A 115343-nucleotide genomic window follows, 5' to 3' on the forward strand; every position below is an offset into this window, starting at 1 on the left:
TTGAAGTGACTTTTCACTTTCCTGATCGACGTTGCAGAGATATCGATAACTACCTGAAAGCAACAATCGACAGTTTGGTGAAGTGCGGATTATGTGTTGACGATGAGCAGTTCGATGAGCTGATTGTTAAGCGTGGCAACATAATCAAGGGCGGTCTAATCAAGTTGAAAGTCTGCACCATGTGAGGATTTTTTATGGATATGACGGTTGATTTACTAGCTTCTACGAACTCTCCTCGCGCGTGCGCGCGTTTTGTTGACGCGAAGAAGAAAGCGAAGAAATTTCTAGTTCAAAGAAGGGGTTATAAAGCACCTGATTTTGTGCGGATGATCTTGGATATGCGCAACTTAGGTTGGTCGCATGAAAAGATCTCTTGCGTGTTAGACGTAAGCCCTTCAACGGTTTCAAGCTGGGCGGTTGGTTCGAGTCCATTCTACGAACATGGCGAAGCTTTTATTCAACTGTGGCAGGAACAGACGGGTCTTGATCGTTACCCAAGAAAAGGTGAATGGCAGACCTATCAGTACCATATTGGTCAGTTAGATTTTTTAGTTCTACTTGACAGTGTGGCAGCTCAATTAGATGAAGAATTAGGTGCTTAAAATGAAAAGTGGCAGACCATTAGATATAGTTTCATTCGAAAACAGATTCCAAATATTAGTTTACGCAACGAATAACAAGCGTTTTAAGACAAGCGATATTGCTTTGGCGGTTGTTTCAGCAAGCTTGCAGACAATCAGAAATTATCTAAATGAATTGGCGCAGTTGGGCTATATCGAGCGCATTTCAATTCGTGAGTATCGAGCAACTGAGTTTGCAAAGCAGTTGTTTAACGTGACCACCCGTGACGGAGAAGGGCGATGAATAAAAATCCTATTTGTACTTGGAAAGAAGATGCGAACGCTGATTGGTGGACTAGCTGTGGTGAGAGGTTTGTTTTCAATGAGGTATCAAAGCCATCAGAACACAACTTCAAATTTTGCTGCTACTGCGGGGGTGAATTGGTAGAGCACGAGTATGTTGAGGGGCAAAGCCAATGAACGCGATCAATATCGGTGATCAAGTTGAATACATAGGGAAGATCAAAGAAAACCCATTCTGGGATTTAAGCACTCCGTTTTATGTGAAGCGTGTATTCGACGATGAAGTGCACTTGGTTGATCAAATGGGTGACTTAGGTTGCTTTCCTGTTGCTCACAAAGACATAAGAAAAATAGAGGATAAATCATGAACGCGATCCAATTCATTCAGAAGCACGGTGTTAAGCGAGCTAAAGAATGCTTGCCGGCTTACGAAAAACATTACTGTGGTCTAGAGCAGTTGTTTGTAGAAGACCTCAAGCGCCTCGTTGAGAGCGTGGATCTGATTGGGAAGTTTGGTGGATTTAAGAGAGCAGAAAGAATACTCAAGAAATCATACAAAGGGTGGAGTAATTCCGTATCTGTTGTTTGGAATGATAAACCCTTTCAATGTTCAATCAGCCAATTAGAACAAGCCATCGCAGACTACGAGCAACTATTCGGAAATACCGAAACGTTGGGAGGTGAGCATGTTTAAGGTCGGTCAGAAGATAATTAGGCTTGATAATAAGTCACCGCACATTTACTCAATTCAAAAAATTGAAGATGGATTGGTAACTATTGTTCGGAAAGTTAGACACCAAACATGGGGTATGTGGTTAGGTTTTGATGAAATTAGATTAGCCACCCCAGAAGAAATCGCAGCGGGCCACAGAATTGAGCAGGTGAAGTGATGAGAAGTGAATTTGAGAAAAATAGATACTGGATTGGGTTGTATCGCACAGACGTTGATTTCGATGAAAATCTTGGTGAGTTTGGTAGATATGTAGCCAATGGCTCAAGAAGGTTTGATGCAGCAAATTTGGAAACTTTTAACGAGAAGTGGGAGGTTTATGCAAATGCTTGGCAACACCGCCAGACCGAGGTGGATGAGCTTAAAAGCACAATCGAGAAGCAAAAGAAATTGTCACTCAAAGCTATCGAAAATGCGAAAGCAGGTAGCTGCTTGGAGTTGCAGTTAGCACAAAAGCTACATGCAGAATCATCACCTGATTCACTCGAATCTGAACGTGACATGAACTCTCTACTAACGAATGAAAATCTATTGCTGGAATCAAGAGTGGATGTGCTGCAAAAGCGGGTGGATGCGGCACTTCAAGAGATCAATGGTGCTACACGTTGGGTTGATGAAGATGCAATAGATGACCCTGAATTTATCAAAGGTGGCGTGTTAAGAGCATTTGCAAGGTTAGAGCAAGCGCTCAAGGGTGGTAGCAATGGACTCTAAAGATATCAAAGCTGGGGTTAATGCCTTAGCAAGTAAAAAGGCTGAACTAAAAGAAACTATTGAGCAATTCATAATGTGTGAATGTGCGAAGTTTGAAGTAGAAACTGGATTCTCAGTAGCGGATATTCGAATTGACTTTAATTTTGGCAATTATACGAAGGCTAGAATCAGACTTTATACGGGGCTAGATTGATATGAATACATTCAAAGAGGCTTGCAATCACCAGTACGAATACTGCTGGATTTATAAGGCGTATTTGTGTATCTATTGTGATGAGATGAAGAAGGAAAGCTAAAGTGTCTTTTGAAAAGTTTGGAAGAATTACCATTGAAGAGATCAGGGCTAATGCGCCAGAAGATGCGAACCTTTACTGGCATCGTACGGATGGGGACCTTGATCATAAGATTATTTATTATCGATTGGATAAAACTGGTCATCTGGCATTCCATGCTGATTCAGATAATACATGGCCCCCATGCCAAAACCCTGAGATCATTCCACAATTAAAAATACTATTTGAGAAAACAAAATGACTGATTTAATTAAAACCGTTATGGATGCAAAAGAAGAGTATAGAAAGAATTGGGGAGGTGAACCAGATTTGCTTTTCATGCACCCCACTGTATTTGAGGGGTTGATGCGATTGCCAGAAGTTCAATTAGCAGCGGCAACCAGTGGTGCCAAGGTATTTGGCTGTGATTATATGTTCGATAATATTGATGACTTCGATGTGCTGGCATCTTCACATGATCAAATGCGCCGGATATCAGCAGAACATGTAGGTACAACAGATGACGTAAAGCTACTTAAGTTGGATATATCTAGTAATTCTATGATTGATCCGCCAAAAACAGTGGCGCATGAATATATAACAATCCCATATCATACCCTTGTGGCCTACAGATATAATTGTGAGCAGCACAAAGTAGACAAGCTCTGGTAATCACCCAACAAACCCTAACTCGATAGATTCAACACTAGCCCTATTCACAACGAATGGGGCTTTTTTATGGCACGTCAAATTAAAACACCTGGTGCAACTCAAGTTGAAGAAACTGCGCAAGAAGAACAAGCCACTGCCCAGAAAGCGGATGAGGCTTTGGAGCATATTACTGGTGATGATCAGCCGAATATCAAAGATGCAGAGCCAACAGAAGAAGAATTGCTTCGAGAAGAATTGGCTTTAGCAAAAGCACAACTTGCAGAGCTAAAGAAGTCTACTCCGGTCGCAGCAAGCGCAAATGGTGGCGCACCAACTCAGCCTAAGAAGCGTGTTCCTGTCTTAACAAAAGATGGATGGACTACGAAGGAGGCTGACTAATGTGCGGAGGCGGATTAGGTAAGGTCTTTTCTTCTGTGACTGACGCTCTTGGCTTGACCAAAACAAAGCAGGCGGCACAGGGTTTTGATGCAGAAGCGGCTGATCAGGCAGCTAAGAATGCTGCTCAGGAAACCGAGAATGCTGCAATCGCTAAACGTCGTCAGCGTAGTGCTTCAACAGTTCTCACGTCAGCAACTGATACCCAAAAGAAAACCACTTTAGGGGGCTGATATGGAGAAGGAGCAAGTAGCAAAGCTATGTAAACGACTGAGCGAGTTAAAAGCTGAACGTGTACGTTATGAGCCGCAATGGACTGATGCGTATAAGTATGCAGCACCTGAACGTCAACAATCTTTCGCCGGGGATGATGTAACTGATACTCGTAAAACCCAACGTGCTGAGCTACTTGATTCAACTCTTGCAGAAGCCACGCAATTACTTGTGTCGAGCATTATTTCTGGCACCACTCCGGCTAACGCCCTTTGGTTTAAAGCGGTGCCTGATGGTGTCGATGACCCAGCAGATCTTACTGATGGTGAAAAGTGGCTTGATGTTGTGTGTCAATTCATCTGGCGCAATATTCATGGCGCGAACTATGACAGTGAAATCTTTGATCTCGTACTGGATTGTGTAGTTGCCGGTTGGGGCGTGATGTATGCAGATATTGATCGTAAGGCTGGTGGTGGTTATGTATTCCAGACCTATGACATTGGTCAATGTTATTTAGCTTCGACACGTCAGGATCAAAAGATTGACACGCTGTATCGTGAATTCGATATGACTGCGGCCGCACTGGTCACAGAGTATGGCGAGGATAAAGTCAGCGAGAAGGTGCGCAACACTTACAAGGATAAGCCTGATTGCAAGATCAAGGTTTTAACTGTTTGCCAGCCTCGTAATGTACGTCCGACTGATGATCGACTTACCCTAGCCAAAAACAAACCTTTTGCTTCATATCATATTGAAGTTGAAGAAAAACATATCTTGAAAGAATCAGGATATGACGAATTCCCGTTCGTTGTGCCGCGCTTCCGTAAGTTGCCTTGTTCAGTTTACGGCATTGGACAAGTAGCTATTGCATTACCAGATGCCAAAACATCAAACAAATTGATGCGTGACACATTGCGAAGTGCTGAGATTTCAACACTCGGCATGTGGATTGCAGAAGATGATGGAGTTTTAAATCCGCGTACGGTGCGTCTTGGTGGCGGCAAGATCATCACGGCTAATAGTGTTGATTCAATGCAGCGTATTGATGATGGCAAAGGCTATCAGGTTGGTGTTGAGTTATTAACACTGCTTCAAAGCGGCATCCGTAAAAAGATGATGGCCGATCAGCTACAGCCACAAGATGGCCCAGCAATGACAGCTACCGAGGTACATGTCCGAGTTGATCTGATTCGTCAGCAATTAGGGCCTTTGTATGGCCGATGGCAGGCTGAATTACTCACGCCTTTGCTAGAACGAACCTTTGGCTTGGCTTACCGGGCTGGTGTCATTGGTGAAGCGCCTGAAGAAATGCAGGGCCGTAATCTTTCATTCAAGTTTATTTCTGCTCTGGCACGTTCTCAACAGCTTGAAGAAGTTACTTCAATCGAGCGTTTCATTGCTAGCCTTGCAGAAGTAGCAAACATCGATCCATCAATTCTCGACAACGTTGATATGGATGCCGTAGCTCAAGTTACTGGTATGGGCTTAGGAGTGCCAACAGCGATTCTCCGTACACAAGAACAGATTGATGCAATCCGCCAGCAGCGTCAGCAAGCACAACAACAAGCAGTCGAACAAGAACAAGCACAGAACTTGGCTCAACCATTGGCAAATGCCGTGGGCAAAGGGCTTGAGTCTCAATTAACAAGTGAGGTGATGCAGTGATTTATTTAGGGTTTTTATTGGCTGTAGTTTTTCTTATTTCAACTGCTTTATTTAAGTCTAAGTATGAAAAATGGCATGACATGTACTGGGATGAAAACCGCATTCACCAGGAAACTGCGGCCAAACTATCAAAAGCAGAAGAAGAAATTAATCAGCTGAACAACCAGGTCGAACTGTTTGAAGAAGCCTTGCGCCAAAAGGAAGGTGAGGCAGAAGAGAAGGGGAGTTTTGTTCGTCAGCGTCAGCTACGTCCAGCAACGCCAGAAACCTATCGGGTTGTATTCGATCTGGATATCAACGGGCAGCGCATCTTAGAAGACTTAACTCAACGTTATTGCCGTCCAGCCTTCTCAAGTACAGACCGAGAAACGAATTACAAGTTAGGGCAACAGCACGTTGTCAACCACATTATCAATCAAATCAATAAAGCAAATGATCCAGCTTTTGTAGAGGAATCAAACGATGACTGATTTAAATCCAGATTTACCTGTTGAAGAAGGCACACCTGTACCAGCCGATCAACCTAAAGCTGATGTTCCGGCTCAGCCAGTTGATACACCAGCAGAGCCAAATAAAGATGGTCAGCCTCAAGAACCTGCAAAACAGCCTGATTTACCTGAATCAGCAGATGCCTACAAGGTTGATCTTGAAGGCTTCGATTTCGATTCATTCAAAGCGGATGAAGGCAATAAAGCATTTTTAGAAAACGCGCATGCTGCTGGTATTTCGAATGAACAGTTAGGCGTTGTACTGCAAGCCTATGAGCAGCACACAGCAGTGCAATTAGAGCAGCTTCAAACAGATTGGGGCGGGGATTACGACGCTAACCTTCGCTTTGCTCATCAAGCAGTACAGGCGGCCGGATTAGATCCAAAAGATGTTGATTCACCAACCTTCGGCATCCGCTTGGCAGCCTACTATGGCAAGGCCCTACAAGAGGATATGCCGCCTCAAAACACACAACAAAGCGGTGTGTCAAACGTTTCAGAATTAATTGCATCAGAGGCATACATGGATTCAAGTCATCCTGACCACAAGCGTGTTTATGCCCAAGTTGAAAAACATTATGCGAAATTCAATCAATAAGGGGCTAACCTATGGCGAATGAAAACAAAATCACGGCAGCGTTTGTAATCCAGTATCACGATGCATACGAAGTTGCCTCAATGCAAAACGAGTCACGATTGCTTAAAACAGTTGTGAATCGTGGAAAGATTACTGGTGAGTCCTTCACTATTAATGATATGGGGCAAGTCGAGATGGCTGCTTCTGGCACTCGTTTTGGAGACACTACTTGGACAATCCCGGATGCTGGTGTGCGCACAGCATTGATGAGTGATTACGACTTGTTTATTCCAATTGAATCACGCGATTTACCTAAGTTGAAGGCTATTCCAACTGACAAATACATGAAGAATCTGATCAGTGCCCGTAACCGTAAAATTGATGACATCATTTATCAGGCGCTTGTTGGTGGCATCTCTCGAACTACTGTCAATGATGCAGGTGTTAAATCGGTTTCAACTGTGAACTTGCCAGCCGAGCAAATCATTCTTTCAGGCTTTGGAACCCTAAAACAGCAAATCATCAAAGCAAAATCATTATTCCGCTTGAACGAATGTGATGAGCATAATGGTGAAACGCTCAATATCTTGTATACAGCTTCAATGCTTGAAGACATTTTGGGCGATACCACGCTTACAAGTGCTGATTTCATGGCAGTGAAAATGCTTCAAGAAGGTGCTGTGGCTGGTAAATGGCTTGGTGTGAACTGGATTCCATACGAGAAACTAAACAACGGTGCTGGTGGTGCTACAGAACGTCGTACGGTGATGTATGCAGGTTCGGCGGCACACTTTGGTGATGCAGATATTACTGGCTTTGACATCTCAAAACGTCCAGACAAAAAGAACATCAGCCAAGTTGGTGGTGTGCATTCTTTTGCTGCCGGCCGTGCCAATGAGAAAAAGGTAGTAGCAATCGACTACGTGGTTTAACCCTTTCGCCTCACCGTTGAGCAGGCGGTGGGGTGCTTTTTATTACAAATAAGGTAGGAAAAGATGAAAAAATTACTAGTTTCCAGTTTATGTGCATACATTGGCACCAAGTCTGTTTTAGCAGCCACAATGACACGCGGTGAATATAACGAGTATCGCGGTTGGAAAATTCCAGAAAATGAAGATCCAAGTGAACAAGGGTATCTAGTTGAGTATGTGGACGGTGGGAAACCAAATGATGAACGCCATGCGGGCTATATTTCATGGTCTCCTCGTGATGTTTTTGAACAGTCATATCATCAGAGTCAAACCCCTCAAGACCGAGTTCGTCTAGAACATCGAGAGCTGTCAGAAAAGTTGGACAAACTAGAAACCTTTATTGATAAGGGCAAACCATCTTTTCTTGATGATCAACAATGGGGGCTTCTCTTGGAGCAGCATAAGCACATGGACGCTTATAATGATGTTCTGATGAAACGGATAACAACCTTCTAACACCCAACAAACAACCAGCTAACCCCGAAGAAACTATCAAAAAAGCTTCGGGGTTTTCTTATGTCTGTTTCAAAGGTCACAATCTGCAATAACGCATTGAGCATGATTGGTGCAAATCAAATTGTAAGTTTTGAGGAAGAATCAAAACTTGCCCAAACATGCCGAAATATCTATGACACAACGCGCTTGGCATTATTGCGGATGCATCCATGGTCATGTGCTAAAAAGCGTCAAATCCTATCACCTGTGAGCACGTATCCAAGTTTTGGCTATGGTCATGCATTCCCATTGCCGAGTGATTACGTGCTTATCATTGCTGCCAATACCGAATGTTATGAGGTTGAGAACCGACATATTTTGGCAAACGTTGAACAAATCAATCTGGAATACGTTTTTAACAACAATACCGAGCAAACATGGGATTCACTTCTGATAGAAGCAATGACGCTTAAAATGGCTTCTAAGCTCTGTAAACCAATCACAGGTAGCGATGCAGCAGGACAGACGGCAGAAGCCCAATTTCAGCAACTGATGCGCCAAGCCAAGGCAATTAATGCACAGGAACGCCCAAGCCAAGATATTCAGTTTGCTGAATCGTCTTATTTGTGGGAGCGCTACCTATGAAACAGTGGATTCTTAAGAACAACTTAAGTTCAGGTGAGTTGAGCCCATTACTTTGGACGCGCACTGATATTCAGCAATATGCCAATGGATCTAAAAAACTATTAAATATGTTGCCATTAGTGGAAGGCGGGGCAAAGAAAAGACCGGGAACAAAATTCATAGACATTTTTGCCAATGCTGTACGGTTAATTCCTTTCATTGCCAACTCTGAAAACACTTATTTGCTGATTGTAGGGCTGTCCTTCATCAAGGTTTATAACCCAAGAACTTATTCTGTGGTGTATGAAACAGTCACTCCATATAATACGACTGAGAAAGTACGTGAGCTGCAGTATGCGCACACCAAATACCGCATGTACTTTGTGCAGGGCGATACACCGGTACACCGATTACTCTGTTCTGCGGACTTTACCAGCTGGCAATTCTCACCATTTACCTTTGGAGTCTATCCAAACGATGAACTGGGCAGCACGCCGAACGTGGCGTTATCTCCTTCAGGTACCGAAGTAGGGCAAGTAATCGCTTTGACAGCGGCATCCTTTCCAAACTGGTCAGACAAAGAGACCTATTTGACTGGTGACCGGGTTATTCATGCCGGGGCAACATGGCGTGCAACCATTGATAACAAGGGAATTGCGCCAACTTTAACAACGCCGGAGTGGGAAGCAGTTTCAAATGAAGAAGCGAATGTATTCAAGCCAAGTGATGTCGGCTCGATTGTCCAGATTAATGGTGGACAAGTTAAAATCACTGAATATGTTGATCCATCACGAGTGAATGGTGAAGTCCTGGTAAAGCTAAACTCAAATATTCAGGCGATTGCTAAATCATGGGTATTAAGAAGCGTGGCTTTTAGCGCATCGTCAGGCTATCCAAAAGCGGTCTGCTTTTTCAAACAGCGATTAGTTTTTGCCAATACTAAAACCAGTCCTAACCAGATGTGGTTTAGCCGGATTGGGGATGATGGCAACTTTCTGGAGACCACGGAAGATGCAGATGCATTCAGCATTGCATCGAGTTCAGCTCAGTCAGATAACATTTTGCACTTATCGCAACGTGGTGGCGTTGTCGCATTAACAGGCGGGGCAGAGTTCCTTATTAATTCACAAGGCCCTTTGACACCAAGTTCCGCTCAAATTGATGAGCATACGTCATATGGAGTGCAGGCAAACGTCAAACCGTGTCGTGTTGGTAACGAGCTTTTGTTTGTTCAGCGCGGTGGTGAGCGATTAAGAGCAATGTCATATCGTTATGAAGTGGATGGCCTTGTGTCGCCAGAACTATCACAGATTGCGCCACATATTCCTGAGAACCATAGCGGCATCCGAGAACTGACGTATCAGCAAACGCCGAGTTCAATTGTTTGGATTGTAATGGGTGACGGACAGGTATCGAGCATCACATTGAACCGTGACCAGGAAATGAATGCTTGGGCCCAGCATGATTTTGGTTGCCAGGTAATGTCAATTTGTGCATTGCCGACTGGTTTGGGCGAAGATCAATGCTTCATGTTGACTCGACGCAATAACAATACAGTTCTGGAAGAAATGAATGAATCAGCATTAAGTGATTGTGAATTCGATATTCCAGTTGTATATGGGGTTGGGTCAGTAGCTAATTTGCCGATTCAAGTCCTGACTAGCCCTATCATAAGTTTCAGAAATAATGACGGCTATTTTTATTCCGGCTATACAATTTCTGGGGACAGCATTGAACTTTCAGATAAAGAATTAAGCCAAACTGTTCAGTTGGGTCAGCCATTTATATCAGAAGTTGATTTGTTGCCACCTGATTTTAGCCAGGTACCAGCAACTGCAATGTTCCATAAAATCCAAGTGCATGAGATGGCAATTTTCTTGAATGGATCGGTAGGTGGGTTTATCAATGGACAGGAACTGTCGACCAAGTACTACAACCAATCCGCATTCATCAATGCCCCATACACAGGTTATGTCACAGATAACTTCGTAGGCTGGCAATCACTGCATGAATTGCAGACGAAGATTACACACAACAAACCGCTACCTTTTCACGTGCAAAGTATCTCTATGTTTGTATCAATTAATGAGAAATAGAGATGCAAGTACGGGCAGCAACATTGCAGGACGTAGAAACGCTTGTTGAATTCGGCAAGCGTCTCACAGAAGAATCCCCAATTTTTTCCAAACAAGGCTTTGATGAACATAGAGCATCAGAGCTTTTCACCCATTTGATCCGAAAACTTGGTTCAATTTTTATTGCTGTGGATGAATACAAGAATCCAATCGGCACAATTATCGGCGTAATCGACACAGATTGGCGCACAGGGCATAAGTTAGCATTTGAGCAAGGTGTTTATGTGCTTCCTGAATATCGTCGCTCAGACAGCGCCAAAACGCTAATTGATGCATTCATTGGCTGGTCAAAATTACACAATGCTGATCGTATCCAGCTTGGCACCATGTCAGGCATTCAAGCAGATAAGGTTGTAAAGCTTTATGAAAGTATTGGCTTTGAACTTCGCGGCTATGTTTTAGAGATGGAGGCTTAACTATGTGTAATGGTGGCGCAATCGCATCAGGTTTTGAAGCAGTTGGAAATATTTCTAATTCCTTGATGGCTGATGCAACCGCAAAAGGCAATGCAAAAACAATCAAATCTGTAGCAAAAGTTCAATCTAAAAAGATTCAAGAACAAGGTCGCAAAGATGCATCAACAGCACGTGCTATTGCTGCCGAGAATGGTGTGGATATTAATATTGGATCTCCTGCACTTATTGAAGATGAGATTCTAGGTGATGCTGCCTATAACGCTTATGTGAATCAAAGCCAAGCAGGCTATTCAGCAGCAGATGTTTTGCGTCAAGGTAAAATGCAACGTAATAACTATGGGTTTAAAGCAGCAAGCAATGTCATCGATTCAGCAGCTAAAGCATATGGGTGGAAATAATGCGTATTCCAACTTCACGTGGTCGAGTTGATCCTCAAGCACAAATGCAAACCTTTACACCAAATACTGGTCTAGCTGAACTAGGGCAATCTATTGGTGGAGCATTGCAGGGCAAGCAAGCCAAAGAGGATGAAGCTGCAGTTCAGGCAAACAAAACGCAGCTGATTTTGAATGAACAGCAGAAGAAAATAGATACTGCAAATTATGTACAGCAGTCATCTAAATTCTCAGCAGATATAGATTTAATCGATTCTGATATTACTGCAAGAATGCAGAGTGGTGCGCTAGATGTAGATGCAGCTGTACTTGAGAGACAAAATGCTCTTGATAAAATTAAGCAGCAATACATGCCTGAAGTGCCAAACACAAGAAAAGCTGATTTTGACCAGTATATTGAAAAAACATCCTATCAAAGTGCTTCAAAATATATGCCTATTGCAGAACAGGCGGCACGTTCTCAGGCAAGCACGCAGTTAAATCAAGTATCTGAAAATCTACTTAAATCTAGCACAAGCCTCGAAGATGGTGAAAAGTCAATTCGTGAGTTTGGGATTGCAAAGAACTTGCCTATTGGCACAGTTGAAGCAGCAGTCAATAAGTATAAAAACAATTCATCAACCAATGAGGCTAATTCTTGGTTTACGGGCATCATGGATAATAATGACCAATTATCAAAAATGACCACGCCTGAAGAAGTGCTCAAAGTTTTCCCAAACTTAACGCAGGAGCAAGCAATTGAATGGGCGAAAAAATCATTATCAAGAATCACTCAAAACAACAAAGCGGCAGAGACTGAACGTAAGGAGCTTGTTAGTCTTGGTAAAAATTCATTATCCAGCTATCAGGAATCAATTGTTAGTGGCATCCCAGCAACAGATGAGCTTAAATCCCAATGGAGGAATTCAATTATTAATTCTGGCGATCAAGAGCTTATCAAGCAATATAAAAACTATAGTAACAATGAGGTTGAGGCGCGGACCTTTGCAACAATGCCGCCAGATGCACGGCTAACCTATCTCACGAAACAGCAAACCCAATTGCAAAATAATCCTCAAGCTGACCCTAAGGCAGCAGAGATTAGATTGAGACTGCTTCAAGAAACTCACAATAAGATGCTTGGGTATGAAAAAAATAATGCCCCAATGGCTTATGCAATTGCTACAGGGCGAGAGATCCAAGTGGTGCCTACAACATTGTTAGCTCAAGGAGATCAGTCAGCTATTGAAGCTTTAAAAAAGAATGTCATAACGATTAGTACTGCTAGGCAGGAACGTGGTGCAACAGGTTCGTCCAATCCGCTTGCTCAACAGCAAATTTCTGAAATGAAGCAATACTTGCAGAATGCAAACTCAGCACAAAAACTTGAGCTTGGAACAAGTCTATTCAAGGCTAGTGCAGGTAATGCAAATGCTGCAAGGGATATGATTAATTCAGTTTTTGGTGATAAAAACTCAATACGTTGGGCCATATCTCTTAATTCAAGGAATCTTTCCACTATAGCTAATCAAGTTGTTTCGGGGCAGGACTTATTAGACAAGAACTTAGTTAAGCTGAATGATAGTGGGCTGGAGTATCAGGTTACAGAGTACTTGAAAGGAATCACATCCCCAGGCACGCCTGAATACAAAATATATTTTGATTCAGTGAAAGCAAATTATGCATACCTTGCGCAAAAGTCAGAAAAGTTAACAGACAAATCTGGGAAATTAGATGCTAAAAATATTGATCCTGATTTATTTAAAAAATCAATTTTAGAGGTTACAGGTGGAAAATTCTCAACTGGAGGATGGGGTGGGGGTAATGTTGTTCTGCGGCCTCATACAGTTGGAGAAAAATCCTTTAGTGAGCAACTTGAGCGCTTTAACTCTCAAAACTCTAAAGTTTATGGAGGGTCAGATAAGGACTTTTTCCTTGATTTGCCATTAGAGCAAGACCCTAAAAACCCCTACCGCTATTATTTTAAAAATGGTTCTGGGTATATTTTAGATAAAAGCAGTAACAAAGATCCAAAGAAACAAGACCGTTTAGCACTAGTTTTGCATTGAGGTAGTTATGGATATTTTAACAGATGATGAATTAAGCCTAAATCAAGACGACCCAAGATACAAACCAAAATCCCAGAGAGGAACAATTGCTGATTTGGGGTTGGGTGTGGTGTCTGGAGTGGCTATGGGGACTGTTGAGGTTGCAACATCACCCGATGCTTTGGTGCGAGGAAATAAAAAAGCATCCGCTTTACGAGCTCAAAACCTATCAATTTTTAAGCCTGATGATCTTGGTGCAGCTGGAGAATTTACTTATGGGCTAACTCGTGATTTTACAAAGGTTGGCTGGAACGCTCTTACCTCAATTGGATCAGGAGGGTTGGCTGGAATTGGGGCACAAGCTGGATTATTTGGCTTCCAATCATATGAAGCTGAAAAGGCTGATTTGATCAACATGGGTGCTGATGAAAGTACAGCTGCAAGAGGTGCTGCAATTCGCGGAGTAACTGATGCTGCAACTTTCGCAATCCCTGTTCATGGTGTTGCAAAAAATGTTGTGGCAGATGCTGTTTCAACTACAGGACTTGCTATTGGCGGTGGCATGGTTGGGGATTATGTTGAAGGAGATTATCTTAAGGATAGTGGCATTAAAAAGGTAGCTCAATATGGAGAGGGGTTAAAGGAAAATGTCACTAGTCCAAGCACTATTGCAGCCAATGGAGGTATGGCACTTTTATTAAACTTGTGGGCGAATAAGGGGAAACTACGGCCGGAACAGGCAAAGCAAATTGAACAAACAGATGCGGCTACTGATGCAGCACACATTCAAGCTAATATAGAGCATGCAGAAAAATCTAATATTTTTGAGCCTGAAACTGCTAAAGATGCAAATTCGCACTTTGATGCACTAGATGCATCAACAGAGCAGGCATTAAATAATGAGATTATCTCACTAAGAAGTCCAGTTACTGGAAGACCTAAATCTATTGTAGCTTCACCAAAACGAATGACAGCACAGGCACAAGCAAAAACAATTCAGCCTGTGAGTATTGGTCCATCAGAATTTAGCTCCATTAAATATAATGACCCACGACTTGATACCATTGCTGATAACAAAGGCATTGAAATGGAGATGCAATGGGCAACCCCTTTAATCAAAGCCATTCGGAAAAGTGGTGAAAAGTCTAATAACAACCAAGTATCGCCAAAGGGTGCCAAATCGGTTATGCAATTTATTCCGAGCACTTTCAATGGACTAAAAAAGAAATATGGGAAAAATTGGGATATTAATAATCCGAGTGATATGACAGAGGCTGCGTATTATTTGATTAGAGACATTTCAAAAGAATATAAAACCAAGGACCCAAGAGTAATAGCAGCTCACTACAATGGTGGTTATAAAAATGGGCGGTCTGTTCAAAACACAGGAAAGGCGGTTCATGCTGAGACGATTGGCTACATTGACCGAATTAGCAAAAGCTTAGATAGTTCCAGCGCAACACCTATTATTCGGAGTTCAAACTCTGAGTTTCCTGAATTTGAATCAGTAGATTCCAAACCTGTTGAGTATAGATCTCAGGGTGATGCAGAAGTATTGGCTCTGCCTAATATTATGCGTGACAGTCTTGTTGATGATATTGACCTTAAAAATGATCTAGAAAATAATTTCAAGGACTTAGAGGCTCCACTCACAAAGGAAGATCTCGACTATCTAAGAGACACAGCACACTATCAGCCTTATGATGGAAATACTAATCGCGTCCCTTATGTAGAGCCGCAAATAACATTGTCTGGCAAAGGCGTGTCAATGGAGACGCGATTAGCACAATTAGAGCAAAGTATAGAGCAGGTGCAAACCACATCTGATCCTCAGCAATCTACAGTAGGAACTTCAAGACAAGAAACCTTTAATAACCAGAGCAATGTTGATGATCAAATTGATGGGCTTATTGTTGCATCAGATGCGCCATCAGCCAATATTGATAATTGGCAAGGCACACGATCTGAAAGCTATTTAAAGCGGAGTATGGCGCAATCTAATGGATCGACATTGCAGCAGCTGTATAGCAAAAATCTCAACACAACATTTGAGCGGCAGATTAATAGCGATGGAACAATATCTCCTGTAAAAGCAATAAAGAATGGTCAGGATTTATTTAACTCATCCAAAGGGAATGATGCGCTTAGCAAAAGTCAGAATAATGCAGCTCAAGCACTGGACCGTGAGTTTTGGCAACCAAAATCAAACCGTGAAGAAGGTGCGCCAGACTTAACCAAAAATAGCAATGAAGAGTATGGTGCCTTCTCTAGCACAGCAGATGGTCGAGAGGCATTAGAGATTATGGAGTCAAATCCTGATATGCAAATATCCTACACAAGACTAGATCATGACGGTAATGAAGAGTTTGTAACCGCATCTGCACGAGATCTGTTGGATGATCTTCGGGCTCAAGAAGAAATAGCAAAAGAAGATATTGCAGCTGTCAAAGCACTGGCTAGTTGTGCTTTGCAGTTTGGATAAAGGGTTTGAATTCTAATTGCTCGAATACTATTATTAAACAAAACATAAATTTAATAGTATTTGAGTAAGAAAAATGTGTATATGTAGCATGCCAGGAGATGCCTTTATTTTAATAGGTGGGGGAATGAAAAGTTTTTGGGATTGGATGGGAACAAATTCAGGGCAGATCCAAATTATAATTGCACTTGTCGCATTTTGGCTTGCTTATCTTGGATATAAGAAGGTTCTTAAACAGATTAACATGGCTGAAGAGCAGTCCGCAGAGTCAGAAAAACAAACTAAACATTTTGCTGAGCAAGTGAAAGAAGCTGCAAAACAGACAGGATTTGCAGCAAAACAGTTTGAGACTTCAAATCTTCAAACCCAAGAAATAATTGGACATAGAAATTTAGTTTTAGATATTAGAACTGAGGAGCTTAAATTTGAGTGCATTGATATGTGCGCAAAAGCTATTTTAACTATTCAGAAAACAGAGCTAGTTTTAAAAAGAGGAATCTCAGTAAGTGCAGGCAGAATGTCAATTTTCGTAATACCACAAAATATTCTTGACTGGATAAATCTTAATGTAAATAACATGAATAATGAGATAAATGATCTGCGAGTAAAAAGTAAAGAACTAATAGATATCTCTGGGAAATTGGCCACCAATAGCAATTCACTAACAAGGGATGAACTTTATGAGAGCTTGATGACAATAAAGCTAATTTATTTAAGATCAATTAGAAGCGAATACACTTACGCTGAGTTTACAACAGAACTTATAAAATTGTATCCATTACCTTAGAAATCATACCCAACAAACCAAGTCTCCATTAATGCTCAGATATAGAAAATTATCTGGGCATTTTTTATGAAACCACAATGTAGAGAAGCAGTAGAAAAAGCGCTAGGCCGCAAAACGCCAACCAACTATCGGAATCGCATTTCACTCATTTATCAACGAGCTCAAAACATATTGGCTCGCAATGATCCAGATTGGGCAATGAAAAGTCCTGCAGAACGAGCAGAAGCAATTGCACAAAAGACAGCAAGTGACCTGTCTATTCAGATTGCTAAGAACAATCAAAATATCGCACGTGATGCCGTATTAAAGGCACAAATCGAAGCTCAAATTTACAACCATCCTAAGCTAAATCCTATTCAGGCTTTAATGCGCAAAATAGCTTATTTCTCTGATCAAAGTGGAATTCAGTCTGCTGAAAAGCAGTCTCAGGCATTGCATAGCTTATGGATGTCCAGAGTGGCTGACGTTTTTACCAAAACCCAAGAGCGCTTTGGTATGTCGGTTAATAAAACCATGACTGATGACATTATCCGAGTAATGTTTGGGGGTAAGTCTGATAACCCTGAAATTACAGCAATGGCCAAAGAGGTGGGTGACACATTAGAGGAAATACGTGTTGCCTTTAATCGCAATGGGGGCAATATAAAAAAGCTCGACAATTATGGCTTCATGACATCACATGATCAGAAAAAGGTCGCACTCACTGATCAATCAGAATGGAGCAATGATGTACTGCAAGGGCTAGATCGGAATCAATATATTAAAGAAGATGGCGCTTTAATGAATGATGGCGAGTTAAAGGCAGTGCTTGATGATGTGTACCAAACAATTGCTACCAATGGAGCCAACAAGGAGCTTATTGCACTTAATCAACAAAAGAAATCTGATTCTATTGTCCCAGTTGGAGGCAAAGGTAAAATAGCAAACCGTCACCAAGAGGCGCGGTCATTGCATTTTAAAGATGGTGATGCTTGGTTGCAGTATCAAGAGAAATATGGAACATATAATGAAACTGGTTTTCATGAGATTTTAAAAAACCATATACAACGTATGTCTACAGAAGTGGCATTAATTCAAAACTTTGGATCAAACCCGAGGTTGGCTTTTGAAACAATCTTGAATGAGGCTTTAATCCGCTCTAAAGCTGATCCAAAGAACGGACAAAAACATGGAGCTCTTGATAAACAAGCTCATCGAGCGACAACGATGTATAACACACTAGACGCAAACACCAGAGCAATTGACTCGACTTTAGGAAATATTATGGGCGGACTTCGGGCGCTCATGGTTTCATCAAAGCTTGGCAGCACCACTCTGACCACTTTTGGCGACCATGCAAGCATGAAACGGATTGGCAATATGTTGGGGTTGTCTTACACCAAATCCATTGCTCCTGAATATATGAAACAACTTACACAGGGCAATTACAGAGATGAGGCTTTACGGTTTGGTTTAGGTATTAATGAAATGGTTGGATCAATGTCAAGATTTGGTGATTCTGATGTTGTTAGTAGTGCTACAGCCTCTGGTAGATTTAATGCCAGAATGCAGGGGCTGGCATCAGCAACAATGAAGATATCTGGATTGAATGCTGTAACAGCAGGGGCAAAACGGGCTTTTAATTTGGTTCACATGAATAAGCTTGCAGAAATGACTCGCAAGACCCACTGGTTAGATTTAGGAGAAGCGGACTTAAAAATCCTTAAGGGCAATGGAATTAATGAAAAAGATTGGGAACTATGGAGTAAATTAGAGCCAAGTAAACGAGAAGATGGTACACCAGTTTTAACCCAGAATGATTTCTTTAATGCACCTGATGAAGTTATTAATCAGTTTTTGCCACCAGATAAACAATCAAGTGAAAGAGCTATTCAGGATTTCCGTTATAAAGCGGCAATGAAATATCAAACTCATATCTTTAATGAAGAATCAGTCGCAATTATTGAGGCTGGAGTACGCGAACGGAGTGTCATTAATTTAGGGGAAGCAGGAACTATCCAAGGAGAACTTGGGAGAACTTTATTCCAATTTAAAGGCTTCCCATTGGCGTATATGTTCCGCCTTGGGCATCGTGCCTTTGCTCAAAATGATATTAAAAATAGAGTAACATTTTTAGCTTCTTTGCTTGCATATCAGACATTAGCTGGTGCATTGATTGTTCAAATGCAAAACGTTACTAATGGAAAGAACCCAGAGCCCGTATTTACTCCTGATTTCTTTGGTAAAGCTTTATTAAAAGGAGGAGGCTTGTCTTTTATGGGGGATATTATGAGTGCTTTGTCAGATCCAACTGGAAGAAGTGCATCTGATTTTATAAGTGGGCCTTTACTTGGGCAAAGTATGAAATTAGGAATGTTGTTAACAGGAATGGGCAACAACATTATTGAGGGTAAAGAATCTACCCGACTAATGGAAATTGCTAATACTTTAAAAGGGAATATTCCATTACAAAACCTATGGTACAGTAAACTTGTAGTAGATCGAATGCTATACTCTAAACTTCAAAATATGATAGATCCAGATTATTTACCTAAAACACAACAACGTCTTGAAAATTTAGGTAATAGTTTTTGGTGGGATATGAGTGAACAATAAATGATTGTACTTATTGCTATTTGCTTAATGGTTATTGCAGGTGTCCTCTTAGCTTTTTATTTCAAAAGTTACCCTGTGAATTCCAGTGAGATTGGTGGGAAAATTACTAATGCTAAAGAAACTTTGTTAAGGCCAAAGCCTATTCATTTTGAGCGATATGTGGATTTGCAACAGTATGTCTATAGCAATATAGACTGTGAGCTTAAACATTTTAATCCTTTAGTTGGAAAGGTAAGCAAAATTTATTCAGAAGAAGAAAATGCACAAATTGCTATATTAACTGGTGATATTGATCCTATTAAGATGGTTCAGGCAAAGTTGTTAACTGACCAAGGTGTAATAGATGTGGAATTATTTATCCCAAAAAAAGATGCTACTGTAAGTATTGGTGATTTGATTATTGCTATTCCACAAGAACTACCTCCCTTGCGATTTGGCGGAGGAGTTGACAAGTTGCAAGAAAAATTTGCTTATATTGCTTCAGGTACAATAGAGCCTATATACCTTGGGAAGAACTATGGGTGGAAGCCAAAGGAAATTTTTATTGATCCTAATGCAAATAGTTAGAAACTATAGATACACAGGGTACAATTGTTAGTTAAACACCCACCAAACCACCCCTTAAACCCTCGTATATATGAACATTATGCGAGGGTTTTTATATGCGTGATGATCAAATTGCTGAACTAGAAAAATTACATGAACTAATGACTGATGACATGCTAAAGGTTGGGTTTGCAGCTGTAGAGATGGGGTTCGAAACACCAGAAGAACGAGGTGATAAGGTTTGGCTATACAAAGGATTCAATCAGTGTGGATCAGCAGTTGCAAAAATTGACCAAGTATTAGCTATGAAAAAGGGGATCATCCCACCTACAAGTACCAATGAAGAAACACAAAGAAAATATGAGGAGCAACTAACCAGTAAAGCCCAAAACATAATCCAAAAAGTAAAAGAGCAGACGAAGTACAACTAAATATGAAAGCTTCTTTTGCCGAATTCTATGTTCTTTGGGATGAGCACTTAGGGCGTGATACTCCCTTATTCCATATCGAAACATGTGAATGGATGGAGATTCTATCTGACGAAGTTGATAATGTTCTCATGCTTCCTCGTGGGCATAATAAGTCTGGTATTGTCACTGTCTTCAATGCATGGCGATTCTATGTGGATGTTGATGACCTTGTTCTTCATCAGGGTGCAACAAATATCGATGCTCTTAAATGTAGTCGTGCAGTTGTTCGTATTCTCTCTAACCACCCATTATGCAAATTAAGTGATGTCAATAAGTCACATGGTGGAGTAATCAAGTGGTGGGTAAAAGGGTCTAATGATGAGCAATATGGATCTATGTATGCACGAGGCATTTTATCTAGTGTCACGGGGCAACGTGCCAAACATATTCAAAATGATGACGTTGAAGTTCAGAAAAACGTTGCAACCGAAGAAAACCGTGAAAAATTAAAACACAGCTTAACTGAGCAAACTCATATCTTAGTGCCAGGCGGGACAAGTCTTTTCATTGGTACGCCTCATAGTTATGAGTCGATCTACAAGGAAATGATTGAGGCGGGCGCCAACAGCTTTATCCGACGGATGTTTGAACACGAATATCGAATTGAAGGTCGCAGTGAGGCGATATTAAATTTTTACCCAGAATATGTATTTAGTGGAATACATAAATACAGTAAGTGCTTGGAGGAAGGTAAGCATTACACAGTTGTAAAGCATGGAAATGGTTTTAAGGTAAAGCTGCTTGAAGAATACTCTATGGTTGATTTCTATGCTAAAGCCTTGTGGCCCGAGCGCTTCACCAAGCAGGAAATGACCAAGCGTAGGAAGAAGTGTCGAACGCTAAATGAATGGGACTCACAATACCAGCTACACGCCAAACCTATTGGCGATGTGCGCCTAGATCCAGATAAATTAATCCCATACGACTGTGAGCCAGTCTTAAAAATTGCGAACAAGAATCCTGTAATGATGCTAGGAAATGTGCGAATCGCATCCGCATCATTAAGGGTTGACCCCTCAAGTGGTAAGAAAAATTCTGACATTTCATCAGCTGCCCTGATTCTCCATGATGAACAAGGGCGTATGTATTGGCACCGGTCCATTAGCCTGACGGGAGAAGTTGCAGAATTTGATGAAACAGGTAGAGATATCATCGGGGGGCAGGTATTCCAACTTGTCCAAGTTATTAAGGAATTCAGCCTAACGCGTGTGACGGTTGAGACCAACGGCATAGGAGGGTTCTTTCCAAGCGTCTTAAAAAGCTGCCTCAAACAACAGGGTATTAGATGCGGGGTTTCTGAAATCTCATCAACTAAAAACAAAAATCTAAGAATTTTAAATGCAATTGAAGGGCCTTTGAATTCGGGTGTTCTATGGGCTCATATCTCCGTTTTAACAGATGCAGAAAAACCGGATGATGATAGTTATGAAGTAAGGATTATGCGCTCTTGGAACCCGGCTGTGACTAACCAGGTTGATGACCCACTTGATTCTCTTGCAGGGGCAATATCGGATGAACCAGTTCGCATCGGTAAATCACACAACAAAGAAGAATACAAGGAGTCGCCTAATTGGAGGACAAACGGTGGTGTACATGAGGCCACCTTGGACTTTGAATATTAGGGTGAAGACATGGCAGTACCAGAGCAAACGCCAATTATTGAATATATAGCAAATGGGTCAACAACTGAATTTGTACTAGGTTTTGAATGTGAAGTACAGGATTATTTAAAAGTCACTGTAGATGGGTTTGTACCCTCTGTAGGGACATGGTCCTTAGTAGGAAATGCTGTTGTATTTTTAATTGCTCCAATGTCAGGTTCAGTGATCAAAATTAAAAGACAAACTGACTTGAAGCGTACAACAGATTATCAGGCCTATGATAACTCGTTCCGACCTGCACCAGTCAATAAGGATTTCGATACCATATGGCATGTACTGCAAGAGTTGAATCTTGATAACTCCTTAACAGATCAAAAACTTCAAGAGCTAATTGATCAGATAGTCGATGGGAATATCAATGGATTGCCTGCAGAAATTCTTGCTCGTATTGCAGGGGATCAGGAAAATTTAAACTTAATCAATGCGGAATCCCTAAGAGCTTATATAGCTGAGCAAGTACTCGAATCTAAAATTCAAGATACTGAAAATAATTTAAATAACGCCATTTCTGCTGAAACAAATAGGGCTATTTCGGTTGAACAGGGATTACAAACGCAAGTAGATTCCTTGGGCGGGGGTGCTTCTTTTGGTTATACATCTTATGCAGAAATGGTAGCAAATGCAGCAAACATCCCTGCACATTCTGTTATTACTGTTGGCGGGGACCCGGATTCAAGTAAAGATGGTCAATACATTTTTGACGGTAGCGTTTTTAATAAATCACCCTATGACCCCTTAAATCAGTCTAAAGGCTACTCAGATTCCAATGCTTTTTTTAAGCCTAAGGCTATTATTGTTAATGATCTAAACTTATTAATTGAAGAGGGTTACCATTATGCTGATGCTACATCATCAGCAAATATTGCGAATAAACCTACAGGTGTTACTGGGTCTTTCTTTATCCTTGTTAGAAGGCAAGGTACATCAAATATTTTGATGCAAGAGATTGTAGATAACCAGCTACAATCCTTTAAACGTCGGCGCCCTAACGCTACAGACTGGACGACATATGAGCAATTTACATCTAGAACATTAGTTAGCTCTTTAATTGCAGCAGCTCTTGCAATTGGCACAGTAAATAATGGCGATGATCTAAATAATTATTTAACTACGGGTGTTTGGTTTACTGGATCCGCTTTCGATAATATCTTAAACAAGCCGCCACAAGTGCCAGCGGCATTTAAATTTGAAGTTGAAGCGAAACTCGTTAGTGGCAACAATATTGTGTATCAGACGATCACAAGTCATCAGAATATTGTTTTAAAGCGTCGTTTTAATGGTTCTGTATGGACTGTATGGGATCTTCAAAAAAAGATTAATCAGGAATTAGCAGTCGCCACAGATCTAAATTCCTTTGTTGGCGATGGGACATGGTTTGTACAAAGTGTAAATAATGGACTTATTTCTAACAAGCCAAGTATCGCAACACATGCCTTTACTATTAGTAATGTGGGCTACACCTTTGGTGCTAATACTGCATGTCTTCAAACTATCACTAACCACCTGAATCGCTCGGTATCTCGACGTACTGCAAATAGTGGGACAACTTGGACAACATTTGATGAGATTGTAACAACAGCGAATGTTGCAGATATTATTGCGCCATATATACCAGAAATTCCTTCAGATATTGGTGTATTTGGCACATACATTAAATCAATTGGCACTAAGTTAGCAGCATATCAGTTGCCGTCGATTGCACAAATAAATCACTTCCTGAGCTATGGTCAGTCATTGAGTATTGGTGCAGGAGGCCAACCTGCTATTTCACTCACTCAATATGCAAGCAACCTTACTTTTGCCGGTGGACCTCGTGCGGCTGCAGGGAACTATTTACCTCCTAAACCGCTTGTTGAGGATGATCTAAATGCGCCTGATGGTGGAACCAACCGTGGAGAAACATTGTGTTCTGGTGCAGCAAACTATGCTTCACAGCAAATGTTGAAACAAAATGGCATTAAGCCACAAGACCATGTGATTTTAGCTACAGCAGGAGGCCGTGGTGGATATCGTATTTCACAGCTTAACAAGGGTACACCGTGGTATGACAACAACATGCTTGCACATATTGATAATGCTGTAAATCACTGCACTGCAAATGCTTTGTCGTATTCAATGGCACTGATTTCTTGGGCGCAAGGTGAGTTTGACCAGAACAAAACAGATATCACACGCGCGCAATATGCAACAATGCTCGAGCAGCTGCAGGTAGATATGCAGACAGATATCAAAACCCGAAGCGGTATGAAAACTCGCATTCCTTTTGTGACGTATCAAACAAGCTGGTACGTAAAAAAAGCGAACCATGTTTCATTAGCTCAGCTTGATGTTGTGAAGCGTAATGAAGATTTCTACTTCAGTACACCGATGTATCACTTACCACATTTCACAGATGATTTGCATCTAAATAACGTGGGTAACAAGCTATTTGGTTGCTATGTTGGGCGTGTGTATAAGCAACTTATTATTGATCAAATTCATCCTGAATTCTTGTGTCCCTTAAGCGCCGAAATGCAGGGTACAAAGATCATTGTTCGGTTTCATGTTCCAAAAGCTCCCCTTGTTCTCGATAATGTGGGGCTTGCTGCAACGACAGATCATGGATTCAAGGTTGTTGATAATGCTGGTGCAACAGTCGCACATAGCTCGATTGCAGTTTCAAGTGATGGCACAAAGATTGAAATTGAATTGGGGGCAGTACCATCAAATCCGATAAAAGTTCGCTACGCGTTGGATTATTTAGGAGTAGGCCTAACCATTGGTGATGGTGCATCTGGTAACTTGCGTGATAGTACGACCGATCAGGTAAGCTTCAACGGCAACACATATAACCTTTGGCACGTCTGTCCACACTTTGAGCTAGATATATTGAATCTTCAAGTTTAAACACCCAACCAAACCACACAAGCCTTAGCTTTAAATGAGCTAGGGCTTTTTTATTGCCAAAAAATTAAGGGGTAGGTATGTCAGATACAGAAACTTATGGTATCCGCTTGGAAAAGAAGGTGGATGATATTCGGCAGGAGGTTAAGTCGTTATCAGAAAGCTTGATTCAGATTAAAACCATCAATGAACACCAAAAAGTTCAAAGTGAAGAGAACGCAAAGAAGATTGAGAAACTAGAGTCAGGCGCTCAAAAAACAGAAGGCGCTATTACATTTCTCAAGTTCCTTGGCGGTTTTGCACTGACAGGGATGATTACCTTTTGCACGTGGATTGTTTCAAATAACCAGGCTATGCATCAACGCATTTCTGATACGAACCAGAAGGTTGCTGTAATTGAATCAAAGATTGCATTTAGGGGTGCTCCATGAATAGCGAACAGACTCGGGCATATTTGGCCTTTGCATTGGTTGGATTGATGTTTGTATTGGTGATTGCTTTATTTTTCGTTGATATGCCGCGAGAGAACAGCAACTTAATCAATACAGCCCTCGGTTTTATTGCAGGGGCAATGACAACAGCTTGTGGCTTCTATTTTGGTAGTTCTGAACTTGAGAAAAAGAAAGGTGAGCGAGATGACAACTAAACCATTTTTCGATGCTGCCCGTGAGCTTGCTGGCGGTAAATTAACACAGGCTCAGGTCGATAAGTTGAATGCAGTGGTTGATGATCTGAAGCCATCTGGCATGACCACAAGCAAGACCGGTATCGATCTTATCTATAGCTTTGAAGACACTAAACTTCAAGCCTATGATGATGGTGTTGGCGTTTGGACTATAGGCACTGGAACTACAGTTTACCCAAATGGTGTGAAGGTCAAGAAAGGCGACACATGCACTTTGGCTCAAGCAAAAACTTACTTCTCCCATGATTTAAAGCGTTTTGAATCCTCTGTGAATAACTTGGTGAAAGTGCCACTTTCTCAAAATCAGTTTGATGCACTTGTTAGCCTTGTCTATAACATTGGACAAACAGCTTTTAGTGAATCAACTCTTTTGAAGAAATTGAATGCTAAAGATTATCAAGGTGCGGCAGATCAGTTTCCGCGTTGGAATAAGGGTGGTGGCAAAGTGTTAAAAGGGCTAGTTCGTCGTCGTGCTGATGAGCGAGCACTCTTTCTAAAGAAGTAACTTATATGTGCCAACGATCCAAACTTGCTTCGATTGTCACAGTACTGTGCCTTCTGTTCTCTGGTTGCACAGCACATACAATTAAAACAAATGTCTCAATCAGTGTTTGCTTGCAGTGCTACCAGCATTAGCAAGCATCACTCCCTCACAATGTCCACGCCCTTCAACTTCCTGCCTCTGGTCACCATAAAATAATTGGCTTCTCTTTTCTCTAAAAACTTAATGGCGTCATCTTTTGAATCTAAAAATACATACTGCTGAGTGACCATTGCATTGATATCTGAGTAATCCTGATATTCTTCATATAGTGATTGCTGGATATGCAAGTATTGCTTGCCTTTCTTGATGTAGAAATAACGCATTTAAGAACCTCTAAAAAAGTAGAAGCCCAGATGGGCTTTTATCTACTGTGTACATAAGTGTGCACATATTTGGAATTTAGAATACTTTTATTGTTTTTAAAGTATTGATATTTATAATAAAAACACTTAAACACTAGTATTTTTAGCATAAATATTGGCCTGAATCCATAGGTTGCCACGAATATATTGGCCAATGTTAAAGTTTCTATACAATTGGTTTTTAGTGGCAATACGAATCAGGATTGCCGGTAAATCATCTTCTAAAACCAGGGTTACGTCATACAGGGTATATTCATCCTGCATAAACTGCATTTGAGTTTTACCAACGATATTACCCTGGAACCAGGCCTCATCTTCCTGACCTAAAGTTTCACCGAATAAATAAGCCACCATTTTAGAAAAGTCGACCGTGACAGGTTCTTGATCTTCTGGTGTTTTTGGCTGCCACTCATTAATCAGTTCCTGTAAATTTTCAGGCGCTACACCATTATGTTCTGCCAAAATTGCATTTAAAGCGCGATGATGTTTAATCGAAGCAGGATCATCTACAATGATTTTCTCATCTGCAGCCACTACTTCCAATTCATAGGCCCAAGCATTAAATTGAACTTTATAGCTTTGATTTTTGTCATATTGACAGCTATTTACACTGAATAGATTATCAAAGGCATAAATGGTGGTATCTTTATTTAAATTTAACCGTAATACGGCCTGAGTGGCAGAATCACAGGTAATAATGCGCTCAATTTTAGCATCATATTTATACGGGCTTTCGAAACTTGGAAAGGCAGTTTTTAACGCACGTGGTTTCTGGTCTTCCACCGCGATGATCTGGTTAATCGAAACAGATTCACCGCTTGGGCCCTGAATCAACCAGAATGCCTGATCCATCTCATGTTCATCTTCACATAGCCCCATTGGCATAACCGGTGCATCAAGGGCCAGTCCTAACCATTTGGGAACATCAGTTTCGGGTGTATCTGTCAATAAGTTCCAATGCTCGACATGATTACCGAAATTTTGATCTTGAATTTTAATGATTTCTGGACTGTTTTGATTTTTCATAAAGCGAGAGGCTAAAAAGATTGAACTTATTCTATTAAATCGAGGGTAACCGGGATATTTCAAGTCTGAATCTGTAATTCTCTAAAATTTATTTTAATTTTTAAGCTGATATCAGCCTCTACTCCAGTCGAAGCAAATGAAAAAATGCATGGGATGACCGCCGCTTTGTTAACTCTACTTTTCCCGTAATCTGCTACACTAGTCTTTTCTTCTCAAGAGTTTTCGTCAACGTGCTGCCATTTAAATTGTGGGTAGATGCTGATGCTTTACCTAAAATTTTACGTGAAGTGATTTTACGCGCATCCGATCGTTATCAACTTGAAGTGACCTTTGTCGCCAACCAGAATGTCGGTATCACCCCATCCATGCGGATTAAATCCATTCAGGTGATGAGCGGGGCAGATCAGGCAGATCAGGAAATTGTGGAACGCATGCAAGAAAATGACATTGTCATTACACAAGATATTCCACTGGCGGCACAAGTGATTGAAAAAGGGGGAATTGCCATTCACCCCCGTGGTGAGATTTATACCACGGCCAATGTAAAAGCACGTCTTCATCTACGTGATTTTATGGATACCTTACGTGGGGCTGGGGTACAGACCGGTGGGCCACCACCGATTTCAGAACGAGATAAACGTGAATTTTCCAGTTCTCTGGATCAGACCATTTTAAAACAAAAACGAAAAACAGCATCTTGAGTTGAGTATGCCATCACGTATTAATCTCATGCTCACTTATGGACTACTGGTCTTTATCTGGGCAACCACGCCGCTTGCAATTGTGTGGAGTGTTTCGGACCTGCATCCGATGTGGGCATTGCTGATCCGCTTCTTTATTGCGTTGCCTCTGGCGGTAACCGTATTGTTGCTGTTAAAAGTGAAATTTCCCACTCATAAAATTGCCTTATTGAGTTATGCCGCAGGCTCATTGAGTCTGATTGGTTCGCAAATCTTTACTTATGCGGCCACGGCTTATCTGAGTTCGGGGCTAATTGCCTTAATGTTTGGTCTGGCGCCGATTATGGCGGGATTGATTGGTCGTTTTGGTTTTCAGCAAAAACTGGCGGGCTTGCAATGGCTGGGAATGGCAACATCAATTATCGGCTTGGTCATGATTTGCTTGAGTGGTAGCCAGCAGCATGTACAGCCGATTGGCATTATTTTAATGCTGATCAGTGTTTTTTCTTATTCATTGTCGATTTTTCTGGTCAAGAAAATTAATGCAGATTTGCCGGTTATGGCGCAGGCCACCGGCTCAATTCTGGTCTCAACCTTATTGGCTACATTATTGATACCGTGGATCTGGCAATATGCCCCAACGCATTTTCCTTCTGCGAAGTCTTTGTTTGCACTGACCTATACCATCGTGATGGCTTCGTTAATTGCCATGTTCTGTTATTTTAAGCTGGTGCAGAACTTACAGGCGACCACATTATCACTAACGACTGTCATGACACCGATGCTGGCGATTCTGATCGGCGCTTATCTGAACCATGAACAGATATCAGCTCAGGTCTTTGTGGGCGCGAGTATTATCCTGTTCGGTTTAGTGCTGTACTTCTTCAGGGATTTAAGGGCATATCGCCGTTTGAAATCTTAAGGATGGAATCAGCTGGCTTCACTTTGTTGAGCCTGTCGAATACTTGCAGCCAATTTAGCGCGATCTTGTGGATTGAGTGTAATAAAATAGGCACCGATACGGAATTTTCCCTGTTCTTCCGCGGTGCTATGGGCAACTTGCGCAATGGCTGCGATATGGAAGAAATTTTCAGGGTGGCTCAGGGTAATGTGGATATAGGTACCTTGATTAATATCTTGAGAACTAAAGAAACTTAATCCATTCTCGGAAACATTGACCTGCTCAGGAACCGGCAATAAGGATTGCACGATATTGTCATAATAAGACCCCGTAATCAGGTTTAATTTCTGGTTAAAAAGGGATAAGATGCGAGCAATTTGTTGATCTTTTTCATTTAATTGTTCTAATTCGTAGCGAAACGCATGATCAAATTGATCTAATTCTGCAAGTAGTAGAAAATAGCGGGGCAAAACGAAATGGGAATCATACGGGTCATTCAGCGCTACATCATCGGGAATGATTTGATAGTTGATTCTCAACACGGCATCAATACGAGACATCACACGACGTTCAGTGTTGTCGTCAACAAGATGATGTTGTGAATTTTCCATAATAAATCACCTCGGACTAGATGGTATGTTTAAGCCAATTTCGCTGTATATAGGGTTGAGATACACTCGTGCTCAGCGGAGTAATCATTTTATTTCTTTTGTCGCCTTAGTTTCCATGATCGGCTTGACCCTTGGTGTTGCTGTGCTGATTACAGTGCTATCGGTCATGAATGGTTTCGATCGCGAATTAAAAAATCGTGTCCTTGGAATGGTTCCACAAGCCACTGTTTCTTCTAATCAAATTCTAACAGATTGGCCTGAGCTTGTAAAAAAAGTTGAGCATCACCCGCATGTCACAGGTGCTGCGCCTTTTACCCAATTGCAAGGGATGTTGACTGGGCAAGGGCAAGTCGCCGGTATTATGGTGACAGGGATCGAGCCAAAATATGAAAGCAAGGTGTCGATTATCCAGAACCATATGGTTGCAGGTGATTTAAATGCATTAAAAAAAGGCGAGTTCGGGATTGTCCTCGGTAAAGATATGACCGATGCCTTGGGTCTGAGCCTGAATGACAGCGTGACCTTGGTACTGCCTGAAGCGACGCCGTCCCCAGCAGGTGTGGTGCCACGGTTTAAGCGCTTTAAAATTGTCGGCATTTTTAGTGTCGGTGCAGAAGTTGATTCTACAGTTGGCTACATTGCCTTGAATGATGCCTCAACCTTATTACGTTTGCCGGATGGTGCCCAAGGTGTACGTCTTAAAGTGGATGATATTTTTGCGGCACCGAATGTGGTGAACCAGATTGTTAAACAATTACCAGATAATTTTTATGCAACCAGCTGGAAAGAAACGCATGGGAGTCTGTTTGGTGCGGTGCGAATGGAAAAGAATCTGGTAGGTTTACTGCTGTTTCTGATTATTGTGGTGGCTGCATTTAATATCGTTTCGTCACTGGTTATGGTGGTCACCGATAAAAAGGCAGATATTGCAATTCTGCGTACCTTAGGTGCCTCACCAAGATTTATTACGTCTGTCTTTATTGTACAAGGGACCATTATTGGGGTGGTGGGTACGGTGACAGGAGTGATTTTAGGCAGTGCTTTTGCCTTAACCATCAGTGATCTGGTGGGCTGGTTAAATCACACCTTTGGACTTAATTTATTTAGTGGTTATGTCATTGGCTATTTACCTTCTTATTTACGCTGGCAAGATGTCCTGATTGTTGTGACCGCATCTTTATCTATCAGTTTTTTAGCAACAATTTACCCTGCTATCCGTGCAGCGAAAACGCAACCAGCCGAGGCATTACGTTATGAGTAAGATCGTTCTAGAATCAAAAAATATCTTTAAGCATTTCGATGATGGCAAAAGCAAAGTTGAAGTGATCAAAGGCTTATCCCTGCAAGTCAATGCTGGCGAGTTCGTTTCGATTGTGGGTTCAAGCGGTTCAGGTAAAAGTACCTTGTTGCATGTGTTAGGCGGTTTGGAGCAACCCTCGGAAGGACAAGTCTTCTTACAAGGTCAACGCTTTGATAATTTAGGCGAAGCGGAGCGTGGCTACAAGCGTAACCAATATTTAGGTTTCGTTTATCAGTTCCATCATTTATTGCCAGAATTTACTGCATTGGAAAATGTGGCAATGCCTTTAATGTTGCGCAGTGAGAGTAATTTTAAGGACGTAAAAAAGCAGGCAGAATATCTGCTGGATCGTGTTGGCCTGTCTCATCGTATGGATCATAAACCGGGTGAATTGTCCGGTGGTGAACGGCAACGTGTGGCTTTGGCGCGTGCTCTGGTGACCAAACCTGCGGTGGTGCTGGCAGATGAACCGACCGGAAATCTGGATCGTAAAACCGCACTCAGTATTTTCGAGCTGCTCACCGATTTGAAAAAAGAACTCAATATGGCGATGTTGATCGTGACCCATGATGAGCAACTGGCCCAGGCGGCGGATTCAATTTTGCATATGCAAGATGGTATATGGGTGGGTGAGCATGTTTAAACCCATTTCGTTTTATATTGGGCTGAAATATACACAGGCGAGGAAAAAAAGCCGTCTGGTGTCGTTTATTTCATTGATGACCATGATTGGTCTCACTGTGGGTGTTGCGGTACTGATTACGGTTTTGTCCGTGATCAATGGTTTTGACCGGGAATTGAAAAACCGTATTTTAGGAATCGTGCCACAAGCGACGATTGCCTCCACTCAGATTATGACCAACTGGCAAGACCTGGCTCAAGATATTGCTAAACAGCCCCATGTGGCTGCTGTTGCACCCTATACCCAGTTACAGGGGATGTTGACTGCCCATGGAGAAGTGACTGGGATCATGATCTCAGGCATTGAACCGGAATATGAAAAACAGGTCTCTATTGTTCATAACTATATGCAAGCTGGTAGTCTGGAGGCCTTGAAGAAAGGCAAATATGGTATTGTGATCGGTCAGGATCTGGCAGACAGTCTAGGCTTGAAGCTGAATGATCCGGTGACGCTTGTGTTACCTGAAGCCACCAATTCATCCGCAGGGGTAGTACCTCGATTTAAACGTTTCGAAGTGGTGGGTATATTTAAAATTGGTACTCAGGTCGATTCGATGGTGGGATATGTAGCATTAAATGATGCTTCGACATTACTACGCTTGCCGGAAGGTGCTCAAGGCATTCGCTTAAAGCTGGATGATATTTTTGCTGCACCGGAGATTTCCGAGAGTATTATCAAAAAATTACCAAGTAATTTTTACGCTTCGAACTGGACCTATACGCAAGGTAACCTATTTAGTGCCATTCAAATGGCAAAAAATATGGTCGGGTTATTACTGCTCCTCATTATTATCGTGGCAACCTTTAATATTATTTCATCCCTGATGATGTTGGTGACAGATAAAAAATCAGATATCGCCATCTTACGTACTTTAGGTGCATCACCCTTATTGATTACTCAAATCTTTATGGTACAGGGCACAATCATTGGTGTGATTGGTACCGGATTGGGCACCGTTTTAGGGATTATTTTATCGTTAAGCATTGGTAATATTGTGTCTTGGGTGAATACCACTTTTGGATTAAATTTATTAGATGCCTATTTTGTGCATTATCTGCCTTCATATTTACGTTGGCAAGATGTATTGCTGGTGGTAAGTGTTTCATTGTTATTAAGTTTACTGGCAACAATTTATCCTGCCTTACGTGCAGCAAAAGTTCAGCCGGCAGAAGCATTGCGCTATGAATAATGCATAAATATTGAATAAGACCTCTTGTTAAAGCTCCGAAAAGGGGCTTTAATTTTATCTTTAGAAAAACTAAATCCAATGTTAAGAAATGTTGAAAATTATTTTGTTCGGCTGGATTGCCGGTATTACTTTGATGGGGCAGGATTTCCATTTTATAGGACAAACATGGTGGATATGGCTGATTTTAGCAAGTCTGATATTCGCTTTAGGACAATATAAAAGGCAGCGCTATTTTCAGAGAGCTTGGTATAAGGCGCTCCTTTTAAGCAGTTGCAGCTGGGCATTGTGCTGTACCGGTTATCATTATGCTGATGTGGCTTTAGAAGAACGTTTAAGTTTAAGAGAACTTCAGGTTCAACCATTTGAAGCCATTGTTTATATTAAAAAAATAAATGAACTAACAGATGAAGGGCAAAAACAGATTGCTGAAGTCCTCAATCGGCATAGCCAGCCAGTAAATTGGTTACTGTATCTGAATAAAGCATCTGAGCAAACCATGCAGCAGCCGAGCTTACAATTGGGTCGCTATTATCGGATCAACGGGATAATCAGGCCTGCGCATAGTTATGCCGTAGCAGGAGCATTTGATCAGGAAAAATGGTTTTTACAGCAGAATATTCTCTCTGTATTTTCAGTCAGGCAGATTCAGCCGTTAAGCCCTGATGAGATTTATCGTTTGGGTTATCAGCAACACGATAAGCAACAACGTACGCTCAAAGCCAGATTGCTGTTAAAGATTGAAGGCATGCGGCTGGACTTCCGGCAAATGCTGCAAACAAGCTCTCTGCAACATCCAGGTTTGCTGCTAGCTTTGCTGACTGGCGATGAAAGCCTGTTGACGAGCGAGCTAAAACAGCAATTCCAATTGCTGGGAATATCCCATTTACTGGCTATTTCAGGGCCTCATGTACTGATCTTTGCCTTGATGCTGACCTGGTTATGCCAAAGGTTGATACAGCGTTATTGCCCGAAATTATATTTATGGAAACCCAGACAGATTCTGGTTATTTTTCCTTTTGTTGCCAGTGTTGTACTTTATGTAGCTTTTGTCGGTTTTGAGATTCCGGCTATCAGAACGCTGTTCACAGTGCTGATTGCCAGTCTTTTCCTGATCTTGCGACAGTCTATGCAACCTCTGGCTTTGCTGATCTATAGTGCTAGCTTACTGCTGATTTATGATCCATTTAGCATTTTGTCGGCAGCATTCTGGTTATCTTACGGGGCCTGTTTTATTCTGCTACGAATCTATCAAACGACAGCACACTTACCTCAAGATCAAGTGCAGACCTCAATACAAAAGATGATACTGGCAATTAAAGTGTTGATTGATGCTCAATGGAAAGTTTTTATTGCCTTATTGCCACTGGTGATTATTTTCTTTCAGCAAGTTTCCTGGGCAGCTCCATTGAGTAACCTGATTGCAATTCCGCTATTAAGTGGCGTGGTGGTGCCGCTAGACATTCTTGCTGCTTGTCTGTGGCTGATCATTCCTGCATTGGGTCTATTGTTGTTTCAGCTGAATGATCAGTTGCTTGCATTCTTGTTGTGGGGCTTAAACGGTTTACAGCACCTGTTCCCAGCGTTATACGGGGTTAGTTATACACCTGGCATGATGCTGAGCTTGATCTTGGGATTGGTCATTTTATTTATGCCTAGAGGTAGCGTACCCAAGCTTTGGGCCGGCATCTGCTTTTTGCCCATGCTTTTAGGCGTCAACACCCAATCTACAACTTTAACTATTCTCGATGTGGGACAAGGACAGGCTATCTTTTTACAGCATCCGCAACAGACATTAATGATTGATACGGGCGGGAATTATGACGAGCGCAAATTTGGTATTGGTGAGCGAGTCGACATCCCGTTCCTAAGACAGCAGGGTATTCGTAGCTTGGATCACGTCATTCTATCGCATCTGGATCAGGATCATAGCGGTGCATTTCCGGCTATACAAAATGCCTTTGCGATTACTCAGGTGCAGTCAAGTGAACGAAGTGAAAAGCTCCCGTTTAAGGACAATTTCTCCTATTGCCAACAGGGTCAGCATTGGTCATATAGCAATCTTAAAATTGAGATTTTGTCGCCTACGCAAGATGGCCTGAATTTTGCCAAACATCAACAGAATGAACAATCTTGTGTGGTCTATCTGCAGTTTCTCAATGCTCGACCTTATCAAAACTTTCTGATTATGGGCGATGCAGGTTGGGAAACCGAATTTAAGTTGCTACAGCAATATCCAGATTTAAAAGTAGATGTTCTGGTTTTAGGCCATCATGGCAGTAAAAATAGTTCTGCTTATGATTTTTTAAAAGTTTTAAAACCCAAGCTGGCGATTGCCTCAGCTGGCTTTAATAATCGTTATGGGCATCCGAGCCGGGAAGTCCAAAAGCGTCTGCAAGCTCTGAATATTCCGTTACTTAATACTACACGAACAGGGTCGGTGAATTTCCTGTTTGAGCATGGCAAAGTTGAGATAAAGCTGCAACGGCAGCAAAGGAAATGGTTACAACGAGAATAGCCTAAGCAAACTCTTCTTGGGCTTGCTGACGAACTGCAGCCACCTGAGCCAGTGCCTCCTGTTCATCAATATCATAAATTTTCTTCAGCGCGGGATTGGCACGAAAGCGTTTATAGCTCCAGTGATAGTGTTCCGGATAGCGTTGAATCAGTTGTTCTAAAGTTTGATGAATGATCAGGGTACCGTGCTCGGCACTGCCTTCATAAATTTGAGGATTGACTGGCTCAATGAACATATCAAAGCCATCTTGCTCATTTCTTTTGGTGTAAAGCAACAGGGCTTTGGCCTTGGTTTTCTGGATCAGCTTGGCACTTAAACTGCTGGAAGCTAAAGGAATACCGAAATAATTCACCATGTCACCGCCATGATCGGGAGTATGATCGGGCAAAATGGCGGTGGTACCCCCTTGTTTTAAGGCTTTAAAAACTTGTCGTACACCACTTTCATCGGTCGGGACCAGATGCGCCTGCTCACGGCTACGTGCATCACGGACAAACTGGTCAGCATCAGGATTCTTAACGGGCTTATATAAGATGGTCATTTGGGTATATTGTGCTAACCATGCATTCATTACTTCCCAAGTGCCAAAATGAGGAACAACCAAGACCACGCCTTTTTTTTCTGCCAGCGCTTCATGCAGGTAGTGTTCGCCCTGAACAGTATCAATACGCTGAATATTCTTCTGATTATGTGCCCCCCAGATACTCAAAAACTCGAAATAAGAGGTGAGTTCATTCTGAATGGCATGTTTGGTTAATAATTGTCTTTGTTGCGGCTCCATATCTGGAAACGCGATCTTTATATTCAGGCGAATAATTTTTGAAAGTTTAGATAGTTGAAAAGTATTGACCAGTCCAGCAACCAGACGTGCCAAAAAACGACCTAATTGAATCGGCTGACGACTTAGGAGCTTGATGAGACGGTAATTTGAGCTGATCGTTCTGGAATGGGTCATGGAGGCGGTATGAGAAAAATTACAAAGGAAAAGTATAATGTAAAAAATAATTATAAGTTAAAACAAGTTATTTAAACAGTTTTGTTGAAATCAGCGTATATAATAAAGCCACTTTAAAACATATTGGATTGGAATCTTATGTCCGATTGGCCACCAAAACCAAAAAATGAATCAACAAATAGTGACAATGTTACGGGCAAAGAATGGCAGATTTTAGAAAAAGCCGTTCTTGCCTCTGTAGAGGAACAGCGACGTAGCCGTCGTTGGAGTATCTTTTTTAAATGTTTAGGCTTCGCTTATTTACTTATTGTCCTGATTGCAATGACCAAGAGTTGCTCGACATCGACAGAGAAATCAACCACCAATATCAGCAGCGACCATCTGGCCGTGATTGATATTATAGGGACAATTGATTCATCTGCCGGTCAGTCGACTGTTAACAGTGAAGATACCAATAAAGCGCTTAAACGAGCGTTTGAGGCGAGTGGCAGTAAAGCAATTGTTTTAAATATTAACTCTCCTGGTGGTTCACCGGTACAGTCAGATGAAATCTGGCAGGAAATTCGCTACCAGAAAAAACAGCATCCAGACAAGAAAGTCTATGCAGTAATTGGTGATATGGGTGCGTCAGGTGCATATTATATTGCGTCTGCTGCTGACGAAATCATTGTCAATCCATCGAGTTTGGTGGGTTCCATTGGCGTGATCATGCCAAACTACGGTTTAAGCGGACTGGCACAAAAGTTAGGAATTGAAGACCGGACTTTAACTGCGGGCAGTAATAAAGATATCTTAAGCATGACCAAGCCATTAGATCCGGCACAAAAACAACATGTGCAATCTGTACTGGATAATGTCCATACTCACTTTATCAATGCGGTAAAAGAAGGTCGTGGCAAACGTTTGAAGACTAACGATCCAGCGGTATTCTCTGGTTTATTCTGGACAGGTGAACAGGCGATTGCTTTAGGTATTGCAGATCGTAGCGGTAGCATTACCACACTGATGCGTGATCTTAAAGTTGAACAAAAAGTGGATTATACCGTTCAACGTAATCCTTTTGAGTCGATTTTAGGCCGTATGGGCGCCAAGATTGGTGAAGGAATTAGCAGTTCGCTTGCGTCACAGCTGGAAACTCAGCAGAACGCGAAAATTCAATAACAGGTCAAATTGTTCCAACTTTATTAAAGCAATGCTTTTGCTGGAATAGATTCATCATACTCAGGCTGTGTTTTCACAGCCTTTTTTATTGTAAAAATAACTGGGCAGTTCTTGTTTTGATTTGCAATACATGTGTAGAGCAGGATAATTGAACGATCAGTGAAAACAAATAAAGAACCCTTTATGAAACCCTTGATTCATTTTGCCCATGCCAACGGCGTCCCTTCTAAAGTTTATCAAAAGCTGTTTGATCAGTTGAAAGATCAATATGACATTATTTATCTGGCTGAAATTGGCAATGACAAACGTTATCCGATTACGCATGGCTGGACACATCTGGTCGATCAGGTCATTGATAATATTGTTCAGCAAGCCCAAGGACGCCAAGTGATTGGTGTAGGACACTCTTTGGGTTCGGTCCTGACTTTAATGGCTGCCTATCGTCGTCCCGAGTTATTTTCCCAAGTGATTATGCTGGATCCACCTCTAATCATCGGTAAAGCCTCTTTTGTGTTTCATTTGGCTAAACTCTTTAAACCTAAGCTGGTGGATAAAATTACCCCTGCGGGTTTATCTGCACGCCGTCGTGACCATTGGGAGTCGCGTGAACAAGCGGCTGAGCTGCTGGGTTCGCGTGGTTTTTACCAACATTTCGATGCCGACTGTTTTCAAGCCTACATTGATCATGCCTTAACCGTTGATCCACAGCGGGGCGGTGTTACTTTAACCATTCCTAAGCAGGATGAGGTGAAGCTGTTTAGAACAACACCATCAATGTGGTGGTTACCAATGCCAAAACCACCCGTTCCTGTACAGTTAGTAGTAGGCCAAGATAGTGTGTTTTTAAAAGAGAAATTTCCGCAGGTTGCGAAAAAGAAACTGGGTATTCCATTTTCTGTTGTTGAAGGGGGGCATATGTTCCCATTGGAGCATCCACTGGATACCGTTGAGAAAATTAAAAGTCTGGTGCTTTGATTGTTTTGATGAGAAATACTGAGATTATTCTAAATGCACTGGGTTTGCTGGGTTATGGGCAAGAAAGTTGCCAAGCAAGCGTGCTGAATTTTTTTGATGCTTATCAACAACGGGTTGAATATATCAGCAATTTTTTAGATATATTTGGCCTTGCGTTAAGCAATGTGCAAGCCCAAGACCAACTTGTAAGCGTATTTGATCGATTCAATCATAAAAACTGGCAAGAAATTGATCAGTATTCATTTCAAGAGGGTGAGTATTACTGCTTTCTTCGCATCAAAGTTTTTCTATTGCATTTAGCTGATGAACATGACGCAGATGAAAGCATGGAGTGGTTAAATATTTTTCAAGAAAAATATTTAACCTATCTTTTAAAGTCATAAAAAAACGCATCCTTAGATGCGTTTTATTTTTTAGAATTGAGCAAACTGAATCGGTCGTTCTAAAGGCTTCTGGTTAAAATAGGCTTGGCCATTTTGCCAGCGCAGTTGACCTGTACAAAACCATTGCGCGACTTGAGGATAAATAAAATGCTCAAGTTCATGCACGCGTTGCGCCAAAGTCTCTACCGTATCATGTAAACCTACCTGAATGGCAGATTGCGCAATACTTTGTCCGGCATCCAGTTCAGCTGTCACAAAGTGAACGGTACAACCATGCAGACGGTCTCCGGTATTTAATACCCGTTGATGGGTATTAACGCCTTTATATACAGGCAACAGAGAAGGGTGGATATTTAACATTTTACCTTGCCATTGCAGCACAAAATCTGGTGTTAAAATCCGCATAAAACCTGCAAGGATCACCAGATCCACCTGCCATGCTAGCAGTTGCTGGTGCATGGCTGCATCAAAGCTTTCGCGATTCGGGTAATCTTTATGTGAAATAACAGCGGTTGCAATATTGGCATCTTTCGCACGTTGTAATGCATAAGCATCAGCTTTGTTTGATAACACACCAATGATTTGCCCTGACAGATTTGCATCTATCAGGGCCTGTAAGTTACTACCGCTGCCTGAAACAAGGACAGCAATTCTCATTATGCAAAGATCACGCGAATTTTTTCGTCAGCGCCTTCAACTGATTCAGCGTTTTCCTGAATGTGACCAATTTTCCAGGCTTTTTCACCTTGAGCATTCAAGACCTCAATGGCTTTGTCCGCTTCACTTGGATCAACTGCAATCACCATACCAACGCCACAGTTAAAGGTGCGATACATTTCAAAGCGTTCTACGTTACCTTCGCGTTGTAACAACTGGAACAATTCAGACCATTCCCAGCTTGATTCATCAATCACTGCTTGAGCGCCGTTTGGAAGAACACGCGGTAAGTTACCTGGTAAACCACCACCGGTGATGTGAGCCATGGCATGTACATCAACTTGTTTGCAAAGTTCGAGGACCGGTTTTACATAAATGCGCGTCGGTTCCATCGCAACATCGGCAAGTGGGCGACCATCAACGATTTGAGTTAGATCTACATTTTTAACATCTAAGATTTTGCGTAGTAATGAGTAACCATTTGAGTGCGCACCGCTTGATGCCACACCGATCAGTACATCACCAGACTTCACTTTTGTTCCATCAATAATTTTACTGTGTTCAACTACACCGACAGCAAAACCGGCAAGATCGTAATCTTCGCCTTCATACATACCAGGCATTTCGGCAGTTTCCCCACCAACCAATGCACAACCAGCAAGTTCACAACCTGTACCAATTCCTGTCACTACATTGGCAGCCACATCAACATTTAGATGACCCGTTGCATAGTAGTCGAGGAAGAAAAGTGGTTCAGCACCACAAACAAGCAAATCGTTAACACACATTGCCACAAGATCTTGACCAATGGTGTCATGACGATTGAGATTAAGTGCCAGACGTAATTTGGTGCCTACGCCATCTGTGCCTGAAACCAATACAGGTTCTTCATAACCTTTTGGAATTTTGCATAGCGCGCCAAAACCACCAAGACCGCCCATTACTTCAGGACGAGTGGTGCGTTTCGCGACAGATTTGATACGATCGACTAATGCGTCGCCCGCTTCAATGTCGACGCCCGCATCTTTATAGCTTAAACCAGTGTTTGAGGTAGAAGTTGAGTTGCTCATAGTGAAGTCTCCGCAGTGGCGGCAGATTATAACCTGAATATACGAAACTCTTATGTTATTTATGCTCGAAAATGCTATCTTTAATTAAAATTTTTTTTATTTATAACGAATATACAATAAAAGGCTAGATTTTATGCAAGATCAGGTACTACGTCGTATCTTTATCCTCGCTGGGCTCGCATTACTGCTTTGGGTGCTCTATCTGCTAAAGCCCATTGTCATTCCGTTCGTAGGTGCTTTTTTTATTGCCTACCTGTTTAGTCCACTGGTGGATGTCCTTGTCAAAATCAAATTACCACGTTGGTTAGCCATCAGTATTGTCTTTATTGGAATTGGTGTGACCCTGACCATGGTGTTGTGGTTCCTGGTGCCTTTGATCTGGAAACAGCTGATGTATGCCCGGGATAGTATTCCTGCGGGTATCCACTGGATCAATGCCACTTTCCTACCGTGGGTATCACATACCTTTAATGTTGTACCTATGGAAATTGACACTGAACAGATTTCAAAAGCCGTAATGGATTATATCCAGACCAATTACAGCGCTGACAGCATCCAGACCATGGCATTGCGAGTCGCCCAATCAGGATTGAACTTTATTCAGATTGGTGGGGTGGTTATCCTTATTCCGATCATCTCGTTCTACTTCCTGCTGGACTGGGAGAGAATGCTGCAAAGTTTAAGACGTTTAATTCCACGTCCATATGAAGCTTCAACCTTAACCATCGTGCGTGAATGCCATAGCGTCTTAGGCGCCTTTGTCAAAGGGCAGTTCCTTGTGATGCTTTTGCTGGGAATCGTTTACGCCGTCGGGTTACAGCTGATTGGGCTGGAAGTCGGTTTAATTATTGGCATGATTGCTGGTTTGGCAAGTATTATTCCTTATCTTGGATTTGGTGTCGGGATTATTGCTGCTGTGGTTGCGACACTTTTCCAGTTTGGACTGGACTGGACCCAATTGCTGCTTGTCGGCGTGGTGTTCATGATTGGACAAATGGTCGAGGGATATATTCTTCAACCGTTCTTGCTGGGTGATAAGATTGGTCTGTCACCTGTGGCTGTTGTTTTCGCAGTATTGGCAGGGGCACAGCTGGGTGGATTCCTGGGTATGCTGATTGCTTTACCTGTGGCTGCGGTGATTGTGGTGCTGCTTAAACATGCACGTGATAATTATGAAAGAAGCCGCTTCTATGGCTCTACCACAGAAGTTGTACTGGTACAGGGTGAAACTCAGCACATAAATGTGGATTCAGAGCAAGTAGAGCTTGATATTCAAATTAAAAACTCTCAAGATACAGAGACTTCAAACCCGAAAGATTTAAAGTAATTGAGGAACATATTAAATATATGCGTCAACTACAACTGGATATAGAACCACAACTCGATGCTCGAATCAGTGATTTTTCGGGGCCGGGTTGGGGGCCTGTGGTTGATGCAGTCAGACAATTACATGCGGGTTTGGTCAGCCGATTCTATGTCTATGGCGGAGCGGGAACAGGTAAAAGTCATTTGCTTTCTGCAATCTGTGATTCTTATCTAGAGCTAGGCCGGCCTGCAATTAAAGTGTCACTACTCGAATTATTAGATGCACCGATCGAAGCAATTACTTCTCTAGAGTTTTATGACCTGGTTGCATTGGATGATATTGATGCGATTAGCGGTGTACCGCATTGGCAAAAAGCGGTTTTCCATTTGATGAATAATCATGAAGGTCAGTTGGTGTTTTCTTCTCGGGTTGCGCCGATTGAATTAAAACTGGAACTGCCTGACCTTCAGTCAAGATTAACCCAGGCAGTCAGTGTTAAAGTCCCAAACGGCAGTTCCTATATTGACCGTCAAGCCTTACTTCAATCGGTCATGACCCGTCGCGGCATTCATTTTGACCAGCAGATTGTCGATTATTTATTAAGTAATGGTCCGCATCAGGCCTCAATATTATTACAAACATTAGCTCAACTTGAAAAAATGCTGAAAGGTGAAAAAACCAAGCTATCCAATACCACTCTTAAGCAAATTTATGCCTTGATAGATGAATATCGCCAATAGTATAAAATTTCTTGAGTAATTTTGAGAGCTATGACAAAGTACGCACAAAGGAATGTGGTTGCAAACGCCTAGTTTGTAAAACTAAAAAAAATGAAAAAACATGAAAGGAGATCGGTATGCTCAAACGGACGCTTGCCTGCGCGTTATTGGTAATGACGGGGCACGCTTATTCTGCGGATATCCAAGTCAATACTTTAGCTGATGACGAGAATTATACCGGTTGTTCTCTGCGCAACGCCGTAGAGTTTTTAAATAAAAGAAGCCAAAAAGAATTCGAGAATGGTTATCGCGGCTGTGGTGATAAAGATTCAAGCAGCGTAATTATTTTACAGCGAGACCAAACCTACCAGCTAAATTCAGCATTAAATATCAAGGCTGAAATGACTATTCGTACAGCAACTAGCGATGGCTTTAATGATAATAAACTTGGTCTAAACAATGCGACGCTCAAAATGGATGGTAATGATCGACTGTTTGTAATTGACGATAATAATGTAGAAAAAGCATTGTTAAATGTGGTTTTGATTGAGCTGAATTTGCAAGGAGCGTCGAAAAAAGTCAATGATGGTGGCCTGATTCTTAATCGTGAAAATTTGAAAATTCAATATTCTCGTTTAACGGGAGGGGCTGCGAATAGAGGTGGGGCAATTTATAATGTCGGGGTCTCATCGGATAAGAATACAGCTGGCTATGTAAATGTTACAAATAGTCTTTTACAAGATAATAAAGCCGATCAAGGGGCAATTATCTATAGTGAAATTCCTAGCTACCTGATCACAAACTCTGTGATGCGTGATAATCAAGGTATGGCAGGGACAGATGGTGCCTTACTGTATGTATTGAATGGTTTTAATAATGACACCATTGCAGGAGTCTTAACGGATCGATCTGCGGGCATACGAAGCAGTACTATTTTTCACAATAAAGGCGGCTATGTCGCAAATATTCGTGAAGGCATGATTCTTAATAATAATACAATCATAAAAAATGCTGCGGGTTTATATTTGCAGTCTTTAAATCGCAAAGTAACTACAGAAGAAACAGTGAATGGAGAGAAGGTACAAAAAGTAACAGAATATCCAAGTGCTTACGTTTCCAATAGTATACTGGTGGCGAATGGTGATAGCAATTGTGGCAGTATTGCTACTGACACAACCATTGTACAGAGCAATTTAACCACCTCTGACTGTGATCGTAATGCTGAAAAGCGTTTACCAAACTTTATATGGAAGGCAAATGATCCTGAGCAAGCATTAATCGCAGGTGGCAGTAATGATGAAGGAATTTGTGCAGCCCCTCCTGCAAAAGGATTATTGTGCCCATATAGTATTCCAAAAGATCAAATGCTGGGTTTCTTCAAACCACGTTTATTAACCTCTTATAAGCAATTATCTGATTCAATTATTGTGAACAAGGGAAGAATTTATAGTGATGGGACGACTTTTAGCTTAGCCAGTTGTGAGGGGGCTGATCAGCGAGGAAAAATTCGTACTGGTTTAAATGAGCTTTGCGATTTAGGGTCAGTTGAACTGACTGTTGATCGAAGTAATATTGCTGTTGCAGGGATAGATATCCGTTTTAAAGAAATTGCAAAATTTAGTATTGCAGATAACCTATTAGATGGTGAACTCTTAGACCCTGCTTCATGTGAACAATTATTGGGCAAACGTTCAGATGGTCAAGTTTGGCAATCAGGTTGTCTAGATATTGTGCAAAATCAGACACCATCTAAAGGAAAGCTTACTCTTGATCAGGATGGGAATGTAACTTATGTGCCTTATAGCGACTGGCACGGGGCTGATATGTTTAAAATGCGCATCATGACCACGATCACGCGTTTTAATAATGTGACCAATTACTATATTGATATTCCGACCAATATTGTTCAGGACCCGCCAGATACTTTCAAAAGTAAAACAGTGAATGTCAGTGGGGGAAGCTTAGGGGCTGGAGCGATTTTTATACTATTAGGCTTAGTACGGTTGCGTCGGTTTAAATCATAATCAGGGATGATCAGATGAAAAATTATAAAAAAGCGCTATTGGCCACTATGGTTATGGCTGCCATGCCATTATTAGCGGCAACAAATGGAACAGCAATCAAAGTTACAACTTTCGTGGATGAAGATGGGGAAAATCTGAATGCCTGTTCATTACGTGAGGCATTAAAAACTGCCGAGACACGTGTCTCTTATGGTGGTTGTCCTGTTACTGATAAATTATCCAGTACCACAAAAGTAATTCAACTTGAAAAAGGTGTATACACGTTAAAAAAAGAGCTTAGCCCGAATGTATCTGTTTCAATTCTGGGAGCTAGCCCAGAAGACTGGGAGGAAAAAAGTGTTTTACTTAATGATGTTGTGAACCAATATCCTGCACAAATCCCTTTACAGACCACAATTAAGGCTGAGAATTCACGTATTTTTAATACGTCGATAGGTACAAAGAATCTAAGTTTAACCAACCTAATTTTAACCGGTGGGCATTCTTCAGATTTTGGGGGAGCCATATATGCAGGGGCGGATGTTGTATTACAGAGTAGCCAGATTCTAGACTCTCAAGCAAAGGAGGGGGGGGCTATCTTTATGGCAGGGCCTTCATCCACATTAACGATTTCTAAAAGTGTTATACAAGGGAATCAGGCGGAAAAAGGCAGTGTGCTGTCAATGGGATGTATGTCAGATGCAAAATATATTAAAAATACTATTAAATTAACTGCAAATAGCTTTATTAATAACGGTTCTGAAAATTCAAACAGCATGTTCGAATTTTGTGGTGAGGTTAATACCGAATTAAATACTAATACTATTGCAAAAAATAGTACTAATACCACAACAGGCAACTTGATTAAATTTACTGGCGATACCAAAGTTGGGTCAGAGGTTAATAATAGACCAAGTATATTAAGTGATATAAGTACTTTAACTCTGGTCAGTAATACCATAGTTGAAAATAAAGCTTTTACGACATTGCTATATGATAAGCTGGGTTACAAAACATTGGGCTATAATGTGATCGCTTATAACGGTGGTAGTAATAGTTATGCTTGTCGTTATTTGTTTGGGAATGCAGTTAATGAAGAGAAGGTCAAATTTGCAATTGGTTATAATGCACTCGCATTAAAGGAGGAGACTTCAAATTCTCCTGTGAATAATGTATGTGATGTTCCCAAAGAATCGCTCAAAGATAATAAAACCAATCTCAATGTCAGTAATATCAGCTTTTCAACACTGCTAGATTACCAAGCTGCTTCTGCTCATACTGCTTTTATGCCGATGTATTATCCAAGACCAAATGAAACTGAGATTAAAGTAGAGGTTGATGGTAAAACGACTACAAAAAAAATTGGTTTATTAGATATTGAAGGAACCGGATGTAGTCCAACCGACCAGCGGGGACTGGCGCGCATTGCGGATGGAACTTTGTATTATGATCCTGATGCACGTAACCGCTGTGATATTGGTTCGGTTGAATTGATGCGCTTCACGGCGGGAGATTTGGAAGATTTAACGAATAGTTCGATTAGTAATGCTATGACGAATTATCAGACACAATTGGATTTTTTTAACGAGCTGGTGAAAAATCCAAATAATCCTGACTTTTTAACTTATTATAAATTCCGTGTAGATAAGTATCAAAAATTATTAAAATATACCAAAGAAAATTTTCACTATCGTGCAATTTATATTGATCTCAGAAATTATCAGTTGCCTTTACCTCAAGATGTAAAACAGGCTGATGGTAGTTATAAATTACAGTTTTTTGATCCTGAACTATATACGGTAACAACAGAGTCTTTAGGTAAAGGGCAAATTAATGAGACGGTTACCGATATTGATGCAAGTGATAAAGAAAATCTAGTATGCCGTTGGGATAACAACTTACAGCAAATTATTTTTTATCGTAAGGATGATAGTATTACTCAGGCAGGTGATAAAATTTTCTGTAAATATACGGTTACCTCTAAAGCCAATCCGAGTATACATTCTTCAGGCCTGATCCGAGCTGCATTTGCTAATATTGCACCTGTAGCCTCAGATACTTCTATTACGTTTAAATATAAGCAGAAGCAAAAGTTAAGCCTTAATTTATTGAATTTTGCCAATGACTATGGTGATACGGGTGAAGGTGGACCTGGTCCTGAACAGAATCCAAATAAATCCCAGTTTTGGAAAAATCAAGAAGGGGTAGAGTTACCAATCCGTTTGAGTAATGTGCCTTCTAAGGATTTGAGTATAACTGCTGATCGCCAAGGGCCTTGTCCTGAACCTGATCAAAAGGAAACCTGTTATGGTGGGAATATTTATGTTCAAGAAGTAAATGCATTTAATCCATTTAACTTCTCCTTTAATTATCAGGTATATGATGCGGATGGTATGTCATCAAATGCTGCAACAGTCCGTACCATTAATACTGCAACGACAACGGATGATACCCGTACAGCAAGTGGCGGCGGCGGCGGTGGTTTTGGTTTCTACTCATTGCTGGGTCTGTTTGGTCTATTAACCTATCGTCGATTGAAAAAGTAAGTCAAAAAAGAGCGCCAAATTAGGCGCTCTTTTTTTAGAAAAGAAATTAAAAAATCAATGTTCAGCGTATTTACTTAAATATTCTTCTCGGATATTGACGCGTTCTTCGGTACTCGCATTTTGCATGCGTTTACGCAAGGTAGTGCGTTCCTGAGTACTCATTTTCTGCCAGACATCTCGCATTTTCTGTTTTTCATCTTCCGGCAGTTGAGTAAACCATTCCATTCTTTGCTGGAGCTGTGAACTTTGTGTGGTTGGAATTTCCTTTAAAGACTGATAGCGTTTAATTAAAACGCGTTGTTCTTCAGGGGTTAAATCATCCCATGCTTCTTCAGTCGTCGGTTTATTCTGTTTGGAAAAAATCCAGAAACGTTCTGAACCTGCAAAGCTTGTTTGCAATAAGCCGAGCGTACACACAACAAGTGCTAATCTTTTAGCTGCCATGTGGAACTTTATCCTCACCTAAAACCAGTAACATTTCCATATCTTCAACCATCTGAGGTGAAAGTTTCGGATTCACCACCACCTGATTCTGTGGTTTATCGATTAACTGTAAAGAACTTGGCAATACAGCAATGCCCATAATCGCGGCTGCAAAGGCAAAACCTGTCATTTTCCAGATACTGTAATAAGAGGTTGGTTTCTTTTGTACGGTATCTAAAACATGATTCATCACCCGCATTTTATTGTGGTGCTGCTCTCTTGCAAGTTGATCAAGTTTGGAAGTCACTTGTTTAGCGAACTCATCTTTTTTCATCTGATGATCCTCCCGTATGTGGATTTAAGTGCTCTAAGGCAATTCTGAGTCCCTGAATTGCACGGTGATAATGTGTTTTTACACTACCTTCACTACAATCCATAATTTGCGCTGTCGTCATCGTATCAAAGCCTTCCCATGCTCTTAACATGAACGCTTGTTGCTGACGGACCGGTAGTTGATTGATTGCAGCCTGAATTTCCTCCATAGTCACTTCCTGATCAAGGAACTCAAATGGATTTGGAGTTGATTCATCGACTACATCAATGATTTCTTCGTCATCGTCTAAACTGATCTTTTTAAATAATGAGAATGGACTTGCCCGACGAGCCTCCTTTCTTCTCCAGTCCTGGAGCTTATTATTCAATATGGTATAGAACAGGGGATACCATTCGTCGGTACTCTTATCGGCATAGGATTTATGCAATGAAATAAAGGCTTCCTGAACCAGATCCATTGCAATACCTTGTTGTCCCTGTGTCGCACTTTCCATCATCACAAGCGCACGACCAGTCACGTCTTGCATAAAGAAACGCAGACGTTGTTCAACCGTACTACGATCAGTACCGTTTTCTGTTCGAGCGTGTTTAGGTGCTAAATCCATAGAGATGGAAAATCCTGTCATGGATACCCACCATTATTATTTCAATTCATTAATCATATAACGTTGAAAATGGTGGGCGCGTTGACAACTTAAGCAATTATTTTTAGTAGTGTAATAGATTTTCCCAGTAAAAAACGCGTATTTAAAATAAAATAACGTTTTACTGACGTTGGCGCACCATTTCAAAGAAGCAGACTGAACCCGCAATTGCAACATTTAAAGACTCTTGACCACCCGGCTGAGGAATTGTAACCGCCTGGGCATGTTCTAGAGCGTAGTCACTTGCACCTTGGCCTTCATTACCCAGGATCCATACACAAGGTTGGGTTAAATCTTGGGTATATAAACTGGTTGAACGATGTGAGCTGGTTACAAAGACAGGAATTTGAAACTTTGGCAGCAGGTCATTGAGTTGGAAATTTTCAAAACAAGTCAGACTGAAGTGTGCACCCATACCAGCACGTAATACACGCGGTGACCATAATGAAGCCGAGCCTTGCGTACAAATTACCTGTTTAATATTGGCAGCTGCCGCAGAACGCAACAGTGTACCGACATTTCCTGGATCCTGAACATTTTCAAGAATCAGTGTATCTGCTTTGAAATCAATGGTCACTGAGCTTTTTGGCAGATCAATAATGGCCAAGCAGGGCAAGGTTGTGCCTAGAGTACTCAAGTCTTTATAGAGTACTTCGCTAATGACAAAAATATGCCCTTGGTGTAATTCAATCACCTGTTGTAACTCTGGGTGATTGAGTGCCTGTTCAGTGGTAAAGAGAGAAAAGATTTTTTTCTGCTGTTGTAACCACGCTAGGCAAAGATGAGTACCTTCCAGAACTGTTTGCTGATGTTTTTTTCGGGCGCTGTTCAGCTCGATCAGCCCACGCAAATGTTTGATCTTTGCATTGTCTTTTGATTCTAGAAAAATAACCGCCATAAGATAAACATCCAAAAGGGCATTATAAATGGATGATAATGCCCTGATTTTAAAATTAATTAGTGATAGCTGGTGACGCGTTCAACTTCATTCTTCGAACCAATAATCACTGGAACACGTTGGTGGAGTTCGGTTGGTTGAATATCCAGAATACGAACACGGCCTGTTGTAGAGGCACCGCCAGCCTGTTCAATCAACATGCTCATCGGGTTAGCTTCATACATCAAACGTAAACGACCTGCTTTTTTAGGGTCTTTCAAGTCATATGGATAAAGGAAGATACCGCCACGGCATAAGATACGGTGAATGTCACCCACCATGCATGCAACCCAACGCATGTTGAAGTCTTTTTCACGCACCGAAGTTTTACCCGCAAGTAACTCATCAATATAACGTTTTACCGGATTTTCCCAATGACGTTGATTAGACGAGTTAATGGCAAATTCTTGTGTATCTGCTGAAACTTGAACTTTTTCAGAAGTTAACAAGAAGCTTTGTGTCGTCGGATCAAAAGTAAAGAATACAACACCAGCACCAACAGTCAGTGCGAGCATGGTTGAAGGCCCATAAAGTACATAACCGGCAGCAACTTGCTCAGTCCCTGCCTGCATGAAATCAGCAGCTTGGGTGACTGCATTTTTTGCTGGAAGGATAGAGAAAATGGTACCGACACACATATTGATGTCGATGTTGCTTGAACCATCTAATGGGTCAAATAACACCAGATATTTACCGTTTTCTTGAGCAGGGGTGAAGTCATCCAGTTCTTCTGAAGCCAAGCCACCTACCTGTGGATGTACTTTCAATGCATCAATCAGGTAATCATTTGAGATGACATCTAATTTTTTCTGAGTTTCACCTTGAACATTTTCGTTGCCCGCGCTGCCTAAAATACCTGCTAAAGCACCTTTTTGTAAGGCTTGGTCAATGGTCTGGCAGGTTGCTGCGATTGTTTCAATGACTTGTGCCAACTCTGGAGTCAAATTCCCGTTTTGTTGTTCTAGGTATTGGGTCAAAGTAAGGTTTGACATATTGAATAGCTCCGATTTAGCCGTGTCAAAAATTGATAAAAATGAATGTGGCTATTCTAGATGAGATCGTCCAAAAATAAAAATTATCTTACTTTATTTATGTTGCTTTTATGATTACAACTAAGCCATTACATGCTATGTTGCATAGATACTAAACAGGATGTTTGGAGGCTAAAGATGACAACCAAAAATTTTGAGGCAACGCCCACGCCAAGTGAACCCATTAACCTAGATACGATTTCCAAAGAAAATGTGAAGGATGCATGGAAAGAGTATGAGGCCAAGCCAGAATATAAAGAGTTTAATAAGCATGATTTGATTGAGTCGATGCAAAATAAGCCTGACGCTCAATCCTCATCTTAAGCAATGAAATAAAAATGCTCACATGAAGTGAGCATTTTTATTTATAGCGAAACCACAATTATTTTAATAGTGGTGGAACTGCTTCGTAGTTAATTTCTACACGGCGGTTTTCTTTCCATGCAGCTTCGTCATGACCTGCATTCACTGGAGATTCTTTACCGTAACTAACTGCTTCAAGCTGTTGCGGATTCACACCATTGGTAATCAAGAAGCTTTCAACGGCTTTGGCACGACGCTCACCAAGTGCCATGTTGTATTCACGTGTACCGCGTTCATCGGTATGACCTGTAAGGGCAACACGAGAATTCGCATTTGCAACCAGGAACTGGGCATGGGCTTGTAGTGTTTGATAATCTTCGTTTGATAAATCACTGCTGTCATAGTTGAAGTGAACAACACGTTTTGCCAAGAATGCTTTATTGGCAGCAGTTACGCCTTTTGAAGAAGCGCCAGCAAGATTTTGTGCATTTAAAGCAGCATCTTCACTTAAACCGTCAGTGCTGACTGATGATGCGCCATTCGGATTTGTGCCTGTGGTAATTTCAGCAGCAGGTTTACGGCTTGCACAACCCGTGAAAACCAGTGTCGCAGCAATCAGTGGCAGCGTTAGATATTTAATGTTCATATGATTCTCCAATCAATTAAATTTATTTTGGTGCCCAAGCAGGTTCACGAACTTCACCTTGTTCGCTTGGTAAATTCATGCGGAAACGACCATCAGTAGACATGACTGATAAAAGACCACGATTTCCTTCACGCGTTGCGTAAACCACCATTTGACCATTTGGCGAAAAGCTCGGTGATTCATCTAAACTGGTTGGCGTGAGAATATTGGTGATCCCTGTATTAATATCCTGAATCGCAACTTTGTAGTTACTGCCACTTGGACGATGCACCAGGGCAATCTTTTTACCGTCTGCGCTTAAGGTACCGCGCGCATTGAATGCACCTTTAAAGGTAAGACGCTTGACTGAACTGTCATCAAAGCTATAGCGGTAAATCTGTGGTGAACCGCCGCGATCCGAGGTAAAGATGAAGGATTTGCCATCTGGTGAGTAGCGCGCTTCGGTATCAATCGCAGAGTCATTGGTCATGCGTTGTACTTGGCGAGTACTTAAATCCATTTGATAGACTTCAGGGTTGCCATGCATCGATGCAGTAAATAGCATTGATTTACCATCTGGCGAGAAACTCGGTGCACCGTTTAAACCACGGAAGCTGGCTAGCACTTCGCGCTGGCCAGTCGCTAAATCCTGTAGATAAATTGCAGGCCGTTTGGTTTCAAAAGACACATAGGCAATTTTCTTGGCATCAGGTGTCCAGGCCGGAGAAAGGATCGGATCACGTGATGACAGAACTGTTTTAGGTTGTTCGCCATCCGTATCTGCAATTTGCAGGGTATAACGTTGTGCAGGAGTGGCCTGATTACGTAATACATAGGCAATACGACCGCTAAAGTCACCCGCGATACCGGTTAAGGCCTGATAAATCGTATCACTGATCAGGTGGCCTGCCTGACGCACACGTGAACGAGGCACAGTCAGGACTTCATTTAATAGATATTGTTGTTTTTGTACGTCGTACAACTGGTAGTGAATTTCAAATGTATTGGCATCCACAGCCTTCATTTGGCCCACGACGACATAAGGCACACCCGCAGTTTGCCAATCGCCTGCCTGTACCTGATTAAGGCTGGCAGTTGCAGGTAGATTTTGAGATGCACTGGTAAAACGGCCTGAACGATTCAAGTCGCTTTCCACAATTGGATAGATCGCATTGTCATTGGCAAATGGAATGATCGCGATTTTTGGTGCTTGTTCAGGTGCTTTGGCAATTTCTAGATGTAATTGAGCAAAAGTTGCAGTTGGCACAACTGTGCTAATTGCAGCGAAAACTGCTAAAGAGAGGAGGTGTTTACGAGTCTTGTCCATAGTTACAATTACTTGCGTCGTATTTTTGTGGCTGTTGATTATTTAACACAGTTATAGGCTTTGTGCTATTAAAAGCCTATAACGTTAACTATTCATTACTATTTTGCAGTAAAACTTGAAGTAAAGCTTCTTGCCTCACGGCGTGCAACAGGATCATCTGGCATTGGATAAGGTGCAGCAGCACGAACCGCAGCTTCTACACTTGCTTTCACGTCTGGATCGCTTGCAGAAACAACAACAGATAATACAGCACCGCTATCGCTCAAGGTAACACGTGCGCTGGCACGTTGACCTGATGAACCCGATGGCATATTCCAGGCACGATAGATTTTTTGTTCAAAATCACGTTTGGCTGTTGATGCAATACGTTTTGCATCGGCTTTTTTCTGAGCTGCATCCTGTTCCGCTTTTTTAGCAGCAGCGGCTTTTGCATCGGCTTCTGCCTCAGCTTTACGTTTCGCGTCTGTCTCAGCTTTGGCTTTTGCATCGGCGTCGGCCTTGCGTTTGGCATCGGCATCAGCTTTACGTTTCGCGTCTGCATCAGCTTTTGCTTTCGCATCTGCATCGGCTTTGCGTTTGGCATCCGCGTCAGCCTTACGTTTCGCATCGGCATCTGCTTTACGTTTAGCATCTGCGTCGGCTTTGCGCTTGGCATCTGCATCGGCTTTGCGTTTTGCATCGGCGTCGGCTTTGCGTTTTGCATCGGCGTCGGCTTTGCGTTTAGCATCTGCATCCGCTTTGGCTTTTGCATCTGCGTCGGCCTTGCGTTTGGCATCTGCCTCAGCTTTACGTTTCGCGTCCTGCTGAGCTTGAAGCTTGGCATTTTCAGCCGCTTTCTGCTGTTTTAACTTGGCATCTTGCTCTGCTTTCTGACGAGCTTTAGCGTCTGCTTCAGCTTTCGCGTTTTGTTCAGCTCTGCGTTTTGCTTCAGCTTCATTTTTAGCTTTTGCCTCGGCTTGGCGTTTTGCTTCAGCTTCATTTTTTGCTTTCGTATCGGCCTGACGTTTTGCTTCAGCATCTGCACGTTGTTTTTGTGCTTGTGCTTCTGCAAGTTTACGTTGTTGTTGCTCTTGCTGAGCGCGAGCAGCTTCTTCAGCTTTACGTTTTTGTTCAGCTAATTTTGCCTGCTGTGCTTGTGCTGCCTTCTCGGCTGCAAGTTGTTGAGCCGTTGGTGGTGGAGGGGCTACAGGAATATTTTCAGGTAGGGTCGGATCTACATTCGGACTGACCACTTCTGGTGCCTGTTTGTCAGCCGTGACCTGTTGTTCAGGCTGCTGTAGCGATGAAGGTAAATCTTCTGGCTTCACCAAAATAGTGGTGAGTTTTTTAGGCTCTTCTGGTGGTTTACTCAAGCCTAAAAACAGTAAGCCAACAATCGCGATTGCATGCACACCGAGTGTGAAACCCAGCGCAATCGCATTTTGTTTAAAAGGCGGCTCTTGAAATTTTTTCATAGCTTATTTTAACGGCTCAGTCAGTAAGCCAACTTGAGTTAGGCCGGCTTCTTGTAGACTCGCCATCAGTGAAACCACTTCACCATAAGGACGAGATTTATCACCATTCACCAGAACAGTCAGTTGCTTATTTTCTTGCTCGGCTTGAGTTTGTGCCTCACTTAAAAGGGTTTCAAGCTGGGTAAGTGATAGCGGTTCGCTGCCTTTGTGCTCTTGATATTGCAAAAAGATATCACCATCTTTACCAATCGTGACCATTGCTGGCATGTCTTTGGATTCAATAGGGTGATTATTGGCTTGAGGTAAATCGACTTTGATACCACTGGTGATCATGGGTGCGGTTACCATAAAAATGACCAGTAGCACCAACATGACGTCGATATAAGGAACCACGTTCATATCGCTTTTTAGTGGTTTCTTAATCCGCTCAAAACGTCCAGATCGTTGAATCGCCATTATGCATCTTCCTGTGTCGTTCCAATTGCTTGACGCTGTAATAGAGCAACCATTTCTTCTGCAAATAAGGCACGGTCTGAATAGATTGATTCACCTTTGGCGGTATAGTGGTTAAACGCAAGTACCGCTGGAATGGCTGCAAATAAGCCGATTGCGGTGGCGATAAGAGCCTCAGCAATACCTGGTGCAACGGTGGCTAAAGTGACTTGATCAACTGCAGCGAGACCGATGAAGGCATTCATGATACCCCAGACAGTACCGAATAAACCGATATAAGGTGCAACCGAACCAATGCTGGCCAACGCACCTAAACCTTGCTCCAAACCACCTTGATCACGGCTTAAACCGACACGAAGAATACGTTCAGTTCCTTCGATAGTCTGGTTAGTATCTGCTTTACGTTTTTGTAATTTAAAAAACTCACCCAACCCTTGATAGAAGATATCTTCCAAACCACGACGTTTAGAGTTGAGTTGAGCATTGTTATAAAGGGTATTTAATTCGGCACCTGACCAGAACATCTTTTGAAAATGCTCATCATCTTGTCCTGCTTTTTTGAAGCCCATATGTAATTTTGCAATCAGATACCAGCTGTAAATCGAAGCAAGTAATAAGATCAGCATGACCAGCTGTACAACAGGACTTGCTTGTAAAATAAGGTCGGAGATGTGTAGAGAAGATTCTAAATTAGTTGCCATAAGTTACTGTGCCGAAAGTTTATTTTAGTCCTGTGCCAATTCTTTTTGAATCAGGTCACGAATTTCATCAGGAAGTCGACGTGGCATTAACTCTTTGTTTAAACATGCCAACACAACCTCACCTGAAGCCAGCAAGATTTCACCACGATAAATATTTTGTTGCAACACAAATGATGCGGCTTTACACGAAATAACACGTGCTGTAACGGTAATTAAATCATCCATTAATATAGGTCGTACATATTTGACCTGAATCTGGTGCACTACAAAGTTGTAATCTTGTTGATGCCAGTAATGATCTACACCCGCAGCACGTAACCATTCAGTGCGCGCACGTTCCATAAAACGGATATGGTTGGCGTGATAGACGATACCACCTGCATCTGTATCTTCGATGTAAACGCGAATTTTAAATTCAAAATGATTAGCCATGTTTTTACCTATTTCCATGCTCAGTCGGCACTAGTTAGCGAATGATAGGGGGTCAATTCGAAGATGGAAATAGTAATAAATAACATATTCTTGATGCGGATAAAAAAAGCCCTAACATGTAGGGCTTCATAAAAAAGACAATTATCTAAAGTTAATTAAGCTCATCCCAATCCATAGTTTTAGGGAAACCAACCACTGTGATGCCATTTGCATATGCACTAATCAATGCTTGGGAGTTGCTTGTATTTGAAATTTTAATCGTGTTTTTTATATTGTTAGTATCTTCAATCATTATTTCAGCGAAATTAGGACGGAAAGCTAATTTATCATTACTGCTTGCGAATCTGAGATTACTTTTGAAAGTTACTGAGAAAAATTTGTTTTCAGGATTACCCTGAATATCTCCTAGTGCAGTAAGCATAAGATTATTTACATTAAGTTGATAATTATTGATCATCAACTGTTGAGATTTTTTCGTTTCATCATCGAATACATTCAATGTCATTGCTTTAATTTGATATTGAGTGGATGCAGGTGTGTATTTACTTACAAGACTCCCATTATAAGTAATTGTGGAGTCACTTGGTGGAATAATTTTGAAATTTTTTAACGTGGTTTCATAACGTACCGAATCTGTAGATAATACTTCTTTGCTATTTACTGATCCAGAGATAGTAAAAAATCTTAAGCGATTTAATGCATTGTCTTCATCATTTACGGAAGTTAGAAAGCCACAGTTATTGAAGGTAATGCTTTTATCGCTATTTTTTGTATATGAGCCTGCTGAACATTTAAAGTTATTGCCAGCATTGATGCCATAATAAATACTTTCTGCAAGTTCATTACCAATGAGAACGATATTGTCATCTTCTTGAGATAATGTGACGATTGGTTCATAAATTGATTGGATTGACTCTGCTTTGGTGTAGTCTATTTTTTCTTTACCATTAAAGCTGGGCTGGTTGTCATCACCCCCGCCTCCACAGGCGGTTAATAATAGCGCCCCAAAGCATATAGTAGAAATTAATAATTTGTTTGACATTTCTTTCACCCTTTATATTGGATTTTGATTAGTTTAAATGTGTGGTGTAATTTTAAGATGAAAAATTATAACAGGAAATTTTATTTTTAATATCTAGATATTTTGTTTTTAAAGTGATTGAACTAGTTAATAGAATAAATATCGCATTAATACGATATTTATTCTATTCAGTATTTATTCAGGCGGTGTCATACCAAACTGCAAATACGCCATATTGGTTGCAATACGACCGCGTGCAGTCCGCATCACATATCCTTGCTGAATCAAATACGGTTCAATCACATCTTCCAGCGTTCCACTGTCTTCTGCCATCGCTGCGGCTAAAGCTTCGACACCAGTCGGTCGTCCTTCAAAACGTTCCAGCAACATACTGAGATAACGTCGATCGAGCGTATCTAAACCAGCTTTATCGACATTGAGCATATCTAAAGCACGTTGTGCCATGTCTTGAGTTACTTCACCTGTGCCTTTGACTTGGGCATAGTCACGAACACGACGTAATAAACGGTTGGCAATACGGGGGGTACCGCGTGCACGGCGGGCGATTTCGGTTGAACCCTCATGGGTAATCGGCACGTCCATCAAATTGGCAGAACGTGTCACGATATGGGTTAAATCCTCAACCGAATAGAACTCTAAACGCTGCACAATCCCGAAACGGTCACGTAACGGCGAAGTGAGTAAACCCGCACGTGTTGTGGCTGCAACTAAAGTAAATGCAGGTAGATCGAGCTTGATTGAGCGGGCAGCAGGGCCTTCACCGATCATGATATCCAGCTGATAATCTTCCATCGCAGGGTAGAGGATTTCTTCAATTACGGGTGAAAGACGATGGATTTCGTCAATAAACAGAACATCACCTTCTTCCAGATTGGTCAGCATGGCAGCCAAATCGCCAGCACGCTCTAACACTGGACCAGAAGTCGACTTTAAATTACCGCCCATTTCACGTGCGATAATATTCGCCAAGGTGGTTTTACCCAAGCCTGGTGGGCCAAAGATCAGGGTATGATCGAGTGCTTCACCGCGACCACGGGCTGCGCCAATGAAGATTTCCATTTGCTCACGCACCACAGGCTGACCGATATAATCAGCCAAAGACGTAGGGCGAATGGCTCGATCAAAATGATCTTCAGGTTTTTCTGTTCCGCTAATAAGACGATCTTGCATATATCTATTACTTCATCATGGATTTAAGCGCAGCACGGATAATGTCGGCTGACTCAGTATAATCTGCTTTGACGGCTGCAACGGCTTTTTGTGCTTCAGCCGGCTTATAACCGAGTGATTGTAATGCGGCTTCGGCTTCGGCAACAGGTGAATTTGACATGAACTGGATTTGCGTTGCCGCAGCATTGCTTGAGCCACCTGCAGGATGAGCCAATGCTTTAAAGCGGTCACGTAATTCAATCATTAAGCGTTCAGCAGTTTTTTTACCTACACCCGGAACTTTAATCAGGGTATTCACATCATCATGTTCAATGGTATGTATCAGTAATTCAACACTCAAGGTTGAAAGAATACCGAGTGCCATTTTAGGCCCTACACCGTTCACTTTGAGGAGTGTACGGAAAATGGTTTTTTCCTGAGCATCGCTAAAACCATATAGTTGCTGAGCATCTTCACGGACCACTAAATGGGTCCATAAAGTAACTTTTTGTCCTTTTTGTAATTGGCAAAATGTCGAAAGTGGTGTGTCAATTTCATAACCTACACCATTTACATTGAGTAATACGGTTGGGGCTTCCAGGGCAAACACTTCGCCAATCAAACATCCGATCATTGAATCTTTCACTTATTTGTTAATGGTTGAATAGTAGTAGCCATTTGTTCTAAACGCAAAATAGCTTTCAGGATTTCTTTGCGATTTCGTGCGGATTTTATCCAGGCAGGCAATCGGCTTAAGTAAGTTTTATTCTTGTTGGTAGAGCTTCTCTGTCTGAGCTCAGCAGAGATATAAGCCTTCAAATCATTTAACTGTTCCACGTTATACACGAAAATAAGACCATGCCTGGTTTCTGTGGTGAGATACAGCCGATAACCAAAGAAAGGATCTTTATTGATTTCAAACCCTGACTTTCTCGGGATTTTATAGGTCCATAACGGATAAGGGGAATTATACACTTGCTCTTTTTGGCAGAAAGTACAATTCAGTTTTATAAACGGGGGAAGAGTACTGGGCCGAGCATAAGAGTGGGAAAAGTAATATTTCCCACGTTTACAAGTACAGGTTTGATTAATTTCTACGTTGATCTCGTCAAAATAGCCTAAGTTTTTTTGTTGCTGCTGGTCTTGATCAAAAGTTTTACAGCAGAATATACAACTAAAAACATGGCTTTTTTTAGGCTGATCAGGTAATTCTTGTTGAAAGACCTGAGCTTTATTCTGACAAAATGGACATACCACTAAAACAGGATACTTCGCAAAAGTACCCCAAGTCTTCCCGTCATCAAGAAATCGCTTCACTAAAAAAAGCCTATCTTATTGCCTTGCAACTCTTGCGCCAGACTATAAGCCTGATGATCTGAGAACTTGCTAATAATATCAAGAACTTGCATAATATTATTATAATGGTTGTTTTGCAGATTTACGCCTGAATGTTGCAAAATTGACATCAATCGCTGCTCTTTAAAGCTGAGTGCCTTATGTGGCATGGTCAGGGGAATAAAGGCATCCAGAATGGTTTGCAAACTTTGATGTGCAATAATTTCTAAACCGGATTTTTGAGGATGTTCAAAGATACGGTCTCTGGCAAGATTCTTGGCGGTTTGAATACCGGCTTCAATATCCGGCGAACAATATTGTAACAGGCTACCTTTGAGCTGGCCTGTCAGAATTTCAAAGTGATGCTTGGCAAAAGCAGTGGTGACTTCATCGACCAAACGCTTCATGACACGACCACGTAGAGCCGCAATTTTTTGTTGCCAAGTGGTATGCGGTAAATGGAGTTCCTCGGGATAACCGTAATCGGCAATCAGGTTCAGAAAAATCGGCTCAACTTCGGCATAGTTCAACATATTCAGAATAATGCCATCTTCCAGATCAATCAGCGCATAACACATGTCATCAGCAGCTTCTAATAAATAGGTCAGGGGATGACGGCAATAATGATATTCACCGAGTTGAATCAGGCCAAGCTGTTCAGCCAGTTGTTTTAAAATTTCTTTTTCAGACTGATAGCAGCCAAATTTTGCCCGTTGATGGGAAGGCGTATCACCTTGTTCTTCAATAGTTTTGGATAGCCATGGATATTTTAAATAGGCGCCTAGCGTGGCACAGGTCAGGCGCATTCCGCCATCATCTGGATGATAATCAATCCGGCTAAGCAGGCGAAGTCCTTGGGCATTGCCCTCGAATTGGCGTACATCGGCTTGTTCTTCGGGTGTCAGTTTGGTGAGGAAGTCTCGATGTGAGGCATCATCAAACCATTCACGGATGGCATATTCACCCGCATGACCAAAGGGTGGATTGCCAATATCATGGGCCAGACAAGCCGCCTGAATGATCGCCCCGACATCGGCAGGTGAGATCCACATTGGTAATTCATCTTTAATTTTTTCAGCGGCAAGCATGCCGAGTGAGCGGCCGATACAAGACACTTCCAGTGAGTGAGTAAGGCGGGTATGAATACCATCGTGTTGTGTAAGCGGGTGAACCTGGGTTTTTCTATTCAGTTGGCGAAAGCTTTGGGAAAATATAATTCTGTCATAATCTTTATGGAATGGGCTTCGAGCCAATTCGGTACTGCTTTTTTTACTGCCTAAACGAATTGCAGAAAGCAATTCTAACCAACGCATTTGTTCCATTTATCATTATTCACTATGAATTCAGTTTCATCATGCCAAAAAAAAGATTAAAGCACTAGAGTAGGGCGACATAAATTGTCTTGCTGCTTGTTTTAGGGGCTTAAGGCTATCGAAGCGACTTCTATCCTGCACAATAAACAGCCCACAAGCAGCAGGCTTATCGCGAAACGTCCTAGCAAGTCAGACAAAAGATCTGACTTATTCATACATTAAATAAAAACCTATAGATAAGTCTGACCAATGTCATTTAATTGAGCTTAAAAAAATCTGGAGAAGAAGCCCGGTTTTTTCCATGACTTCTTGTAGTGCGCAGCAATAGGGATATGGTCGCTATATGACAGGATATGATCCAGATGTTGGTGCGCCTGTTTGATCTGACCGCTGTTATAGTATGCTTCAGCTTCAAGCAGATAGATATATTCCATAAGGTCATTATAGGCCCAGGCTTGCTGTTTATAAATCATTCGAGACTGTTCAGCCAACTGATGTACCATTGCAAAATCACCCAATCTGAGAAAGCTTTTCATCAGGTATTGATTGAGCGAAGGAAAATCTTCTGGATCAAATTCCTGCTCTATTCTGGCTGCATGATGCTGATAAAACTGGATTGCTTGCTCATGTTGTTCAAGTAAGCAGTAACTTTTAATGATCAGGTAAATCGTCTTGTCCCAGTCCTGTTGTGCCATCATAAAACTGCGTTTCAACTTTAAATAGCGATAAGCGGATGCATTTATATTTTCATAATCCTCTAACTCATTATAGACCTGCATTAACACATAATGGGGTTGAGACGCGAGAGGGAAGCGCGTAGTAACACTTTCATAATAGTCTTTGCGAATCAATGCATCCTGATCTTCATACAGTTCATAAATCAGATTCTCTACGGCACATTCTGCCACCTGTAGGTTGCGATAATCTTCATCATGCAGATGAGGTTTCTTAGCAGCATATTGATATAGCTGAAACAGGACTTTTTCAGCTTCTTCCTGAATATTGTCGATTTTGCCTAATTTTGCTTGGCAGGCCACATACTCTGCCACCCGAATTTGATGTTCAGTAAATGGCACACAGCTTTCATCATATTTTTCAAAATATTCTGCTAAGGCATGCTCCATGTCTTGGTAATTTTGCGCCTCTTTATAAGCCCAGATTCGGGTAAAATGTAATTCCATAAACTCGGAGTAATTTAATCCTTCTGTAGCAATAGCAGCTGCCTGATCATAGTGTCCGGTTCTGATCAGCTTGATGGCATAGTTATTACAACACATCGCAAAATAATGGTAATTACCGTGATAGTCGCTTGGGTATTTATTCTGCTCATAGTACTGTTTAAAGGCGTGATAAGACTGACGATAAATTTCACAATTTAAATGAGTCAGCTCGGATGTGATCTGATCATCGAAATCGTAATTTTCCTCATAAAACTCGTTCAGACTCACCCCTGCAGCATAGAGATCTCTGGGCAGGGCCGTGCTGAATACCGGCACATCCAGAGTGATGGATTGTTGCAGCAGATATTTTGATTCCAGCCATCTACGCCAGGTCACAACATCCGGTTTTAAGGCTTGGGCTTTTTCCAGATAAGTAAATGCTTGCTGATATTGTTCGTTTTCATACAGATAAGTTCCAGCAAAATGCAAAGCAGCAGCCTCATCTGGATATTTTTCAATAGTGGCTAAACTGCGTTGATAATAGGCAGATTCTGTCTTATTGAGTTGTTCATAATAGTTCCGTTCAATAATGATTTGGTAATAGCGCACTTCCGGATGCTCATAACCGTTGTTAATCAGCTCTTCAAAGCGGTGATACCAGCGGACTAGTCCGGTTGGGACTTCTGGTTGGTAATTTAATCCTTTGATCAGTTTTAATAATATTTTTTGCGCCAGCGTGATTTCTTGATGCTCATACGCAATTTCTGCCAAATGCAAATACTCGGTTTCATCTTCAACAGAGAGCAGATCAATACCATTTTCGATTTGCGTGATTAAGTCAGGATGTTGTTGTGATGCTAAAAAATACACTTTGTCGAGCCAGAGCTGTGAAATCATGATATCGCGGCATTCACGGTTATGAGCATAGTGCTGTTGATAAAGCTCAGTATATTCAGCATCATATTTTAAGAAATCGTTTACATCCTTCTGTTGTTTGGCGAGCAATAAATAATAACGCAGGGCTGCTTCTTTCTCATTTTCCTGCTGATAAAGGCGTTGTATCAGCGCTTTATATTGATCTGCATGTTCACTATTCAGTAAGGAGACAGGTTGAGTTGTACTTTCCAAAGAAGTTTCATGCTCAAACAGATAGTCCAGCATGGTCTTGAGGGTATCCAGGTCGTTGGGATGTTCTGTTAAATATTCTTCAGCAGCTTCAATACATTGGGAAATTTTCTTTTGTTTAAATAGTTGCTCGATTATTTGCTTATTCATTGAAGCTCTCTAGGCCGTTCTAAGTTGTTAGGAAGACAGGTCTGTATTATATATTTTTTCAGGCAAGTTACTATCAAGCTATTGATCTGATCCGGGTTATGGCAAATAGAGCTGAGAAAATTAAAGCTTAACTATTGAGATAAACAGGAGATGGGCACTGGTGTAGGTTTAAGTGATGCACCCATTCTACCGTATTTATCGAGTGGCTGAGCTTGTTATGATCTCTGCTGAGATAGACCGGCGCATCAGCGTATAGAAAAGTCGTTTTATGGTCGGCTTGACTGGGTGTGTGGTATTTGCTGCCGGATCAGGAAACCAAATTTGGAATGCACCGATATTTTGTCCCTTGCAGTAAATGAATTGTTACGAATAAAGTAAAATGGATAAAGCTACAATAAATTAAGTCATTTGAAGCAGAAAACTCTGATTTTTAAGATGGATATGGCTAGCTGAAAAGCGCCTTTCACAGTAGAATATGCGCTCTCTTATAAGTCACATTGTGGTAGGTTCGTTAGACCCGCCCGTGGAGCCAAAGTCAACATGTTTATCGTGGCCGGTGCATCAGCACATTCTTCTTTCAAGAAAGCTCAACTCTTAAACCGATTAACGTCAATGAGTTCTGTTCAATCTTTTGACAGCCAGTGGGTTTATTTGTTTGATCAAGCGCTCAACGAGCAGCAACATCAATCGGCATTACAACTTTTAAACGATGGTCAATCTTTCGAACTTCGCCAAGCTGCAAGTGATGAAATCCAGATTTTAGTGACACCGCGTGTCGGGACAATCTCGCCGTGGTCATCTAAAGCAACAGATATTTTCAAAAACTGTAATACCCCGGTTCACCGTTTGGAACGTGGTCTTTTATTTACCTTGAAAGGGGTGAAAGAGATTTCAAACGAAGTGAAACTGGCCTTACATGACCGTATGACAGAAAGCGTTTTTGCTCATATTGATGATGCAAAAGCATTATTCTCGGAAACCGCACCGAAGCCGTTAAACTCAATTGACATCTTGGGTCAAGGCAAAGAAGCATTAGTCAAAGCCAACAATGAGTTTGGCTTTGCTTTATCTGAGCAGGAAATTGATTACCTTACCGAAGCTTTTACCAAGCTGGGTCGTAATCCAAACGACATCGAATTAATGATGTTTGCTCAAGCGAACTCTGAACACTGTCGTCATAAAATCTTTGGTTCAGAATGGACAATTGATGGTGAGAAACAACCATTGTCCTTGTTCCAGATGATCAAGAATACCTATAAAGAATCGCCAACCGATGTGTTATCGGCATATAAAGATAACGCGTCTGTGATCGTGGGTTATGACACCATGCGTTTTTATCCGAAAGCGGATGAAAATGGTCACTTCGTTTATAAATATAAGAGTCAAGCGGCTCATATCTTAATGAAAGTTGAAACACACAACCATCCTACTGCAATTGCACCATTTGCAGGTGCTGCAACAGGTTCGGGCGGTGAAATCCGTGACGAAGGTGCAACTGGTCGTGGCGGTAAACCAAAAGCAGGCTTAACGGGCTTTACCGTTTCAAACTTGAATATTCCTGGTTTTGAACAACCGTGGGAAGATAACTACGGCAAACCTTCACGTATGGCATCGCCATTACAAATCATGATTGAAGGTCCATTGGGTGGTGCTGCGTTTAACAACGAATTCGGTCGTCCTGCATTAAATGGTTATTTCCGTACTTTCGAACAAAATGTGAATGGTGAAGTGAAAGGCTTCCATAAGCCAATCATGATCGCTGGTGGTTACGGCAATATCCGTCCTGATCATGTTGAAAAAGATGCGATTCAACCGGGTGACTTGCTCATTGTATTGGGCGGTCCTGCCATGTTGATTGGTCTTGGTGGTGGCGCGGCATCTTCTGTAGACAGCGGTACCATGGGCGAGAGCTTAGACTTTGCTTCTGTACAACGTGAAAACCCGGAAATGGAACGCCGTTGCCAAGAAGTGATTGATACTTGCTGGCGCTTGGAAGATTTCAACCCGATCGTGTCTGTACATGACGTGGGTGCGGGCGGTCTCTCCAATGCTATGCCTGAGCTGGTGAATGATCACGAGTTAGGTGCGGTATTGAATCTTCGTAAGATTCCATCTTTAGAGCCAGGTATGAGCCCGATGGAAATCTGGTCAAACGAAGCACAAGAGCGTTATGTACTTGCGATTCGTCCAGAGTCTTTAGAACAGTTTGAAGAAATCTGTGCACGTGAGCGTTGCCCGTTTGCAGTATTGGGTGAAGCGACTGAAGCACGTCATTTAACCGTTGAAGATCCATTGTTTGACAACAATGCGGTCGACATTCCAATGCAAGTGATGTTGGGCGGTACGCCTCGTATGCAACGTGCCTATGAAACGATTGAACGTACTGGCAATGACTTTGATGCTGCAAAAGTTGATTTAAAAGATGCGATTTTCCGCGTCTTGAAAAATCCAACCGTTGCATCTAAATCGTTCCTGATCACCATCGGTGACCGTTCGATTACCGGTATGGTTGCACGTGACCAGATGGTGGGTCGCTGGCAGGTACCTGTTGCCGATGCAGCAGTTACCACCACAAGTTTGCAAGGTTTCACTGGTGAAGCAATGGCAATGGGTGAACGTCCACCAGTCGCGTTGTTGAATCCGGCTGCATCTGCACGTTTAGCAGTTGCGGAAGCGATTACCAACATTGCGTGTGCCAACATCGAACAAATCAGCGATATCAAACTTTCTGCGAACTGGATGGCAGCGGCGGGTCAAAAAGGTGAAGACCAAGCCTTGTTTGAAGGTGTGAAAGCGATTGGTATGGAAATGTGTCCTGCTTTAGGCATCGCAATTCCAGTCGGTAAAGATTCACTTTCAATGCGTACGACGTGGAACGATGGTGAAGAGAAAGCCGTGACTTCGCCAATGTCGGGTGTCATTACTGCATTTGCACCTGTATTGGATGTACGTAAAACTTTAACACCTGAACTTAAAAATTTAGAAGATTCAGTACTGGTGCGTATTGACCTATCTAAAGGCCAGTTCCGCCTAGGTGGTTCGATCCTTGCGCAGGTGTATAAAGCCATTGGTTCAGTGACACCTGATGTCGATAGTTTTGATGACTTCAAAGCATTCTTTGCCCTGATTCAGGACTGGAACAATCGTGGTGTGATCAAGGCTTATCATGACATCGGTGATGGTGGTTTACTCGCGACTGTTGCTGAAATGATGTTTGCTTCACGCTTGGGTGTCGCTTTAGAAAATCAAAGTACTGAAAGCTTGTTTGCTGAAGAAATTGGTGCGGTGCTGCAAATCACAGCGGCGGATTGGGCACAGTTAGAAGTTGAAGTTGCAGCATCTAGCCTGAAAGATGCCATTGCAGTTGTCGGTCGTGTGAATACTACGGATCAATTGGCGGTCAATGGTTTAACGCTTGAGCGTGCTGAATTGCAACAAGCATGGGCAGAAGTATCGCATCAGATCCAACGCTTACGTGACAACGTAGAAACGGCTGATCAAGAATTTGCATTGATTGCAGATAAAAATCATAAAGGTTTGATTGCACAAGCGACTTATGATTTGAATGAACCTGTTGAAGCGCCGTTTATCAATACACGTCGTCCAAACATGGCAATCTTGCGTGAGCAAGGTGTCAACGGTCATGTTGAAATGGCGGCTGCATTTGACAAAGTTGGCTTCAATACGATTGATGTACACATGAGTGACTTGCTTGCCGGTCGTGTCAGCTTGAGCGATTTTGAAGGTTTAGTGGCATGTGGTGGCTTCTCATACGGTGATGTCATGGGCGCTGGCGGTGGCTGGGCAAAATCAGTCTTGTTCAATGCCAAGTTACGTGACCAGTTTGAGCAGTTCTTCCATCGTGAGAGCACCTTCAGCTTAGGCGTATGTAATGGCTGTCAAATGATGTCGCAACTTGCACCACTGATTCCGGGTGCAGAGCATTGGGGCCGTTTCCACCGTAATACCTCAGAAGTATTTGAAGCACGTGCCGTGAACGTTCGCGTAGAAAAATCGGTGTCGGTATTGCTTGAAGATATGCAAGGTTCGATTTTACCAATCGCGGTTGCGCATGGTGAAGGTCGTCTGGTTGCAACTGAACAGCAAATTGCTGCTTTAAATGCTGAGAACCAAGTGATCTTGCGTTATGTAGATAGCTTGGGTAATCCAACTCAACATTATCCGTTGAACCCGAATGGTTCACCTGAAGCAATTACAGGCTTAACCTCTAAAGATGGTCGCGCAACGGTAATGATGCCGCATCCAGAGCGTAACTTCCGTGCTTTACAGCATTCTTGGAAGCCAGAAGACTGGGCTGAAGATGGTGCCTGGTTACGTATGTTCCGTAACGCACGTAAATTTATTGGTTAATCAATCCATGCCATAAGCCACCGTCAGGTGGCTTATTTAATTCCAAATACAATAATCATCAATGGACAAGAAAAATGAAATCAAAAATCCATTTCCATGAATTTGCACTATTGATGGCATTACTGATGTCCATCGTCTCATTTTCAATTGATGCGGTTTTACCTGCATTGGGTGAAATTGGTCGTGTTTTTATCCTGCAAAATAGCAATCAGGCCCAATGGGTGATTATTAGCATTTTTTCAGGCATGACCATTGGTCAATTGATAGCAGGACCATTGTCCGATGCGATTGGACGGAAACGGATTTTATTTACAGGCATCGTGATTTACTTTTTAGGAAGCTTGTTGTGCTATTCCACGCAAAGTTTTGAATGGTTTTTGCTGGGTCGTTTTATTCAGGGTGTCGGTGTTTCTGGACCTTATGTCGCTTCGATTTCGATTGTGCGGGATAAATATAGCGGCGCACAAATGGCACGCATCATGTCTCTGATTATGATGGTGTTTATGGTCGCACCTGCGATTGCGCCGAGTTTGGGACAACTGATTATTCATTTCTTTGGCTGGCGCGATATTTTTGTATTGTATATGGTCTATGCCACGGTTGTGGGAGCATGGGTTGCTTTGCGCTTGGAAGAGACCTTAGTGCCTGAGAATCGTCTGCCAATGCGGGTACAAGCTTTTAAGGATGGCTTTAAAGAAGTGGTGAGCAATAAAACCACCATGAGTTATCTGCTCTGTGCAGGTTTCTGTTTTGGCGGTTTTATTGGCTACCTGGGCACTTCACAACAAATTTTTATGCAGCAATTCGGTAAAACAGGGCAGGAATTCAGTGCCTACTTTGCTTTATTGGCAGGTGTGATGGGGATTGCGTCTTTTACCAATTCTAGAATTGTGATGAAGTTTGGGATGCGTCCGATTTGTATTTATGGCTTTCTTGGCCTGTGTTTAATTTCATTGGTATTTTTGATCATCCAACTTGCAGGTGTAACCGTTTCATTCTGGATGTTTATGTTGTATGCCTGCATTCTGTTTTTATTGTTTGGTACGTTGTTTGGAAATCTCAATGCGATTGCCATGGAACCGATGGGGCATGTCGCAGGTATGGCTTCGGCGATTATAGGGGCATCTTCATCTGTACTGTCTTTAATACTCGCTTCGATCATTGGGCAGCTGTATAACGGTACTTTGATTCCAATGACTAGTGGTTTTGTGATTTTGTGTGGTTTGGCATTTGCGATGACAATGTATGAGAAAAGACAGTTGAAAAATTCTAGGGTTATAGGTCATTAAGTGATTAATAATGGTGTAAGTCTTTACTCTAGACTAGTAGTGTTGGGAAAATGAAAAAAAGACTTCTAGATACAGCAACAGTATTGTTAGACAAATTTATTAATCGTTATCATGATTATGAAGATTTTTGGGGTATAGGTGTTTTATACACTTATTGCCAGTCTTTAGATCAATCCTTCTTAACATTTAATCTCATAGATCAGGACTGCTTTGGAAATGATGAGTTCTTGACGCAAGTTAATATTAAATTTTCGGACTATTTTGATAAGTATTTAGCTATTCATAAGAAAAAGAGAGGAGATTTAACTGAGGCAACAATAAAAATTGCTTTTGATAAAGATCATAAAATATTGCCAGAAACTTTATTTGGTGATTATTTTCAAGTTAGAGTGAAACTAATTGATTCGTATGGTAGGAGTTTCATGCGATATAGTGATGGATTCTGCATGTCACATGCGTTGTGGATAGAACAACGTAATTACATAGATTCATTATCAATAGAAAGCCATCACATGATGGGGAGTATTCATTTTCCTTTAACACGACCTATAAAATCACTAACAGATACTGATATTTTATTTAGTCCATAGTAAGAAACTATACCTTATCAGTGGTTGTGGGAAATTTATCTTTGTATTGGATGTTTAGTTCATTTCAGTGGCTCAATTCTTGCTTCTTATATTTTCACAATGAATAACATAGACGAGAACCGCATGATGAAAAATGAAAACTATTTAAGAACAAGCTATTCAAAAGACAAAGGCTGGTTTTGGTTTGGCTTAACTGTAATTATTCAACTGCTATTTATCGTCGTGAGTTATCTCATGATTAATCTTCCACTTTGATTGTTTAGCACTTATACCGTTATGATTGAAGCCAGATTGATTTCAATTTGAGCCATTTTACGATGTTAAAACTGATTTATTACGTACCTGAATCTCATCTGGAAGTGACCAAACAAGCGATTTTTGATGCCGGGGCAGGTGGTGTTGGAAACTATGAACACTGTGCTTGGCAAGTCAAAGGCATCGGGCAATTTAAGCCCGTTAAAGGTGCCAATCCATTCTTAGGACAACTGGATGAGTTAGAGCAGCTCGACGAATGGCGAGTTGAAACCATTGTTGCAGAAGAGAAGGCCAGTGCGGTGGCAAAAGCTTTAAAGGCAAGCCATCCCTATGAAGAACCGGCCTTTGAGTTTATCCAGATTTTAGATATTCAATAAGCTTTATTATTTACCAGGCATCGTGCTTTGAATTAATCGGGCGATATCGGTTGTGCGTGCGCGGATCAACTCTGCTGCATTTTGACAGGCTTGTTCTAGCGTGCTTGGGCCGGAAGTTAAAGAAAAGGCAGCGGTAATGCCATGTTCGTATAAAGCTTGATAGTTTTGCCCAAGTGTTCCTGCAATCACAATCACAGGGATATTGGCAGCTTTTGCTATTTTGGCCACACCGAATGGGGTTTTGCCATTTAAGGTTTGTTTATCAAACTTTCCTTCGCCAGTAATCACCCAATCCGCCCCCTGAATTTTATCGGCAAGTTGATTTAGTTCTGCAATGACTTCGATACCTGGTCTAAACTCGGCCTTTAAGAATGTTTTAGCCGCAAAACCCAAGCCACCCGCAGCTCCCGAACCAGCCTCATGACGTTGATCAAGGCCAAAGTATTGAGTCGTAACATCGGCAAAACGGGAGAGGGCTTGATCTAAGGCCAACACTTGTTGAGGTGAAGCGCCTTTTTGTGGCCCGAAAATATGTGAAGCGCCGTTTACTCCGCAAAGTGGATTGGTGACATCAGCGGCCAATAAAAATTTAGTCTGTTGAATTCGTGAATCAAAATTTTCCAGATCGATCTGTACCAGGTTTTGCAGAGCAAGACCACCAACAGGCAAGACTTGATGATCTGCATCCAGAAATCTGGCACCTAATGCATGGAGTAACCCTGTACCTGCATCATTGGTTGCGCTACCGCCAATTGTCAGAATAATTTCCTTAGCACCGGCATCCAAAGCAGCCAGGATCAGTTCACCTGTACCAAAAGTACTGCTGATACAGGCATTACGTTGTGAAGGCTTTAGCAACTGGATACCACTGGCTTGTGCCATTTCAATGATGGCGATCTTTTCAGCCTCTAACCAGCCCCATTTTGCCAGTACCGATTCACCAAGTGGGCCTTGTACTCTTTGCTCTCGCCATTGACCTGAACAAACTTCCAATACAGCCTCGATAGAGCCTTCACCGCCATCCGCCATAGGGCATTGAATGATTTCTGCATCAGGAAAGACTTGTTGCCAACCTAAAGCAATCGCCTGAGCAATACCGTGTGCAGATAGGCTGTCCTTAAATGAATCAGGCGCAATGACGACTTTCATAGTTTTAAAATTTAGTTTTGATCTGAGTCGAGCTTAGATGGTCTGCCCGTAAATATCCAGATTGGAAAAAATAAAAAACCACTTAACTTTTGGGGTTAAGTGGTTTGTTTAAATGATTTGGACCGTGATTAATTAAACTGAGAAAAATCAGGCTTACGTTTTTGCATAAAGGCTTGTACCGCTTCCATCATTTCAGGAGAACGTACACGTTGCATAAAAATTTCAGCTTCATCATCAACACACTGAATGATTTCAGCCAAGTCCTGTTTCATCAGTGCTTTAGTTTGTTTGATCGACGCCAATGGCAGCGCAGCTAAATGTTGCGCAGTTTGCTGTGCAGTGGCATAGACATCTTCAACCACATCATTGACCAGATTGGCTTTTACCGCCGTTGCTGCATCAAATTTCTTCGCCGTGAATAATAACTCGGCTGCTTTCTGGTAACCTGCCTGTTTGACCAGTAAACGGCTAGCTGCACCTTCCGGAGATAATCCAAGGCTGACAAATGGAATCTGGAACAGGGCCGTATTGTCTGCAAACACCAGATCGGCATGTAATAAAATCGTCACCCCAATACCAATTGCAACCCCTTTGACTGCAATGATTAGCGGTTTTGAAAAACGGGCAGCTGCTTTTAATAACACAAATGGCGGTTGGTCGCCCGCTTTACCTTCATGCGGCTTTTGAATAAAGCCCATAAAGTCTTTCATGTCATTACCCGCAGTAAAGTCTTGTTCTGCACCACGGAAGATCACCACACGAACGTCTTTATCCGCATCGGCTTCATCCAAAGCTTTTGCGATCCACAGGTAAAGTTCACCATAGAGTGCATTTTTTGCTTCTGAACGGTTAATGGCTAAGGTGAGTACGCCATCTTCTAAATTTGCTTGCAAATGTTGATGAGGTTGTTGAATACAGCTAAGTGTCATCGTACTATCCTTGCTTTAATCCAGATTGTTGTTAAGTGCACTCATTATGTCGCATATTTACCAGAATGGCACAACTGATGAGTTCACAAAAAAGTGAAATTAAGCCTATGTACACATTTGACTATCTCGTTTTTATTGGACGCTTCCAGCCATTTCATCTGGCACATATGCAAACCATTGAAATTGCGTTACAACAAAGTCAAAACGTGATCTTGGCTTTAGGTTCGGCTCAATCGGAACGGAATATCAAGAATCCTTTTCTGGCGGTTGAGCGTGAGAAAATGATCTTGTCGAACTTTTCTGAACAAGATCAAAAGCGCATTCATTTTGTGCATGTAGTTGATGTGTATAACGATGAAAAATGGGTCAAGCAGGTCAAAGATTTGGTCAATGGGATCATTCAACCGGATGCAAAAGTCGGTCTGATTGGTCATTTTAAGGATGAATCTTCCTATTATTTACGTTTATTTCCTGAGTGGCAGATGGTGGAACTGGAGAGTTTGAAAGATTCAATTTCAGCAACGCCCATGCGTGAAGCCTATTATCGTGGGGAGATTCAAACCGAGTTTTTCCCAGAAGGCACCATTCAGTTTTTAAATGACTTTCAGCAATCGGCCGTTTATCCGAAATTACAGCAAAAATTTAAGGATAATGATCGTTCCAATATTGATGGAGCTTGATCGCTTGGGGAGACTAGGCATCTTCCCAAAAAATAATTCGATTTGAAAATGGATCGCTTATACTCAGCTCCAAGGTTTCCCAATCGGTTTTCTGCGCTTGAGGCTTGGCAAATTTATAGTCTTTTGCATCCAGTTCCGCATGAAGCAAACTAAGATTTTCCCAGTAAATACGAATGGCACTGTGCGGGCTAGCATCTCCAAAATGTTCTGTTAAATGAATGATGCAATCCTCTCTGGAAATCTGTAGATAAAGTGGGAAGTTATCCCCAAAAGTATGTTGCCAGTCGAGTTGAAAGCCCAAATAGTCCAGATAAAATGATTGGGCGAGTTCCACATCAAAAATACGCAGAATGGGGGTAATTGAGCCAGATTGCATGTTTATTCCTTTTTATCGAACACCAAATTGTTGAGTCCAATACGTTTTTTGCTTCGCGGATTGATCAACTGTACAGGCGATCGCATAGTCTGTAAATTTTGGATGCATCAAATTGCGACAATGCACCGGACTGGCCAGCCATGTTGCCATCACTTCATTCAAGCTATTTTGTCCACGTGCCACATTTTCCCCACCGCCGTGGCCTTTAAATTGTGTCTTTAAGCGGTTTCTAAAATCCTGACCTGTGCTGCTGGTGTGTCCGAGCATACTGTGTTGAGCCATATCCTGTGCATGCGCAAACGCACTTTGGGATAAAGCATGACTCCATTTTAAGGGAGCTACGGCAGGGAAATGCTGACCACCACATTGCTGTGGATGCTGTCGAATTTCATTGATTGCATTCAGAATAGCCTGCTGATAGGCAGGGTTTTGTATATCCTGACAGCGTATTGAGGCGGTCGGCTGATTGATTTGTGCGACACTAAAGGACTGTTGTTGAGATGTTGCAGGTGTACTTGTACTACAAGCGGATAAGAACATGAGACAGCTAAGGCTAGAAAGTGGTTTTAGAGGATTCATTTTCAGTATCTTTTAATTATTTTTAATGTCCTTATCATACGCTAAGCAGCAAGTGAACAGCAATTTGCCTGAATAAAAAAAGCGGATATGGAATCCGCTTTTTTATAGAATCGTCTTAAGCTGTTTGCAGGGCTTTTAAGTCTTCTAATACTTGTTCAGCATGTCCAGCCGCTTTGACTTTGCGATAGTTTTTCACTAACTGCTGGTTATGGAAAATAAAGGTTGAGCGTTCGATGCCCATGACTTGTTTGCCATACATATTTTTTTCTTTAATCACGTCGAAATGTTTACACAGCACTTCTTCTTTATCACTGATTAAATCAATACTGAGCGATTGCTTTTCGGTAAAGTTCTGATGTGCTTTAACTGAATCACGAGATACCCCAATAATCTGGCAGTTTAAGGCATCAAACTGATCTTTCAAGCAAGAAAAGCCTACTGCTTGAGTGGTACAACCTGGTGTTGAATCTTTAGGATAGAAATAGAGCACCAACCATTCACTGCCAGTCTCGGCCAGATTGATTTCACCTTGTGTGGTTGGGAATACATGATTTGGTAATTGAATATTCTCAGACATTGTTCATCCTTCGATAAAATTAGTTTTGCTCAAGCTCAAGCGGTAAAAAAGCATATTCTTCATGATAAACAATATCGCCGTGACGTACAGGAATAGCTTTGTTAAAAATTGGTCCATCAATCACGGTGGTGTGGAATTCACCGCCTTCACCACATGGATCAATGCCACGATCTTCCAATTCTTGGATGTAGTCCAAGGTTAAAATCTTACCCAGATCTTCAACTTGCATACCCAGTTTCAGATTGATGGTGACGATGACACTTTTAAACCCCAGCTGAATAAATTCTTCGACCACCTCACGGTGAGGGCGTAACCAGAGCGGCATGCCCAGTTTTAGCCCCACTTGCTGGGTCACCCGGTCATGCCAGCAACCATGCTCAGGCATATCCAGATCACCGGTAACCAGCACTTCTGCACCATGTTGTTTGGCTTGATCGAGCAGGGCAATGAACTTTGTTTCATAATCAGCCCAACTGGAAGAGGTCATAAACACGGGTAAAGCAACCGCGTCTGCTTGTGCCCGGATAATCTCCAGCGGCATCGCATGGGAACGAGAACGCTGACCTTGGTCTTCCAGCATGACAATGAGCCCAATCACAGTGCCTGTTTGCATGGCATGGTATAAGGCGAGGGAACTATCTTTGCCGCCACTGAACGAGACGATCGACTGTCGTTGTTCGGCATTGGTTTTCCATTGATCTTGCATGGTGTTATTCAACTGATTCTAGATAGAGGGAATTTTAACAAAGCCCAATAAAAAAGCCCGCATAAATGCAGGCTTTGTTTTCAAGCTTACAGGCTTATTTTTTTGGAGCCTGTTGCTGTTGTTGAGCAGCTTTCATTGCTTCTTCAGTCAGTTTTTCTAACTTGCTGACAAGTGGTGCACCTAAACATGCTTGTAGGTCTTTATTTTGCTGTTGCACAAAACCTAAAGAGCTTGGGCTTTTCTTGGCATTGATTGCGCTCTGGATTTCCCATTTTTGCGCTTCAGTTACTTTACCTTGAGCATCAATTTGGCAACCACAGAACTTGCTGACTTCAGCAGCAGTTAATTTGCCGCCTTTTGCAGTCTGGTCTTTACATACGTTGACCAATGCTGCTTTTACATTGGTACTTTTATACGCAGTTTGTAATGGATTATCAGCTGCGTGAGTTGCTGTCGCAAAAAGTGCAGCAGCTGACATCATTGTAGAAAGAATAAGATTTGATTTAGAAAACTTCATATAATGTACCTAATTTTTTACCCTAATATCGATTATTCAGCGTAACGCGTAGGATCCGCAATACCTGCTTCGATAAAACCTTGTTGACGTAAACGACAACTGTCGCATTTGCCACATGCACGTCCTTGAGCATCTGCCTGATAGCAGGATACCGTTTGACTGTAGTCTACGCCATGTTCGATGCCTAAGCGTATAATATTCGCTTTGGATAAATGTAACAAAGGTGTTTCTATTTTAAGGGGTTTTCCTTCAACGCCCGCTTTGGTTGCTAAATGCGCAAGATTGGCAAAAGCGTCAATAAATTCAGGTCGACAATCTGGATATCCTGAATAATCAACAGCATTGATACCAATCACGATGGCAGCAGCGTCAAAAACCTCTGCCGCAGCAAGGGCATAAGACAAGAAAATTGTGTTACGTGCTGGAACATAAGTTACAGGAATCCCTTCTTGTAATTGTTCTGGGACTTCAATGTTATGATCTGTAAGCGCGGAACCGCCTAAATTGCCTAAATCAATATTAATGATACGGTGTTCAACGCCTGCACGTTGAGCGAGTGCTTTTGCTGCATCAAGTTCAGTGGTTGAACGTTGACCGTACATAAAGCTTAAGGCGATACATTCATAATTTGCCTGTGCCCAGGCCAGACACGTTGTTGAGTCTAAGCCGCCAGACAATAATACGATGGCACGAGAACGCATATTATTTTCCATTATTCAACCTAAAATAAATTTGAGGAAACCATTTCTATGGGAGATATGGTTTTCATAAGCTTTTAACGACCGGATTCATCATTCCATAACAGTTTGTGCAACTGTAGCTGGAAACGAACAGGGAGATGGTCTTCTAAAATCCATTGGGCCAAGTCGCGTGCCAATGCTGGCAGGGCAACTGCACCTTTTTCCACTGCAAAAGCAGGTGAGAACCAAACCGTACTCACTTTGTCTTGCAATTGGAACTGTTCCAGCTGTTGTTTTGACCATTCATAATCTTCACGATTACAGATCACAAATTTAATCTGGTCATGTGGGGTGAGATGGTCAAGATTGCTGAACAAATTACGGTGATCTTCTTTCGAGGTGGGTGTTTTTAAATCCAGCACTTTGGAAACACGTGGGTCAACCTTGGAAACATCCAAAGCGCCACTGGTTTCAAGAGAAATCTGAAAACCAAGATCACAAAGGCGTTGTAACAGGATCAGACAGTTTGGTTGTGCAAGCGGTTCGCCACCTGTGACACAAATATAAGGTGTTTTATGCTGGCTTGCGGTTTCGATAATCTGTTCCAGCGATAAACGCTCACCACCTTCAAAAGAATAGGTGGTATCACAATAACTGCAACGTAACGGACAGCCTGTTAAGCGAATAAACACCGTCGGTAGACCAAAGGTATTCGCTTCGCCTTGCAAAGAGTAAAAGATCTCCGTAATGCGTAAACCAGCCGCAGGATCAGAGACAGGAATTGCAGAAGAACGTAAGGAAGCCATAAATAGTTACCACAGACAGGTGCCACACAAGCAGCATGCTACATAAAAAACAAAATCTCTACGACCATGACTGATCGTAGAGACGAGGAACCATTAAGTTCCGTATATATTACAAATTAGTCAGCGCGTAATAAATCGTTCAAGCTGGTTTTTGCACGGGTTTTTGCATCCACTTTTTTCACGATGATGGCTGCATATAAGCTGTAAGTACCGCATTTTGATGGAAGGTTACCCGCAACAACTACAGAACCTGCTGGTACACGGCCGTAGTGAATTTCACCCGTTTCACGATCAAAGATTTTGGTAGATTGACCGATGAAAACGCCCATTGAAATGACCGAACCTTCTTCAACAATCACGCCTTCAACGATTTCAGAACGTGCACCGATGAAACAGTTATCTTCAATAATGGTCGGGTTTGCCTGTAAAGGTTCTAAAACACCACCGATACCAACGCCACCAGACAAGTGAACATTTTTACCGATTTGTGCACATGAACCTACAGTTGCCCAAGTATCAACCATTGTGCCTTCATCTACATAAGCACCAATATTGACATAAGAAGGCATTAACACCACATTTTTAGCCTGGAAGCTACCACGACGGGCAACTGCAGGAGGCACGACACGTACACCCGCAGCTTTGAACTGTTCTTCAGTCCAGCCTGAATGTTTGGTATCTACTTTGTCATAGAAACGAAGATCACACGATTCGATCGGTTTGTTATCATTGAGTTTGAATGAAAGCAAAACGGCTTTTTTCAGCCACTGGTGAACAACCCATTCACCATCGATTTTTTCGGCAACACGTAGTGTACCGTTATCTAATCCAGCCAATGCTTGTTCTACAGCTTGACGGATTTCAGTTGGGCAGTCCGCTGCACTATAGTTGGCACGGTCTTCAAATGCTTGCTCAATGATTGTAGAAAGCTGAGACATGATCTTCCTTCTTCCAAAAAAATTTTGAAGATTTTACACTAATTTTGTAGGGTCTGTTGCCATTTTATAAATAGGTTGCGTTATAAGCTAAAATTTTATCAGACGAGGCATAAAACGCAGGGAATGGCTATTCCCTTGCCAAGTTTCATAACGAAGTATGAGGGAGTTTTAGCTATAACCTGAGCAAGAGCAAAGCACTGCTTTGATTACAGCGCAAGGCGAAGCTTAAGGACAAGGAGTTTTTTTGTCGCTACATCGTTATGTCTTGTTCATTTAGAAAGCCTAAACTTCACAAGCCATGCCTTGTATCGCCTAAAAAATCTCCATTGTCGCAACCATAGATAAAGTGGCAGCAGACCCTCAGAATCTTTGAAAAAAGTGGTTACAATATTTTGTTTTAAAATTGAGCAATAAAACTGTCATAAAAATGGAGCTTATTGTTTTTTATCTATAATTTAGAAATACATAATTCCTTCGAATTTGTATCAAAAAATAACAAAAAATAATCAGTTTCTGTATAAAAAAATAGCGCTATTTATTTTATGCTGTGTCCACAGTAACAATTATACTTTAAATAAGAGCATTTTTGAGGAGACTTCAATGAAAGCTTTGCGTGTTATGTTAGCAGCAGGTGCATTAACAGCGATTGCAGGTACTGCATTTGCGGCAGATGAACAAGTTGTGCAGGAATCTGTGTACGCTTTTCCTTCATACTTAGATCCAGTTTCAGTTCGTGCTGAAGTGGGTACTACTGGTTACGGTGGGGCAATTTCATATAAAGTCAACCCATACGTTAGCTTAAGCCTTGGTTACAATGGTGGCGATATTTCTTGGTCAGATGACCTTAAAATTAATGGCTCTAAATATGACCTAGATATGGATAATAAAACAGCATATTTAAATGCTGAAATCCGTCCTTGGGGTGCAAGTGCCAATAACTTTGCGAATTCATTATATGTTGCGACAGGTGTTGGTTATTTAGATAATGACTACAAACTTGATCGTCGTGTAAGTCAGGGCCGTAACTTCAGTGTGAACAATACTGATTTTAATGCAACTTCTGATGTACATATCGCAGGTAAAATGAGTTATAAAGATGATATCGCACCATATGTAGGTGTCGGTATTGCACCGCAAGTCTATAAAAATATTGGCGTGTTTGGTGAGGTTGGTGCTTACTATACTGGTAATCCAACTGCATCTTTACGAAACGTAAATGGTGGTACAGCGAGTAATGGTAGCGGTGCTAACTTGAATGATGAAATTGCGAAAGAAGAACGCAATATTGAAAACAAAAGTAAATATGAGTGGATGCCAGTTGCGAAAGTGGGTATGAGCTTCAAGTTCTAATCCATGCATTCCTTATAAAAAAACGAGCGTCATGCTCGTTTTTTTATGCCTGTGAAATAGACAACATAAAAGGCGCATCATGCGCCTTTTATGTTCAGGATCATTTATTCTTCGGGATAAGCGACTTTTTTCAGCGCTTTAATATCTGTTTCTGGTGAGCAAAGCGAGATAAATTCATAACCATAGCCCCGCAGTAGATGGCCTTTGCGTACCGCGATCCAGGTGGTATTTACGCCAAATACATCAGTCTTGATCTGTTGTAGGCGATAATCACGTTCAGCATCATAAGCGACATCATTGACAATCCCGACGCCCATATTCAGTTCAACATAGGTTTTAATGACATCGGCATCAAGTGCTGACATTACGATGTCTGCATGAAGTTGTGCATCTTCAAAAGCTTTATCAATTTTTGAACGACCCGTGAAACCGCCGTGGTAAGTAATCAGCGGATAGTCAGCCAATACATCCAGGCTGATTTTATCTAGTTTTGCCAATGGATGGTCTTTCGGGGTAATAATGCTATGGTGCCATTCATAATACGGAACACTGGCCAGATTTTCTTCTGTGGTTAATGATTCGGTTGCGATCCCGATATCGGCCTCACCCTGAAGCAGCATTTCTGCAATTTCAACAGGACTGGCTTGTTGTAAAACCAAATGAACTTTAGGAAATAGTTTCTTAAATTGATTCACAATCGGTGGCAGCACATAACGCGCTTGGGTATGTGTGGTGGCAATGGTCAGTGTGCCTTCATCAACTTTATTAAAATCATCGGCGAGGCGTTTAATATTATCGGCATCGACCAACATGCGTTCCACGATGCTGAGTAAAGACTGACCTGGCTCGGTCAGACCCAGTAAGCGTTTGCCTTTACGTACAAATAACTGTACGCCGAGTTCATCTTCTAAATCTTTGATGTGTTTGCTGACGCCAGATTGAGAGGTATAAAGGGCCGCAGATGCTTCGGTTAAATTAAAGTTTTGGCGAACAGTTTCTCGAATAATTCTGAGTTGTTGAAAGTTCATAGTCTTTTTTCCACATAAGGTGAGAAACGGCTAAAGTCCTGCAAGGATAGTTTAACCGCCCTCAAAGTATTCTTCTAAGCAACTTGCGTTGATTGATCTGCAAATAAATGAAGTTGAGCCGCGCTGATCCAGACCGTTTGATTCGGTTTGAATTGATGTAAGTTCGCCTCTTCTACACTTAATAAAATTTCAATGGTTCGTCCACTACGATCTTGTAATTCAGCGACAACCCGGCCAGCAATCCATACCTCGCGTAAGAAGGTTGCCTCAATGGTATTGGCTTGAGGCTGGGTATGAATATGTAATTCATTTGGTCGTGCAAATGCAATGACTTTGCCTTGCGGGGCCTCAAGGCTGGTTGGTAACTGAATACGATCATCGCCGATACGGATAATACCGCCTGTATGCTCACCTTCAAAACGATTTGCTTGACCAAGGAAATCAAAAACAAAAGGTGTTGCCGGTTTTTCGTACACTTCGCGTGGTGAACCGATTTGTTCAACATCGCCTTTGTTCATGACAATAATTTGATCTGCAACTTCTAAAGCTTCTTCCTGATCATGGGTGACAAAGATCGAGGTAATATGCAGTTCATCATGTAAGGTACGTAGCCAGCGGCGTAATTCCTTACGGACTTTGGCATCCAGTGCACCAAATGGTTCATCCAGCAACAAAACACGTGGTTCAACTGCAAGCGCACGGGCTAAGGCAATACGTTGACGTTGGCCACCAGAAAGCTGGGCCGGGTAACGATCTGCCAAGAAACCAAGTTGTACCAGATCCAGCAAGCGCGTCACGCGTTTCTTAATTTCAGCTTCTGATGGGCGTGTGGCACGCGGACGCACACGTAAGCCAAAGGCAATATTGTCAAAAACGCTCATGTGACGAAACAGGGCATAATGCTGGAATACAAAACCGACCTGACGTTCACGCACATGGATATCGGTTGCGTCTTCACCTTCAAGTAAAACCTGTCCGCCATCGGCAGATTCCAGACCTGCAATAATCCGTAATAAGGTAGTTTTACCACAGCCTGAAGGACCAAGTAGGGCAACCAATTCACCTTCAGGAAAATCTAAAGAGATATTTTTTAGCGCATGGAATGCACCAAAGTGTTTTTCAATATTTTTAACTTGAATACTCATGTGTTTATTCCTTAGTGGCTAGGTTGATCTTGAGTGGGCTGATGTTGATTTGCTTGTTCTTGGCGGACTTCGAGCCACGTTTTCAAGATCAAAGTGAGAATCGCTAAAAATGCCAGTAACGATGACACAGCAAATGCAGCACTAAAGGTATATTCGTTATAAAGAATCTCGACGTGTAGCGGTAAGGTATTGGTTTGACCGCGGATATGGCCAGAAACCACGGATACTGCACCAAACTCACCCATTGCCCGGGCATTACACAGAATCACGCCGTAAATCAGACCCCATTTGATATTGGGTAAAGTGACTCTCCAGAAGGTTTGCCAGCCTGAAGCACCAAGTACAATTGCGGCTTCTTCTTCCTCGGTACCTTGTGCTTCCATCAACGGAATCAATTCACGTGCAACAAAAGGAACGGTAATAAAAATAGTGGCTAATACAATCGCAGGTACGGCATACAGGATTTTGATATCGTTATCCATTAACCAGCCACCCATCCAGCCTTGAGCACCAAAAATCAGCACCAGCATTAGACCCGCAATCACAGGAGAGACCGAGAACGGTATGTCTATAATCGTGGTGAGAATGGCTTTACCTCGGAACTGGAATTTGGCAACAGCCCATGCCGCTGCTACACCAAACACCACATTAATTGGAACTGCAATCGCTGCAGTGATTAAGGTGAGTTTGACTGCGGATAGGGTGTCCGAATCGGTCAGAGCATTGATATAGACTTCAATGCCTTGCTTGAACGCTTCAACAAAAACTAGAATCAAGGGTAACAGTAAGCAGCTTAAAAAGAAGATTAAAGCCACACCGATTAAACTATAACGTACCCAGATCGGTTCACGGGTGGCGTCTCTGCTTTGCAGTTTGAGTGCCAAAGCATTGCTATTGGTATTTAAGCTCATTGCGCAACTCTCCCTGTACGGCGGCTTGCCCATGCTTGTACTAAATTAATTAAAAATAAGATGGCAAATGACAGAACAAGCATAACGACCGCAATCGTGGTTGCACCTGCATAATCATATTCTTCTAAACGAGAGATAATCATCAGCGGCGCGATTTCGGTTTTATAAGGCTGGTTACCGGCAATAAAAATCACCGAGCCATATTCTCCGACACCCCGGGCAAAGGCCAAGGCAAAACCGGTAAGTACCGCTGGAAACAAGATCGGCAAAATGATTTTAGTGATCGTCTGCCAACGATTTGCACCCAGTGCAGAAGCCGCTTCTTCTAGCTCGGTTTCAATATCGCTCAATACGGGCTGTACGGTACGAACCACGAAGGGTAACCCTATAAAGATCAGTGCCAGTGTAATCCCGATTGGCGTATACGCTACTTCAATTCCAAGAGGAGAAAGATACTGTCCGATCCAGCCTGTTGGTGCATATAAAGAGGTAAGCGCGATACCTGCAACCGCCGTCGGTAATGCAAAAGGTAAATCGACTAAAGCATCGATAATACGTTTACCTGGAAAGCTATAGCGAACCAGACACCAAGCCAGTAACAAACCAAAAATAACATTCACTAATGCAGCAATCAGGGCTGCACTAAAACTAAGTTGCAAGGATTTTAAAATCCGTTCTGAGGTTAAGATTTCCCATAAGCCATCCCATCCAATCCCTAAAGATTTGATAAATACAGCAGATAAAGGAATAAGCACAATCAAAGACACGTAAGCGAGGGTAAAGCCTAATGAGAGACCAAACCCAGGCAGCACTCGGGAACGCTGCGACATGATATTTCCTCAAAGAGAAAGGTTTGCTAAAACCAGCAAATAAATAATGCGATGACTAAAAATACGGGGCGGAACTTAGGCAAACTTCAGATTAAAGTTTGCCTGACTCATTCGGGCAACGAACTGCGTCTTTTTTTCAGGTAACAGATAATTCAGGATTTCCGGAAAAGGACCGAATCCGGAAGCAACATTGACATGACCCACAGCACCTAAATTAATCGGTGTCAGTTTCCATGCCTGGGCCAGTTGTAATGCATCGACATATCCCAGCCAAGGATCATTTTCACTAATCAATAAGGTGGTGGGTACCTCAATATTAAGCTGCTGAAAATACTGTTGATAGTCTGTCAAGCTATGACGTGCAAAGCCGGCTTCACCAAAACGTGCTGGATTGGCAGGCGCAACCAGAAGCAGGTTTTTAACTTTGGTCCGGAGTTCTGGATGTTCAGCAAGCGCAGCAACACTGGTCAAGCAGCCAAAGCTATGTGCCACGATTTGCACTGGCGCAGGCGCGGCTGCAACTGTTTTTACAAACTGGGCAATCCATTCACTTAATACTGGACGATCCCAATGTTTCTGTTCAACGCGAGAGCTAGACACGACTTGCTGTTGTAACCAAGACTGCCAATGCTGCGCTTCGCTACCACCTACACCTGGAACAATTACCGTATGAATCATGTCCGCTCTCCCTATTTACCCGTCAAGTAAATTATTTACCTGTGCTGTTCTGTTTGACGATCTGGTCAAAGATACCGCCATTATCAAAGTGGGTTTTTTGCACTTTGGTCCAGCCACCAAATTCCTGATCAATCGTGACAAGTTTTAGTGGTTTGAATACATTGCTATATTTCTTTAATACCGCTGCATTACGTGGGCGGTAGAAGTTACGTGCAGCAATCTCTTGTCCTGCTGGTGAATACAGGTAGTTCAAGTAACCACGGGCGATTTGTAGATTGCCTTTTTTCTCGGCATTCTTTTCAACCACAGCAACTGGCGGTTCTGCAAGAATAGAAAGAGAAGGTGTAACGATTTCGAATTTGCCCGGTTGCTCACGTACGGCTAGGTAGGCTTCATTTTCCCAAGCCAGCAATACGTCACCGATACCGCGTTCAGCAAAGGTTGTAGTTGCGCCACGTGCGCCTGAATCAAGTACTTTGGTTTGTTTATAAATTTGACGAACAAATTCTTGAGCTTTGGCGTCGTTACCGCCTTTCTGGTGTTTTGCCCATGCCCAAGCACCTAAATAGTTCCAGCGTGCACCGCCAGAGGTTTTCGGGTTTGGTGTAATGATTTCTACACCTGGTTTAACCAAGTCACCCCAATCTTTGATTTGTTTTGGATTCCCTTTACGAACCAGGAAAACAATGGTTGATGTGTATGGTGTAGAGTTATTCGGTAATTTCTTTTGCCAGTCTGCTGGGAGTAATTTTGCATTTTGAGCAATCTCATCGATATCTGCTGCAAGCGCAAGTGTAACTACATCTGCATTTAAGCCATCAATCACGGAACGGGCCTGTTTACCTGAGCCGCCATGTGACTGTTTAAAATCGATATCCTGACCGGTACGCTGTTTCCAGAAGGTACCGAACTGTTTGTTGAAATCGGTATAGAGTTCACGAGTTGGGTCATAAGAGACATTTAAGAACTCTTGTGCTGCAAATGAAGAAACTGAGAGTAATGCAGCAATGACGCCGACTTTAACTTGAGAAAAACGCATGGAAAACCCCTTAAAAACTAAATCACTGTTTGGAATATGTACGCAGCATAACGCCAGTTTTTTTGCAAAAAAAATAATTAAAATCGAATTTGTTATGAAAAATATAGAAATAGATAAAACAGATAAGCTTTGCTGAATTATTGATATATAACACATTTTTAATTCACTCTTTTAATTGTTATAATTGTTTAAAATCAAATGTTTATTTATTTTTGGTCGTGCGGTCTTGTTGAGTGAGTAGGTGCTTAGATCATGCAGTGTTATAAAAATGGACAGTTAATTGACGCCATTCCTTTATTAGACCGTGCTTTTCATTATGGTGATGGTTGCTTTACCACAGCACGTATTTTTCACGGAAATTTTGAGCTAAAAGAGTTGCACTTTGCACGTTTAAAACTGGCCTGTAATAGCCTAAGCCTCGATGCCGATTTATCCTTGATTGAAAAGTCACTTGTACATTTACAGCAGCAATATGCAATGCTGAATGGTACCTTAAAAGTGGTGATTAGCCGCGGTGAGGGAGATCGTGGCTATAGTCTACCGCTACATGCAGCCGATATTTATGTCTGGTATTACCCAAGAGTGACACAGGCTTTTCAACCTGAATGGATTGAAAGTGGCCTGTTAAATCATGCCTTGGGGCTGAATATGCCACATCTGGTCGGCCTGAAAACATTGAACAGATTAGAGCAGGTCTTACTCAAGCAAGAGGCAGATCAGCATGGCTGGCTGGAAGCATTGGTCAGTGATGTGCAGGGGGCTATTGTTGAAGGGGTGAGCAGTAATTGTTTTATTCGTATAAATGATCGGTGGATTACGCCAGAACTTCGTTATAATGGCGTCCACGGTGTGATGCGGGCCAAAATTCTATCGAGAATGCAGCAATATCAGGTTAAATGTGAGCAGCGTTGTATTGAGATGAACGAAATTGGCCGTATTCAGAGTTTATTCTTCTGCAATGCCTTGCACCCGATGAAAGCGGTGATTCGATTTCATGACCGTTGTTTAGAGCAACAACCTTATCTTGATTTATTTGAAACGTTAAAACTTAGCCAGATTGATTAATATGCCAAAGCCGCCTAGTTCCAGCAAAAGTAAGAAAAAGCCAAAAGCGAAACCAAAATCCAGTTTTTCTTTTTTTAAAGCCTTTTTGATCGCCATTGTGGTTTTTATTTTGGTGATCTTTGGCATCGTATGGTCAAGTTTATTCAAAGCTTATCCGGTAGAAGGCAAGAAACAACTTCTGGTCATCTCTTCTGGCGATACCTATTCACGTTTTATTGATCGTTTAGCCAAAGAAAATAATGTGAACTTTCCGATAGTTTTAAAGCTCTATCAGAAGTTTATGATTCATGACACCATGAAAGCAGGTGTTTATGAAATTACGCAAGGCATGACGGTCCGTCAGGTCATGGATATGTTGTCTGATGCAGATAATGCGCAGATGAACCGTATTTTGGTGATTGAGGGAACGACCTTTTCTCAGTTGATCCAGAGTTTGAGAAAAGATTCGAATGTCACCAATACCTTGCTTGACCTTCCTCAATCTGAACTGTTAAAGCAATTAGACATTCCATATACACATCCCGAAGGTCTATTTGCACCAGATACTTATTTCTTTGCCAAAGGTGAAACGGACAAAAAAATCTTAACTGATTTATATCGCCGTCAAATGAAATCATTAGATGAAGCCTGGGCCAAGAAAGCACCGAACTTACCGTATAAAGATAAGTATGAAGCCTTGATCATGGCTTCGATTATTGAAAAAGAAACCAGTCTGGATAGTGAGCTACAGCAGGTTTCAGGTGTGTTCGTCCGTCGTCTGAAAATAGGTATGCGCCTACAAACCGATCCAACCGTCATTTATGGCATGGGCGACAACTATAAAGGCAATATCACCCGTAATGACTTACGTACGCCAACGGCCTATAACACTTACACCATCAATGGATTACCGCCAACACCTATTGCTTTGCCAAGTAAGAAAGCGATTGAAGCAGCGATGCATCCAGACGATGCCAAAAATATATATTTTGTTGCTACAGGCAATGGTGGACATAAATTTACCGCGTCTTTAGAAGACCATAATCGTGCAGTGCAAGAATATTTAACTGTACTACGTTCAAAGAAAAAGCAGGGCGAATAATGTTTATTAGTTTTGAAGGGACGGAAGGCGTAGGGAAGACTACGTTGATTCGTAAAATTCATCAGTACTTTGAACAGCAAGGTAAAGAAGTGGTGTTGACCCGTGAACCGGGCGGCACCCCATTGGCTGAGCAGATTCGTTCATTATTATTAGCAGTAAATCATGAAGAGCAAATGAGTCATGATACCGAGCTGTTATTGATTTATGCAGCACGTGCACAGCATTTACAGCAAGTGATTTTACCCGCATTAGAAGCAGGTAAAATTGTGCTGAGTGATCGTTTTACCGATGCCAGCTTTGCTTATCAATGCTCTGGACGTGGTTTAAGTCAGGAAAAGCTGCAACTGTTAAATCAAACTTTTGTGGCGAAAATGCCGAATATCACCTTTTGGCTGGATGCTCCAATTGAGTTGGGCATGACCCGTGCGCGAGAGCGTGGTGCTTTGGACCGTTTTGAGCAAGAGAAATTAAGTTTCTTTGCTAAGGTGCGTGCAGGTTATGAGACTTTGTGGCAAGCAGAACCTGAAAGGATGAAGCGTTTGGACGCAACACAGAATGCGGATGTAGTGTTTGAAGAGGTATTAAATTATATAAAACTGCTCTAAGAGCTGTTTTATTACAATTTATTTTCCATTATTGTGAACTAACGAATTATCAATGGTTTACTTCTGTTTGGTTGGTTTTTTATGAAAAAATTAGCTGATAATGTTTATCAACATGTTATGGACTTATGTAAACAAGGCGATAAGCAGGTTGCAGAAGGGCAGTTTGAGGAGGCAAAGGATTTTATTTGGATGCTTTGCTTTTATTGCCTTCTAATCATAAAGAGTGGGAAGCAGCAACATGGATATACGTTGCAGTAGGTGATGCACATTTACACCTTAATAATAATGAGAAAGCTTTCAAAGCTTTTTATAATGCTTTGCAATGTCCAAATGGTTTGGGTAATCCATATATACACTTTCGTTTAGGACAGTATTATTTTGAACAAGAAAATTGGGAAAAAGCACAAGATGAATTTGTTCGAGCTTATATGGGAGGGGGCATCGATATTTTCATGGAAGATGACCCCAAATATTTAGAATTTTTAGAACAAAGGGTTAATATTTAATCAGATAGTTTATGTTGTATTAGGTGATGAGTGATGCAGAAAAATGACTATGTCTCTATTTGGGGGGGAGTATTAGATTCTCATGATTCGTTAAATAGTTATACATTTAATGATTATTCATTGGATGGTGAGTTTGTAGGATCTATTTTTTCAAAAGAATTTGAAATAGATTTTGTAGATGACGATTTTATTGAAAAGGATTTCCATAATTTAACTAGTAATTTCGAGATAATTTTAGAAGGTTTTTCTTATTCAGATAAGATAAAAGAGGAAATAACTTTAAAGGGCTCTAGGTTGCCTTTTCCTATTAATTCAATAATATTGATATATAATTTTTCATATGAATTAGACAAGACAACAGAAAACTTTACTTTTTTGTGCGCAGTTCCTTATAAATAATCAAGATTTGGCTGGGCCAACATTACTTATATCTAGTAATTCAGCCCAATTATTAATTTAGTATTTGTCTAAATTAAATATTACTCATTCACCAACGGCTGTTCCACTTTAAAATTCGGTGGAGTGAGCACCGTCTTGCGAATCTCCTTGGAGAGTTCAGGGTAATCCAGTGTGTAATGTAAACCACGTGATTCCTCACGCTCCATCGCACAGCGTACAATCATTTCCGAAACCAGAACCAGGTTACGCAATTCAATCAGGTTCTTGCTAACACGGTAATCCTGATAATACTCAGTGATTTCATGCTTGAGCATTTCAATACGATGTAAGGCACGTTGTAAACGTTTAGTGGTACGCACAATACCCACATAGTTCCACATAGTCGAACGTAGCTCATCCCAGTTTTGCAGAATCACCACATCTTCATCGGCATCGGTAACTTGTGTTTCATCCCAGGTTGGGACATCTGGAAATTGAAACTCAGCATCAAACTTCTGTTCAATATCTTCTGCTGCACTCATGCCATAAACGAAACATTCAAGGAGTGAGTTACTGGCCATACGGTTGGCGCCGTGTAGACCTGTATAAGAGGTTTCACCAATGGCATATAAACCATCGAGATCAGTCTGACTATGTTCATCGACCACTACACCACCACAGGTATAGTGTGCAGCTGGAACCACAGGAATCATATCTTTAGTGATATCAATGCCGAGTTCAAGCAGACGGGCATACAGTGTCGGGAAATGTTCAATAATAAACTCTGGCGATTTATGGGTGATGTCTAACCAGACATGACGAATCCCGAGACGCTTGATTTCATGGTCGATGGTACGTGCCACAATATCACGCGGTGCAAGTTCAGCGCGTTCATCAAAACGCAGCATAAAACGTTCGCCATCGGGGAGGCGCAAATAAGCACCTTCACCGCGCATCGCTTCGGTAATTAAGAACGAGCGTGCTTTCGGGTGATATAAACAGGTCGGATGGAACTGGTTAAATTCCATATTGGCGACACGACAACCAGCACGATAGGCCATGGCAATACCATCACCTGTGGCAATATCAGGATTTGAGGTGTAGAGATAAGCTTTCATTGCACCGCCACAGGCAAGTGCAGTAAATGGAGCCAGGAAGGTATGCACCTGTTCGTGAGTCTCATCTAAAGCATAGAGGCCGATCGCACGATTGACTTGATGTTGATGACCAAGCTTGTGTAGGGTAATCAGATCAATCGCAATATAATTTTCAAAAATTGTAATATTTTTTCGTTCTTTAGCACGTTCAACCAGCGTGGTTGAAATGGCTTTGCCGGTTGCATCGGCAGAGTGAATGATACGACGTTGTGAGTGACCGCCTTCACGGGTGAGATGCAGTTGTTCGTCTTCATCCAGTGTAAATTGCACGCCTTGCTTGAGCAGGAAATCAACGGATGGTTTGCCACCTTCGACGGTATGTTTGACTGCATCTAGCTCACACAAATGACCGCCTGCAATCATGGTGTCATTAATATGTTGTTGAATCGAATCGGTTTCGTCTAAGACTGCCGCAACACCGCCTTGTGCGTAGAAGGTACTGGCTTCCGTCAGCGCCGCCTTTGCCAGAATTGCAATGTTATAATGACTTGGTAAAGAGAGTGCGAGGCTTAAACCTGCACCGCCACTGCCCACAATAATCACATCAAAATGGTGAATTGTTTTTAAATCAGGCATGTCAATCTGCTTCAGTTTTAAACGTTCGCTAATGACACCGCTTTTTTGTCAAAAAGGCAAGGGCCAATTTGCCTGAAATTGAGTGAATTTTTAGCGAATGCGATTTATTTATTGATTAATTTGGCCTCATCTGTATGAATGAGAAAACGATTAACTTTCAGTACATGGTTTTAATCTAGCCTTAAGCTGTCCAAGATAAAACCTTAATTGAAAGGTGAACATCTGGAAAATGCTCCATAATTTATTCACATTTCATTGTTCTATTTGGTTGTATGCATTGAAAATATAAACATTTTTTTACGAAAAGAATGCTAGGGTTATGCTACAAACATAGATCATAACTTTTATTTTAATCAACAGTATGTAGGTTCTTGCTTCATGAAAAGTCGCTATTTACAACAAGGAATGTATGCTGCGGTATTTACGGTAGCAGCTGCTCAAGTCAATGCTGCATCGCCAGTAGATTTTTCAAATCTCGTTGAGCAGGTCAGTCCTGCTGTGGTGAGTGTCAATGTGGTCAAGAAAATGACTCAGGAAGAGTTATTACAACAACAGGTTCCGGAAATTTTGCGTCGTTTTTTTGGTAATCAGGTGATTATCCCGCAACAACAGGGACCACAGGAAAAAACAGGCTATGGCAGTGCATTTTTTATTGGCAAGGACGGGTACTTGTTAACCAATCGTCATGTGGTTGAAAATGCTTCCCGCATCAGTATTATCCTGAATGACCGCCGTGAAATTGACGCAACACTTGTTGGTAGCGATGAACGTACGGATATTGCATTACTTAAAGTCAATGGAAGCAATTTCCCGGAATTAAAAATTGGTAATGTTAACCAGCTTCGCGTTGGTGAACCTGTACTCGCGATTGGTTCGCCATTTGGCTTTGATTATTCCGCATCAGCGGGGATTGTCAGTGCCAAATCACGTAATATGAGTGGTGAAACTTCAGTACCGTTTATCCAAACAGACGCCGCACTGAACCCGGGGAACTCTGGTGGTCCATTGTTTAACCAGCGTGGTGAAGTGGTGGGGGTTAACTCACGTATCTTCAGTGGTACCGGCGGTTATATGGGATTGTCTTTTTCGATTCCAATCGATGTTGCAATGGATGTAGTACAACAGTTAAAGACTACAGGTAAAGTAACACGTTCATATCTTGGTATCATGCTGCAAGACATCGATCGTAATCTGGCCGAAGCTTATAAATTACCGAAACCGGAAGGTTCTTTGATTACGCAGGTTGCACCGAAATCACCTGCTGAAAAAGCAGGCCTAAAATCAGGCGACGTGATTTTAAAAGCCAATGGTGTGCCAATTTCACGTACAGGCGATTTACTTTATTCATTGAATCGCATTGCGCCAAATCAAACCGTTCAGCTCGAAATTTTACGTGATGATAAAACACGCACCATTTCTGCAACACTGGGTACCGCACCAGACGATACGGCTGCAGATGCTGAGAAAAATAATCCAACCAGCGGTTTAGGTATGAGTATTCGTGATCTGACTGCGGCTGAGCAAGCACGTTTGGACATTCGCAGTGGTATTCTGATTCAGGATGTGAAACGTGGTGGCCTTGCATCATTATCAAATCTGGTCGCAGGGGATGTCATTGTTCAGGTTAATGGTACAGCGATTACCAACAGTCAGATGTTCGCTAAAACGGTGGGTGCCTTGCCGAAGAATAGTGTTGCCCGTGTGACCATTATCCGTCAGGGCCAACGTGCAATTCTAGGTTTACGTCTACCTTAAACCTGCTATGGTTGCTCAAAACCACTCTGAAAAGGGTGGTTTTTTATTTTGTAATACTCAGCAGTTTAGACTAGTGTATCTAGCTGAGTTTTGATTGATGAAAGAAGCCAGATAAATGAGTACGATTTTTGATTTGGAATTACAAGTTCAACCTGAGCATATCGATGTATTGGGCCATGTCAATAACGTGATGTATATCCAGTGGATGCAGGATGTCGCTGCAGCACATATCGAAACATTAGGGTTAGGACTTGCTCAGTATCTGGAACTTAAACATGCAATGGTCGCGGTTGAACATCATGTGCAGTATCGCAAAGCCGCTCTGGAAGGTGAACACATCGTCTTGCGTACATGGCTGGATGATATAAATGCCTTATATTCTTTCCGTCAGTATGCATTTTACCGTCCGAAAGACCAAAGTGTTCTGTTTGTGGGAAATACCAAATGGGCCTGTATTGAAATTGAAACAGGACGTCCAAAACGGATGTCACCGAGTTTTACTCAGGCTTACCAACCGATTTCACCAGATTTAAATCCAATGGACTTTTCAATTTCATATACGCAGTCTGAATAAATTCAGAAATCAGCAGCAAATGAATGATCAGAGGGCGGCAGTTTACGATCAATTCATCAAACTAAGTTTAAAAATAGTGAATCAATTAACCTAAACTCGGATTAAATACTTAAAAAAACGTTTAATAACGTTGGCTTATGCGAAAAATTCAATAGATTAAGCTAATTGTATAATTTTTGTATAGTGGTTATTTTATAGCCTCTTAAATTGTGTTTTGGGGAACATGATGAATGACAACGTGGGGGTTGTTGTTTTTTATTTGCTGTGCTTGTTTGCAGGCATTGTACTTGTAATCGGAAGTGTTGTTTTTGATATGACCCTTCTGTTTGTGGGGCTAGGTCTGATTGCTTGCGCTTTTTTAATTAAATCTGAGTTTAATTTAACCGTGATGTTCTGGCATAAAATTGAATAATTAAAAAAAGATGATGAAAAAGCCGTACTGATCAAGCACGGCTTTTTTTTATGGGAGAAAATTTATCGCGATAGCTCAGCTATGCATTTTTGCCTTGAAGGCTGACATTGAAACCGAAATTTACGCAATTGAGCATTTTTGATAGCTATCAGGGTGAATGTTTAATATCAAAAGGTGTGTAAAAGCGAGCGAAAAAGCTGGTCGGACTAATTGATGCTTTTATCGGCGGTTATTTCACTGTTTTGATTAAAATCTGTGATAATGGTCACAATGTTTTTAAAAATTATGAAGTATGGATATCTTAAAATTCGTAAAAAGCTTTAATACCGTGGGATGCTATTTAACCCTTGCCAGCATTTTGCTCGCGATTCTGATTTTTTATTTCTATTATGTAAACCCAAATTAATTTTAAAAATTAAATGGTTAAATAGGCTTTAAGTATTCTAGAAGGGGACTCATCCTGCTACTTTTAAGTGGTTTAGTTTGTTCATTATCAGCATTTGGAAGCATAAACCAAACATCAGGCGGAGAAGAAAATTCTTCCTAGGCTCGATATGCGCTTGTTGAATATATATTGTGAAGTATCCTGTTGCTGTTTCGGATCATGCTCAACTCGTCATGCAAGCTTTGCATTATCAAAATAAGGATGGAATGGCACGGCACCAAGACAGGTCATCCATTCTTAGCCTTATACAACTCACAAACTCTGCAGTATTTTTTAAAGCGATTGTCAGGTTCTGAGGGGGGAAATTAATTTCTCGCTTAAATATTGCTTTCAGCATCACGATGTAGTCTCGGTCACATATACTTTTAACACTATATTTTTAACATTGTTGTGCTTATACTGTGCCGAACTTTTTAAACATTATTTTTCGCAGCAATAGGCAATTATTTAATTGATTAGATTGTTGTGTACATATTCTTAAGGTAACCCATGGCGCAAGCTAAAAAATCCGTAGATATCAAAAATATACGCAATTTCTCGATCATTGCACACATTGACCATGGCAAGTCGACGCTGGCTGACCGTTTCATTCAAATGTGCGGTGGTTTACAAGATCGTGAGATGCAAGCTCAAGTATTAGACTCTATGGAGCTTGAGCGTGAGCGTGGGATTACAATTAAAGCCGCTTCGGTGACGTTGTATTACACCCATCCGAATGGTCAGGAATATCAATTAAACTTCATTGATACCCCAGGACACGTTGACTTCTCTTATGAAGTGTCGCGTTCTTTGGCTGCGTGCGAAGGCGCCTTGCTGGTTGTCGATGCTGCACAAGGGGTTGAGGCACAGTCGGTTGCTAACTGCTATACCGCAATTGAGCAGGGCTTAGAAGTTTTACCAATCTTGAACAAGATTGACTTGCCACAGGCAGAGCCTGAACGTGTCATTCACGAAATTGAAGAAATTATCGGAATTGAAGCGACTGATGCACCAACCTGTTCTGCAAAAACCGGTCTAGGTGTGGAAGGTGTGCTAGAGCGTCTGGTTGATGTTATTCCAGCGCCTGAAGGCGACCGTGATGCACCATTACAGGCATTGATTATTGACTCATGGTTTGACAACTATTTAGGGGTTGTTTCCCTGGTCCGTATCAAGCAAGGTCGTATCCGTAAGGGCGATAAGATGCTGGTTAAATCGACAGGTCAAACTCATCCGGTCACTTCAGTGGGCGTTTTCAATCCGAAACATACTGAAACCGACATTCTCGAAGCCGGTGAAGTTGGCTTCGTGATTGCGGGTATTAAAGATATTTTTGGTGCGCCAGTCGGTGATACCATCACACTTTCTTCTACGCCTGAAGTGGAAACTTTGCCTGGTTTTAAAAAGGTAAAACCACAGGTATATGCCGGACTTTTCCCGATTGATTCAAGTGACTTTGAACCGTTCCGTGAAGCACTACAAAAACTACAGATCAACGATTCAGCTTTATTCTTTGAACCGGAAAGTTCAGATGCATTAGGCTTTGGTTTCCGTTGTGGCTTCTTGGGCATGCTCCACATGGAGATCGTACAAGAGCGTTTAGAGCGTGAATACGATCTGGATCTGATCAGTTCTGCGCCAACGGTCATTTACGAAGCTTTGACCAAGAAAGGCGATATCATTTATATCGACAGTCCATCAAAAATGCCGGATGGTTCTACGGTTGAAGACTTGCGTGAACCGATTGCCGAATGCCATATCCTTGTGCCACAAGAATATTTAGGTAACGTCATGACGCTGTGTATCGAACGTCGTGGTGTTCAAAAAGACATGAAATTCCTGGGGAATCAGGTTTCTATTACTTTTGAAATTCCAATGGCTGAAGTGGTCATGGATTTCTTTGACAAATTAAAATCATGTTCACGTGGTTTTGCATCACTCGACTATAACTTCGTTCGTTTCGAAAGTTCAGCTTTGGTTAAGGTAGATGTATTAATTAATAGTGAGAAGGTCGATGCCTTGGCGATGATTTGCCACCGTCAGGATGCACGCCATCGTGGTATTGCATTGGTAGAGAAGATGAAAGATCTGATTCCTCGCCAAATGTATGATGTTGCGATTCAGGCTGCGATTGGTGCACAAATCATTGCCCGTTCTACTGTGAAAGCGATGCGTAAAAACGTACTGGCCAAATGTTATGGTGGTGACGTTTCACGTAAGAAGAAACTTCTTGCGAAGCAGAAAGAAGGTAAGAAACGTATGAAGCAAGTGGGAAGTGTTGAAATTCCACAAGAAGCGTTCTTGGCTGTATTGAAAGTCGATAGATAAAGAAATGAGGCTGGGGAAACCTCTGGTTTTACCCAGCTGCAAAACGAGCAGTGAGACTGCAAGAGAGGGTTTGTGGATTTTGATTTTAATTTGATTCTAGTACCAGCGACACTGATTTTCTTTCTGGTGTGGTTGCTTGATAAATTTGTATTTAAACAACGTGCAAATAAAGGGCGGAATCAGGAAAACTTTCTTATCACATGGGCATATGACTTCTGGCCAGTGTTGGCGGTCGTGCTGATCCTACGCTCTTTCTTATATGAACCGTTTAATATTCCTTCTGACTCGATGGTACCGACCCTGGAGACAGGCGATTTTATTCTGGTGAATAAATTTGATTATGGTTTACGTCTCCCTGTAGTCAACACCAAGGTTGTCAATGTAGGTGAGCCAAAACGTGGCGAGGTGATTGTATTCCGCTATCCGCCACAACCTACGATTAGCTATATTAAACGTGTCGTTGGTTTGCCGGGTGATCACATTCAGTTTAAGGCGGGTGAGTTGACGATTAATGGTCAGCAAATTGCAAAAGTTGCCACACAATTTTCACGTGTGAAAGACCAGCAAGACACACCAACTGCTTTGTATTTTAAAGAAACCTTAGGTGAGCATCAGCATCTAATCCGCTATCTGGAAGGGCGTAACCCACTGGTTGAACAGTTCCAGTTTGCGCAGTTAAAAGGTGCTGAAGCCTTGGTGCCATTTGTTGCTAAAGCCAATGATGTCTTTATCAAAAGCAATGGACAGGATTGGGAAGTCACCGTACCTGAAGGTCAATATTTCGCAATGGGCGATAACCGTGACCAAAGTGCGGACAGTCGTTTTTGGGGCTTTGTACCTGAAGCGAATTTAACGGGTCGAGCTTTTTATATATGGATGCATAAAGAGCCAGGCTTTAATCTTCCAAGTTTTAACCGAAATGGTAAGATTGATTGATAAAAACATAAAGGAAATATAAAGATGCGTAAATCTCAACTTGGGACTTCGTATATTGCAATTTTATTTGGGGTGGTTTTATTTGCAGTTGCTGTAAAAGCAGCAATTGCAATTTGGCCAGCATACTGGGATGACAAGCTGATTAATAATCAGATTGAAGGCTTATTAAAAGATAGCCCAGCAAACATTACACCAAGTAAGTTTGCCTCCCAGATGGATCAACGTTTTGATATGAACGGGATCCGTGATCTACATTTTAAAGATATTGCGCAAGTGACTTATAAAGATGATCTTGTGGTAATCAAGAAGTATGAAATCCGTAAGCCTTTCATGCTAAATATTAGTCTAGTTATGACCTTTGAGAAGACTTTTGACCAAAAATCTGCAAAACAAGCTCAATGATACTCGGTTGCAAGGACGAATTGGTCACCAGTTTAAACAGATTGATTTGTTAAAACTGGCTTTAACCCATCGTTCTGTCAGCCATAAACACAATTATGAACGCCTAGAATTTCTAGGCGATTCGTTATTGGGAATGATCGTTGCGAATTATTTGTATAATGCCTATCCGCTGGAAAATGAAGGCCGCTTAACGCGAATGCGTGCAACGCTGGTTCGACAAGAAGCCTTAGGAAAAATTGCAAATGATTTACAACTGAGTCGGTCATTAATTTTAAGCACTGGCGAGCTAAAATCAGGTGGTCATCACCGTGAATCGATTTTGGCGGATACAGTAGAGGCAATTATCGGTGCTATTTATTTAGACTGTAATGATCTCAACCTGCTGGAACGCATTGTGTTAAAATGGTATGAACCATATCTTGATCATATCGAACCGACAGATCAACTGAAAGACCCGAAATCACGTTTGCAAGAGTATTTACAAGCACGTAAAAAACCTCTCCCAGTTTACGAGGTTGTAGATATTCAGGGCGATGCACCGAATCAGCATTTCAAAGTGGAATGTTTAGTCGATGGATTGCCAAAAATTCAAGGCGAGGGCTCAAGTCGTCGTTTTGCCGAACAAACGGCAGCGGCAGAGATTTTAAAATTATTGGAGCAATAACCTGATGTCCCATTCAGAAGAAAATAAGCCAGAAGCAGCAGCTGAGCAGCAAGACGGCAATAACTTGATTGATCAATTTTTTAGTTCTCAAGGAACCACGATTCCTTCAGATTTTAAAAGCGGTTTTGTTGCGATCGTTGGTCGTCCAAACGTCGGTAAGTCGACCTTAATGAACCATTTATTGGGTCAAAAACTGTCAATTACTTCACGTAAGCCACAAACCACACGTCATAAGATTGTTGGTATTGATTCTCGTGAAAAATCACAGGCGGTATTTGTAGATACGCCAGGGATGCACAAGAAAGAAGTCCGTGCCATCAACAAGATGATGAACCGCGCTGCTCACTCGGCATTGCGTGATGTAAATCTGGTTTTATTTGTGGTGGATGCACAGAAGTGGACTCAAAACGACGAACTGGTTTTGGAAAAGCTGAAAAATGCCGATATGCCCGTGATTCTTGTGATCAATAAGTTGGATACCTTCGAGAACAAAAACGAAGCATTACCATTGATTCGTGAACGTGCCAAGTTAATGAACTTTGCCGAGATTGTTCCGGTATCGGCATTACGTGGTGCCAATCTTGAACATCTGCGTGATACCATTGAAAAGTATTTACCTTATCAGCCACCATTGTATTCACTGGACCAGATTACAGACCGTTCGGAACGCTTCCTTGCGAGTGAAATTATTCGCGAGAAAATCATGCGTCAGTTGGGTGAAGAACTGCCATACGATTTGACTGTACAGATTGAATCTTTTAAAACAGAAGAAGCGACTGTCAATGAAAAAACCGGTCGTTTAAAACCACCTTGTACTTATATTGATGCAACCATCTTTGTTGAGCGCCAAGGACAAAAAGCCATTGTCATTGGTGATAAAGGCGCGAAGCTGAAAAGTATCGGTATGGATGCACGTGCAGACATGGAAAAAATGTTTGAACAAAAAATCATGCTCACGCTTTGGGTGAAAGTCAAAGGCGGCTGGTCTGATGATGAGCGTGCTTTAAAGAGCTTGGGCTATAGCGATATTTAAGCAATGGAAACAGGTATGAAAACAACAATTCGTGTATTCGCAATCGTGACATGTATTTTCATGTTACAGGGCTGTATTCATAAACTTGTGACCGTACCTGTTAAAGTGGCTTATAAGACAACCAAAGGGGTGGTCAAAGGCACGGCTGCTGTGGTCGGTGCGGTTATTCCTGATGGCGATGATGAAGAAAAGGATGACAAGAAGAAGGACTAATCTCGTTCCATGATGCGTAATGAAGTCCTGCATGGCTATTTGATTCATCATCGTAAATATCGTGAAAAAAGCCATATTGTGCATTTATTTACACAAGAATATGGTCGGGTGGATGGAATCTTGAGACAGATTCCTCCACCGCAGTATCAACCTATTTGCTTGCAAGCGACAGGCAAATCCGAGCTAAAAAACTTCACTAAACTGGAAATTCTGAACCAGCCTGTTTTCTTTCATGGCGATGCTTTTTTTGCTGGGTTCTATCTCAATGAAATTGTGTTGCGGCTTTGCCCCCTGGAAGAAGCAATGCCTCAGACATTTGAGCAATATCAGTTGACCTTGTTGCAATTGCAGCAACTCGCCTCACATGAGCAAGCGTCCTTATTCTTGCGTCAAATCCTGCGTCAATTCGAGCATGTCTTATTGCAAGAGCTGGGCTATGCCATCGATTTTTCAGTGGATGCCAATCAGCAGCAAATTCTGCCACTGAGACATTACCAGTTTCAGTTGAATGATGGATTTTTGCCGGTTGCGCAAGCGTCACGTTCGACACTTTCCGGTACGTTGATTGCGTCTATGCAAAACTATGAAGATGGTCAGGATTTTTCTCACGAACAATTGCAATTATTGGGTAAACTATACCGTCAAATGATTAGCTCATTGCTGGGTGACCGGCCACTTAAAAGCCGTCAACTCTGGATTCAAAGTACACAAACTTGATATTCCTGATGTATTGAAAATTATTATTCAGGGCTCAACCGATAGGATATTTTTTATGGCTGCAATCTTGGGTGTAAACATTGATCATGTTGCAACATTAAGACAGGCACGTGGTACAACTTACCCTGATCCAGTTCAGGCTGCTTTGGTTTGTGAGCAAGCGGGTGCAGAGGGGATTACCTTACATTTACGTGAAGATCGTCGTCATATACAGGACGATGATGTACGTCGTATGCGTCCGTTGCTGAAAACTCGAATGAATCTGGAACTGGCTGTGACAGATGAAATGGTTGCATTTGCCAAAGAGATTCAGCCTCAGCATGTTTGCTTCGTCCCAGAACGTCGCCAGGAAGTCACCACCGAAGGTGGTCTGGATGTTGTAGGGCACTTTGAAAAAGTCAAGGCGGCAACGGTAGCACTGACTGCAATTGGTAGTGATGTGTCGTTATTTATCGATGCTGATCTGGCACAGATTGATGCGGCTGTCGCATGTGGTGCGCCGACGATTGAGATTCATACCGGCGCTTATGCAGATGCAGAAACCGATGAACAGCAACAAGCCGAATTGGCGCGTATTATCAAAGGTGCAGAGTACGCAGCTGCCAAAGGTTTAGTGGTTAATGCAGGTCATGGTTTAAATCTGGACAATGTCGCGGCGATTGCAGCGATCCCGCAAATTCATGAGCTGAATATTGGGCATTCGATTATTGCCGATAGTGTATTGGTTGGACTGGCTCAAGCAGTAAAAGATATGAAAGCAGCAATTCAGGCTGCTGCGAGATAAATTGATGAGTAGTGTAAATTATGATGAGCTGATGCAACCCGTCATTGCATTCTTGGGTTGTACAACGCCTCAGGCATGGCTAGATGAAGCGGTGAATAACCTTGATATCTTGATGCAAGACCATGCCAACTGTGAGAAAAAAGCGGCAAGTACAGCCATGAACCTGATGTTCCGCTATAGCTTCTTTACCGATTTGCAAGTGAAATTGGCGCAATTGGTGCGTGAAGAAATGCTTCATTATGAGCAGGTACTTGAATTCATGAACAAGCGCGGCCAAGAATGGAAGGGCTTGAGTGCAGGGCGTTATGCAGGCGGGCTACGTAAAGAAATCCGTACTTACGAGCCTGAAGCATTGATTGATGTCATGATTATTGGTGCTTTTGTAGAAGCCCGTTCATGCGAGCGTTTCTATGCGCTGGCACCGATTGTTGATGATGAGCTGGGGCGTTACTACCGTTATTTACTTAAATCGGAATCTCGCCATTTTGAGGACTATTTAGCGTTAGCTTTAGATGTTGCAAAATCAGCGAAGCTCAAAGACCCGGAAGAAGATATTCAGCAGCGTATTGAATATATCCGTGAAGTGGAAAAAAATCTGATTTTAACTCCAGATGATACCTTCCGTTTTCATAGTGGTGTACCTGCAACAATGGCAGCTTAATCTGAATCTGAAAGAAAAAACCTCTGATCAGCAGAGGTTTTTTTATGGGAGTTTAATTTTATCATGTCATAAAAAAGCCCCAATCAATGATCAGGGCTTTTTAGAATCTTGGCTCTCCCACCTGGGCTCGAACCAGGGACCTGCGGATTAACAGTCCGTCGCTCTACCGACTGAGCTATGGGAGAATAGTAGATTGGCTCTCCAACCTGGGCTCGAACCAGGGACCTGCGGATTAACAGTCCGTCGCTCTACCGACTGAGCTATTGGAGAATCTGATGCGCATTTTAGGCATGAAAAGCAGATGCGTCAACAACAATAATAAATAAAATTAATCGTTTGCTTGATTAATAATCTTTTCAGCGTAAACCGAGCAAAAAATGTGGGAAAAAGATCTTATTTACTTAAAAATTAATCAGTTAATGTGCTGTTCCTTGAACTTTGCCAATGCATCAATTCGATATTGAATCAGCATTTCCCCAATTTCTGGGCCGCTGACATGTTCAGGTAAATCCTGCGCACGTATATTTCTGACGATTTGCATGGCATCTAACATATATTGTGCTTGCGGATAAGGACGCTGCTCCAGACCCAAACGACCTTTGGCATCACATTCACAGGCCTGTACAAAAGCCTCTACTTTTTCTGGTCGGCGTAGTACATCCAAACGCTGTAACAAACGCCATAAAGTACCCGGTTTCAGATTCTTTACCTGATGACATTTTAAATGCTCTTTACATACGATCAGGGCCAGATTTTTCAAGGCAGTCGGTACCTTCAAGCGGTCACAGATCTGGGTAACGGGTGGAATACCACGTTCTTCATGCATAATATGTCGTGGTAACTCGTCTACAGGGGTGAGTGCTTTGCCTAGGTCGTGTACCAGCACTGCAAAGCGCACTTCAAGCGCATAATTCGCTAAACAGGCCTGTTTTAGTGCCATCAGGGTGTGAATGCCGCAATCAATTTCAGGATGATATTCTGGACGTTGAGGAACGCCGAATAATGCATTGATTTCCGGGAATAAGGCTTCCAAGGCATCACAGTCTTTTAAGATCTGGAAATACACATCTGCATGATCTTCCATTAAGGCACGAGAGGTTTCTTTCCAGACGCGTTCGGGCGTTAATGCACTTAATTCACCTGACTGGGCAATCTTTCGCATCAACTGCAAGGTTTCTTCTGCAACGGTAAAGCCGTAAGTTGCATAACGTGCTGCAAAACGGGCTACGCGGAGTACACGCAAGGGATCTTCGGTAAATGCATCTGAAACATGACGTAGAATTTTGTGTTGTAAGTCCTGCTGACCACCATAGGGATCATAGACTGTGCCATTTTCATCCATTGCCATTGCATTAATGGTCAGATCACGACGAATCAGATCGTCTTCTAATTTTACGCTGGTATCAGTGAAAAACTGGAAGCCATGATAACCCACACCAGATTTGCGTTCAGTACGTGCCAGTGCATATTCTTCTTTTGTTTTTGGATGTAGGAATACAGGAAAATCTTTACCGACAGGTTGATAACCTTCGGCCAATAATTGTTCGGGTGTTGCTCCAACCACCACATAATCTTTTTCGTGATAGGGATGGCCGAGTAAATGATCCCGGACTGCACCGCCTACTAAATAAACTTGCATGAAAAAACCTCGATTCTTCACATAATCATGCTACAGAATAGAGGTTTTCTCAAGCGCTAAGCGAAGCTTTTCCAGAAAAGCTTCGCTTAGGTGAACTTAGTTTTGGCTTTGTTGAATTTCAGCAACTGTTAATGCTGTCATATTGACCAGACGGCGAGTCGTTGCTGTAGGTGTCAGAATATGAACAGGTTTTGCAGCACCGAGTAAAATAGGACCAATGGTCACATTATTCCCCGAAGTTGCTTTTAACAGGTTGAATGAAATGTTTGCCGAATCGAGGTTAGGCATGATCAACAAGTTTGCCGAGCCTTTGAAGCGTGAATTCGGGAATGCAAAATGACGAATATTTTCATCTAATGCAGCATCACCGTGCATCTCGCCTTCCACTTCAAGTTCAGGAGCCTGTTCAGATAACAAGCGGTAAACTTCACGCATTTTTTGTGCGCTTGGATCGGTTTGATCGCTACCAAAGCTCGAGTGTGAAAGCAGGGCAACACGCGGTGTAATACCAAAACGGCGAACTTCTTCTGCTGCCAAAATTGTCATTTCAGCAAGCTGAGCCGCAGTTGGGTTGGTGTTTACATAGGTATCGGCAATAAATAAATTGCGATCTTCAAGCATCAAGGCGTTCAAGGTAAAGAATGTGCTGCGACCTTCTTTCAAACCAATGATATTTTTCACGAAATCTAAGTGAATGTCATAGCTTGAATAAGTACCACATAACATGCCATCTGCTTGACCAAACTTCACCAGCATGGCTGCAATGAGTGTAGAACGACGGCGTGCTTCACGTTGCGCGTATTCAACCGTAACGCCTTTGCGTTGCATGATCTGGTGATATTCTTTAGAGAACTCTTCGTACTGAGGATTTTTTTCCTGATCGACGATTTCAATGTTTACACCATGTTGTAAGCGTAAACCAAGCTTTTTGATATTCTCTTCGATCACGGCGGTACGACCAACAAGAATCGGTTTTGCCAAGCCTTCATCAACAGCAATCTGAACCGCACGTAATACGCGTAGATCTTCGCCTTCGGCATAAGCAATGCGTTTCGGGTCGGTTTTTGCCTGTGCAAAGATCGGTTTCATCAAGAATGCCGAGTTATAAACGAACTCAGAAAGACGTTGACGATATGCAGAAAAATCTTCGATTGGACGGGTTGCGACGCCAGAATCCATTGCTGCTTTGGCAACGGCTGGTGCAATTTCCAGAATCAAACGTTGATCAAGCGGGCGAGGGATCAGGTAGTCACGACCAAATGAAGCTGATTTTTCACCATAAGTGGCAGCATCTGCTTCTACATGTGCCATACGCGCAATCGCGTGGACACAGGCAATTTTCATTTCTTCATTAATGGTTGTCGCACCAACATCCAGCGCACCACGGAAGATATAAGGGAAACAAAGTGCATTGTTCACTTGGTTCGGATAGTCAGAACGACCTGTTGCCATAATCACATCTGGGCGAACTTCGTGTGCATGTTCAGGTAAAATTTCCGGATCAGGGTTTGCCAAGGCAAAAATGATCGGGTTCTCAGCCATTTCCTTAACCATTTCTTTGGTCAAGATGCCTGCTGCTGAAAGACCGAGGAACATATCTGCGCCTGCCATGACTTCATGCAACTGGCTGGCTTGAATGTCTTGAACATAACGTTTTTTCGACTCGTCCAGACCTTCACGGGCAGTGGTTAAAAGACCACGAGAGTCGGCTACAACGATGTTGTTTTTATTGACGCCTAATGCGCAAAGTAAATCTAGGCAAGAAAGTGCAGCAGCGCCTGCGCCTGAGGCAACAATTTTAATTTCATCAATTTTCTTATTTACGATCTGTAAAGCATTAAGCAATGCTGAACCGACAATAATACTGGTTCCATGTTGGTCATCATGGAATACCGGAATTTTCATGCGTTCGCGAAGTTTCTTTTCGATATAGAAACATTCTGGCGCTTTGATATCTTCAAGGTTGATACCACCAAAAGTTGGCTCTAGGGCCGCAACGATATCAACGATTTTGTCTGGATCATTTTCATCAATTTCGATATCGAAGACATCAACACCAGCGAACTTTTTAAATAGAACGCCTTTACCTTCCATAACCGGCTTAGAAGCAAGAGGACCAATATTTCCCAAACCAAGCACGGCAGTACCATTACTCACGACGGCGACCAGATTACCACGTGCTGTATATTTTGCAGCGGTAGAAGGGTCACGTTCGATTTCTAAACATGGAGCTGCAACACCAGGGGAATAAGCAAGCGCTAGATCTCGTTGGTTAACGAGCTGCTTGTTTGGTGTCACACTGATTTTTCCAGGTGTAGGAAATTCATGGTAATACAAAGCGGCTTGTTTTAAAGATTGATCGTCCATCTGAGTCTCATTTGTTCCGATAATAATCAGACATATACAAGTCCAATTACTATATTAAGATAAGTGCACAAGAATATAGCACTAGTTCATGCTTTCGCACAGTCAAAAAAGCTTATTTTCACTCAACGTTACAGCGATTCACAGGCTATATTTGCTTCAAAGAAAAGGACCAAAAAGCTTAAACTTTACGTTTAAATGGAATATCTTGCCGTTGACAGCTGTAGGTGCTGTTGCAGGTACTCCGTTGCAGCGGTCGCAGTTAATGGTTTCGAGAACAGGTAACCCTGTAATATGTCGCAGTTTTGTTTTTTGAGATAGTCGCGTTGCTGTTCGGTTTCCACACCTTCGGCCACAACTTTTAAGCCAATGGTTTTACCCATGGCAATCATGGCATTAACGATCGCATCCTGTTTCGGATTGCCAATTTTCAAAATAAAAGCACGATCAATTTTTAAAATGTCAATTGGATATTCGGTTAAGTAGGCCAGAGAAGAATAGCCGGTACCAAAGTCATCCAGTGCGATGCAAATCTGACGTTGTTTCAGGGCATTGAGAATGGTTTTAACATTTTCGGTATTTTCCAGAAAGGCGGATTCGGTAATTTCCAGTTCCAGATTTTTGCCAGAAATGCCATACGTCATCAGGACATCATCAATATCATGCAGTAATTGACCACGCAAAATCTGTTGGGCCACAATATTGACGGCAATATTGATATTATTAAAGCCAAGTTGCTGCCAGGCCTGTAACTGCTTGGCTGCTTCATGTAATACAAACTGTCCGATATCAGAGATTAAACTGGTACTTTCTGCCAAAGGAATAAAAATGCTTGGCATAATTAATCCTTTGCTTGGATGTTTCCAGCGAATCAAGGCTTCAAAACCATTGATCTGGTCATCGATTGCGCTGATCTTTGGTTGATAATAAACCACCAGTTCCTTGTTCTGAATGGCCTTTCGCAGATCAAGTTCCAGATCACTGTATTTGGCAACAAAATTGGCTCTTTCATTGGAATAATAATGGATGGTATTACCGCCTAAACGTTTGGCTTCGTTCAGTGCCTGTTCAGCATGGGTATTTAAATTATCCACCTGACGGCCATGCTCTGGATAAATGGCCACGCCAATAGAAATGCTGACAAAATACTCCTGATCGGCAATATAAAATGCTTTGCTAAAAGCTTCTACAATGTTATTGCAGAGTTGATGAATAGGCGGATGCAGATGGGATATCTCATAAATAATGGCAAAATCATCTGCGCTTAAATGCGCCACTAGCAGGGCATCAATATTACTGATGCGTAGACGTTGTGCCACCTGTTTGAGCAACTCATTGCCGGCTTTATTGCTGATGATTTCATTGAGTGCGCGGAAACGGTCAATGTTTAGACGGATAACAGCCAAATGTTGAATGGCAGGTTCATTGACCAGATATTGATGCAGTTGCTGCTGATAATAAAAACGGTTGGGCAGGTCGGTTAGCGTATCGTAATTGGTCAAATACGATAAGCGCTGTTCTTGATGCTTACGTTCAGTCTGATCCGAAACAATACCGATATAATTAATAACGCGATCCTGTTCATCTTTGACTGCATTGATATGAATCCAGAGGAAACATGACTTATCTGAAATATAGGTTTCCTGAAATTCACCTTCATATTCCTGCGCTTCACGTAGGGTATCCAAGATGGAGAGATGGAAATTATGATGATGCTGTTTATTTTGTCTGGTAATTTCAAACAGCTGTTTGCCTACAACAGCTTGCTTATCCAGACCGGTCAGCTGTTCGTATTTAGGGTTGATCTCAACATAATTAAAGTGTTCATCCAGAATGAAAATACCTTCGGAGGCCTGTTCAAACACATTGGCAGCCAATTTCAGCCGTTCCTGATCTTTCTTTTCCTGATTGATATCACGGTGCACACCCACCATACGTAAAGCGTTACCATTTTTCGGATCTCTTAAAATGACCTGACCGACAGCGTGAATCCAGGTCCAGTCGCCATTTCCATATTTAACACGAAAGGTTTCTTCATAACGTGGGGTTTGGCCGGATAAGTGTTGATGGAGCGTGTTTTTTACCCGTTCAACATCATTAGGGTGGGCAACCTCATTGAGCAGGCTATAAAGGTTCTGGGCATTATGCTCAACTTCATGCGGTGGAGTTATATTATGAATGGTATTTTCAAGATTCCAGTCCCAATGCTGAATACCTGCAGTTTCGTGTGCCAAGGCCAGACTCTGACGATTTTCCTCTAAACTTTCGTTCATCTGGGTTAGGTCAAAAGTACGCTCACGAACTTTTTGTTCGAGCAAATGATTATTGAACTGCAACTGGGCTTCGATATCTTTAGACTTGTTTACCTCATGCTGCAGTTGCTGGCACAGTTCTTCTGTCCAGTGGTTGTGCTGTTCTGCGACATCAATCAGCTGTTTATTTTTTTCAAGCACCAGTGCCAGATGCTTGTGAATCTTGTAGGTGGCCTGGGCACAAAGTACGGTTGCGAAAAAAGATGAATAATAGGCCAGATAGAATAAATTATGTTCATGATCCCGTTGTATAAGCTGGGAAATAAATAATGGCGTGATACTCGGGATAAAAAATAAGAAGAAATAACGAATATGTTGGGTTAAAAAAGTCAGCGCAATAATATGAGAGGCAGTCAGTAATAACGCGGTAAGTGTTAAAACGTGCGTGCCGATTAAATTCGGAACATCATTGCCTAAATAATCATTAATAATGACCGTATTGGCGCCAATCAATAAACCGGTAAAAAAACAGATCAGTTGAAAGATAAGATGGGTGGTGTGGCTATAGCGAACCGCAGAGTAACGTTTTAATAAAAAATGACAAATACAGGAAAAACCAAACAGGATGGCAAGGGTGATACTCATCCAGGTGGTAAAAATATTGGATTCAAATGTATAAAAAGCGCCAAACAGCGCATAATCTAACAGACAAATACCAAACACACTTATGACAAATAAGCGGACATGATTCGGATAACTAATTTGATCCGTATAGATAAACTGTGGCAAGCTTTTGTCCTGTACCCCTAACATATAAAGCATAATCCTTTTCATTTTTTATCTATGTGCACAGTCTTTGTTTTTTTGTAAACATAGTCGATTTGCGCTTTAAATTAGCGCTAAATAAAATGGAAAGCAATGCTCAGGCATGATTAGGGTGCAAAGTGATAATTCAAAATGGATAAAGCCACAACCGGCGCGGTTTCTGTTCTTAAAACCCGATCTCCAATACACCAGTTTTTAAAATTATTTTGATTAGCAATGTTAATTTCTGCTTCACTTAGGCCACCTTCTGGACCAATCAGTAAGGCCAGATCCGGTGAACTATTTAACAGTACATTTTCCTGATCTTTATTCGGGGCAAGTACAAAACGGGATACAGGTAAATCGGACTCAACCCAGTCGCTGAGTGAAATAGGCGCAAGAATTTCCGGTACACGGTTCATGCCGCATTGTTCACATGCAGCAATGGCAACAGACTGCCAGTGATCCAGTTTCTTTTGATCACGATCATACTTTAAACGCATTTCGCAACGTTCACTGGTCAAAAGCTGAATGGTGCTCACGCCGAGTTCAGTGGCCTTCTGGATCGCATAATCCATACGATCCCCTTTACTCATGACTTGTCCTAAGATTACTTTAAAAGGTGCAGTACGATCTGCTGCATCAAATTGATCGACTGAAACAAAGGCATTTTTTTTGTTGATCTGAGTCAGTGTGACCACATATTCGCCACCTTTTCCATTGAAAAAGATGGCCTGTTCTTGTTCTTTGGCACGAAGCACGCGTACCCAGTGATGAAATACCGATTCTGTTAATTCAATGGTATGGCCAGTATTTAATTCGGTTTCGATATAAAAACGATTCATGCTTGGGTAGGGCTCGTACAAATTAGTTTAAACCAAGATCAACAACCAGTTGTCGAGTCGGTTCGGTTTGGTTCATTGAGTAGAAGTGCAGGGTTGGTGCGCCACCTGCGATCAGTCGCTCGCACAGATTCACAATCACTTCGTGACCGAAAGCTTTGATGCTTGCGCTATCATCACCATAGGCAGCCAGTTGCTTACGGATCCAGCGTGGAATTTCGGCACCTGTACCATCAGCAAAGCGGATCAGGTTGCTTGCATTGGTGATCGGCATGATACCTGGTGCAACTGGAATATTCACGCCTGCTTTGGCAATTCGTTCAATAAAATAGAAATATGCATCTGGATTGAAGAAAAATTGGGTAATGCCCGCATTGGCGCCTGCATTGACTTTTTCTACAAAACGCTGGATATCCCCATCGAAACTGTCTGCTTGTGGGTGCATTTCAGGATAGGCAGCGACTTCAATGTGAAAATGGTCACCTGAATGTTCGCGAATAAAACGAACCAGATCCTGAGCATAAGGGAGTTCACCCAGGCCGACCTGACCTGACGGTAAATCACCACGCAATGCCACAATGCGATCGATGCCTTGAGATTTATATAAGTCTAATAGCTCAGCGATACGTGCCTTATCATCCCCGATACAAGACAAGTGCGGTGCAACAGGGGTTCCTTGACCATTAAAGTCATTGATCGCCGCTAAGGTGCGTTCACGGGTAGAACCGCCAGCGCCATATGTAATGGAGAAAAACTCTGGATTTAACAGTTGTAGTTCTTGGTGAACAACACGTAACTTTTCCGCACCCGCATCAGTTTTTGGTGGGAAAAATTCAAAAGAAATAGGAACACGCTTGGTCATTTCAAATCCTTTTTAACTCGCCTGGAAAATTTTAGAAAAAAGGGCAGTCCGTAAAACGTCTGCCCTGATGTTCTTAGTATTTATAAGCGTCAGATTTGAACGGGCCTTCCACAGGAACGCCTAAGTAATCTGCCTGTACTTGCGTCAACTGTGTAAGCACACCACCGAAGCCAACAACCATTGCCGCAGCAACTTCTTCGTCTAATTTCTTAGGCAGTACTTCTACGCGAATCGCCGCTTGTTTTTGATCGGCAGGCAAATCAGCAAATTTCTCAGCGAATAAATGCATTTGACCTAAAACCTGGTTGGCGAAAGAACCATCCATGACACGTGACGGGTGACCTGTGGCATTACCAAGGTTGACTAGGCGACCTTCTGAAAGAAGGATCAAATAGTTGTTTTCATCTTCTGAACGATATACTTGGTGGACTTGTGGCTTTACTTCAACCCACTTGTAACCACGGAGGTAAGCTGTATCGATTTCAGTGTCAAAGTGACCGATGTTACATACAACCGCACCCGCTTTTAAGCTATCTAACATGGCTGAATCACATACGTGATAGTTACCCGTCGTTGTTACAACAAGGTCAGTATTGCCGAGTAGGTCGTGATTGATGTCTTCTTTCTTGCCAGTTTGTACGCCATTTTTGTATGGAGAAACAACTTCGTAGCCATCCATACATGCTTGCATTGCGCAAATCGGGTCCACTTCAGTGACACGTACGATCATGCCTTCCTGACGTAAAGATTGCGCCGAACCTTTACCCACATCACCATAACCGATCACAAGTGCACGACGACCAGAAAGCAACATGTCAGTTGCACGTTTGATCGCATCGTTTAATGAATGACGGCAACCGTATTTGTTGTCGTTTTTCGATTTAGTGATCGAATCATTCACATTGATGGCAGGAACTTTAAGTGAACCGTCTTTCCACATTTCCAATAGACGTTGTACGCCTGTTGTGGTTTCTTCGGTAATACCGTGAATGCGTTCTAACAGCGCAGGGTATTTTTCGTGAACAAGTGCAGTCAAGTCACCGCCATCGTCCAGAATCATGTTGGCATCCCAAGGCTGACCATTCACATTGATCTGTTGCTCTAGGCACCATACATATTCTTCTTCTGTTTCACCTTTCCAGGCAAATACAGGCACGCCGCTTGCAGCAATGGCAGCAGCAGCATGGTCTTGAGTCGAGAAGATGTTGCATGAAGTCCAACGTACTTCTGCGCCAAGTTCAACCAATGTTTCAATTAAAACAGCAGTCTGGATGGTCATATGGATACAACCCAGAATTTTTGCGCCAGCAAGTGGTTTAGCAGCAGAATAACGTTTACGTAAGCCGATCAAAGCTGGCATTTCTGCTTCAGCAAGTTTGATCTCTTTACGACCGTAGTCAGCAAGGGAAATATCGGCAACTTTATAATCTGTAAATGAAGCATTCACCGCGTTCATCAGGATCTCCTAGAAAAAATAGTATGGATCATTCTGTTCGCGGATGCCGTTGTTGGCTAAAGCGAATGTTTAACCGATCGTCGAGCCTGGCAAATTGATCTTTAATGCCGATCAATTGTCGCAGCATCCCTCGACTGGGCAATATGATACTTGGAAATCGGTTGCGTTCCAATGAAATTTTTATTGGAAATGGCTAGAAAATGAAGAATTAAAAAGGGAGATAAAGTTAGAACTATGCTTATCTTTATAAATCAAGGATTCCAAATCCCTTTGGAACCCTCGTGTTTTGGAAATTTTATCATTAGGCTTTTAAATGATCTTCGAATTCTTCACCCAACTGCATTGCTAAAGCATTACCAGAGAGATCGCCTGTCACCAAACCATATTCTTTTTTAAAGCTAAAGGTAAAACCACGGTTATCTGTAAGATTTTTAACTGAATATCCCAATTTTTCTAACCAAATACGGAAAGCCAATACGTTTTTTGCTTTAACAACTCTGTTTTTCATGCCAGAGATCTCCTTGTGAACATGTATTTATTAATAAGGGTCAGCCAAATTTTTTTAAAGGGGCAATACATAGAATTATTTTGCCACGTGTAAGTAATGTAAAATTAGCGTAATTTTTCTAAGTATAATTTTATCTGGTGTTTTTATATCTATTTGAATTTAAATACTAAACTATTTTTAATTTTTGGGATTTAAAAATTATTTTTTAAATAAATATTTCATGACAAATGTAAAAAATGATTTCATTTTCTAGCTTAAATGAAGCGTAGAAAATGAATCGCTTAAATTAACATCAATCATTAAAACTGATCTTTCAGGCTACGGATACGCGCGAACTCCTCAGCACTATCGGTACGTAAAAATGGATTGGTTGCAAGTTCTAGTTCAATGGTGCTCGGCAAGGTGATTTGCTCTGCATCACGTAATGCTTTGACCTGTCGCATCCGTTCTTGCAAGGCGACATTATGTGGCTCGACAGTCAAGGCAAACTCGCCATTGGCAAGGGTATATTCATGGGTGCAATACACTTTGGTCTGGATAGGTAATGCGGCCAGTCGATTTAAGGAATGGTACATTTGTTCGGCTGTGCCTTCGAATAAGCGCCCGCAGCCCATTGCAAACAGGGTATCGCCACTGAACAGGCTATCCATTTCTTCAATAAAATACGTGATATGACCTAAGGTATGACCTGGTGTTGCGATCACCTCAATTTTCAGATCATTAAAGTGAAAATGATCATTATTCTGTAGCGGATTTGAGATGAGAGAGATTTTGCTCAATTCATCTCGCGGGCCAAAGACTTCAATATTCTGATTGGCCAATAAGCCAGGGACACCACCGGTATGGTCTGGATGCCAATGGGTCAGCCAGACCTGTTTCAGCGTGAGTTGATGCTGCTGGCAAAAGGCGGTGACCAGATCAGCTTCTGTGGGATCGACCGCAACAACTTCTTTGCTGCGGGTATCTTCCAATAACCAGATATAATTTTTTAAGGCATTTTTGACGTCAATGACATGAATCTTATAGTGCATGACCGAATCCTGAATCTTTATTGCATGTGGTTATTGTGGGTGGAGTACTAAACGTTTTTAGTGCCTGTCTCTAGTTTAAGTGCAAATGTCATTCAGTGCAAAAAAGCGCTGCATTTGTACAGTAATACTGACTTTTTAAGGCAGATTTTGACGTCGATATCCACGCAATTTATTAATAGTTGACAAGTGTTGTATTTTCAATAAAGATGAAAGAAAAGTTTTATAAGTGAATGATTTATATTCATCTTTGATCCTATAAGAAATACTTTATTAAAGCTAAACTATTTAAAAATTAGATTTAACAAAATAAGGATGAGGTCGTTTAAATCATCATAACAAAGCAGGGGGAGCTTATGTCTGATGTGGCTGATCACGAAGTGGTCATGATATTTAAAAAATATTTATTTCCGCTCTCTGCCAAATTGACAGAAATGTTGAATGAACACTTTAGCCATCAAACAGAGCGCAGAGGTTGTGGCTATACACAAGCGACGCGGGTGATTGCAGAGTTTGTTTCGCAGGTGCGTGATCCGGTCGGGTTTCAGGATTTACGCATTTTTGAAGATTATGAAAGCAAAGCGCTGAAAAATATTCTCAACCAATCTGCTTCTTATGGCCTGTCACTACAAACATGGCGTAATCTGGATATGAATGCGGATGTCCAGCAATATTTACAGCGTTTAGATGCACAAGAACCATTTACTCAATATTTGCGACAGGAAGTGGAATTCCAAGCCAAACTCAGAAATATTCATCAATATGCCCAGCTCGAAGAAAGTAAACTGATCTGTCAGTTGCTTGCCGATATTATCCTCCCTCATACAGCGCAGGATTTTGGCATGATCGAATGTCAGGCTTTGGCTGAAAAGCCGAAGGTAGGTTCTTGTCCCATGGCGGAAAAATTCTTTTTGCGCATTGCCCATCACCGTTTATTACGGCAGGGCGAAATCAATATTTTTGTGGACCAACATGATCAGCCGGTGATGATGGAAAAGCTGAATATGGGGGATAACCATTCTTGTATCAGTCTGGTTCCTTTAATGATGAATGGGGTCCGATTACCGGCAGGCAGTTTATTCTCTACACATTATGAGATTGAACAACTCGAAAAGCATAAAAACAAGCAATATAAAGGTTATGTGATTCCGATTGCCAAAATGCATGGTTTCTGGTTTTTACGTCTAACCACCTTGGCTGTTTCGCCACAACATCGTGCGCGGGCATTTGGCTATCATTTTAAACAACAGGTCGATAATGGATTATTCAGACCGGATAGCACTGAGTTAAGTCAGCTGATGGATATTGCCAAAGATCAGATTTATGTAGGACATCCATGCTAAAGGCTTGTTACTCTCCGCGATACTTTGCACAGACGCATACCAATAGTATGGAAAAACTCACCGCTGTTGCCGATGTGCTGCGTACGCATCAAATGGCAGAGCTGGTTGATCCAGGGCTGATTGATATTGAGATCTTAAGAAAACTACATCATCCACACTACGTCGATGCTTTTCTATCAGGGCAATCGGCATTCGCCACCATTCAAGGTTTTAAGCCATGGAACGAGCAGTTGAGAGATGCGATTTTATCGGTTCAGGCGGGACAATTGCGAGGCGCTGAGATTGCCTTGAAAGAAGGAATCGCTGCCAATATTGCTCAGGGATTTCATCACGCCAGTTATGAATCGGGTGCCGCGTATTGCACTTTTAATGGTCTGGCACTGGTCGCGAAGCAATATCCTGAGAAACGGATCTTCATTTTGGATTGTGATCAACATGGGGGGGATGGTACGGCTATTTTTACCAACCGTATGACCAATCTGATTAATTTTGGCATTTTTGGTATCCGTTTTGGCTGCAAGGCGGGTGAACGTAGTCTGACCCGATATATTCATCCGAAACATGGAAATTTTGATTTGTATCGAGAGGCGATCTTTGAGGCTTTTCAGTATGCATCACGCTGGGAAGCGGATCTGATGATTTATCAGGCCGGGATGGACTGTCATCAACATGATAAATACGGTTCTAAATGGTTGACCACTGAGTTGCTATTTGAACGGGATCGTATTGTCTTTGACATGGCCAAGAAAATGAAAATTCCGCTCTTGTTTGTATTGGCAGGGGGATATCAGGCGCTGGATGATTTGGTGCCTTTACATGTCAATACATTCAAGGCCGCCAATGAAATCTATTTTTCCAACTAAAAAACTAAAAACGCTCAAGTTGAGCGTTTTTTTTGAAGTAATTGATTAGCGCAATTTAGCCAACCAATCCCCAAGCATCTGTACCATTTGCACAAGTAGCAATAACACGAT

At 41.9% G+C, this 115343-nt stretch carries 118 protein-coding genes, 2 tRNA genes and 3 pseudogenes (2 of these 123 only partly in view); 72 read left to right on the forward strand and 51 right to left on the reverse strand.

Annotated features, from left to right (window positions below):
* The 33 genes and pseudogenes from MSG93_RS01395 to MSG93_RS01550 all read left to right on the forward strand — a co-directional run.
* Positions 1-185, forward strand: the 3' portion of a protein-coding gene (locus MSG93_RS01395; RefSeq protein WP_324619291.1) for a RusA family crossover junction endodeoxyribonuclease. 313 nt of this gene lie to the left of the window's left edge; the window shows 185 of its 498 coding nt (coding positions 314-498); the start codon falls outside the window, past its left edge; it ends in the stop codon at positions 183-185.
* 15 nt (positions 186-200) lie between these two features.
* Complete coding sequence (locus MSG93_RS01400; RefSeq protein WP_324620643.1) at positions 201-602, forward strand: hypothetical protein; 402 nt, start codon at positions 201-203, stop codon at positions 600-602.
* A gap of 1 nt (position 603) precedes the next feature.
* Entirely contained in the window at positions 604-864 is a 261-nt protein-coding gene (locus tag MSG93_RS01405; protein WP_324619293.1) for a FaeA/PapI family transcriptional regulator, read from the forward strand.
* A 172-nt stretch (positions 865-1036) separates the two neighbouring features.
* Entirely contained in the window at positions 1037-1231 is a 195-nt protein-coding gene (locus tag MSG93_RS01410; protein WP_324619296.1) for a hypothetical protein, read from the forward strand.
* Positions 1228-1557, forward strand: a complete 330-nt coding sequence (locus MSG93_RS01415; protein WP_324619298.1) for a hypothetical protein — start codon at positions 1228-1230, stop codon at positions 1555-1557. Before MSG93_RS01410 ends, MSG93_RS01415 begins: the two co-directional genes overlap by 4 nt.
* Positions 1550-1753 (forward strand): hypothetical protein, encoded by a 204-nt coding sequence (locus tag MSG93_RS01420; protein ID WP_324619300.1) that lies wholly within the window; start codon positions 1550-1552, stop codon positions 1751-1753. The genes MSG93_RS01415 and MSG93_RS01420 overlap by 8 nt, the downstream gene beginning before the upstream one ends.
* Positions 1753-1974: pseudogene (locus MSG93_RS01425) on the forward strand (hypothetical protein); the annotation flags it as partial. The gene MSG93_RS01420 and the pseudogene MSG93_RS01425, both read left to right, overlap by 1 nt.
* Positions 1975-2296: 322 nt before the next feature.
* Positions 2297-2500, forward strand: coding sequence for a hypothetical protein (locus tag MSG93_RS01430; protein ID WP_324619302.1), 204 nt, complete (start codon positions 2297-2299; stop codon positions 2498-2500).
* A gap of 104 nt (positions 2501-2604) precedes the next feature.
* On the forward strand, positions 2605-2841 hold the full coding sequence (locus MSG93_RS01435) for a hypothetical protein (protein WP_324619304.1): 237 nt from the start codon (positions 2605-2607) through the stop codon (positions 2839-2841).
* Positions 2838-3251: a hypothetical protein gene (locus MSG93_RS01440; RefSeq protein WP_324619306.1), complete on the forward strand. Its 414-nt coding sequence runs from the start codon at positions 2838-2840 to the stop codon at positions 3249-3251. Before MSG93_RS01435 ends, MSG93_RS01440 begins: the two co-directional genes overlap by 4 nt.
* Before the next feature lie 66 nt (positions 3252-3317).
* On the forward strand, positions 3318-3629 hold the full coding sequence (locus MSG93_RS01445) for a hypothetical protein (RefSeq protein WP_324619308.1): 312 nt from the start codon (positions 3318-3320) through the stop codon (positions 3627-3629).
* A gap of 35 nt (positions 3630-3664) precedes the next feature.
* Positions 3665-3859 carry a hypothetical protein gene (locus MSG93_RS01450; RefSeq protein ID WP_420714290.1) on the forward strand — a complete coding sequence of 65 codons (195 nt, stop codon included), beginning with the start codon at positions 3665-3667 and terminating at the stop codon, positions 3857-3859.
* A gap of 1 nt (position 3860) precedes the next feature.
* Positions 3861-5504 carry a portal protein gene (locus MSG93_RS01455; RefSeq protein WP_324619312.1) on the forward strand — a complete coding sequence of 548 codons (1644 nt, stop codon included), beginning with the start codon at positions 3861-3863 and terminating at the stop codon, positions 5502-5504.
* On the forward strand, positions 5501-5974 hold the full coding sequence (locus MSG93_RS01460) for a hypothetical protein (RefSeq protein WP_324619314.1): 474 nt from the start codon (positions 5501-5503) through the stop codon (positions 5972-5974). The genes MSG93_RS01455 and MSG93_RS01460 overlap by 4 nt, the downstream gene beginning before the upstream one ends.
* Entirely contained in the window at positions 5967-6590 is a 624-nt protein-coding gene (locus MSG93_RS01465; protein ID WP_324619316.1) for a hypothetical protein, read from the forward strand. The genes MSG93_RS01460 and MSG93_RS01465 overlap by 8 nt, the downstream gene beginning before the upstream one ends.
* A gap of 11 nt (positions 6591-6601) precedes the next feature.
* Entirely contained in the window at positions 6602-7501 is a 900-nt protein-coding gene (locus MSG93_RS01470; RefSeq protein WP_324619318.1) for a phage capsid protein, read from the forward strand.
* Positions 7502-7630: 129 nt separating this feature from the next.
* Positions 7631-7798 (forward strand): annotated as a pseudogene (locus MSG93_RS01475) (DUF2829 domain-containing protein); the annotation flags it as partial.
* Between the two features lie 27 nt (positions 7799-7825).
* Positions 7826-7996: pseudogene (locus tag MSG93_RS19275) on the forward strand (crAss001_48 related protein); the annotation flags it as partial.
* A 60-nt stretch (positions 7997-8056) separates the two neighbouring features.
* Complete coding sequence (locus MSG93_RS01480; protein WP_324619320.1) at positions 8057-8620, forward strand: hypothetical protein; 564 nt, start codon at positions 8057-8059, stop codon at positions 8618-8620.
* Positions 8617-10695: a carbohydrate-binding protein gene (locus tag MSG93_RS01485; protein ID WP_324619322.1), complete on the forward strand. Its 2079-nt coding sequence runs from the start codon at positions 8617-8619 to the stop codon at positions 10693-10695. The genes MSG93_RS01480 and MSG93_RS01485 overlap by 4 nt, the downstream gene beginning before the upstream one ends.
* 2 nt (positions 10696-10697) lie before the next feature.
* Positions 10698-11150, forward strand: a complete 453-nt coding sequence (locus MSG93_RS01490) for a GNAT family N-acetyltransferase (protein WP_324619324.1) — start codon at positions 10698-10700, stop codon at positions 11148-11150.
* A gap of 2 nt (positions 11151-11152) precedes the next feature.
* A complete protein-coding gene (locus MSG93_RS01495) occupies positions 11153-11548 on the forward strand; it encodes a hypothetical protein (RefSeq protein ID WP_324619326.1) in 396 nt (131 codons plus the stop codon).
* The gene (locus MSG93_RS01500; RefSeq protein WP_324619328.1) at positions 11548-13593 is read left to right on the forward strand and encodes a hypothetical protein; all 2046 of its coding nucleotides are present in this window, start codon (positions 11548-11550) and stop codon (positions 13591-13593) included. Before MSG93_RS01495 ends, MSG93_RS01500 begins: the two co-directional genes overlap by 1 nt.
* Positions 13594-13600: 7 nt before the next feature.
* A complete protein-coding gene (locus MSG93_RS01505) occupies positions 13601-16054 on the forward strand; it encodes a transglycosylase SLT domain-containing protein (RefSeq protein WP_324619330.1) in 2454 nt (817 codons plus the stop codon).
* Positions 16055-16142: 88 nt separating this feature from the next.
* Positions 16143-16838: a hypothetical protein gene (locus MSG93_RS01510; RefSeq protein ID WP_324619332.1), complete on the forward strand. Its 696-nt coding sequence runs from the start codon at positions 16143-16145 to the stop codon at positions 16836-16838.
* A 66-nt stretch (positions 16839-16904) separates the two neighbouring features.
* Positions 16905-19433 (forward strand): hypothetical protein, encoded by a 2529-nt coding sequence (locus tag MSG93_RS01515; RefSeq protein WP_324619334.1) that lies wholly within the window; start codon positions 16905-16907, stop codon positions 19431-19433.
* Positions 19434-20000: a hypothetical protein gene (locus MSG93_RS01520; protein WP_324619336.1), complete on the forward strand. Its 567-nt coding sequence runs from the start codon at positions 19434-19436 to the stop codon at positions 19998-20000. It begins immediately after the preceding gene.
* A gap of 95 nt (positions 20001-20095) precedes the next feature.
* Entirely contained in the window at positions 20096-20410 is a 315-nt protein-coding gene (locus MSG93_RS01525) for a hypothetical protein (protein WP_324619338.1), read from the forward strand.
* A gap of 2 nt (positions 20411-20412) precedes the next feature.
* Positions 20413-22071 (forward strand): phage terminase large subunit, encoded by a 1659-nt coding sequence (gene terL / locus MSG93_RS01530; protein ID WP_324619340.1) that lies wholly within the window; start codon positions 20413-20415, stop codon positions 22069-22071.
* 9 nt (positions 22072-22080) lie between these two features.
* Complete coding sequence (locus tag MSG93_RS01535) at positions 22081-24996, forward strand: pyocin knob domain-containing protein (RefSeq protein ID WP_324619342.1); 2916 nt, start codon at positions 22081-22083, stop codon at positions 24994-24996.
* 77 nt (positions 24997-25073) lie between these two features.
* Complete coding sequence (locus MSG93_RS01540; RefSeq protein ID WP_324619344.1) at positions 25074-25424, forward strand: DUF1398 family protein; 351 nt, start codon at positions 25074-25076, stop codon at positions 25422-25424.
* A complete protein-coding gene (locus MSG93_RS01545) occupies positions 25421-25639 on the forward strand; it encodes a hypothetical protein (RefSeq protein WP_324619346.1) in 219 nt (72 codons plus the stop codon). The genes MSG93_RS01540 and MSG93_RS01545 overlap by 4 nt, the downstream gene beginning before the upstream one ends.
* Positions 25629-26183 (forward strand): lysozyme, encoded by a 555-nt coding sequence (locus MSG93_RS01550; RefSeq protein WP_324619348.1) that lies wholly within the window; start codon positions 25629-25631, stop codon positions 26181-26183. Before MSG93_RS01545 ends, MSG93_RS01550 begins: the two co-directional genes overlap by 11 nt.
* Before the next feature lie 137 nt (positions 26184-26320).
* Here the strand turns inward: MSG93_RS01550 and MSG93_RS01555 are convergent, their stop codons facing one another.
* Positions 26321-26545, reverse strand: a complete 225-nt coding sequence (locus tag MSG93_RS01555) for a hypothetical protein (RefSeq protein WP_324619350.1) — start codon at positions 26543-26545, stop codon at positions 26321-26323.
* A gap of 126 nt (positions 26546-26671) precedes the next feature.
* Positions 26672-27610 (reverse strand): hypothetical protein, encoded by a 939-nt coding sequence (locus tag MSG93_RS01560; protein ID WP_324619352.1) that lies wholly within the window; start codon positions 27608-27610, stop codon positions 26672-26674.
* Positions 27611-27840: 230 nt separating this feature from the next.
* Here MSG93_RS01560 and MSG93_RS01565 point away from each other — a divergent pair, with 230 nt between their 5' ends.
* Together MSG93_RS01565 and MSG93_RS01570 are read left to right on the forward strand one after the other, a co-directional pair.
* Positions 27841-28311, forward strand: a complete 471-nt coding sequence (locus MSG93_RS01565; protein WP_005284529.1) for a YaiI/YqxD family protein — start codon at positions 27841-27843, stop codon at positions 28309-28311.
* 7 nt (positions 28312-28318) lie between these two features.
* The gene (locus MSG93_RS01570) at positions 28319-29212 is read left to right on the forward strand and encodes a DMT family transporter (protein ID WP_324619355.1); all 894 of its coding nucleotides are present in this window, start codon (positions 28319-28321) and stop codon (positions 29210-29212) included.
* A gap of 8 nt (positions 29213-29220) precedes the next feature.
* Here MSG93_RS01570 and MSG93_RS01575 read toward each other — a convergent pair whose 3' ends face one another.
* Entirely contained in the window at positions 29221-29802 is a 582-nt protein-coding gene (locus MSG93_RS01575; RefSeq protein ID WP_005229403.1) for a PilZ domain-containing protein, read from the reverse strand.
* 25 nt (positions 29803-29827) lie between these two features.
* Here MSG93_RS01575 and MSG93_RS01580 point away from each other — a divergent pair, with 25 nt between their 5' ends.
* The 4 genes from MSG93_RS01580 (at position 29828) to MSG93_RS01595 (ending at position 35488) form a co-directional block, all read left to right on the forward strand.
* Positions 29828-31063, forward strand: coding sequence for a lipoprotein-releasing ABC transporter permease subunit (locus MSG93_RS01580; protein WP_005229405.1), 1236 nt, complete (start codon positions 29828-29830; stop codon positions 31061-31063).
* Positions 31056-31745 (forward strand): lipoprotein-releasing ABC transporter ATP-binding protein LolD, encoded by a 690-nt coding sequence (gene lolD, locus MSG93_RS01585; RefSeq protein WP_324619358.1) that lies wholly within the window; start codon positions 31056-31058, stop codon positions 31743-31745. The genes MSG93_RS01580 and lolD overlap by 8 nt, the downstream gene beginning before the upstream one ends.
* Positions 31738-32973 carry a lipoprotein-releasing ABC transporter permease subunit gene (locus MSG93_RS01590; RefSeq protein WP_005229407.1) on the forward strand — a complete coding sequence of 412 codons (1236 nt, stop codon included), beginning with the start codon at positions 31738-31740 and terminating at the stop codon, positions 32971-32973. Before lolD ends, MSG93_RS01590 begins: the two co-directional genes overlap by 8 nt.
* Before the next feature lie 88 nt (positions 32974-33061).
* On the forward strand, positions 33062-35488 hold the full coding sequence (locus tag MSG93_RS01595) for a DNA internalization-related competence protein ComEC/Rec2 (protein WP_324619361.1): 2427 nt from the start codon (positions 33062-33064) through the stop codon (positions 35486-35488).
* A gap of 1 nt (position 35489) precedes the next feature.
* On the opposite strand, the gene MSG93_RS01600 is transcribed toward MSG93_RS01595, so the two are convergent.
* A complete protein-coding gene (locus MSG93_RS01600) occupies positions 35490-36479 on the reverse strand; it encodes a lysophospholipid acyltransferase family protein (protein WP_324620644.1) in 990 nt (329 codons plus the stop codon).
* A 102-nt stretch (positions 36480-36581) separates the two neighbouring features.
* On the opposite strand from MSG93_RS01600, the gene sppA reads away from it, so the two are divergent.
* From sppA to MSG93_RS01615, 3 genes are all read left to right on the forward strand, one after another.
* Positions 36582-37604, forward strand: coding sequence for a signal peptide peptidase SppA (gene sppA, locus MSG93_RS01605; RefSeq protein ID WP_005284545.1), 1023 nt, complete (start codon positions 36582-36584; stop codon positions 37602-37604).
* Positions 37605-37787: 183 nt separating this feature from the next.
* Positions 37788-38579 (forward strand): alpha/beta fold hydrolase, encoded by a 792-nt coding sequence (locus MSG93_RS01610; protein ID WP_005284547.1) that lies wholly within the window; start codon positions 37788-37790, stop codon positions 38577-38579.
* On the forward strand, positions 38576-38962 hold the full coding sequence (locus MSG93_RS01615; RefSeq protein ID WP_324619364.1) for a hypothetical protein: 387 nt from the start codon (positions 38576-38578) through the stop codon (positions 38960-38962). The genes MSG93_RS01610 and MSG93_RS01615 overlap by 4 nt, the downstream gene beginning before the upstream one ends.
* A gap of 30 nt (positions 38963-38992) precedes the next feature.
* Here the strand turns inward: MSG93_RS01615 and purN are convergent, their stop codons facing one another.
* Both purN and purM read right to left on the reverse strand, forming a co-directional pair.
* Positions 38993-39622 carry a phosphoribosylglycinamide formyltransferase gene (purN, locus tag MSG93_RS01620; protein ID WP_171067883.1) on the reverse strand — a complete coding sequence of 210 codons (630 nt, stop codon included), beginning with the start codon at positions 39620-39622 and terminating at the stop codon, positions 38993-38995.
* Positions 39619-40689 carry a phosphoribosylformylglycinamidine cyclo-ligase gene (purM, locus tag MSG93_RS01625; protein WP_005284556.1) on the reverse strand — a complete coding sequence of 357 codons (1071 nt, stop codon included), beginning with the start codon at positions 40687-40689 and terminating at the stop codon, positions 39619-39621. Before purM ends, purN begins: the two co-directional genes overlap by 4 nt.
* Positions 40690-40822: 133 nt before the next feature.
* Between purM and cxpE the strand changes: the two genes are divergently transcribed.
* From cxpE to MSG93_RS01645, 4 genes are all read left to right on the forward strand, one after another.
* Positions 40823-42016 carry a chloramphenicol efflux transporter CxpE gene (gene cxpE / locus MSG93_RS01630; RefSeq protein ID WP_009514801.1) on the forward strand — a complete coding sequence of 398 codons (1194 nt, stop codon included), beginning with the start codon at positions 40823-40825 and terminating at the stop codon, positions 42014-42016.
* A 20-nt stretch (positions 42017-42036) separates the two neighbouring features.
* Positions 42037-42735 carry a DnaA regulatory inactivator Hda gene (locus tag MSG93_RS01635; RefSeq protein ID WP_004771428.1) on the forward strand — a complete coding sequence of 233 codons (699 nt, stop codon included), beginning with the start codon at positions 42037-42039 and terminating at the stop codon, positions 42733-42735.
* Between the two features lie 116 nt (positions 42736-42851).
* Positions 42852-44738, forward strand: coding sequence for a rhombotarget A (gene rbtA / locus MSG93_RS01640; protein WP_324619369.1), 1887 nt, complete (start codon positions 42852-42854; stop codon positions 44736-44738).
* A gap of 14 nt (positions 44739-44752) precedes the next feature.
* Positions 44753-47263, forward strand: coding sequence for a CSLREA domain-containing protein (locus MSG93_RS01645; RefSeq protein WP_324619371.1), 2511 nt, complete (start codon positions 44753-44755; stop codon positions 47261-47263).
* Between the two features lie 54 nt (positions 47264-47317).
* Here the strand turns inward: MSG93_RS01645 and MSG93_RS01650 are convergent, their stop codons facing one another.
* From MSG93_RS01650 to MSG93_RS01670, 5 genes are all read right to left on the reverse strand, one after another.
* The gene (locus MSG93_RS01650; protein WP_005284567.1) at positions 47318-47707 is read right to left on the reverse strand and encodes a DUF3106 domain-containing protein; all 390 of its coding nucleotides are present in this window, start codon (positions 47705-47707) and stop codon (positions 47318-47320) included.
* Positions 47697-48020: a hypothetical protein gene (locus tag MSG93_RS01655; RefSeq protein WP_005229427.1), complete on the reverse strand. Its 324-nt coding sequence runs from the start codon at positions 48018-48020 to the stop codon at positions 47697-47699. Before MSG93_RS01655 ends, MSG93_RS01650 begins: the two co-directional genes overlap by 11 nt.
* Positions 48007-48624 (reverse strand): RNA polymerase sigma factor, encoded by a 618-nt coding sequence (locus MSG93_RS01660; RefSeq protein WP_005284572.1) that lies wholly within the window; start codon positions 48622-48624, stop codon positions 48007-48009. The genes MSG93_RS01655 and MSG93_RS01660 overlap by 14 nt, the downstream gene beginning before the upstream one ends.
* Before the next feature lie 160 nt (positions 48625-48784).
* Complete coding sequence (locus tag MSG93_RS01665) at positions 48785-49561, reverse strand: TrmH family RNA methyltransferase (RefSeq protein ID WP_005229429.1); 777 nt, start codon at positions 49559-49561, stop codon at positions 48785-48787.
* A gap of 59 nt (positions 49562-49620) precedes the next feature.
* Positions 49621-50592, reverse strand: a complete 972-nt coding sequence (locus MSG93_RS01670; RefSeq protein WP_262474861.1) for a class 1 fructose-bisphosphatase — start codon at positions 50590-50592, stop codon at positions 49621-49623.
* A 177-nt stretch (positions 50593-50769) separates the two neighbouring features.
* Between MSG93_RS01670 and MSG93_RS01675 the strand changes: the two genes are divergently transcribed.
* A complete protein-coding gene (locus MSG93_RS01675) occupies positions 50770-50955 on the forward strand; it encodes an NF038105 family protein (protein ID WP_005229431.1) in 186 nt (61 codons plus the stop codon).
* A gap of 58 nt (positions 50956-51013) precedes the next feature.
* Here MSG93_RS01675 and pal read toward each other — a convergent pair whose 3' ends face one another.
* The 12 genes from pal to MSG93_RS01735 form a co-directional block, all read right to left on the reverse strand.
* Positions 51014-51580 carry a peptidoglycan-associated lipoprotein Pal gene (gene pal, locus MSG93_RS01680; protein ID WP_005229441.1) on the reverse strand — a complete coding sequence of 189 codons (567 nt, stop codon included), beginning with the start codon at positions 51578-51580 and terminating at the stop codon, positions 51014-51016.
* Positions 51581-51602: 22 nt separating this feature from the next.
* Positions 51603-52886 (reverse strand): Tol-Pal system beta propeller repeat protein TolB, encoded by a 1284-nt coding sequence (gene tolB / locus MSG93_RS01685; protein ID WP_005229443.1) that lies wholly within the window; start codon positions 52884-52886, stop codon positions 51603-51605.
* 98 nt (positions 52887-52984) lie between these two features.
* Positions 52985-54340 (reverse strand): cell envelope integrity protein TolA, encoded by a 1356-nt coding sequence (gene tolA / locus MSG93_RS01690; protein ID WP_324619379.1) that lies wholly within the window; start codon positions 54338-54340, stop codon positions 52985-52987.
* 3 nt (positions 54341-54343) lie between these two features.
* Positions 54344-54796 (reverse strand): protein TolR, encoded by a 453-nt coding sequence (gene tolR / locus MSG93_RS01695; RefSeq protein ID WP_005229449.1) that lies wholly within the window; start codon positions 54794-54796, stop codon positions 54344-54346.
* Positions 54796-55494, reverse strand: coding sequence for a protein TolQ (tolQ, locus tag MSG93_RS01700; protein WP_004771450.1), 699 nt, complete (start codon positions 55492-55494; stop codon positions 54796-54798). The genes tolR and tolQ overlap by 1 nt, the downstream gene beginning before the upstream one ends.
* A gap of 24 nt (positions 55495-55518) precedes the next feature.
* Entirely contained in the window at positions 55519-55926 is a 408-nt protein-coding gene (gene ybgC / locus MSG93_RS01705) for a tol-pal system-associated acyl-CoA thioesterase (RefSeq protein ID WP_004771451.1), read from the reverse strand.
* Between the two features lie 151 nt (positions 55927-56077).
* Positions 56078-56968 (reverse strand): hypothetical protein, encoded by an 891-nt coding sequence (locus MSG93_RS01710; RefSeq protein WP_324619384.1) that lies wholly within the window; start codon positions 56966-56968, stop codon positions 56078-56080.
* A gap of 174 nt (positions 56969-57142) precedes the next feature.
* Positions 57143-58138 (reverse strand): Holliday junction branch migration DNA helicase RuvB, encoded by a 996-nt coding sequence (ruvB, locus tag MSG93_RS01715; protein ID WP_005229454.1) that lies wholly within the window; start codon positions 58136-58138, stop codon positions 57143-57145.
* A gap of 7 nt (positions 58139-58145) precedes the next feature.
* On the reverse strand, positions 58146-58751 hold the full coding sequence (ruvA, locus tag MSG93_RS01720) for a Holliday junction branch migration protein RuvA (RefSeq protein ID WP_005284596.1): 606 nt from the start codon (positions 58749-58751) through the stop codon (positions 58146-58148).
* Positions 58752-58759: 8 nt separating this feature from the next.
* Positions 58760-59434 carry a hypothetical protein gene (locus MSG93_RS01725; RefSeq protein WP_324619387.1) on the reverse strand — a complete coding sequence of 225 codons (675 nt, stop codon included), beginning with the start codon at positions 59432-59434 and terminating at the stop codon, positions 58760-58762.
* Complete coding sequence (locus MSG93_RS01730; RefSeq protein WP_005229461.1) at positions 59434-60774, reverse strand: deoxyguanosinetriphosphate triphosphohydrolase; 1341 nt, start codon at positions 60772-60774, stop codon at positions 59434-59436. Before MSG93_RS01730 ends, MSG93_RS01725 begins: the two co-directional genes overlap by 1 nt.
* A 257-nt stretch (positions 60775-61031) precedes the next feature.
* On the reverse strand, positions 61032-63200 hold the full coding sequence (locus MSG93_RS01735) for a hypothetical protein (RefSeq protein ID WP_324619390.1): 2169 nt from the start codon (positions 63198-63200) through the stop codon (positions 61032-61034).
* A 540-nt stretch (positions 63201-63740) separates the two neighbouring features.
* On the opposite strand from MSG93_RS01735, the gene purL reads away from it, so the two are divergent.
* From purL to MSG93_RS01760, 5 genes are all read left to right on the forward strand, one after another.
* Complete coding sequence (gene purL, locus MSG93_RS01740) at positions 63741-67571, forward strand: phosphoribosylformylglycinamidine synthase (RefSeq protein ID WP_324619392.1); 3831 nt, start codon at positions 63741-63743, stop codon at positions 67569-67571.
* A 74-nt stretch (positions 67572-67645) separates the two neighbouring features.
* Positions 67646-68860, forward strand: coding sequence for a multidrug effflux MFS transporter (locus MSG93_RS01745; RefSeq protein ID WP_324619394.1), 1215 nt, complete (start codon positions 67646-67648; stop codon positions 68858-68860).
* 50 nt (positions 68861-68910) lie between these two features.
* Positions 68911-69450 (forward strand): hypothetical protein, encoded by a 540-nt coding sequence (locus MSG93_RS01750; protein ID WP_202740090.1) that lies wholly within the window; start codon positions 68911-68913, stop codon positions 69448-69450.
* Between the two features lie 123 nt (positions 69451-69573).
* Entirely contained in the window at positions 69574-69705 is a 132-nt protein-coding gene (locus MSG93_RS01755) for a KGW motif small protein (RefSeq protein ID WP_262754516.1), read from the forward strand.
* A gap of 62 nt (positions 69706-69767) precedes the next feature.
* On the forward strand, positions 69768-70082 hold the full coding sequence (locus MSG93_RS01760; RefSeq protein ID WP_324619399.1) for an NGG1p interacting factor NIF3: 315 nt from the start codon (positions 69768-69770) through the stop codon (positions 70080-70082).
* Positions 70083-70088: 6 nt separating this feature from the next.
* On the opposite strand, the gene MSG93_RS01765 is transcribed toward MSG93_RS01760, so the two are convergent.
* The gene (locus tag MSG93_RS01765; RefSeq protein WP_324619401.1) at positions 70089-71231 is read right to left on the reverse strand and encodes a glycerate kinase; all 1143 of its coding nucleotides are present in this window, start codon (positions 71229-71231) and stop codon (positions 70089-70091) included.
* Positions 71232-71359: 128 nt separating this feature from the next.
* Positions 71360-72160, reverse strand: a complete 801-nt coding sequence (locus MSG93_RS01770; RefSeq protein ID WP_005229485.1) for an enoyl-CoA hydratase-related protein — start codon at positions 72158-72160, stop codon at positions 71360-71362.
* A gap of 107 nt (positions 72161-72267) precedes the next feature.
* Between MSG93_RS01770 and MSG93_RS01775 the strand changes: the two genes are divergently transcribed.
* Complete coding sequence (locus tag MSG93_RS01775; protein ID WP_324620645.1) at positions 72268-72840, forward strand: nicotinate-nicotinamide nucleotide adenylyltransferase; 573 nt, start codon at positions 72268-72270, stop codon at positions 72838-72840.
* Between the two features lie 13 nt (positions 72841-72853).
* On the opposite strand, the gene MSG93_RS01780 is transcribed toward MSG93_RS01775, so the two are convergent.
* The 8 genes from MSG93_RS01780 to dapD form a co-directional block, all read right to left on the reverse strand.
* A complete protein-coding gene (locus MSG93_RS01780; RefSeq protein ID WP_324619404.1) occupies positions 72854-73216 on the reverse strand; it encodes a glyoxalase superfamily protein in 363 nt (120 codons plus the stop codon).
* Between the two features lie 12 nt (positions 73217-73228).
* Positions 73229-73795: a CAP domain-containing protein gene (locus MSG93_RS01785; protein WP_324619406.1), complete on the reverse strand. Its 567-nt coding sequence runs from the start codon at positions 73793-73795 to the stop codon at positions 73229-73231.
* Positions 73796-73910: 115 nt separating this feature from the next.
* Entirely contained in the window at positions 73911-74372 is a 462-nt protein-coding gene (locus MSG93_RS01790; RefSeq protein WP_324619408.1) for a peroxiredoxin, read from the reverse strand.
* Between the two features lie 19 nt (positions 74373-74391).
* A complete protein-coding gene (locus tag MSG93_RS01795) occupies positions 74392-75078 on the reverse strand; it encodes a diphthine--ammonia ligase (protein WP_324619410.1) in 687 nt (228 codons plus the stop codon).
* Between the two features lie 94 nt (positions 75079-75172).
* Positions 75173-75595 carry a hypothetical protein gene (locus tag MSG93_RS01800; protein WP_005229494.1) on the reverse strand — a complete coding sequence of 141 codons (423 nt, stop codon included), beginning with the start codon at positions 75593-75595 and terminating at the stop codon, positions 75173-75175.
* 32 nt (positions 75596-75627) lie between these two features.
* Entirely contained in the window at positions 75628-76296 is a 669-nt protein-coding gene (gene queC, locus MSG93_RS01805; RefSeq protein WP_199949367.1) for a 7-cyano-7-deazaguanine synthase QueC, read from the reverse strand.
* 74 nt (positions 76297-76370) lie between these two features.
* Entirely contained in the window at positions 76371-77081 is a 711-nt protein-coding gene (gene queE / locus MSG93_RS01810) for a 7-carboxy-7-deazaguanine synthase QueE (RefSeq protein ID WP_324619412.1), read from the reverse strand.
* Between the two features lie 116 nt (positions 77082-77197).
* Positions 77198-78019, reverse strand: a complete 822-nt coding sequence (gene dapD / locus MSG93_RS01815) for a 2,3,4,5-tetrahydropyridine-2,6-dicarboxylate N-succinyltransferase (RefSeq protein WP_324619414.1) — start codon at positions 78017-78019, stop codon at positions 77198-77200.
* A 600-nt stretch (positions 78020-78619) separates the two neighbouring features.
* Between dapD and carO the strand changes: the two genes are divergently transcribed.
* Positions 78620-79369: an ornithine uptake porin CarO gene (gene carO / locus MSG93_RS01820; RefSeq protein WP_262765025.1), complete on the forward strand. Its 750-nt coding sequence runs from the start codon at positions 78620-78622 to the stop codon at positions 79367-79369.
* Positions 79370-79473: 104 nt separating this feature from the next.
* Here the strand turns inward: carO and MSG93_RS01825 are convergent, their stop codons facing one another.
* The 6 genes from MSG93_RS01825 to MSG93_RS01850 form a co-directional block, all read right to left on the reverse strand.
* Positions 79474-80397, reverse strand: coding sequence for a CysB family HTH-type transcriptional regulator (locus MSG93_RS01825; RefSeq protein WP_005229503.1), 924 nt, complete (start codon positions 80395-80397; stop codon positions 79474-79476).
* Positions 80398-80471: 74 nt separating this feature from the next.
* On the reverse strand, positions 80472-81542 hold the full coding sequence (locus MSG93_RS01830; RefSeq protein WP_005229505.1) for a sulfate/molybdate ABC transporter ATP-binding protein: 1071 nt from the start codon (positions 81540-81542) through the stop codon (positions 80472-80474).
* 11 nt (positions 81543-81553) lie between these two features.
* On the reverse strand, positions 81554-82453 hold the full coding sequence (cysW, locus tag MSG93_RS01835) for a sulfate ABC transporter permease subunit CysW (protein ID WP_324619419.1): 900 nt from the start codon (positions 82451-82453) through the stop codon (positions 81554-81556).
* Entirely contained in the window at positions 82450-83283 is an 834-nt protein-coding gene (cysT, locus tag MSG93_RS01840) for a sulfate ABC transporter permease subunit CysT (protein WP_005229508.1), read from the reverse strand. The genes cysW and cysT overlap by 4 nt, the downstream gene beginning before the upstream one ends.
* 75 nt (positions 83284-83358) lie before the next feature.
* On the reverse strand, positions 83359-83961 hold the full coding sequence (locus tag MSG93_RS01845) for an alpha/beta hydrolase (RefSeq protein ID WP_324619421.1): 603 nt from the start codon (positions 83959-83961) through the stop codon (positions 83359-83361).
* Positions 83962-83992: 31 nt separating this feature from the next.
* A complete protein-coding gene (locus tag MSG93_RS01850; RefSeq protein ID WP_005284652.1) occupies positions 83993-85000 on the reverse strand; it encodes a sulfate ABC transporter substrate-binding protein in 1008 nt (335 codons plus the stop codon).
* Positions 85001-85252: 252 nt separating this feature from the next.
* Between MSG93_RS01850 and pabC the strand changes: the two genes are divergently transcribed.
* The 5 genes from pabC to MSG93_RS01875 all read left to right on the forward strand — a co-directional run bounded on the left by pabC (position 85253) and on the right by MSG93_RS01875 (position 88656).
* Positions 85253-86065 carry an aminodeoxychorismate lyase gene (gene pabC / locus MSG93_RS01855; protein WP_262474883.1) on the forward strand — a complete coding sequence of 271 codons (813 nt, stop codon included), beginning with the start codon at positions 85253-85255 and terminating at the stop codon, positions 86063-86065.
* 1 nt (position 86066) lies between these two features.
* Positions 86067-87146 carry an endolytic transglycosylase MltG gene (gene mltG, locus MSG93_RS01860; RefSeq protein WP_032867417.1) on the forward strand — a complete coding sequence of 360 codons (1080 nt, stop codon included), beginning with the start codon at positions 86067-86069 and terminating at the stop codon, positions 87144-87146.
* A complete protein-coding gene (tmk, locus tag MSG93_RS01865) occupies positions 87146-87751 on the forward strand; it encodes a dTMP kinase (RefSeq protein WP_324619426.1) in 606 nt (201 codons plus the stop codon). Before mltG ends, tmk begins: the two co-directional genes overlap by 1 nt.
* A gap of 185 nt (positions 87752-87936) precedes the next feature.
* Positions 87937-88257: a tetratricopeptide repeat protein gene (locus MSG93_RS01870; RefSeq protein WP_324619428.1), complete on the forward strand. Its 321-nt coding sequence runs from the start codon at positions 87937-87939 to the stop codon at positions 88255-88257.
* A 33-nt stretch (positions 88258-88290) separates the two neighbouring features.
* Entirely contained in the window at positions 88291-88656 is a 366-nt protein-coding gene (locus MSG93_RS01875; RefSeq protein WP_324619430.1) for an immunity 22 family protein, read from the forward strand.
* Positions 88657-88736: 80 nt separating this feature from the next.
* Here the strand turns inward: MSG93_RS01875 and nadB are convergent, their stop codons facing one another.
* Positions 88737-90374 carry an L-aspartate oxidase gene (gene nadB / locus MSG93_RS01880; RefSeq protein ID WP_324620646.1) on the reverse strand — a complete coding sequence of 546 codons (1638 nt, stop codon included), beginning with the start codon at positions 90372-90374 and terminating at the stop codon, positions 88737-88739.
* A 372-nt stretch (positions 90375-90746) separates the two neighbouring features.
* Here nadB and MSG93_RS01885 point away from each other — a divergent pair, with 372 nt between their 5' ends.
* From MSG93_RS01885 to MSG93_RS01940, 11 genes are all read left to right on the forward strand, one after another.
* Positions 90747-92123 carry a Do family serine endopeptidase gene (locus tag MSG93_RS01885; protein ID WP_262768479.1) on the forward strand — a complete coding sequence of 459 codons (1377 nt, stop codon included), beginning with the start codon at positions 90747-90749 and terminating at the stop codon, positions 92121-92123.
* A 115-nt stretch (positions 92124-92238) separates the two neighbouring features.
* Positions 92239-92697: a thioesterase family protein gene (locus MSG93_RS01890; protein ID WP_324619433.1), complete on the forward strand. Its 459-nt coding sequence runs from the start codon at positions 92239-92241 to the stop codon at positions 92695-92697.
* 1346 nt (positions 92698-94043) lie between these two features.
* Positions 94044-95861, forward strand: a complete 1818-nt coding sequence (gene lepA, locus MSG93_RS01900) for a translation elongation factor 4 (RefSeq protein ID WP_005229528.1) — start codon at positions 94044-94046, stop codon at positions 95859-95861.
* Positions 95862-95933: 72 nt separating this feature from the next.
* Positions 95934-96797: a signal peptidase I gene (gene lepB / locus MSG93_RS01905; RefSeq protein WP_005284675.1), complete on the forward strand. Its 864-nt coding sequence runs from the start codon at positions 95934-95936 to the stop codon at positions 96795-96797.
* Positions 96798-96821: 24 nt separating this feature from the next.
* Positions 96822-97199, forward strand: a complete 378-nt coding sequence (locus MSG93_RS01910; protein WP_032867408.1) for a DUF4845 domain-containing protein — start codon at positions 96822-96824, stop codon at positions 97197-97199.
* Positions 97168-97863 carry a ribonuclease III gene (gene rnc, locus MSG93_RS01915; protein ID WP_004771512.1) on the forward strand — a complete coding sequence of 232 codons (696 nt, stop codon included), beginning with the start codon at positions 97168-97170 and terminating at the stop codon, positions 97861-97863. The genes MSG93_RS01910 and rnc overlap by 32 nt, the downstream gene beginning before the upstream one ends.
* A gap of 4 nt (positions 97864-97867) precedes the next feature.
* Positions 97868-98896 (forward strand): GTPase Era, encoded by a 1029-nt coding sequence (gene era, locus MSG93_RS01920; protein ID WP_005229533.1) that lies wholly within the window; start codon positions 97868-97870, stop codon positions 98894-98896.
* Between the two features lie 15 nt (positions 98897-98911).
* Positions 98912-99109: an NF038104 family lipoprotein gene (locus tag MSG93_RS01925; protein WP_005284684.1), complete on the forward strand. Its 198-nt coding sequence runs from the start codon at positions 98912-98914 to the stop codon at positions 99107-99109.
* Between the two features lie 9 nt (positions 99110-99118).
* A complete protein-coding gene (gene recO, locus MSG93_RS01930; RefSeq protein ID WP_005284688.1) occupies positions 99119-99826 on the forward strand; it encodes a DNA repair protein RecO in 708 nt (235 codons plus the stop codon).
* Between the two features lie 55 nt (positions 99827-99881).
* Entirely contained in the window at positions 99882-100610 is a 729-nt protein-coding gene (gene pdxJ / locus MSG93_RS01935) for a pyridoxine 5'-phosphate synthase (protein ID WP_324619441.1), read from the forward strand.
* A 4-nt stretch (positions 100611-100614) separates the two neighbouring features.
* A complete protein-coding gene (locus tag MSG93_RS01940; protein ID WP_005284694.1) occupies positions 100615-101271 on the forward strand; it encodes a tRNA-(ms[2]io[6]A)-hydroxylase in 657 nt (218 codons plus the stop codon).
* 109 nt (positions 101272-101380) lie between these two features.
* On the opposite strand, the gene MSG93_RS01945 is transcribed toward MSG93_RS01940, so the two are convergent.
* From MSG93_RS01945 to gloB, 10 genes are all read right to left on the reverse strand, one after another.
* Positions 101381-101456 (reverse strand) — tRNA-Asn (locus MSG93_RS01945).
* 9 nt (positions 101457-101465) lie between these two features.
* Positions 101466-101541, reverse strand: a tRNA-Asn gene (locus MSG93_RS01950).
* 142 nt (positions 101542-101683) lie between these two features.
* Positions 101684-102910 carry a multifunctional CCA addition/repair protein gene (locus MSG93_RS01955; RefSeq protein WP_324619444.1) on the reverse strand — a complete coding sequence of 409 codons (1227 nt, stop codon included), beginning with the start codon at positions 102908-102910 and terminating at the stop codon, positions 101684-101686.
* 96 nt (positions 102911-103006) lie between these two features.
* On the reverse strand, positions 103007-105277 hold the full coding sequence (locus tag MSG93_RS01960; protein WP_005229544.1) for an NADP-dependent malic enzyme: 2271 nt from the start codon (positions 105275-105277) through the stop codon (positions 103007-103009).
* Positions 105278-105468: 191 nt separating this feature from the next.
* Entirely contained in the window at positions 105469-108339 is a 2871-nt protein-coding gene (locus tag MSG93_RS01965; RefSeq protein WP_199949430.1) for an EAL domain-containing protein, read from the reverse strand.
* Positions 108340-108458: 119 nt separating this feature from the next.
* Positions 108459-109175: a 16S rRNA (uracil(1498)-N(3))-methyltransferase gene (locus MSG93_RS01970; protein WP_262768490.1), complete on the reverse strand. Its 717-nt coding sequence runs from the start codon at positions 109173-109175 to the stop codon at positions 108459-108461.
* Between the two features lie 22 nt (positions 109176-109197).
* A complete protein-coding gene (metF, locus tag MSG93_RS01975) occupies positions 109198-110034 on the reverse strand; it encodes a methylenetetrahydrofolate reductase [NAD(P)H] (RefSeq protein ID WP_005229551.1) in 837 nt (278 codons plus the stop codon).
* Between the two features lie 73 nt (positions 110035-110107).
* A complete protein-coding gene (gene ahcY, locus MSG93_RS01980) occupies positions 110108-111490 on the reverse strand; it encodes an adenosylhomocysteinase (protein ID WP_004771530.1) in 1383 nt (460 codons plus the stop codon).
* A 301-nt stretch (positions 111491-111791) separates the two neighbouring features.
* Complete coding sequence (locus MSG93_RS01985) at positions 111792-111998, reverse strand: hypothetical protein (protein ID WP_004771531.1); 207 nt, start codon at positions 111996-111998, stop codon at positions 111792-111794.
* A 299-nt stretch (positions 111999-112297) separates the two neighbouring features.
* On the reverse strand, positions 112298-113029 hold the full coding sequence (gene gloB, locus MSG93_RS01990) for a hydroxyacylglutathione hydrolase (protein WP_262765001.1): 732 nt from the start codon (positions 113027-113029) through the stop codon (positions 112298-112300).
* A 353-nt stretch (positions 113030-113382) separates the two neighbouring features.
* On the opposite strand from gloB, the gene MSG93_RS01995 reads away from it, so the two are divergent.
* Positions 113383-114369, forward strand: coding sequence for a hypothetical protein (locus tag MSG93_RS01995; protein ID WP_005284715.1), 987 nt, complete (start codon positions 113383-113385; stop codon positions 114367-114369).
* Positions 114363-115232 carry a histone deacetylase gene (locus MSG93_RS02000; protein ID WP_324619453.1) on the forward strand — a complete coding sequence of 290 codons (870 nt, stop codon included), beginning with the start codon at positions 114363-114365 and terminating at the stop codon, positions 115230-115232. Before MSG93_RS01995 ends, MSG93_RS02000 begins: the two co-directional genes overlap by 7 nt.
* Positions 115233-115277: 45 nt before the next feature.
* Here the strand turns inward: MSG93_RS02000 and MSG93_RS02005 are convergent, their stop codons facing one another.
* A protein-coding gene (locus tag MSG93_RS02005; protein WP_004654491.1) for a methionine ABC transporter permease crosses the window boundary here: on the reverse strand, positions 115278-115343 show its end. It continues 630 nt past the right edge of the window; the window shows 66 of its 696 coding nt (coding positions 631-696); its start codon lies off the right edge, out of view — the gene reads right to left on this strand; it ends in the stop codon at positions 115278-115280.

Origin of the sequence: Acinetobacter sp. IK40, from assembly GCF_035615075.1 — a bacterium.
Taxonomy (GTDB): Bacteria; Pseudomonadota; Gammaproteobacteria; order Pseudomonadales; family Moraxellaceae; genus Acinetobacter; species Acinetobacter courvalinii.

Excerpts from the sequence above, each read along its gene's own strand:
- MSG93_RS01400 (WP_324620643.1), top strand. The coding sequence starts at position 201 with ATGACGGTTGATTTACTAGCTTCTACGAACTCTCCTCGCGCGTGCGCG.
- MSG93_RS01405 (WP_324619293.1), top strand. The coding sequence starts at position 604 with ATGAAAAGTGGCAGACCATTAGATATAGTTTCATTCGAAAACAGATTC.
- MSG93_RS01410 (WP_324619296.1), top strand. The coding sequence starts at position 1,037 with ATGAACGCGATCAATATCGGTGATCAAGTTGAATACATAGGGAAGATC.
- MSG93_RS01415 (WP_324619298.1), top strand. The coding sequence starts at position 1,228 with ATGAACGCGATCCAATTCATTCAGAAGCACGGTGTTAAGCGAGCTAAA.
- MSG93_RS01420 (WP_324619300.1), top strand. The coding sequence starts at position 1,550 with ATGTTTAAGGTCGGTCAGAAGATAATTAGGCTTGATAATAAGTCACCG.
- MSG93_RS01430 (WP_324619302.1), top strand. The coding sequence starts at position 2,297 with ATGGACTCTAAAGATATCAAAGCTGGGGTTAATGCCTTAGCAAGTAAA.
- MSG93_RS01440 (WP_324619306.1), top strand. The coding sequence starts at position 2,838 with ATGACTGATTTAATTAAAACCGTTATGGATGCAAAAGAAGAGTATAGA.
- MSG93_RS01445 (WP_324619308.1), top strand. The coding sequence starts at position 3,318 with ATGGCACGTCAAATTAAAACACCTGGTGCAACTCAAGTTGAAGAAACT.
- MSG93_RS01455 (WP_324619312.1), top strand. The coding sequence starts at position 3,861 with ATGGAGAAGGAGCAAGTAGCAAAGCTATGTAAACGACTGAGCGAGTTA.
- MSG93_RS01465 (WP_324619316.1), top strand. The coding sequence starts at position 5,967 with ATGACTGATTTAAATCCAGATTTACCTGTTGAAGAAGGCACACCTGTA.
- MSG93_RS01470 (WP_324619318.1), top strand. The coding sequence starts at position 6,602 with ATGGCGAATGAAAACAAAATCACGGCAGCGTTTGTAATCCAGTATCAC.
- MSG93_RS01480 (WP_324619320.1), top strand. The coding sequence starts at position 8,057 with ATGTCTGTTTCAAAGGTCACAATCTGCAATAACGCATTGAGCATGATT.
- MSG93_RS01485 (WP_324619322.1), top strand. The coding sequence starts at position 8,617 with ATGAAACAGTGGATTCTTAAGAACAACTTAAGTTCAGGTGAGTTGAGC.
- MSG93_RS01490 (WP_324619324.1), top strand. The coding sequence starts at position 10,698 with ATGCAAGTACGGGCAGCAACATTGCAGGACGTAGAAACGCTTGTTGAA.
- MSG93_RS01495 (WP_324619326.1), top strand. The coding sequence starts at position 11,153 with ATGTGTAATGGTGGCGCAATCGCATCAGGTTTTGAAGCAGTTGGAAAT.
- MSG93_RS01500 (WP_324619328.1), top strand. The coding sequence starts at position 11,548 with ATGCGTATTCCAACTTCACGTGGTCGAGTTGATCCTCAAGCACAAATG.
- MSG93_RS01505 (WP_324619330.1), top strand. The coding sequence starts at position 13,601 with ATGGATATTTTAACAGATGATGAATTAAGCCTAAATCAAGACGACCCA.
- MSG93_RS01510 (WP_324619332.1), top strand. The coding sequence starts at position 16,143 with ATGCCAGGAGATGCCTTTATTTTAATAGGTGGGGGAATGAAAAGTTTT.
- MSG93_RS01515 (WP_324619334.1), top strand. The coding sequence starts at position 16,905 with ATGAAACCACAATGTAGAGAAGCAGTAGAAAAAGCGCTAGGCCGCAAA.
- MSG93_RS01520 (WP_324619336.1), top strand. The coding sequence starts at position 19,434 with ATGATTGTACTTATTGCTATTTGCTTAATGGTTATTGCAGGTGTCCTC.
- MSG93_RS01525 (WP_324619338.1), top strand. The coding sequence starts at position 20,096 with ATGCGTGATGATCAAATTGCTGAACTAGAAAAATTACATGAACTAATG.
- terL (WP_324619340.1), top strand. The coding sequence starts at position 20,413 with ATGAAAGCTTCTTTTGCCGAATTCTATGTTCTTTGGGATGAGCACTTA.
- MSG93_RS01535 (WP_324619342.1), top strand. The coding sequence starts at position 22,081 with ATGGCAGTACCAGAGCAAACGCCAATTATTGAATATATAGCAAATGGG.
- MSG93_RS01540 (WP_324619344.1), top strand. The coding sequence starts at position 25,074 with ATGTCAGATACAGAAACTTATGGTATCCGCTTGGAAAAGAAGGTGGAT.
- MSG93_RS01545 (WP_324619346.1), top strand. The coding sequence starts at position 25,421 with ATGAATAGCGAACAGACTCGGGCATATTTGGCCTTTGCATTGGTTGGA.
- MSG93_RS01550 (WP_324619348.1), top strand. The coding sequence starts at position 25,629 with ATGACAACTAAACCATTTTTCGATGCTGCCCGTGAGCTTGCTGGCGGT.
- MSG93_RS01555 (WP_324619350.1), bottom strand. The coding sequence starts at position 26,545 with ATGCGTTATTTCTACATCAAGAAAGGCAAGCAATACTTGCATATCCAG.
- MSG93_RS01560 (WP_324619352.1), bottom strand. The coding sequence starts at position 27,610 with ATGAAAAATCAAAACAGTCCAGAAATCATTAAAATTCAAGATCAAAAT.
- MSG93_RS01570 (WP_324619355.1), top strand. The coding sequence starts at position 28,319 with ATGCCATCACGTATTAATCTCATGCTCACTTATGGACTACTGGTCTTT.
- MSG93_RS01575 (WP_005229403.1), bottom strand. The coding sequence starts at position 29,802 with ATGGAAAATTCACAACATCATCTTGTTGACGACAACACTGAACGTCGT.
- MSG93_RS01580 (WP_005229405.1), top strand. The coding sequence starts at position 29,828 with ATGTTTAAGCCAATTTCGCTGTATATAGGGTTGAGATACACTCGTGCT.
- lolD (WP_324619358.1), top strand. The coding sequence starts at position 31,056 with ATGAGTAAGATCGTTCTAGAATCAAAAAATATCTTTAAGCATTTCGAT.
- MSG93_RS01590 (WP_005229407.1), top strand. The coding sequence starts at position 31,738 with ATGTTTAAACCCATTTCGTTTTATATTGGGCTGAAATATACACAGGCG.
- MSG93_RS01595 (WP_324619361.1), top strand. The coding sequence starts at position 33,062 with ATGTTGAAAATTATTTTGTTCGGCTGGATTGCCGGTATTACTTTGATG.
- sppA (WP_005284545.1), top strand. The coding sequence starts at position 36,582 with ATGTCCGATTGGCCACCAAAACCAAAAAATGAATCAACAAATAGTGAC.
- MSG93_RS01610 (WP_005284547.1), top strand. The coding sequence starts at position 37,788 with ATGAAACCCTTGATTCATTTTGCCCATGCCAACGGCGTCCCTTCTAAA.
- purM (WP_005284556.1), bottom strand. The coding sequence starts at position 40,689 with ATGAGCAACTCAACTTCTACCTCAAACACTGGTTTAAGCTATAAAGAT.
- cxpE (WP_009514801.1), top strand. The coding sequence starts at position 40,823 with ATGCAAGATCAGGTACTACGTCGTATCTTTATCCTCGCTGGGCTCGCA.
- MSG93_RS01635 (WP_004771428.1), top strand. The coding sequence starts at position 42,037 with ATGCGTCAACTACAACTGGATATAGAACCACAACTCGATGCTCGAATC.
- rbtA (WP_324619369.1), top strand. The coding sequence starts at position 42,852 with ATGCTCAAACGGACGCTTGCCTGCGCGTTATTGGTAATGACGGGGCAC.
- MSG93_RS01645 (WP_324619371.1), top strand. The coding sequence starts at position 44,753 with ATGAAAAATTATAAAAAAGCGCTATTGGCCACTATGGTTATGGCTGCC.
- MSG93_RS01650 (WP_005284567.1), bottom strand. The coding sequence starts at position 47,707 with ATGGCAGCTAAAAGATTAGCACTTGTTGTGTGTACGCTCGGCTTATTG.
- MSG93_RS01655 (WP_005229427.1), bottom strand. The coding sequence starts at position 48,020 with ATGAAAAAAGATGAGTTCGCTAAACAAGTGACTTCCAAACTTGATCAA.
- MSG93_RS01660 (WP_005284572.1), bottom strand. The coding sequence starts at position 48,624 with ATGGATTTAGCACCTAAACACGCTCGAACAGAAAACGGTACTGATCGT.
- MSG93_RS01665 (WP_005229429.1), bottom strand. The coding sequence starts at position 49,561 with ATGGCGGTTATTTTTCTAGAATCAAAAGACAATGCAAAGATCAAACAT.
- MSG93_RS01670 (WP_262474861.1), bottom strand. The coding sequence starts at position 50,592 with ATGTCAAACCTTACTTTGACCCAATACCTAGAACAACAAAACGGGAAT.
- MSG93_RS01675 (WP_005229431.1), top strand. The coding sequence starts at position 50,770 with ATGACAACCAAAAATTTTGAGGCAACGCCCACGCCAAGTGAACCCATT.
- pal (WP_005229441.1), bottom strand. The coding sequence starts at position 51,580 with ATGAACATTAAATATCTAACGCTGCCACTGATTGCTGCGACACTGGTT.
- tolB (WP_005229443.1), bottom strand. The coding sequence starts at position 52,886 with ATGGACAAGACTCGTAAACACCTCCTCTCTTTAGCAGTTTTCGCTGCA.
- tolA (WP_324619379.1), bottom strand. The coding sequence starts at position 54,340 with ATGAAAAAATTTCAAGAGCCGCCTTTTAAACAAAATGCGATTGCGCTG.
- tolR (WP_005229449.1), bottom strand. The coding sequence starts at position 54,796 with ATGGCGATTCAACGATCTGGACGTTTTGAGCGGATTAAGAAACCACTA.
- tolQ (WP_004771450.1), bottom strand. The coding sequence starts at position 55,494 with ATGGCAACTAATTTAGAATCTTCTCTACACATCTCCGACCTTATTTTA.
- ybgC (WP_004771451.1), bottom strand. The coding sequence starts at position 55,926 with ATGGCTAATCATTTTGAATTTAAAATTCGCGTTTACATCGAAGATACA.
- MSG93_RS01710 (WP_324619384.1), bottom strand. The coding sequence starts at position 56,968 with ATGTCAAACAAATTATTAATTTCTACTATATGCTTTGGGGCGCTATTA.
- ruvB (WP_005229454.1), bottom strand. The coding sequence starts at position 58,138 with ATGCAAGATCGTCTTATTAGCGGAACAGAAAAACCTGAAGATCATTTT.
- ruvA (WP_005284596.1), bottom strand. The coding sequence starts at position 58,751 with ATGATCGGATGTTTGATTGGCGAAGTGTTTGCCCTGGAAGCCCCAACC.
- MSG93_RS01730 (WP_005229461.1), bottom strand. The coding sequence starts at position 60,774 with ATGGAACAAATGCGTTGGTTAGAATTGCTTTCTGCAATTCGTTTAGGC.
- MSG93_RS01735 (WP_324619390.1), bottom strand. The coding sequence starts at position 63,200 with ATGAATAAGCAAATAATCGAGCAACTATTTAAACAAAAGAAAATTTCC.
- purL (WP_324619392.1), top strand. The coding sequence starts at position 63,741 with ATGTTTATCGTGGCCGGTGCATCAGCACATTCTTCTTTCAAGAAAGCT.
- MSG93_RS01745 (WP_324619394.1), top strand. The coding sequence starts at position 67,646 with ATGAAATCAAAAATCCATTTCCATGAATTTGCACTATTGATGGCATTA.
- MSG93_RS01750 (WP_202740090.1), top strand. The coding sequence starts at position 68,911 with ATGAAAAAAAGACTTCTAGATACAGCAACAGTATTGTTAGACAAATTT.
- MSG93_RS01755 (WP_262754516.1), top strand. The coding sequence starts at position 69,574 with ATGATGAAAAATGAAAACTATTTAAGAACAAGCTATTCAAAAGACAAA.
- MSG93_RS01760 (WP_324619399.1), top strand. The coding sequence starts at position 69,768 with ATGTTAAAACTGATTTATTACGTACCTGAATCTCATCTGGAAGTGACC.
- MSG93_RS01765 (WP_324619401.1), bottom strand. The coding sequence starts at position 71,231 with ATGAAAGTCGTCATTGCGCCTGATTCATTTAAGGACAGCCTATCTGCA.
- MSG93_RS01770 (WP_005229485.1), bottom strand. The coding sequence starts at position 72,160 with ATGACACTTAGCTGTATTCAACAACCTCATCAACATTTGCAAGCAAAT.
- MSG93_RS01775 (WP_324620645.1), top strand. The coding sequence starts at position 72,268 with ATGTACACATTTGACTATCTCGTTTTTATTGGACGCTTCCAGCCATTT.
- MSG93_RS01780 (WP_324619404.1), bottom strand. The coding sequence starts at position 73,216 with ATGCAATCTGGCTCAATTACCCCCATTCTGCGTATTTTTGATGTGGAA.
- MSG93_RS01785 (WP_324619406.1), bottom strand. The coding sequence starts at position 73,795 with ATGAATCCTCTAAAACCACTTTCTAGCCTTAGCTGTCTCATGTTCTTA.
- MSG93_RS01790 (WP_324619408.1), bottom strand. The coding sequence starts at position 74,372 with ATGTCTGAGAATATTCAATTACCAAATCATGTATTCCCAACCACACAA.
- MSG93_RS01795 (WP_324619410.1), bottom strand. The coding sequence starts at position 75,078 with ATGCAAGATCAATGGAAAACCAATGCCGAACAACGACAGTCGATCGTC.
- MSG93_RS01800 (WP_005229494.1), bottom strand. The coding sequence starts at position 75,595 with ATGAAGTTTTCTAAATCAAATCTTATTCTTTCTACAATGATGTCAGCT.
- queC (WP_199949367.1), bottom strand. The coding sequence starts at position 76,296 with ATGCGTTCTCGTGCCATCGTATTATTGTCTGGCGGCTTAGACTCAACA.
- queE (WP_324619412.1), bottom strand. The coding sequence starts at position 77,081 with ATGGCTTCCTTACGTTCTTCTGCAATTCCTGTCTCTGATCCTGCGGCT.
- dapD (WP_324619414.1), bottom strand. The coding sequence starts at position 78,019 with ATGTCTCAGCTTTCTACAATCATTGAGCAAGCATTTGAAGACCGTGCC.
- carO (WP_262765025.1), top strand. The coding sequence starts at position 78,620 with ATGAAAGCTTTGCGTGTTATGTTAGCAGCAGGTGCATTAACAGCGATT.
- MSG93_RS01825 (WP_005229503.1), bottom strand. The coding sequence starts at position 80,397 with ATGAACTTTCAACAACTCAGAATTATTCGAGAAACTGTTCGCCAAAAC.
- MSG93_RS01830 (WP_005229505.1), bottom strand. The coding sequence starts at position 81,542 with ATGAGTATTCAAGTTAAAAATATTGAAAAACACTTTGGTGCATTCCAT.
- cysW (WP_324619419.1), bottom strand. The coding sequence starts at position 82,453 with ATGAGCTTAAATACCAATAGCAATGCTTTGGCACTCAAACTGCAAAGC.
- cysT (WP_005229508.1), bottom strand. The coding sequence starts at position 83,283 with ATGTCGCAGCGTTCCCGAGTGCTGCCTGGGTTTGGTCTCTCATTAGGC.
- MSG93_RS01845 (WP_324619421.1), bottom strand. The coding sequence starts at position 83,961 with ATGATTCATACGGTAATTGTTCCAGGTGTAGGTGGTAGCGAAGCGCAG.
- MSG93_RS01850 (WP_005284652.1), bottom strand. The coding sequence starts at position 85,000 with ATGCGTTTTTCTCAAGTTAAAGTCGGCGTCATTGCTGCATTACTCTCA.
- pabC (WP_262474883.1), top strand. The coding sequence starts at position 85,253 with ATGCAGTGTTATAAAAATGGACAGTTAATTGACGCCATTCCTTTATTA.
- mltG (WP_032867417.1), top strand. The coding sequence starts at position 86,067 with ATGCCAAAGCCGCCTAGTTCCAGCAAAAGTAAGAAAAAGCCAAAAGCG.
- tmk (WP_324619426.1), top strand. The coding sequence starts at position 87,146 with ATGTTTATTAGTTTTGAAGGGACGGAAGGCGTAGGGAAGACTACGTTG.
- MSG93_RS01875 (WP_324619430.1), top strand. The coding sequence starts at position 88,291 with ATGCAGAAAAATGACTATGTCTCTATTTGGGGGGGAGTATTAGATTCT.
- MSG93_RS01885 (WP_262768479.1), top strand. The coding sequence starts at position 90,747 with ATGAAAAGTCGCTATTTACAACAAGGAATGTATGCTGCGGTATTTACG.
- MSG93_RS01890 (WP_324619433.1), top strand. The coding sequence starts at position 92,239 with ATGAGTACGATTTTTGATTTGGAATTACAAGTTCAACCTGAGCATATC.
- lepA (WP_005229528.1), top strand. The coding sequence starts at position 94,044 with ATGGCGCAAGCTAAAAAATCCGTAGATATCAAAAATATACGCAATTTC.
- MSG93_RS01910 (WP_032867408.1), top strand. The coding sequence starts at position 96,822 with ATGCGTAAATCTCAACTTGGGACTTCGTATATTGCAATTTTATTTGGG.
- era (WP_005229533.1), top strand. The coding sequence starts at position 97,868 with ATGTCCCATTCAGAAGAAAATAAGCCAGAAGCAGCAGCTGAGCAGCAA.
- MSG93_RS01925 (WP_005284684.1), top strand. The coding sequence starts at position 98,912 with ATGAAAACAACAATTCGTGTATTCGCAATCGTGACATGTATTTTCATG.
- recO (WP_005284688.1), top strand. The coding sequence starts at position 99,119 with ATGATGCGTAATGAAGTCCTGCATGGCTATTTGATTCATCATCGTAAA.
- pdxJ (WP_324619441.1), top strand. The coding sequence starts at position 99,882 with ATGGCTGCAATCTTGGGTGTAAACATTGATCATGTTGCAACATTAAGA.
- MSG93_RS01940 (WP_005284694.1), top strand. The coding sequence starts at position 100,615 with ATGAGTAGTGTAAATTATGATGAGCTGATGCAACCCGTCATTGCATTC.
- MSG93_RS01955 (WP_324619444.1), bottom strand. The coding sequence starts at position 102,910 with ATGCAAGTTTATTTAGTAGGCGGTGCAGTCCGGGATCATTTACTCGGC.
- MSG93_RS01960 (WP_005229544.1), bottom strand. The coding sequence starts at position 105,277 with ATGGACGATCAATCTTTAAAACAAGCCGCTTTGTATTACCATGAATTT.
- MSG93_RS01965 (WP_199949430.1), bottom strand. The coding sequence starts at position 108,339 with ATGTTAGGGGTACAGGACAAAAGCTTGCCACAGTTTATCTATACGGAT.
- MSG93_RS01970 (WP_262768490.1), bottom strand. The coding sequence starts at position 109,175 with ATGAATCGTTTTTATATCGAAACCGAATTAAATACTGGCCATACCATT.
- metF (WP_005229551.1), bottom strand. The coding sequence starts at position 110,034 with ATGACCAAGCGTGTTCCTATTTCTTTTGAATTTTTCCCACCAAAAACT.
- ahcY (WP_004771530.1), bottom strand. The coding sequence starts at position 111,490 with ATGAACGCGGTGAATGCTTCATTTACAGATTATAAAGTTGCCGATATT.
- MSG93_RS01985 (WP_004771531.1), bottom strand. The coding sequence starts at position 111,998 with ATGAAAAACAGAGTTGTTAAAGCAAAAAACGTATTGGCTTTCCGTATT.
- gloB (WP_262765001.1), bottom strand. The coding sequence starts at position 113,029 with ATGCACTATAAGATTCATGTCATTGACGTCAAAAATGCCTTAAAAAAT.
- MSG93_RS01995 (WP_005284715.1), top strand. The coding sequence starts at position 113,383 with ATGTCTGATGTGGCTGATCACGAAGTGGTCATGATATTTAAAAAATAT.
- MSG93_RS02000 (WP_324619453.1), top strand. The coding sequence starts at position 114,363 with ATGCTAAAGGCTTGTTACTCTCCGCGATACTTTGCACAGACGCATACC.